Source organism: Mobilicoccus caccae (assembly GCF_030161635.1).
Taxonomy (GTDB): Bacteria; Actinomycetota; Actinomycetes; order Actinomycetales; family Dermatophilaceae; genus Mobilicoccus; species Mobilicoccus caccae.
On sequence record NZ_BSUO01000001.1, the window covers coordinates 3,596,398 to 3,710,197 of the forward strand.

General features: G+C 70.9%; 103 protein-coding genes, 7 pseudogenes, 1 riboswitch and 1 other annotated feature (2 of these 112 running past the window's edge). Of the genes and pseudogenes, 44 read left to right on the plus strand and 66 right to left on the minus strand.

The genetic code is table 11. From position 1 onward, the window contains the following. Positions 1–598 carry the 5' end (the start) of a thiolase C-terminal domain-containing protein gene (locus QQK49_RS17605; RefSeq protein ID WP_284305099.1) on the minus strand. The gene continues 986 nt to the left of window position 1, outside the view, so only the first 598 of its 1,584 coding nucleotides appear in the window; it begins with the start codon at positions 596–598; the stop codon falls past the left edge of the window. Between the two features lie 121 nt (positions 599–719). Between QQK49_RS17605 and idi the strand changes: the two genes are divergently transcribed. The 4 genes from idi (at position 720) to QQK49_RS17625 (ending at position 2,870) form a co-directional block, all read left to right on the plus strand. Continuing rightward, the gene (gene idi, locus QQK49_RS17610; RefSeq protein WP_284305100.1) at positions 720–1,253 is read left to right on the plus strand and encodes an isopentenyl-diphosphate Delta-isomerase; all 534 of its coding nucleotides are present in this window, start codon (positions 720–722) and stop codon (positions 1,251–1,253) included. A 104-nt stretch (positions 1,254–1,357) separates the two neighbouring features. Continuing rightward, positions 1,358–1,555, plus strand: a complete 198-nt coding sequence (locus tag QQK49_RS17615; RefSeq protein ID WP_284305101.1) for a hypothetical protein — start codon at positions 1,358–1,360, stop codon at positions 1,553–1,555. Continuing rightward, positions 1,552–2,139: a hypothetical protein gene (locus tag QQK49_RS17620; RefSeq protein WP_284305102.1), complete on the plus strand. Its 588-nt coding sequence runs from the start codon at positions 1,552–1,554 to the stop codon at positions 2,137–2,139. The genes QQK49_RS17615 and QQK49_RS17620 overlap by 4 nt, the downstream gene beginning before the upstream one ends. Next, positions 2,136–2,870, plus strand: coding sequence for a hypothetical protein (locus tag QQK49_RS17625; RefSeq protein ID WP_284305103.1), 735 nt, complete (start codon positions 2,136–2,138; stop codon positions 2,868–2,870). Before QQK49_RS17620 ends, QQK49_RS17625 begins: the two co-directional genes overlap by 4 nt. 9 nt (positions 2,871–2,879) lie before the next feature. On the opposite strand, the gene QQK49_RS17630 is transcribed toward QQK49_RS17625, so the two are convergent. From QQK49_RS17630 to QQK49_RS17645, 4 genes are all read right to left on the minus strand, one after another. Beyond that, entirely contained in the window at positions 2,880–4,211 is a 1,332-nt protein-coding gene (locus QQK49_RS17630) for an LssY C-terminal domain-containing protein (protein WP_284305104.1), read from the minus strand. Between the two features lie 70 nt (positions 4,212–4,281). After that, positions 4,282–5,931 carry a methyl-accepting chemotaxis protein gene (locus QQK49_RS17635; protein WP_284305105.1) on the minus strand — a complete coding sequence of 550 codons (1,650 nt, stop codon included), beginning with the start codon at positions 5,929–5,931 and terminating at the stop codon, positions 4,282–4,284. A gap of 187 nt (positions 5,932–6,118) precedes the next feature. Beyond that, positions 6,119–6,493 (minus strand): fluoride efflux transporter FluC, encoded by a 375-nt coding sequence (locus QQK49_RS17640; protein WP_284305106.1) that lies wholly within the window; start codon positions 6,491–6,493, stop codon positions 6,119–6,121. Continuing rightward, positions 6,490–6,882, minus strand: a complete 393-nt coding sequence (locus tag QQK49_RS17645) for a fluoride efflux transporter FluC (protein WP_284305107.1) — start codon at positions 6,880–6,882, stop codon at positions 6,490–6,492. The genes QQK49_RS17640 and QQK49_RS17645 overlap by 4 nt, the downstream gene beginning before the upstream one ends. Positions 6,883–7,147: 265 nt before the next feature. On the opposite strand from QQK49_RS17645, the gene QQK49_RS17650 reads away from it, so the two are divergent. After that, positions 7,148–7,867: an arsenate-mycothiol transferase ArsC gene (locus tag QQK49_RS17650; RefSeq protein ID WP_284305108.1), complete on the plus strand. Its 720-nt coding sequence runs from the start codon at positions 7,148–7,150 to the stop codon at positions 7,865–7,867. Positions 7,868–7,938: 71 nt separating this feature from the next. Then, the gene (locus QQK49_RS17655) at positions 7,939–8,781 is read left to right on the plus strand and encodes a TspO/MBR family protein (protein WP_284305109.1); all 843 of its coding nucleotides are present in this window, start codon (positions 7,939–7,941) and stop codon (positions 8,779–8,781) included. Positions 8,782–8,863: 82 nt separating this feature from the next. Here the strand turns inward: QQK49_RS17655 and QQK49_RS17660 are convergent, their stop codons facing one another. Continuing rightward, positions 8,864–9,520, minus strand: coding sequence for a GntR family transcriptional regulator (locus tag QQK49_RS17660; protein WP_284305110.1), 657 nt, complete (start codon positions 9,518–9,520; stop codon positions 8,864–8,866). A 128-nt stretch (positions 9,521–9,648) separates the two neighbouring features. Here QQK49_RS17660 and QQK49_RS17665 point away from each other — a divergent pair, with 128 nt between their 5' ends. Both QQK49_RS17665 and QQK49_RS17670 read left to right on the plus strand, forming a co-directional pair. Beyond that, on the plus strand, positions 9,649–10,671 hold the full coding sequence (locus tag QQK49_RS17665; RefSeq protein WP_284305111.1) for a 1-aminocyclopropane-1-carboxylate deaminase: 1,023 nt from the start codon (positions 9,649–9,651) through the stop codon (positions 10,669–10,671). A gap of 139 nt (positions 10,672–10,810) precedes the next feature. Then, positions 10,811–13,124 (plus strand): annotated as a pseudogene (locus QQK49_RS17670) (transketolase-like TK C-terminal-containing protein). 101 nt (positions 13,125–13,225) lie between these two features. Here the strand turns inward: QQK49_RS17670 and QQK49_RS17675 are convergent. After that, complete coding sequence (locus QQK49_RS17675; RefSeq protein ID WP_284305112.1) at positions 13,226–13,810, minus strand: DUF2382 domain-containing protein; 585 nt, start codon at positions 13,808–13,810, stop codon at positions 13,226–13,228. Positions 13,811–13,960: 150 nt separating this feature from the next. Between QQK49_RS17675 and QQK49_RS17680 the strand changes: the two genes are divergently transcribed. After that, positions 13,961–14,458, plus strand: a complete 498-nt coding sequence (locus QQK49_RS17680) for a pyridoxamine 5'-phosphate oxidase family protein (RefSeq protein ID WP_284305113.1) — start codon at positions 13,961–13,963, stop codon at positions 14,456–14,458. A gap of 81 nt (positions 14,459–14,539) precedes the next feature. Here the strand turns inward: QQK49_RS17680 and QQK49_RS17685 are convergent, their stop codons facing one another. The 6 genes from QQK49_RS17685 to QQK49_RS17710 form a co-directional block, all read right to left on the minus strand. After that, the gene (locus QQK49_RS17685) at positions 14,540–15,613 is read right to left on the minus strand and encodes a hypothetical protein (protein ID WP_284305114.1); all 1,074 of its coding nucleotides are present in this window, start codon (positions 15,611–15,613) and stop codon (positions 14,540–14,542) included. A 134-nt stretch (positions 15,614–15,747) separates the two neighbouring features. Next, positions 15,748–16,191, minus strand: coding sequence for a Rossmann-fold NAD(P)-binding domain-containing protein (locus tag QQK49_RS17690; protein ID WP_284305115.1), 444 nt, complete (start codon positions 16,189–16,191; stop codon positions 15,748–15,750). Beyond that, positions 16,158–16,700, minus strand: a complete 543-nt coding sequence (locus QQK49_RS17695; protein WP_284305116.1) for an NAD(P)H-binding protein — start codon at positions 16,698–16,700, stop codon at positions 16,158–16,160. Before QQK49_RS17695 ends, QQK49_RS17690 begins: the two co-directional genes overlap by 34 nt. A gap of 58 nt (positions 16,701–16,758) precedes the next feature. Continuing rightward, entirely contained in the window at positions 16,759–17,481 is a 723-nt protein-coding gene (locus tag QQK49_RS17700; RefSeq protein WP_284305117.1) for a CPBP family intramembrane glutamic endopeptidase, read from the minus strand. Positions 17,482–17,542: 61 nt separating this feature from the next. Next, positions 17,543–18,559: a bile acid:sodium symporter family protein gene (locus tag QQK49_RS17705; protein ID WP_284305118.1), complete on the minus strand. Its 1,017-nt coding sequence runs from the start codon at positions 18,557–18,559 to the stop codon at positions 17,543–17,545. A gap of 217 nt (positions 18,560–18,776) precedes the next feature. Continuing rightward, the gene (locus QQK49_RS17710; RefSeq protein ID WP_284305119.1) at positions 18,777–20,816 is read right to left on the minus strand and encodes a hypothetical protein; all 2,040 of its coding nucleotides are present in this window, start codon (positions 20,814–20,816) and stop codon (positions 18,777–18,779) included. A 448-nt stretch (positions 20,817–21,264) separates the two neighbouring features. On the opposite strand from QQK49_RS17710, the gene ric reads away from it, so the two are divergent. Beyond that, entirely contained in the window at positions 21,265–21,996 is a 732-nt protein-coding gene (ric, locus tag QQK49_RS17715) for an iron-sulfur cluster repair di-iron protein (RefSeq protein ID WP_284305120.1), read from the plus strand. A 21-nt stretch (positions 21,997–22,017) separates the two neighbouring features. Here ric and QQK49_RS17720 read toward each other — a convergent pair whose 3' ends face one another. From QQK49_RS17720 to QQK49_RS17765, 10 genes are all read right to left on the minus strand, one after another. Further along, the gene (locus QQK49_RS17720; RefSeq protein WP_284305121.1) at positions 22,018–22,272 is read right to left on the minus strand and encodes a hypothetical protein; all 255 of its coding nucleotides are present in this window, start codon (positions 22,270–22,272) and stop codon (positions 22,018–22,020) included. Further along, positions 22,269–22,718 carry a MarR family winged helix-turn-helix transcriptional regulator gene (locus QQK49_RS17725; protein ID WP_284305122.1) on the minus strand — a complete coding sequence of 150 codons (450 nt, stop codon included), beginning with the start codon at positions 22,716–22,718 and terminating at the stop codon, positions 22,269–22,271. Before QQK49_RS17725 ends, QQK49_RS17720 begins: the two co-directional genes overlap by 4 nt. 62 nt (positions 22,719–22,780) lie before the next feature. Continuing rightward, positions 22,781–23,593, minus strand: coding sequence for a plasmid pRiA4b ORF-3 family protein (locus QQK49_RS17730; RefSeq protein WP_284305123.1), 813 nt, complete (start codon positions 23,591–23,593; stop codon positions 22,781–22,783). A 90-nt stretch (positions 23,594–23,683) separates the two neighbouring features. Further along, positions 23,684–24,466, minus strand: a complete 783-nt coding sequence (locus QQK49_RS17735) for a putative hydro-lyase (RefSeq protein ID WP_284305124.1) — start codon at positions 24,464–24,466, stop codon at positions 23,684–23,686. Continuing rightward, on the minus strand, positions 24,463–25,281 hold the full coding sequence (locus QQK49_RS17740) for a 5-oxoprolinase subunit C family protein (protein ID WP_284305125.1): 819 nt from the start codon (positions 25,279–25,281) through the stop codon (positions 24,463–24,465). The genes QQK49_RS17735 and QQK49_RS17740 overlap by 4 nt, the downstream gene beginning before the upstream one ends. Next, positions 25,229–25,999, minus strand: a complete 771-nt coding sequence (locus tag QQK49_RS17745) for a 5-oxoprolinase subunit B family protein (RefSeq protein WP_284305126.1) — start codon at positions 25,997–25,999, stop codon at positions 25,229–25,231. Before QQK49_RS17745 ends, QQK49_RS17740 begins: the two co-directional genes overlap by 53 nt. Further along, positions 25,996–26,760, minus strand: coding sequence for a LamB/YcsF family protein (locus tag QQK49_RS17750; RefSeq protein ID WP_284305127.1), 765 nt, complete (start codon positions 26,758–26,760; stop codon positions 25,996–25,998). The genes QQK49_RS17745 and QQK49_RS17750 overlap by 4 nt, the downstream gene beginning before the upstream one ends. Then, a complete protein-coding gene (locus tag QQK49_RS17755) occupies positions 26,757–27,911 on the minus strand; it encodes an NRAMP family divalent metal transporter (RefSeq protein WP_431310548.1) in 1,155 nt (384 codons plus the stop codon). The genes QQK49_RS17750 and QQK49_RS17755 overlap by 4 nt, the downstream gene beginning before the upstream one ends. A 98-nt stretch (positions 27,912–28,009) precedes the next feature. Then, positions 28,010–29,209 (minus strand): pyridoxal phosphate-dependent aminotransferase, encoded by a 1,200-nt coding sequence (locus QQK49_RS17760; protein ID WP_284305128.1) that lies wholly within the window; start codon positions 29,207–29,209, stop codon positions 28,010–28,012. Between the two features lie 39 nt (positions 29,210–29,248). Beyond that, entirely contained in the window at positions 29,249–30,274 is a 1,026-nt protein-coding gene (locus QQK49_RS17765) for a GNAT family N-acetyltransferase (RefSeq protein ID WP_284305129.1), read from the minus strand. 138 nt (positions 30,275–30,412) lie between these two features. Here QQK49_RS17765 and QQK49_RS17770 point away from each other — a divergent pair, with 138 nt between their 5' ends. Further along, on the plus strand, positions 30,413–31,510 hold the full coding sequence (locus tag QQK49_RS17770; RefSeq protein ID WP_284305130.1) for a hypothetical protein: 1,098 nt from the start codon (positions 30,413–30,415) through the stop codon (positions 31,508–31,510). Between the two features lie 224 nt (positions 31,511–31,734). On the opposite strand, the gene QQK49_RS17775 is transcribed toward QQK49_RS17770, so the two are convergent. The 6 genes from QQK49_RS17775 to QQK49_RS17800 form a co-directional block, all read right to left on the minus strand. Next, a complete protein-coding gene (locus QQK49_RS17775; RefSeq protein WP_284305131.1) occupies positions 31,735–32,742 on the minus strand; it encodes a hypothetical protein in 1,008 nt (335 codons plus the stop codon). 225 nt (positions 32,743–32,967) lie between these two features. After that, a complete protein-coding gene (locus QQK49_RS17780; protein ID WP_284305132.1) occupies positions 32,968–33,225 on the minus strand; it encodes a type II toxin-antitoxin system RelE family toxin in 258 nt (85 codons plus the stop codon). Then, complete coding sequence (locus QQK49_RS17785; protein ID WP_284305133.1) at positions 33,225–33,506, minus strand: type II toxin-antitoxin system Phd/YefM family antitoxin; 282 nt, start codon at positions 33,504–33,506, stop codon at positions 33,225–33,227. Before QQK49_RS17785 ends, QQK49_RS17780 begins: the two co-directional genes overlap by 1 nt. 51 nt (positions 33,507–33,557) lie before the next feature. Then, positions 33,558–35,651, minus strand: coding sequence for a hypothetical protein (locus QQK49_RS17790; RefSeq protein ID WP_284305134.1), 2,094 nt, complete (start codon positions 35,649–35,651; stop codon positions 33,558–33,560). Positions 35,652–36,015: 364 nt separating this feature from the next. Further along, the gene (locus tag QQK49_RS17795) at positions 36,016–36,165 is read right to left on the minus strand and encodes a hypothetical protein (RefSeq protein WP_284305135.1); all 150 of its coding nucleotides are present in this window, start codon (positions 36,163–36,165) and stop codon (positions 36,016–36,018) included. After that, positions 36,147–37,955 carry an ABC1 kinase family protein gene (locus QQK49_RS17800; RefSeq protein WP_284305136.1) on the minus strand — a complete coding sequence of 603 codons (1,809 nt, stop codon included), beginning with the start codon at positions 37,953–37,955 and terminating at the stop codon, positions 36,147–36,149. The genes QQK49_RS17795 and QQK49_RS17800 overlap by 19 nt, the downstream gene beginning before the upstream one ends. Positions 37,956–38,348: 393 nt before the next feature. On the opposite strand from QQK49_RS17800, the gene QQK49_RS17805 reads away from it, so the two are divergent. Genes QQK49_RS17805 through QQK49_RS17815 form a run of 3 tightly spaced genes read left to right on the plus strand, consistent with a single transcriptional unit; the run spans position 38,349 to position 40,639 of the window. Further along, positions 38,349–39,035, plus strand: coding sequence for a hypothetical protein (locus QQK49_RS17805; protein WP_284305137.1), 687 nt, complete (start codon positions 38,349–38,351; stop codon positions 39,033–39,035). Between the two features lie 5 nt (positions 39,036–39,040). Continuing rightward, positions 39,041–39,745, plus strand: coding sequence for a DUF8692 domain-containing protein (locus tag QQK49_RS17810; RefSeq protein WP_284305139.1), 705 nt, complete (start codon positions 39,041–39,043; stop codon positions 39,743–39,745). Positions 39,746–39,763: 18 nt separating this feature from the next. Further along, complete coding sequence (locus QQK49_RS17815; RefSeq protein WP_284305140.1) at positions 39,764–40,639, plus strand: serine hydrolase; 876 nt, start codon at positions 39,764–39,766, stop codon at positions 40,637–40,639. Here the strand turns inward: QQK49_RS17815 and QQK49_RS17820 are convergent. From QQK49_RS17820 to xylA, 8 genes are all read right to left on the minus strand, one after another. Continuing rightward, positions 40,557–44,351 carry a carboxyl transferase domain-containing protein gene (locus QQK49_RS17820; protein ID WP_284305141.1) on the minus strand — a complete coding sequence of 1,265 codons (3,795 nt, stop codon included), beginning with the start codon at positions 44,349–44,351 and terminating at the stop codon, positions 40,557–40,559. The genes QQK49_RS17815 and QQK49_RS17820 overlap by 83 nt on opposite strands. Then, entirely contained in the window at positions 44,279–45,286 is a 1,008-nt protein-coding gene (locus tag QQK49_RS17825) for a biotin carboxylase domain-containing protein (protein WP_284305142.1), read from the minus strand. The genes QQK49_RS17820 and QQK49_RS17825 overlap by 73 nt, the downstream gene beginning before the upstream one ends. Next, positions 45,193–45,978: a hypothetical protein gene (locus QQK49_RS17830; RefSeq protein WP_284305143.1), complete on the minus strand. Its 786-nt coding sequence runs from the start codon at positions 45,976–45,978 to the stop codon at positions 45,193–45,195. The genes QQK49_RS17825 and QQK49_RS17830 overlap by 94 nt, the downstream gene beginning before the upstream one ends. A 273-nt stretch (positions 45,979–46,251) precedes the next feature. Then, on the minus strand, positions 46,252–47,400 hold the full coding sequence (gene mmsB / locus QQK49_RS17835) for a multiple monosaccharide ABC transporter permease (RefSeq protein ID WP_284305144.1): 1,149 nt from the start codon (positions 47,398–47,400) through the stop codon (positions 46,252–46,254). A 95-nt stretch (positions 47,401–47,495) separates the two neighbouring features. Beyond that, positions 47,496–49,052: a multiple monosaccharide ABC transporter ATP-binding protein gene (mmsA, locus tag QQK49_RS17840; protein ID WP_284305146.1), complete on the minus strand. Its 1,557-nt coding sequence runs from the start codon at positions 49,050–49,052 to the stop codon at positions 47,496–47,498. A 69-nt stretch (positions 49,053–49,121) separates the two neighbouring features. Then, complete coding sequence (locus QQK49_RS17845; protein WP_284305147.1) at positions 49,122–50,243, minus strand: substrate-binding domain-containing protein; 1,122 nt, start codon at positions 50,241–50,243, stop codon at positions 49,122–49,124. 98 nt (positions 50,244–50,341) lie between these two features. Beyond that, positions 50,342–51,781 carry an FGGY family carbohydrate kinase gene (locus tag QQK49_RS17850; RefSeq protein WP_284305148.1) on the minus strand — a complete coding sequence of 480 codons (1,440 nt, stop codon included), beginning with the start codon at positions 51,779–51,781 and terminating at the stop codon, positions 50,342–50,344. Between the two features lie 6 nt (positions 51,782–51,787). Continuing rightward, positions 51,788–52,966 carry a xylose isomerase gene (xylA, locus tag QQK49_RS17855; protein WP_284305149.1) on the minus strand — a complete coding sequence of 393 codons (1,179 nt, stop codon included), beginning with the start codon at positions 52,964–52,966 and terminating at the stop codon, positions 51,788–51,790. 76 nt (positions 52,967–53,042) lie between these two features. Between xylA and QQK49_RS17860 the strand changes: the two genes are divergently transcribed. From QQK49_RS17860 to QQK49_RS17885, 7 genes and pseudogenes are all read left to right on the plus strand, one after another. Continuing rightward, positions 53,043–54,170: an ROK family protein gene (locus QQK49_RS17860; RefSeq protein WP_284305150.1), complete on the plus strand. Its 1,128-nt coding sequence runs from the start codon at positions 53,043–53,045 to the stop codon at positions 54,168–54,170. A 2-nt stretch (positions 54,171–54,172) separates the two neighbouring features. Further along, a complete protein-coding gene (locus QQK49_RS17865) occupies positions 54,173–54,310 on the plus strand; it encodes a hypothetical protein (RefSeq protein WP_284305151.1) in 138 nt (45 codons plus the stop codon). Further along, positions 54,307–54,837, plus strand: a pseudogene (locus QQK49_RS23390) (aldose epimerase family protein); the annotation flags it as partial. The gene QQK49_RS17865 and the pseudogene QQK49_RS23390, both read left to right, overlap by 4 nt. 19 nt (positions 54,838–54,856) lie before the next feature. Then, on the plus strand, positions 54,857–55,330 hold the full coding sequence (locus QQK49_RS22935; protein ID WP_348536268.1) for an aldose epimerase family protein: 474 nt from the start codon (positions 54,857–54,859) through the stop codon (positions 55,328–55,330). A 210-nt stretch (positions 55,331–55,540) separates the two neighbouring features. Continuing rightward, positions 55,541–59,002: a glycoside hydrolase family 3 N-terminal domain-containing protein gene (locus tag QQK49_RS17875; RefSeq protein ID WP_284305152.1), complete on the plus strand. Its 3,462-nt coding sequence runs from the start codon at positions 55,541–55,543 to the stop codon at positions 59,000–59,002. A gap of 190 nt (positions 59,003–59,192) precedes the next feature. Continuing rightward, positions 59,193–60,998, plus strand: a complete 1,806-nt coding sequence (locus QQK49_RS17880; protein ID WP_284305153.1) for a glycoside hydrolase family 15 protein — start codon at positions 59,193–59,195, stop codon at positions 60,996–60,998. Between the two features lie 149 nt (positions 60,999–61,147). Further along, positions 61,148–61,798: a right-handed parallel beta-helix repeat-containing protein gene (locus QQK49_RS17885; RefSeq protein ID WP_284305154.1), complete on the plus strand. Its 651-nt coding sequence runs from the start codon at positions 61,148–61,150 to the stop codon at positions 61,796–61,798. A 255-nt stretch (positions 61,799–62,053) separates the two neighbouring features. Here QQK49_RS17885 and QQK49_RS17890 read toward each other — a convergent pair whose 3' ends face one another. The 8 genes from QQK49_RS17890 to QQK49_RS17925 form a co-directional block, all read right to left on the minus strand. Continuing rightward, positions 62,054–62,341, minus strand: coding sequence for a GlsB/YeaQ/YmgE family stress response membrane protein (locus QQK49_RS17890; RefSeq protein ID WP_284305155.1), 288 nt, complete (start codon positions 62,339–62,341; stop codon positions 62,054–62,056). Positions 62,342–62,501: 160 nt separating this feature from the next. Next, positions 62,502–62,921, minus strand: a complete 420-nt coding sequence (gene mnhG / locus QQK49_RS17895; protein ID WP_284305156.1) for a monovalent cation/H(+) antiporter subunit G — start codon at positions 62,919–62,921, stop codon at positions 62,502–62,504. Then, positions 62,921–63,178, minus strand: a complete 258-nt coding sequence (locus tag QQK49_RS17900) for a monovalent cation/H+ antiporter complex subunit F (RefSeq protein WP_284305157.1) — start codon at positions 63,176–63,178, stop codon at positions 62,921–62,923. Before QQK49_RS17900 ends, mnhG begins: the two co-directional genes overlap by 1 nt. After that, positions 63,175–63,612 carry a Na+/H+ antiporter subunit E gene (locus tag QQK49_RS17905; protein WP_284305158.1) on the minus strand — a complete coding sequence of 146 codons (438 nt, stop codon included), beginning with the start codon at positions 63,610–63,612 and terminating at the stop codon, positions 63,175–63,177. The genes QQK49_RS17900 and QQK49_RS17905 overlap by 4 nt, the downstream gene beginning before the upstream one ends. Beyond that, on the minus strand, positions 63,609–65,111 hold the full coding sequence (locus QQK49_RS17910; protein WP_284305159.1) for a monovalent cation/H+ antiporter subunit D family protein: 1,503 nt from the start codon (positions 65,109–65,111) through the stop codon (positions 63,609–63,611). Before QQK49_RS17910 ends, QQK49_RS17905 begins: the two co-directional genes overlap by 4 nt. Beyond that, complete coding sequence (locus QQK49_RS17915) at positions 65,108–65,587, minus strand: sodium:proton antiporter (RefSeq protein WP_284305160.1); 480 nt, start codon at positions 65,585–65,587, stop codon at positions 65,108–65,110. Before QQK49_RS17915 ends, QQK49_RS17910 begins: the two co-directional genes overlap by 4 nt. A gap of 1 nt (position 65,588) precedes the next feature. Next, the gene (gene mbhE / locus QQK49_RS17920) at positions 65,589–67,277 is read right to left on the minus strand and encodes a hydrogen gas-evolving membrane-bound hydrogenase subunit E (protein ID WP_284305161.1); all 1,689 of its coding nucleotides are present in this window, start codon (positions 67,275–67,277) and stop codon (positions 65,589–65,591) included. Further along, positions 67,220–68,497, minus strand: a complete 1,278-nt coding sequence (locus QQK49_RS17925) for a proton-conducting transporter transmembrane domain-containing protein (RefSeq protein ID WP_284305162.1) — start codon at positions 68,495–68,497, stop codon at positions 67,220–67,222. The genes mbhE and QQK49_RS17925 overlap by 58 nt, the downstream gene beginning before the upstream one ends. A gap of 321 nt (positions 68,498–68,818) precedes the next feature. Here QQK49_RS17925 and QQK49_RS17930 point away from each other — a divergent pair, with 321 nt between their 5' ends. The 4 genes and pseudogenes from QQK49_RS17930 to QQK49_RS17945 all read left to right on the plus strand — a co-directional run bounded on the left by QQK49_RS17930 (position 68,819) and on the right by QQK49_RS17945 (position 73,105). Then, a complete protein-coding gene (locus QQK49_RS17930; protein WP_284305163.1) occupies positions 68,819–69,115 on the plus strand; it encodes a hypothetical protein in 297 nt (98 codons plus the stop codon). Next, positions 69,088–69,825 (plus strand): hypothetical protein, encoded by a 738-nt coding sequence (locus QQK49_RS17935; protein WP_284305164.1) that lies wholly within the window; start codon positions 69,088–69,090, stop codon positions 69,823–69,825. Before QQK49_RS17930 ends, QQK49_RS17935 begins: the two co-directional genes overlap by 28 nt. Before the next feature lie 145 nt (positions 69,826–69,970). Continuing rightward, positions 69,971–70,608 (plus strand): annotated as a pseudogene (locus QQK49_RS17940) (HAD family hydrolase). After that, a pseudogene (locus QQK49_RS17945) lies at positions 70,605–73,105 on the plus strand (glycoside hydrolase family 65 protein). Before QQK49_RS17940 ends, QQK49_RS17945 begins: the two co-directional pseudogenes overlap by 4 nt. 38 nt (positions 73,106–73,143) lie before the next feature. On the opposite strand, the gene QQK49_RS17950 reads toward QQK49_RS17945, so the two are convergent. From QQK49_RS17950 to QQK49_RS17960, 3 genes are read right to left on the minus strand one after another with little or no spacing between them, the layout of a single operon-like run. Beyond that, on the minus strand, positions 73,144–75,243 hold the full coding sequence (locus tag QQK49_RS17950; RefSeq protein ID WP_348536227.1) for an FAD-dependent oxidoreductase: 2,100 nt from the start codon (positions 75,241–75,243) through the stop codon (positions 73,144–73,146). Between the two features lie 35 nt (positions 75,244–75,278). Continuing rightward, a complete protein-coding gene (zupT, locus tag QQK49_RS17955) occupies positions 75,279–76,070 on the minus strand; it encodes a zinc transporter ZupT (RefSeq protein WP_284305165.1) in 792 nt (263 codons plus the stop codon). Positions 76,071–76,073: 3 nt separating this feature from the next. Continuing rightward, the gene (locus QQK49_RS17960; protein ID WP_284305166.1) at positions 76,074–76,640 is read right to left on the minus strand and encodes an NYN domain-containing protein; all 567 of its coding nucleotides are present in this window, start codon (positions 76,638–76,640) and stop codon (positions 76,074–76,076) included. A 176-nt stretch (positions 76,641–76,816) separates the two neighbouring features. Between QQK49_RS17960 and QQK49_RS17965 the strand changes: the two genes are divergently transcribed. Next, the gene (locus QQK49_RS17965) at positions 76,817–78,013 is read left to right on the plus strand and encodes a UDP-N-acetylglucosamine pyrophosphorylase (RefSeq protein WP_284305167.1); all 1,197 of its coding nucleotides are present in this window, start codon (positions 76,817–76,819) and stop codon (positions 78,011–78,013) included. A gap of 138 nt (positions 78,014–78,151) precedes the next feature. On the opposite strand, the gene moeB is transcribed toward QQK49_RS17965, so the two are convergent. From moeB to thiO, 4 genes are all read right to left on the minus strand, one after another. Further along, entirely contained in the window at positions 78,152–79,336 is a 1,185-nt protein-coding gene (gene moeB, locus QQK49_RS17970; RefSeq protein ID WP_284305168.1) for a molybdopterin-synthase adenylyltransferase MoeB, read from the minus strand. Next, complete coding sequence (locus QQK49_RS17975) at positions 79,333–80,163, minus strand: thiazole synthase (RefSeq protein ID WP_284305169.1); 831 nt, start codon at positions 80,161–80,163, stop codon at positions 79,333–79,335. The genes moeB and QQK49_RS17975 overlap by 4 nt, the downstream gene beginning before the upstream one ends. Beyond that, a complete protein-coding gene (gene thiS / locus QQK49_RS17980) occupies positions 80,160–80,414 on the minus strand; it encodes a sulfur carrier protein ThiS (protein ID WP_284305170.1) in 255 nt (84 codons plus the stop codon). The genes QQK49_RS17975 and thiS overlap by 4 nt, the downstream gene beginning before the upstream one ends. Beyond that, the gene (thiO, locus tag QQK49_RS17985) at positions 80,411–81,628 is read right to left on the minus strand and encodes a glycine oxidase ThiO (RefSeq protein ID WP_284305171.1); all 1,218 of its coding nucleotides are present in this window, start codon (positions 81,626–81,628) and stop codon (positions 80,411–80,413) included. Before thiO ends, thiS begins: the two co-directional genes overlap by 4 nt. Further along, positions 81,597–81,708: riboswitch (TPP riboswitch) on the minus strand. (Overlaps the previous gene by 32 nt.) Positions 81,709–82,084: 376 nt before the next feature. On the opposite strand from thiO, the gene QQK49_RS17990 reads away from it, so the two are divergent. From QQK49_RS17990 to thiE, 3 genes are all read left to right on the plus strand, one after another. Next, complete coding sequence (locus QQK49_RS17990) at positions 82,085–82,921, plus strand: L-lactate permease (protein ID WP_284305172.1); 837 nt, start codon at positions 82,085–82,087, stop codon at positions 82,919–82,921. After that, complete coding sequence (locus QQK49_RS17995; RefSeq protein ID WP_284305173.1) at positions 82,873–83,490, plus strand: L-lactate permease; 618 nt, start codon at positions 82,873–82,875, stop codon at positions 83,488–83,490. The genes QQK49_RS17990 and QQK49_RS17995 overlap by 49 nt, the downstream gene beginning before the upstream one ends. Positions 83,491–83,583: 93 nt before the next feature. Then, complete coding sequence (gene thiE / locus QQK49_RS18000; protein ID WP_284305174.1) at positions 83,584–84,231, plus strand: thiamine phosphate synthase; 648 nt, start codon at positions 83,584–83,586, stop codon at positions 84,229–84,231. Between the two features lie 89 nt (positions 84,232–84,320). Here thiE and QQK49_RS18005 read toward each other — a convergent pair whose 3' ends face one another. Next, positions 84,321–85,151, minus strand: a complete 831-nt coding sequence (locus QQK49_RS18005; protein WP_284305175.1) for a DMT family transporter — start codon at positions 85,149–85,151, stop codon at positions 84,321–84,323. Between the two features lie 167 nt (positions 85,152–85,318). On the opposite strand from QQK49_RS18005, the gene QQK49_RS18010 reads away from it, so the two are divergent. After that, complete coding sequence (locus tag QQK49_RS18010) at positions 85,319–86,206, plus strand: LysR family transcriptional regulator (protein ID WP_284305176.1); 888 nt, start codon at positions 85,319–85,321, stop codon at positions 86,204–86,206. Between the two features lie 64 nt (positions 86,207–86,270). Here the strand turns inward: QQK49_RS18010 and QQK49_RS18015 are convergent, their stop codons facing one another. The 6 genes from QQK49_RS18015 to arfA all read right to left on the minus strand — a co-directional run bounded on the left by QQK49_RS18015 (position 86,271) and on the right by arfA (position 90,896). Continuing rightward, the gene (locus QQK49_RS18015; RefSeq protein WP_284305177.1) at positions 86,271–86,552 is read right to left on the minus strand and encodes a metal-sensitive transcriptional regulator; all 282 of its coding nucleotides are present in this window, start codon (positions 86,550–86,552) and stop codon (positions 86,271–86,273) included. 1 nt (position 86,553) lies between these two features. Further along, positions 86,554–88,998, minus strand: coding sequence for a heavy metal translocating P-type ATPase (locus QQK49_RS18020; protein ID WP_284305178.1), 2,445 nt, complete (start codon positions 88,996–88,998; stop codon positions 86,554–86,556). 62 nt (positions 88,999–89,060) lie between these two features. Next, the gene (locus QQK49_RS18025) at positions 89,061–89,264 is read right to left on the minus strand and encodes a heavy-metal-associated domain-containing protein (protein ID WP_284305179.1); all 204 of its coding nucleotides are present in this window, start codon (positions 89,262–89,264) and stop codon (positions 89,061–89,063) included. 125 nt (positions 89,265–89,389) lie between these two features. After that, complete coding sequence (gene arfC / locus QQK49_RS18030) at positions 89,390–89,653, minus strand: channel accessory protein ArfC (RefSeq protein WP_284305180.1); 264 nt, start codon at positions 89,651–89,653, stop codon at positions 89,390–89,392. After that, complete coding sequence (locus tag QQK49_RS18035; protein WP_284305181.1) at positions 89,650–89,880, minus strand: hypothetical protein; 231 nt, start codon at positions 89,878–89,880, stop codon at positions 89,650–89,652. Before QQK49_RS18035 ends, arfC begins: the two co-directional genes overlap by 4 nt. A gap of 14 nt (positions 89,881–89,894) precedes the next feature. After that, entirely contained in the window at positions 89,895–90,896 is a 1,002-nt protein-coding gene (gene arfA / locus QQK49_RS18040) for a channel-forming protein ArfA/OmpATb (RefSeq protein ID WP_284305182.1), read from the minus strand. Positions 90,897–91,118: 222 nt separating this feature from the next. Between arfA and QQK49_RS18045 the strand changes: the two genes are divergently transcribed. From QQK49_RS18045 to QQK49_RS18055, 3 genes are read left to right on the plus strand one after another with little or no spacing between them, the layout of a single operon-like run. After that, positions 91,119–91,292 (plus strand): hypothetical protein, encoded by a 174-nt coding sequence (locus QQK49_RS18045; protein WP_284305183.1) that lies wholly within the window; start codon positions 91,119–91,121, stop codon positions 91,290–91,292. A 60-nt stretch (positions 91,293–91,352) separates the two neighbouring features. After that, complete coding sequence (locus QQK49_RS18050) at positions 91,353–92,414, plus strand: P-loop NTPase family protein (RefSeq protein ID WP_284305184.1); 1,062 nt, start codon at positions 91,353–91,355, stop codon at positions 92,412–92,414. A 13-nt stretch (positions 92,415–92,427) separates the two neighbouring features. After that, positions 92,428–93,483 (plus strand): hypothetical protein, encoded by a 1,056-nt coding sequence (locus QQK49_RS18055; RefSeq protein ID WP_284305185.1) that lies wholly within the window; start codon positions 92,428–92,430, stop codon positions 93,481–93,483. 12 nt (positions 93,484–93,495) lie between these two features. On the opposite strand, the gene QQK49_RS18060 is transcribed toward QQK49_RS18055, so the two are convergent. Further along, positions 93,496–94,644 (minus strand): PucR family transcriptional regulator, encoded by a 1,149-nt coding sequence (locus QQK49_RS18060; protein ID WP_284305186.1) that lies wholly within the window; start codon positions 94,642–94,644, stop codon positions 93,496–93,498. Positions 94,645–94,738: 94 nt separating this feature from the next. Here QQK49_RS18060 and QQK49_RS18065 point away from each other — a divergent pair, with 94 nt between their 5' ends. The 11 genes and pseudogenes from QQK49_RS18065 to QQK49_RS18110 all read left to right on the plus strand — a co-directional run bounded on the left by QQK49_RS18065 (position 94,739) and on the right by QQK49_RS18110 (position 107,010). Beyond that, the gene (locus tag QQK49_RS18065) at positions 94,739–95,647 is read left to right on the plus strand and encodes a cytosine permease (protein ID WP_284305187.1); all 909 of its coding nucleotides are present in this window, start codon (positions 94,739–94,741) and stop codon (positions 95,645–95,647) included. Further along, positions 95,560–96,063: a cytosine permease gene (locus tag QQK49_RS18070; protein ID WP_284305189.1), complete on the plus strand. Its 504-nt coding sequence runs from the start codon at positions 95,560–95,562 to the stop codon at positions 96,061–96,063. Before QQK49_RS18065 ends, QQK49_RS18070 begins: the two co-directional genes overlap by 88 nt. Before the next feature lie 4 nt (positions 96,064–96,067). Then, positions 96,068–97,081: pseudogene (locus QQK49_RS18075) on the plus strand (transposase); the annotation flags it as partial. Between the two features lie 55 nt (positions 97,082–97,136). After that, positions 97,137–98,433, plus strand: a protein-coding gene (locus QQK49_RS18080; RefSeq protein ID WP_431310540.1) for an IS3 family transposase whose coding sequence is annotated in 2 segments (ribosomal slippage) — positions 97,137–97,427 and positions 97,429–98,433 — 1,296 coding nt in all. Because the reading frame shifts where the segments join, the coding sequence is not laid out codon by codon here. Further along, positions 97,415–97,563: a sequence feature (AL1L pseudoknot), on the plus strand. It overlaps the preceding gene by 149 nt. A 75-nt stretch (positions 98,434–98,508) precedes the next feature. Further along, the gene (locus tag QQK49_RS18085; RefSeq protein WP_348536228.1) at positions 98,509–99,036 is read left to right on the plus strand and encodes a transposase; all 528 of its coding nucleotides are present in this window, start codon (positions 98,509–98,511) and stop codon (positions 99,034–99,036) included. Between the two features lie 253 nt (positions 99,037–99,289). Further along, positions 99,290–99,691: pseudogene (locus tag QQK49_RS23395) on the plus strand (S-methyl thiohydantoin desulfurase domain-containing protein); the annotation flags it as partial. A 92-nt stretch (positions 99,692–99,783) separates the two neighbouring features. Further along, positions 99,784–100,371 (plus strand): DUF917 domain-containing protein, encoded by a 588-nt coding sequence (locus QQK49_RS22945; protein WP_348536269.1) that lies wholly within the window; start codon positions 99,784–99,786, stop codon positions 100,369–100,371. A 237-nt stretch (positions 100,372–100,608) separates the two neighbouring features. Then, entirely contained in the window at positions 100,609–102,126 is a 1,518-nt protein-coding gene (locus QQK49_RS18095; protein ID WP_284305191.1) for a GntP family permease, read from the plus strand. A 236-nt stretch (positions 102,127–102,362) separates the two neighbouring features. Next, positions 102,363–104,714, plus strand: coding sequence for a DEAD/DEAH box helicase (locus QQK49_RS18100; protein ID WP_284305192.1), 2,352 nt, complete (start codon positions 102,363–102,365; stop codon positions 104,712–104,714). Beyond that, complete coding sequence (locus QQK49_RS18105) at positions 104,618–105,673, plus strand: DEAD/DEAH box helicase (RefSeq protein ID WP_284305193.1); 1,056 nt, start codon at positions 104,618–104,620, stop codon at positions 105,671–105,673. The genes QQK49_RS18100 and QQK49_RS18105 overlap by 97 nt, the downstream gene beginning before the upstream one ends. Positions 105,674–105,888: 215 nt before the next feature. After that, positions 105,889–107,010: a baeRF3 domain-containing protein gene (locus QQK49_RS18110; protein ID WP_284305194.1), complete on the plus strand. Its 1,122-nt coding sequence runs from the start codon at positions 105,889–105,891 to the stop codon at positions 107,008–107,010. Positions 107,011–107,077: 67 nt separating this feature from the next. On the opposite strand, the gene QQK49_RS18115 is transcribed toward QQK49_RS18110, so the two are convergent. The 6 genes and pseudogenes from QQK49_RS18115 to QQK49_RS18135 all read right to left on the minus strand — a co-directional run. Beyond that, positions 107,078–108,289, minus strand: a complete 1,212-nt coding sequence (locus QQK49_RS18115; RefSeq protein WP_284305195.1) for an ABC transporter permease — start codon at positions 108,287–108,289, stop codon at positions 107,078–107,080. Further along, positions 108,286–108,633, minus strand: a complete 348-nt coding sequence (locus tag QQK49_RS22950; RefSeq protein ID WP_348536270.1) for an ATP-binding protein DrrA1-3 family domain-containing protein — start codon at positions 108,631–108,633, stop codon at positions 108,286–108,288. The genes QQK49_RS18115 and QQK49_RS22950 overlap by 4 nt, the downstream gene beginning before the upstream one ends. Before the next feature lie 124 nt (positions 108,634–108,757). Beyond that, a pseudogene (locus tag QQK49_RS22955) lies at positions 108,758–109,168 on the minus strand (ABC transporter ATP-binding protein); the annotation flags it as partial. A 122-nt stretch (positions 109,169–109,290) separates the two neighbouring features. Further along, positions 109,291–110,025, minus strand: coding sequence for a sulfite exporter TauE/SafE family protein (locus tag QQK49_RS18125; protein WP_284305196.1), 735 nt, complete (start codon positions 110,023–110,025; stop codon positions 109,291–109,293). A 29-nt stretch (positions 110,026–110,054) separates the two neighbouring features. After that, positions 110,055–110,471, minus strand: a complete 417-nt coding sequence (locus QQK49_RS18130) for a cupin domain-containing protein (RefSeq protein ID WP_284305197.1) — start codon at positions 110,469–110,471, stop codon at positions 110,055–110,057. Between the two features lie 169 nt (positions 110,472–110,640). Beyond that, positions 110,641–113,800 carry the 3' portion of a pyruvate carboxylase gene (locus QQK49_RS18135; RefSeq protein ID WP_284305198.1) on the minus strand. It continues 224 nt past the right edge of the window, so only the last 3,160 of its 3,384 coding nucleotides appear in the window; its start codon lies off the right edge, out of view; its stop codon occupies positions 110,641–110,643.

Below are 113,800 nucleotides of genomic sequence, written 5' to 3' on the forward strand. Positions count from 1 at the left end.
GTGCGTGGTCGAGACCGAGCGCGGCCAGCCGCGGCGAGGTCATGTCGGTCAGGCCGGGGCCGCGGTCCTCGATGTCACCACCGACGGTCTCCGACCAGTTCGGGCGCAGGTCCTCGGGCTGCTCACGCCAGTGCCGCGCCGACGACAGCGCCTCCGCGCCCGCGAGCAGCACGACCTCCGCACGACCGGCGGCGATCTCGGCGCCGAACTCGACGGCCAGACGGTGCGGCGACTGCCCACCCCCGACCTCGAGCACCGCCCGCCGAGGCGTGGCCCCCACCCGACGCGCGACGGCCCGCGGCACGTTGTCGGCGTGGCCCAGCGGGGTCGGCGGTTCGAGCCCCGAGTCCTCGAACTGACGCACCACGGCCACGACGTCGAGACGCTCCCGCAGCCGGGCCGTGCGCGACTGCCGGCCTCCCGCCGCGTCGTCCAGCGCCAAGGCCGCCGCGGCCCCGGCCAGCGCCACCGGCCCGCGCGCGCCGTACCCCGGCCGTCCCAGACGCTCGGAGACCTGACCCGCACCGACCAGCACCGGGGTGCGTGGATCCGGCCCCCGCGGCGGTCGCCGCCGTTCACCCGTGCGTCGTCCCTGCATGAGGGCAGAGTAGAGCTCGAACCGCTTCCGATCGGAGGCGGTTCGAGCTCGATGAGGGCGAATGCGTCCTCGGGACGTCCCGAATATCCTCGCGCGGACCCGACGACTAGGGTCGAGCATCATGAGCATCTCCTCCCCTTCCACCGCCGACGAGGTCGTCCTCCTCGACGACGACGGCGCCGCCATCGGCACCGCGGGCCGCATCGAGGTGCACACCACGAACACGCCGCTGCACCTGGCGTTCTCCTTCCACGCGGTCCACGGCGAGCGCACCCTGATGACCCGCCGCGACGTCGCCAAGAAGACGTGGCCCGGCGTGTGGTCGAACACCGCATGCGGACACCCCCGTCCCGGGGAGTCGATCGAGGACGCCGTGCGGCGCCGCGTCGCCGAGGAACTGGGCGCGCCCGTCGGTGACCTCCGGCTCGCGCTCCCCGACTTCCGCTACCGCGCCGTCGACGCGAGCGGCGTCGTCGAGAACGAGATCTGCCCCGTGTTCGTCGGCACCCTCGAGGGCGACCTCGACCCCGACCGCAGCGAGATCATGGACCACGCCTGGATCGAGCGAGACCTCGTGCACCAGACGGCGCGTCGCGCTCCGTTCCTGCTCAGCCCCTGGTCGGTGATGCAGTTCGCGGCCCTCGAGGACGCCTGAGAGGCCCCTGAGGACACGACTCTCGGGCGTGACCACATCACGCGAGCGCCCTCCTAGGGTCGACGCGTGGATGCGACCCCCTGCCCGATACCGCCTGCATCGCGGTGGCCGACGACCTGGACACCCTCCGCCAGGCCCTCCCCGCCGACGGCGACCTGACGCCACACCTCGCCCGCCTCCTGGCCGCCTGCGGTGGCACCCTGCGCGGGATGGGCACCGCGACTCCTGGCACGCCGGCCACGACCGACGCGGGGCCACGAGGCGCGGGCGCGGGCGACACCACCTCGGGCGTCGCGTCGTGACGCACCAGGATCCGCGGGAGCTGGCGCGGCTGGCCGCTGCCCTGACCGACTGCGCCGCCCGGCTGCAGGATCGCGTCGAGGACAGCCCGGAGGTCGAGCGCGTGCAGCGCCTGCTGCGCCGGACCGCGGCCGACCTCGCGCCGTACGCCGTCACCGCACGCCGCCTCGACGACGAGCTCGAACTCCTCCTGCGTCGCCATGTCCGCTCTCCTCACGAGCTCGAAGAGTTGCGCCGTCGCCGCCGCCGGGCCGACGCCCGCCTCGTCGCCGAGATCGACGGGGCCACCCGCGCCCTCGTCCCCGGCGGCGACCGCCTCGATCCGACGACGATCCTGCGTCGACTCTCCGGCGACCCGGTCGTGCGCCGTTCCTACTTCGGCCGGCCCGCCGTCGACCGCCGCCAACGCGTCCGCCGGCTCACCGCCCTGCTGCTCCGCGGCGCACCCACCGGTCATCCGCGTCGAAACGACACTCACGCCACGACCATCGTGGTCCCCTCCCACGCCACCCGCCTCGCACGCGTCCGGAACCGTCTCCTCAGGTCCGTGCATCCTCACCGCCACACCACCGGAGCGCCGTCATGACCCCGCCCACCTCCACCCCCACCGCTACCGCCCCCACCGAGGCGGCGGAGTCGCGGATGCTCCACGTCGTCGACCTCACCGACGAGGAGCTCCTGGGCATCGACGGCCCCCACTCCGAGCAGGTGGCGCCGCTGCCGTGGCTCGGGGGCCGTTCGGACGAGGACACGGTGCTTGCCGCCGAGGTGGGTCTGCGCAGCCTCGTCACCCACGGCCGCGCCACCACGGGCGAGGAAGGCCTGGACCTGCCCGCCGAGCTGGCGCCGGTCCTCGACCTGCGTCACGACGCCCACTCGATCGTCTACGCCGACCAATCCACGCCCCTCACCCAGGAGACGCGCGTGCTGTACCTCCACCCGGAGGTCGTTCTCGCCGAGCACGTCAACGCGGCGGGCGTGCACCGATTCCTCGTCGGCGATCTCGATGCGGCCCTCACCGACCTGGCCGCCTGGTGCGAACCCCAGTGCCACGAGGGCGATCAGGGCCACCTCGAGGGCGACGATCTGCCCGCCGAGCTCGCGGGTCTGCAGGCCGTGGTGTGCCTCGACGTGGTCACGCTGGTCGGCGAGGACGTGCAGACCCGCACGCTCACGCTGTACCGCCTCGCCGACGGATCCGTGGTCGAGGGCATCGAGACCCCGGGCCGGCTCGAGCTGCTGCCCCGCAACGGCCGCAAGCTGCGCGGTCGCGTGGTGGCGACGGTCACCGGAGCCGGCGCACCCGTTGCGGGCTGAGCCCCGACTTCAGCGCCCCGGGCGTCCGCGGCGCAGGCGTTCGCCCCGGCTGCGCGTCCACTCCCGTGCCGAGCGGCTCGTCAGCGCATAGATGGTGAGCAGATCCACCGACATGTCGGCGAAGCCCGCGAGCGCGGGGCGTTCACCGGCCAGGTGCGTCGTGAAGGCCATGACGAGAGTGACGCTGAGCAACACCATCATCGTCAGCCGCGCCCACCCGACCCCCTGGTAGGTGAGCCACGCGAGGACACCCATCGCGACGCTGATCACGGTGACGGTGGCGATGAGGGACCACCGGATGACGGTCGCCTCGTCGGGCGCGACCTCGCCGGAGTCGACGCCGAACAGTTCGACGATCGATCGGGTGACCCCCATGAGGATCGAGGCCGCCGTGAGCACGCCCGCGGCCACCACGGAGAACGGGCGGCGTCCGACGTCGTGCAGCAGGTCGTCCTTGTCGCCGGACTGCGCGCCTTCGTCGTGTCCGGGACCGTCGACGACGACGGGCCGCACGTCGACCACGGGTAGACCTCCGTCGGTGGCGATGGCGTCGCCGCCGCCGTTGCGGTGGTGGTAGCCGGTGGAGAAGTCCGCGAGGACCTCCACCTCGACCTCGGGGTTCGTGTAGCGGAGGGTGTCGACGATGTAGTCACGCTCGACGTCGATGTCGCGGTCGATGCGGTGCGTCACCTGAAAGGTGAACCAGGACAGGCCGACCGCGCGGTCGTACGTGCCGGAGGCGAGCCACTCCACCCGATGCCCACCCGGCAGGAGCCACCCGGGCGGGCAGCGCCAGAACCGGACGTGGTGGCGTTGGGCCGGGTTGCCGTCGACCTCCTGCTGGTAGGCGAAGTTCTGGATGTTGCCGAAGAGCATGAGGGGGCTGACCGGCGCCTGCGCGTAGCTGCGACGCCGCAGCGAACTCTCGACGATGCGCCAGCTCGTGGTGAGGTTGACCGGGTCGGCCTCCACCCACCCCGCGCGGCGCATGCTCTCGTGGATCTGCTGTTCGTCGCCGAGGAAGGCGAGGTTGACCGGATCCCCGAGCAGCCCCTCGGTGGTGCGCGCCCGGCCGATGAAGTAGTCGGGCACGTACAGCCCGGTGAGGACACGGTGCACGCGGGGCAGGGTCAGGTACGCCATGACCGCCCAGAACACGAGGAGGTAGAACAGGGCCCGCCACTGCCCGATCCCGTCGCGGAAGAGGACGGCCGCGAAGAGGATGGTGAAGACCGTCACGACCCCGAAGAACAGGTTCTCCACGAGGTCGAAGGTGAACAGGTGACGCAGTCGCCAGTCCTGCACCTTCTCGGGCGTGTGGTCATATGTGGGCGCCGCCATCGCGACCTCCGGATGTCGTGACCGCCGTGGACGTCACGGCGTCCGGGGACGAGCCCCGATTCGTCGATGCTCAGACACGATAGGTGAATCGACTGATGAGTCCTTCGAGGTCGGAGGCCCGTTGGGCGAGTTCGGTGGCCGCACGCTCGGTCTCCTGCGCGCTCTCGTGACTGTGCCTGGCGGCGCTCACCCGCTGCGTGATGCCGTCGGAGATGCTGCGCGCACCGGCGGCCGCGTCGCTGACGTTGCGGCCCATCTCGTTCGTCGTCGCCGTCTGCTCCTCGACCGCGGAGGCGATGGCCTGCTGCGTGTCGCTGATCTGGGAGATGATCGAGGAGATCTCCGAGATGGCGGCGACGGCGGCTTGGGTGTCGCCCTGGATGGCCTCGACGCGGGTGCCGATGTCCTCGGTCGCGCGGGCGGTCTCCTGGGCCAGATCCTTGACCTCGTTGGCGACGACGGCGAAGCCCTTGCCGGCCTCGCCGGCGCGAGCGGCCTCGATCGTGGCGTTGAGCGCCAGCAGGTTGGTCTGCTCGGCGATGCCGGTGATCGTCTTGATGACGTTGCCGATCTCGACGCTGGACTGCCCGAGCTGGGAGACGGTCGCGTTGGTGCGGTCGGCCACCATCACGGCGGAGGAGGCCACGTGCGCGGCGTCGGAGGCGCTCTTGGCGATCTCGCGGATGGAGGCGGTCATCTCCTCCGTCCCGGCGGCGACGGTCTGGATGTTGTCGCTGGTCCCGGTGGCCGCCGACGACATCTGCCCGAGTCGCTCGGCGGTGGTCCCGGCGTCGCGTCCCATCTCCTTGGAGGCCGACGAGAACTGCTCCGAGGCCGCGGCCACACCGCCGGCGGTGGTCGCCACGCCCTCGACGAGTTCGCGCAGCCGGGCCTGGGCGACCCGCAACGCGGCCGCCATCGAGCCGAGTTCGTCACGCGTGAACACCTGCGGATCGCGCGTCAGATCGCCCTGGGCCAGGGCGCGCATCGAGGTGTCGAGTTCGGAGGTGGCGCGGCGGATCGCGCGAATCGTCAACCAGGCGAGAAGAGCCAGCGTCACCAGGCCGACGACGAGCAGGACGACCTGGAACATGCGGGCCGCGTCGTCGGCCGCCCGTGAGTCGTTGTTGATGGCCGAGACCCGGCCGTTGATCGAGCCGTTGAGCTTGGGCGTGAGCTCGCTGATCGTGGCGAACTCGGCCCGTCCCTTGTCGATGATGAGGGCGTCGGCCTGGGCGAGGGCCTCCGGCGTGCCCTGCCGGTAGAGCGCGACGGCCTGGTCGTCGATGGCGAAGAAGTCGGTCCAGGACTGCTTGATCTCGTCGAACTGCGCCTTCTCGGGCCCGGTCAGCAGGGCGACCGGCATCGCGTCGAGCAGCGCCCGGAGTTCACCGGCCGACTTCAGGTAGCCCGCCCGGTTGGGGTTGTCGTCGGCCACGGCCTTGTCCGGGTCGATACGGCGGGTGTCCCAGGCGTACCCCCGCTGCCAGCCGATGACGTCGCTGTTGAACGTCCCGAGGCGGGAGGTCGTGATCGCGGCCTGCCGGATCGTGTTGATGTCGTCGAGCGACCCACGAAAACTCGAGGAGGACAGCAGCGCGGTCGTGCCGAGCAGCAGCAGACCCAGGCCGCCCACGAGGGCGATGAGCATGATGCGACGTGCGAGTGTGAGGCCACGACCGGCGGTGGTGCCCTCCGTGGCGATGGGACTGCTTGACATGACGATCCTCCTGCTCGGGTCACCTTCATCAGGTCCCCGGTCTGGAACCTCGACGACTGGAGGCGAGCCCCTCCGGGAGACTTATCGGCAGGGGTGGGTGTTTCGTGAGAACGGCCTGGACCCACCGCGACTGCCGCCCCGGCTCACCACGGGCGGGAGACCGGACGAACCGGACGCGGTGGTCGCGTCAGAGCATCGCCGTGGCGAGTGCCGCACCCGTCACGGCCGCGATCGGCGCAGCGAGGACCGTCACCCCGAGGACGACCACGGCCCGGCCCATCCGCCTCTGTTCGAGGAAGCCCCAGACGTCGGCCGCGACGGTGGAATACGTGGTCAGCGCGCCGCAGAACCCGACGCCGAGCACCAGCAGCAGGGCCGGCGGGGACAGCGGCACGAGCACGCCGAGCAGGAACGACCCGGCGATGTTGACGACGAGGATCCCCCACGGGTAGTCCCCGGGTACCCGGCTCGAGACGGCCCGGTCGACGAGGAAGCGGATCGCGGCCCCGGCAGCGCCGCCGACGGCGACCAGGGCGAGAGCAAGAGCCGGCGAGATGGTCACGAGGTCCGCCACCGGCGCGTCAGGAGGACTCCCGAGGCCACCGCCACCACCGCGAGGGCGGGGGTGGCCAGCAGGTAGAGGACGCCCAGGAGGACGTCACCCGTGAGGAGTCCGTGGGTGGTGACGGCGTAGGCCGAGACGGTGGTGAACCCGCCCAGGACCCCGGTGCCGAGGAACCCTCGCCTCAGGCGCGCGGAGCCGGGAGGCGTGCAGGCCACGAGCACACCCATGAGGAAGCAGCCCAGGACGTTGACGGCGAGGGTGGTCGCCGGCCCCGACTCCGGCCGGGCGAGCATCACCAGGTACCGGCACGTCGCGCCGATCGCGCCGCCGCTCGCGACCGCCAGCACCATCGGGACGTCCGCCGGCGTGGGTGCGGCTCGAGTCACCGGGTCATCGTGCCAGAGCGACCGTGCCGTCGCGGGTCGACGCCCGGCGGGAACGGCCGACAGCCCACGATGACCCCGCTGACCGGCGATGCGCGTCCGCGGTGGTCAGAGGGCTGGTGAGGGTGCCGGATCGGACGGTCGTCCAGCACGACTTGACCCTTTCCGTCAAGTGCCATGACCAAACTGTGACCCAAGAGGAGTTGGCGACGGGGACGTCGGCGCGTAACGTTATGTTCACCTTACGTTCACTTTCAAGGAGCTTCTCATGACCATCACGTCCGACCTGACGTTCGCCCGTATGGCCGACGAGCTCGCCTACCGCTTCGAGGCCACCTTCTCCCGCGACGAGGTCGTCGCGATCATCGAGCGCGTGCGCGCCGACCTCGAGCCCACCTCGCGCCACCCCGAGTTCCTGCCGGTCCTCGTCGAACGGGCCGCCCGTGACCTCCTGACGTCACAGGCCCGGATGCGGGGTGCGCCCGCCGGGGCGATGCCCGAGATCCTCTTCGTGTGTGAGCACAACGAGGGTCGCTCGCAGATGGCGGCTGCCCTCGCCGAGCACCTGAGCGAGGGGCAGGTGCACGTCCGATCGGCCGGCGCCACCCCGACCGGGCTGCTCAACCCCGCGGTCGTCGCGGTGCTCGCCGAGCGCGGCATCGAGTTGACGCACGTCTACCCGGCGCCCATCCGCGAGGACACCCTGCGCGCCGCCGACGTCGTCGTCACGATGGGCCCGGACCTGCCGCTCATCCCCGGCCGCCGCCAGGTGAGCTGGGACATCGAGGACCCGCATCACCGCAGCGTGGACGACGTGCGCGCCATCCGCGAGGACATCGAGCAGCGGGTCATCGAGCTGCTGTCCGAGCTCGGCGTGAGCGTCAGCCCCGACGCCGTGCGCGCCTCACACACCCAGGCGCCTCGCCCGGCTCAGCACCACGGACTCCTTGAGCGGCTGCACCTCCCGCGCCGGGTCAGCCACGCCTGATCGACCCCCGCCGAGTCGCAGGATCCTTCAGCGACTGAGACACTGGTGACTCCCGACCCAGGAGTTCACCCGTGAGCACCAGCCCACACACCCCTCGCCCCTCCGACCGCGCCCGGCAGGTGAGTGTCACCGTCGCCGAGGTGTTGTGCATCGTCGGCACGCTCGTCGGCACCGGCGTCATCGGCACGCGCGTCGCCGAGTCCTCCGGCGGCGCCCTCTCGGCCGACGCCACCCATCTCGCCCCGGCGGGACCCGCGTTCTCGATCTGGTCGGTGGTCTACGCGGGACTGCTGGCCTACACGATCTGGCAGTGGCTGCCCGCGCAGACCACCGCGCCCCGGCACCGCGCCATCGGGTGGCTGGTCGTGCCCGCGATGCTGCTCAACGCCCTGTGGCTGCTCGTCACGCAGGTCAGCCTGCTGTGGCTGAGCGTGGCCGTCATCGTGGCGCTGCTCGCGACGCTGGTGGCGATCATCGCCCGGCTCCAGAGCCACCGCGCCTCCGGCCTGCCCGAACGCGTGATCACCGACGGCACCTTCGGCCTCTACCTCGGGTGGGTCGGCGTCGCGGTCTGCGCGAACATCGCCGCCACTCTCGCCGCGTCCGGATTCCGGCCGCAGGGAGTGCTCGCCGACGGCCTCGCGGTCGCGGTGCTCGCCGTCGTCGCCCTCGTCGGCATCGGCCTGGCCTTCCGTTTCGGAGCCCGCTGGGCCGTCACCGCCGCGATGTGCTGGGGCTTGGGCTGGCTCGCCTACGGCCGCCTCGCCGACGCCCCACTCTCACTCGTGGTCGCCATCGCTGCGATCGTCGCCGCGATCGCCATCGCCGTCGGCACCCTCGTGGCGAGGCGCCGCAACACGTCGCCCACGACACACGTCGGCGAGCACACCCGCGCAGAACCCGCCCACCCGTGATCGCTCACCCGCGATCACCCACGTGATGGCGCGTCTGTGAGCACCTGAAACCGGAGCCATGGCCTCCGGTTTCGGCGTCGTGTCAGGTGGCCTGGGCTTCTGGCCTGAGGGAGAGCCAGTTCTCTCGGGAGGCGAGGGCGGCGCCCTCTGCGTCGCCGGCGGCGACGCGCTCGACGATCCGCTCGTGCTGGGCCACGGACTCCCGCCCGGAGAGGGAGTCGAAGCGTCGGCGGGCGACCCGGCGCAGCACCGGAGTCCACTGTTCGAGGACCGCGGCGAGCGCCTCGTTGCCCGACGCGGCGACGAGCACGTCGTGGAACTCGTCGTCGGCGGCCAGCGCCTCACCCGCGTCGCCGCGCTCCATGGCGGCGGCGAACCGGGCGTTGGCCGCCGTCATCGCCGCGATCCCGTCGGCGTCCAGCACCGGGGTCGCGAGGCGCGCCGCGAGTTCGTGCATCGCGGCGACGATCTGCTGGGCGTCGAGCGTGGCCTCGGCGTCGACCGGGGAGACCAGCGTCGCCCGGCCCGGCGTCGCGACGACCATGCCGGCACGCTCGAGCCGGAGTAGCGCCTCGCGGATGGGGGTGCGGCTCACGCCGAGCCACTCCTGGAGTTCGACGTCGCGCAGGCGCTCACCGGGCACGAGGGTGCCGTCGACGATGGCGTCGCGGATCGACTCGTAGACGTGATCGCGAAGCAGGGCGCGGCGATGGACGCCGTGCTTCGAGGGGATGGGCATGCCCCGAATGATAGGCCGCTGCCACCGATCCGACCCTTGACCTCTCCGGTGGCGACGTTGCAATATATTGCATACCGCAGTGCCGAGGCGCGACAGCTCGGTCCCCGCTCAGTTCTCGAAGGAGAGACATGGCCATCACCGACTTCGAACGCCACCCGCTCACGTTCGGCCCCAGTCCGATCCAGCACCTACCCCGCCTGACCCGGCACCTCGGCGGCGCGCAGATCTGGGCCAAGCGCGAGGACGTCAACAGTGGACTCGCCTTCGGCGGCAACAAGACCCGCAAGCTCGAGTACTTCGTGCCCGCCATCCGCGCCGCAGGCGCCGACACGCTCGTGTCGATCGGCGGGTACCAGTCCAACCACACCCGCCAGGTGGCCGCGCTCGCCGCCCACCTGGGCCTCAAGGCCGTTCTCATCCAAGAGAACTGGGTCGACTGGCCCGACCCCAACTCCGACCGGGTCGGCAACATCCAGCTCTCGCGCCTCATGGGCGCCGACGTGCGGCTCGACTCCGCCGGGTTCGACATCGGGTTCCGCGACTCGTGGAAGAACGCCATCGCCGAGGTCACCGGGCGCGGCGGTACCCCGTACGCGATCCCCGCCGGCGGCTCCGACCACGAGCTCGGCGGTCTCGGCTTCGCCAACTGGGCGTATGAGGTGGCCGAGCAGGAGCGCGAGCTCGACGTCTTCTTCGACACGATCGTCGTCTGCACCGTGACCGGCTCGACCCACGCCGGGATGATCGCCGGGTTCGCCGCGCTCGAGGACGTCGGTGGCCGCCCGCGCCGCGTCATCGGGATCGACGCCTCCGCCACGCTCGAGAAGACCCGCGACCAGGTGGGACGCATCGCCCGCAACACCGCGCGGCTCATCGGCCTCGAGCGCGACCTGCGGGACGACGAGATCACCGTGCTCGAGGGCTGGGCCGGCGACTACTACGGCATCCCCGTCGAGTCGACGATGGACGCGATCCGGCTCGGCGCCTCGACGGAGGCGATGATCACCGACACCGTCTACGAGGGGAAGTCGCTCGCCGGGCTCATCGACCTCGTGACAGCCAAGGAGATCCCGGCCGAGAGCAACGTGCTCTTCGCCCACCTCGGCGGCCAGCTCGCACTCAACGCCTACAGCGGCCTGACCCGCGGCTGACCCGGCGTTCCCCTCAACACCGCCGACCGACGACCACCGCCGACATCCCCAGGAGCCCTGAGTGAGTGAGCTGCGCGAGACGACCCAGATCGACGAGAACGCCGAGAATGCCGCCGATGCCACCGTCGACGGGCGGCCGCTGTCGGCCGCCGCCTCGCTCGGGGACGACGCCCTCGACGCGATCGCCCAGCGGGTGCTCTGGCTCTCGACGGCGATGATCGACGCGGCCAACCGAGGACGCCCGAACACCTCGGGGGTCAAGGTCGGCGGGCACCAGGCCTCGAGCGCGTCGATGGTCGGCATCATGACGTCGCTGTGGTTCGCGGAGCTGACGAGCGCCGACCGGGTGTCGGTCAAGCCGCACGCCGCGCCGGTGCTGCACGCGATCAACTACCTACTCGGCGACCTCGACGAGTCCTACCTCACCCGGCTGCGCGAGAAGGGCGGGCTGCAGAGCTACCCGAGCCGGACGAAGGATCCCGACACGGTCGACTTCTCGACCGGGAGCGTGGGCATCGGTGCCACGGCACCGATCTGGGCGGCGATGTCGCACCGGTACCTGCGCGACCAGTTTCCCCAGACGCCGCGCTCGGGGCGGTTCATCAGCCTCCTCGGCGACGCCGAGCTCGACGAGGGCGCCGTGTGGGAGGCCGTCACCGACCCCGGTGTGCGGCAGCTCGGCGAGCTGCTGTGGATCGTCGACCTCAACCGGCAGTCGCTCGACCGGATCATCCCCGACGTGCAGGTAGCGCGTCTGCAGGGCATGTTCGCGGCCGCCGACTGGCAGGTGCTCACGTGCAAGTGGGGGCGGCGCATCGAGGCGGTCTTCGCCGGGCCGGGCGGCGGGGAGCTGCGGGCGCGGCTCGACGACATGCCCAACGAGGAGTACCAGCGCATGCTGCGCAGCCGCCCCGAGGACCTGCGGGCCCGGCTGCTCGGTGAGGCTCCCTCGGCCGGTCTGGCGGAGGTCGTCTCGCGCCTCGACGACGTCGAACTCGCCTCTCTCGTGCGCGATCTCGGCGGTCACGACATCGGGTTACTGCTCGACACGTACGCCCAGGTCGACGCCTCGCGCCCGACGGTGATCTTCGCGTACACGGTCAAGGGGCGTGGCCTCGCGACCGAGGGCCACCCCGGCAACCACGCGGCCCAGCTCAGCGCGGCGCAGATGGCCGAGCTCGCGCAGTTGTCGGGCGCCGACCTCGACGACCCGTGGCGACGATTCGCACCCGGCAGCGACGAGGCCCGCCTGTGCGCTCAGGCCGCCGATCGGCTCGAGCGGCCCGTCGTCGACCCCGCCGACCGGGCGAGCGTCCCGGCCGAACTGCCCTGGGGCCACAAGGCGGTCGGCTCCACGCAGGCCGCCCTCGGGCGCGTGTTGTCCGACCTGCTGCGCGGAGCCCCGGAGGTCGCGGCCCGCGTCGTCACCCTCAGCCCCGACGTCGCCTCCTCGACCAACCTCGGCGGGTGGATCAACAAGACCGGCGTCTGGTCGCCGGGCGAACGCCGCGACTGGTTCGCCGACGACGCCGAACGCCTGCTCAAGTGGACCGAGGGCGCGCAGGGCCGGCACATCGAACTCGGCATCGCCGAGGTCAACCTCGTCGGGCTCGCCGCCGAGCTCGGCGCGACGTGGAGCCGGTGGGGGCAGCCGCTCATCCCCATCGCGACGCTCTACGACCCGTTCGTCTCGCGGGCCCTCGAGCCGTGGTCGTACGGCATCTACGCCGGCGGCCAGTCGATCCTCGTCGACACCCCCTCGGGCGTCACCCTCGCCCCCGAAGGCGGTGCGCACCAGTCGATCACGACCCCTCGATCGGCCTCGAACAGCCGGGCTGCATCGCCTGGGAGCCGGCGTTCGCGCAGGATCTCGAGTGGTGCCTGCTCGCGGCGATGGACCGCATCGGCCGGCCCGACGGCACGTCGGCCTACCTGCGCCTGTCGACCCGCCCGGTCGAGCAGTCCCTCGCACGACTCCCCGAGGACCCCGTGCTGCGGGAGCGGCGCCGAGCCCAGGTCGTCGCGGGCGGCTACCCACCCGGCACGCGCCGGGCACCGAGCAGGTGACGCTCGTCGGCGTCGGCGCGATCATGCCGGAGGTGCTCGCCGCCGCCGACCGCCTGGTCGACCTCGGCGTGCGGGCCGGAGTCGTGTGCCTGACCAGCCCCGATCTCGTGTTCCGCTCACTGCAGGCGCGGCACCGCCGCGACAGCACGAGCCGCAGCGCGATCGTCGACGAGCTGTTCCCCGAGGAGACCAGGGCACCGCTGGTGACCGTGCTCGACGGGCACCCGCACACCCTGGCGTTCCTCGCCGGGGCGCGCGGCGACCGCATCCGCAACCTCGGCGTCACCGAGTTCGGACAGTCCTCCAGCGTCGAGGACGCCCACGCCATCCACGGCATCGACACCGACTCGATCGTCGCGGCGGCGGCCGATCTGGCCGGGCTGTGAGATCCCGGACACACGGCAGTCACCGACACCCGCGCCGGCGGCGCTGACACGCCCCGCCACCGGCTCCCGACCTGCGGATCACGCCGGTGGCGTGGGCGTTCTCAGCGTTCGCGCCGGTGGTCGCGATCGGGGGCCGACTCGTGGTCGAGGTAGGCCTCCTCGCGGTCGACGTCGACGCGCAGCGACCTCCGCTCGGTCACGACACCGCGCCGCACCCGGATGCGCTCGACGGGAACGACCTCGACGCTGACCACCGGGCGCTCGGCGTAGAGGGTGATCTCGAGGTCTCCGTCGTCGAGGGTCCGCAGATCGGTGCGGGGGCCGTCGTGCAGTTCGTCGTCACGCAGTGCGTCGTCGCGGACCTCGCCGCGCAGCTCGGCGTCGGCAGGCCCGTCCACCGCGCCGTCACGACCGGTGGGGGCGGCGTCGCGGGTGTAGGCGTCCCCGCCGGTGACCGCCTGCGGCTCGTCGAACGTCTCCTCGATGACCTCGAGACGCTCGTGCCGCAGCGTGACGGGAACGGACCTCTCCTCGGTGACGACCTGCTTGCGCAGGGTGACGCGTCCGGTCAGGACCCGCTCCGTGCGGACCTCGACCTGCTCGCCGTGCAGGACCAGATGATCCGCGCCGAGGGCGTCGTCGCGGTGCCGGTCGTCGCGGTGGGGCTGCTCGCGGTGGGAATCCATTCCTGCTCCTTGATCGGGGATCTCAGACTCACACGGGAGGGCCCGCTCGGCACCCGGAGAACGGACGCATGCGCTCCCCGGGGTGCGGGGTAAGGGAGGAGAGAACGAGCAGGACCCGCCCGCTGAACACCCCGACGAAACGGAGCGACCATGAACGACAACGCGATCACCGACGACGAGGGCATGGAGAAGGTCGTCTCGACCATCAAGAGCACCCGCATCGCGATGCTCACGCACACCGACCGGCAGGGTCGCCTCATCTCCCACCCGATGGCCACCCAGGACGTCGAGTTCGACGGGACCGTGCGGTTCATCACCGAGCGGAACTCCGAGAAGGTCGCCGACCTGACCGCCAACCCTCAGGTCAACATCGCCTACAGCGGCAGCGGATCGTGGGTCTCATTGTCGGGCACGGCGCGCATCGAGAACGACGTCGAGAAGATCAAGGAGCTGTGGTCCACCTTCACCGACGCGTGGATGGAGGGTGGTCCCGAGAACCCGAACAACGTGCTCATCGTCGTCGACGGCGACACCGCGGAGTACTGGGACGCCCCCGGTGGCAGCAAGGTCACGCAGGTCGCGGCGCTGGTCAAGGCGCTCGCCGGGCGCAAGCGTCCGGAAGGCGACCAGGGCACCGTCTCGCTCTGATCGACGGCATGACGACGGCAGCGGCCGCGGCTCCCACCAGGGAACCGTGGCCGCTGCCCGTATCCGGTCAGACGTGCGCGATCAGCGTCGCTTGGCGGTGAGCCGCATGGCGACGGTCTCGTGGCCGCCGGCCTTCGTCGCGGTCACCGCGAGCTGACCCCGCCTGTTGATCCCGGAGACATCGCTCAGCACCCAGCCGCGCGGCAGCCGCGACACGCTGGTGAGGTCGGACTTGCGCCCGTTCTCCCAGGTGACGACGCGGTCGTTCTCCACGCCGACGACGACTCCCCGGTCGGTCACGAGCTTGGGCGTCATCGCGCCCGCGCCCCGCAGGGCCACCGGGTTGCGGCGGTGCGACAGCCACGCCACGGTCGACGCGCCGTCCTTGGTGACCCGCCCGACGATGTACTTGCCGTTCGGAGAGATGCCGTCGGCGGAACTGGCGAACCCCTTACGGGTCTTGAGGTACGTGACCCCGCTCGTGGTCATCGTCGCGGCCCGAGGGTAGATCTCCTCGGTGCGGAAGTTCGGCGCCTCCTGGTTGACCGCCGCGACGCCGCGATCGGAGATGCCGGTCACCGAGCAGTTACCGGAGTCCTTCGGCCAGGTGAGCGTCTTGACCGTCCCCATGGCGAAGGAACCGACGAACGGCTCCGCGACACGATAGTTGTGCGCGCACCCGGCGACATCGCCCCGCACGTTGGCCGCTCGCAGACCGTACCCCTGGAACGTCGTCCGGTCGGGGTCCTGCACCACCGACAAGGCCGCCTTCGATCCGGCCCAACGGAACACGCCGTCGTGACCGCCGCCGTAGACGTGACCCGATCGGGCCATCGCGGTGGCATTGGACGAGTTCTCGGCGATCCCCTCGGTCGAGGCCAGCTCCCGGACGCCTCGCCTGGTGACGACGAACGTCGGGCGTGACGACGAGGTGACGAGGACGTCTCCGGCGTCGGAGATGCCCTGGGCGCGGGTACCGAAGGGGTACTCCTGCGACTCGGCGCGAGGGCCGATGATCTCCCCGGTGTAGCGGATGCCGGTCGGACCCGGCTTGGTCGGTGCTGCGGTGGCTGCGGTCGCCGCGGGTGCGACGAGAGCTGTCGAGACGAGACCCACCGTGATGAGGACACGCGTGGTCGTGGGCGTGATGGACATGGTTCTCCCCTGAATCCCTGTACTTCCCCCAAGGCCGGACGACTGTCCGGCAGCGCCGATCCTAGTCCGGCTCGTGGGCGGGCAACAGCGTTCCGTGGGAACGAGATCCCTGAAGTTTCGGGCGGGTGGAGGCGTCAGTCCTCGAGCTCGGCGAGCGCCTCCGCGGCCGCGTCGTCGAAGGACACCAGGCCGTCGGGCGGGTCGGGGATGTACTCGGCGATGTCGTGTTCGCCGCACACCACCTCGTGGACGAGGCTGCCGACCAGGGGACGGGCCAGGCCGGCGTCGATGGGGGTGACGAGCCCGACCCAGTAGCTCGCCAGCGTCGGCGTGAACACGGGCACCGGCACGATGACGCGCGGGCGCATCCGCGCGATGCGGGTGTAGCGCTGGATCATCTGGCTGTAGGTGAGGACGTCGGGCCCGCCGATGTCGAAGGCCCGGTCGACCTCGGGCGGCAGTGACGCGCTGCGCACCAGGTAGTAGACGACGTCGTCGATCCCGATCGGCTGGATCCGGTTGCGCAGCCACTTCGGCGCGATCATCAGCGGCAACCGGTGGCTGAGGTGGTGCAGCATCTGGAAACTCGCCGACCGCGACCCCAGCACGATCGCCGCCTGCAGACACACCGCGGGCACGGAGGAGTCGAGGAAGACCTGCCCGACCTCGACCCGCGACCGCAGGTGAGGGAGAGCTCGACGCCCTCGGGGTGCAGTCCGCCGAGGTAGACGATCCGCGAGATCCCCGCCCGTTCGGCGGCGGCGGCGAACGTCTGCGCCAGGTCGAGGTCGCGGCGTTCGAAGTCGCCGTCGGAGTCCATCGAGTGCAGCAGGTAGTAGGCGACGTCGATCCCGCGCAGGGCGTCGTCGAGGTCGGCCGCGTTCGTCGCGTCGCCTTCGACGACGTCGATCTCGTCGCGCCACGGGGCGTCCACGAGCTTGCTCGCCGAGCGCGTCAGCGCCCGCACCCGCCATCCCGCGTCCAGCAGCGGGCGGACCAGCTCTCCCCCGACGTAGCCGGTGACGCCGGTGACCAGGGCGATCGGCAGCTGCTCGGCGGCACTGCGCGACGTGGGCGAATCGGTCATGGTCGACCTCTTTCTTCGGGTGGCCGGGAGCGGCGGGTGGGGGTGGTGCTGCGGGGGCTCAGCCGAACACGTCCAGCATGATCGGGAGCAGGAACAGCATGGAGCTCGACCAGAGGCAGTGCACGATGATCGGGCCCAGTACGCCGCCGGTGACGCGGCGTTGCAGGGCGCAGAGGAACCCCAGCATCGCGGCAGCCAGCACCAGCAACGGGATTCCGGTACCGACGGTCGTCAGGGTGTAGACGAGTGTCGAGATCGCCACGGCGTGCCTGCGGCCGATCGCGGCGAACAACGCGCCGCGGAAGTACAGCTCTTCACCGACGCCGTTGATCATCGTGATGGCCCACACCAGCGGCAGCGAACCGTACCGCGCGTGGTCGAGAAGCTCGTCCACCGGCCCGCGCAGGGCGGGGATCTGGGCGACGACGACGGCTCCGGCGAGGAAGATCCCGGTGATGAGCACGGCGAGCGCGAGGGACTGCACGAGCGGTTGCCCCACCCCGCCGTCCCTCGTCCACGCGCGTCCGAGATGCAGGGGGCCGGAGGCGAACGCGCCGACGGTCCAGACCAGCGCCAGCGCGATGGTCCACCAGTAGAAGCTCGGGTCGCCCGCCGGAATCCGCAGGCTGTAGGCGAGCATCACCGCACCCATGACGAGCGTCACGCCGGCGACGATCCGTCGGCGGCGGAACGCGGCGTCGGACTGGGCGTGGTCGCGGGGGACGGGGCGCAGGAGGGCGGCCTGCCCGAAGTCCCGGAGTTCGGTGAACGGGTTGATCATGGCCTCTCCCACGGGGTTCCCACGCGTCACAGCCTGACACGGAGCGCTGCGCCTCACATCCTCATGCGGTGCCGGCGTCGGCGTGCCCTTCCTGTCCGGCCGGGCCCGCGGCCTCCGCCCGGCGGCGGAACCAAGCGGCGAGCAGGCCACCGGAGATGTTGTGCCACAGCGAGAACACGGCGGCCGGCAGCGCGGCTCCGGGCTCCATGTACGTGGTCGCCAGGCTGGCGGCGAGTCCGGAGTTCTGCATGCCGACCTCGATCGCGGTCGTGCGCGCCGTGCGCTGGTCGCGACGGACCAGGCGGGCGAGCCCGTAGCCCAGCAGGTACCCGAGGCCGTTGTGCAGGACGACGGCGACGAAGACGATGAGGCCCGCCGAGATGACCCGGTCGGCCGAGCCGCCCACGACCGCGGCGACGATGAGCGAGATCGCGGCGACCGACACCCACGGCAACGCGGGCAGGACGCGCTCGACCACTCGCGGCAGGAGGAGGCGGACGAGCAGTCCGGCGATGACCGGCACGAGCACGACCTGCAGGATCGAGAACGCCATCGACATGCCGTCGACCTCGAGGTAGGTGCCCGCGAGCCACAACACGAGCAGCGGGGTCAGCAGGGGTGCGAGCAGCGTCGACACCGTCGTCATGGCCACCGAGAGGGCCGTGTCCGCCTTCGACAGGTACGCGATGACGTTCGACGAAGTGCCGCCGGGCGCGCAGCCGACGAGGATCAGGCCGGCCGCGAGCGCCGGCTCGAGGTTCAGCATCATGGCGATGCCCAACCCGAGCAGCGGCATCACGCCGAACTGCGCGACCACGCCGATGAGCACGGGCAGCGGCCGGGAGGCGACGAGCCGGAAGTCGGTGGGGGTGAGGGTGAGGCCCATCCCGAACATGACGATGCCGAGCAGCGGGGTCACCGCCGGTCCCAGGCCCGCGGCCACGGGCGCGAAGACGTACCCGAGCACACCGGCGGTGAGGATGAGCAGCGGGAACACCGTCACCGCGAGACGTGCGCTGCGGTCCTCGGTGGTGCGGACGCCCCGTGCGGCGGGGATGGGAGGAGTCGTGCGAGCCATGCGGGGATCATCTCGCACGGTCTCGATGGGCGATACGCACGTCTCTGTCTCCGGACTCCGCCTCAGGACTCCGCGGCGCCGGTACCGAGAGCGGGGCCATCAAGGTGAACACGTAGCCCTCCCACCTGAAACAGTAAGCGAGGGCGAAACCGTAGAGCCTGCGCGACTGTTTCAGACATTCCCTGCTGTCCGAGGTGGGTGGGTGGGCGCGGGCGAGTCAGCGCCGGTGCGCGATGTACCTGCGGACCCGTCTTCCTGGTGGAGTGTCGCGGATCGTCGTCCACATCGGGCTCCGCGCGATCCGCTTGACCGCCTGGGTCTGCAGGAGGACCGCTGTGAGCGTGGGGGTCGCGGGAGTCTCGGGGCGGGTGGCCGGTGAGGCCGCTGGCTCCGACGTCGCGGGAGCGTCCGGGACGCTGACCTCGACCTGCGGTTCCGGCAGTCTCCCCGACCGTTCGCGCCTCGGGCGTCCGTCGACGTCGGCGGTGACGTCCTCGAACGCCGCACGCCACACCGCGCTGCGCAGGATCCGCTCCTGCGCCGCCGTGGACTCCCCGCGCCCGGACGCATGCCAGTACTCCGCGATCACGTCGGGGTCGAAGGGGTAGCCCCGGTCATCGGGAGAGGCGAGCACCGCCTCGACCTCGGCGGCGTCGGTGCAGTCCGCGAGGCGGATCACCCGTGGCGCCGCAGGGCGTGGGGCCGCCGCCTCCTTCGGCATCTCGCCGGGGAAGTAGGGCACGCCGCTCCACTGCGGCACCAGACGTTCGGTGAGCAGGCGGTGCAACGTGTTCGCCCGCCGCTGGTGTGGGCGTAGGGCGAGGGCCGCCCGCTGGAAGCTCGGGGTGAGCAGCGGTGAGCACACGCCGAGCCGCTCGCCGGTGGACCCCCAGCGCCGCATCCGCTCCGAGACGTAGAAGTGATCGAGCAGGGTCAGCCCGGGCACACCCGCCTCACGGATAGCCCGCATCCTGCCGGCGAGGTCGGCCTCTAGCGCCTCCCGCGCCTCCTCCGCGACGCCCGGCACCGGGCAGTGCCGCCGCACCACCCGTCGCGCGAGATCGTGCGTGAACCGGTGCGCCCGTAGAGGATCGGACATCGCCTCCCGCCATTCGCGCTCGAACGACGTCGGCGCCAGGTCGTCGGAGGCGGCGTAGTAGAACCCGTGCGCCACTTCACCACCCACACCACCGACGACCACCGGGTCGGTGCGATCCAGACTCGTCGGAGCCGTGTAGTGCAGGTAGCTACAGGGCCGCTGCCCCTCGGCGTACCGGTGCCATGCCCGCGCCGAGTCCAGCGCGGCGAACGGCGGCCGCGGAGCCGACGTGCCGGTGGGCATGTGCGTGATCCGGTGCGACACCTCCCGCCCCAGCCGAGCGATGAGGTCCTGGGCCACCGACAAGTCTCCCGGAACACCGTCGTGGGAGTGCAACTGCACCGGCGTGTCGCCGGCGAGGAATGCCGCCGCGACCAGGCGCGAGTCCCGCCCGCCGCTGAGATCGACGACGGGAGTCCCCGGATGCCAGCGCGCGATGGACGCCGTGCGGGCCGTGAGGTCGGCCGCCGCCTCCTCGATGAGGCTGTCGAGAGCGTGATCAGGGTCGGGCACGAGCAGGCTGGTCATGAGGTCGATCGAGCTCACCGTGAGCCGGCCTCGCCGGCCCTCCCAGCGCACCCGCGTCCCGGCGCCGACGACCCGCACCCCCTGCAGCGGCGTCGTGTCGCCCCAGAACTCGTCGGCGACTGCCGACTGGGCCCACCCGGTCGGGTCGGGCACCACCGGCGCCCCCGCGAACAGCAGCGCCGCGATCGGGCGGTTGCTCCACACCCATCCCCACGGCGTGCGTACCTCGAACAGCCGGCCGACCCCGAGGGCGTCGGTGAACAGGTCGAGGGAGTCCGCGTCGACGTCGCCGGCGGCGCAGACGAACGGCGGGGTGATCTCGAGGATGCGCTCGGGGGAGGCGGCGAGGGCGTCCACGAGGGCGAATGGCGCGTCGTCGGGGCCGGCCGTCGTCACCGCCTCGACACCGATCGGCGTGTATCCGGACGCCACGCACCGGGGTGGGCGCTGCGCCCACGTCGGCCAGAGCGTGTCGGGGGTCGCCGACTCCCAGAGCAGGACTCCGCACGAGGCGGCGGTCAGTTCGCGCCTTGCGGGCGGGGTCTCGTGGAGGTCGCGATAGTGCGTCTCGACGCGAGTGGCACCGGTGGCCACGGGCGCGGCGCCGGCATAGGCGATGAAGGTCTGCACGGTGCCACCCCTCACGTCATCGCCGTACCTCGCCACGCTAGTCGCGTCGAACGACGCAACCCAGGGCCTCGATGCATCCTTGACCTTCTGCAGACCGACTCCTGACCCTTCCGCAACGCCCCCGCCCGATGTCCGATGTCCGATGTCCGACAATGGGGGTGCAGATGCATGCTCAAGGCGCATGCGCTCCCCGGCCCCGCCGAAACCGCCGACTATAGGCGGCGGTTTCGGCGTGACGGGCGTCGTGTCACGAGCGGCCGAGCGCTCAGGAGCCCAGCGCACCGTCAGGGCAGGAACGCCCGTGGTGTGGTGCGCCACAAGCGATTTCCGCCACGCATCGCAGAGTGATGTGCATCACAATCCATCAGCGTCTCATCCTCGTCCGAGGCGAGGGTTTATTTACACGGCATCCTCCGGTATATTTTACCCCAGCGAGAGGAGCCCTCCCATGACCACGACCGCCGGAACCACCACCATCACTCCCGAGACCCTCGTCGGTGATCTCGTCACCGACGACCCCCGCCGCACGCGCGTGCTCGACCGGTTCGGCGTCGACTACTGCTGCGGCGGGCGTCGCACGCTGGGCGAGGTCGCGAGCGCGGGTGACCTCGACCTCGACGCCCTGATCTCCGAACTCGACGTCGCCGGCGAGTCCGAGACCCCCGACTGGGCCGCCATGGCCCCCGCCGACCTGGCCCGGCACATCGTCGAGTCCCACCACGCCTACCTGTGGGAGGAGATGCCGCGGGTCCTGGCCCTGGCCGAGAAGGTCGCGCGCGTCCACGGCGGTCGTCACCCCGAACTCGCCGACGTCGAGCAGCTCACGACGTCGCTCGTCGCCGAGCTCGAGCCGCACCTGACCAAGGAGGAGCGCATCCTCTTTCCGGCGATCGAGACCTTCTACGCCACCGAAGGGCCGGTCGACTTCCCCTTCGGGCGCCTGGCCAACCCCATCCGGATGATGCTCGCCGAGCACGACGAGGCCGGTGAGATCCTCGCCAAGCTGCGCCAGGTGTCGGCCGGGTTCGTCACGCCCGAGGACGGGTGCGGCTCCTACACGGCGCTGTACTCCGGCCTGGAGGAGATGGAGAAGGACCTCCACCTGCACATCCACAAGGAGAACAACGTGCTGTTCCCCCGAGTGATGCAGGACGAGGAGGACCGCCTCAGCTCACGCTGAGGCCGAGCCGTCCCGGCTGCGTCAGTGCGCCGCGTGGTTCGCCCCATCGCTCCGCAGGCGCCGCCACAGAATCGCCGCACCGAATGCCCCTGCCGCAAGGGTGAGGGCACCGACCGCCGTCCACGTCGTGCTCGGACCCTGCAGGGGTGCGCATTCGCCGACGCAGGCGATGGGCTCGATCACGATCAGCCCGAGTCCTTGGGCGCTCCAGAGTCCCCCCAGGAGGATGAGGCAGAAGCTCAGCATGATCCCCGCAATGAGGACGGCCTTCTTCATGCCGGCAGCCCTCCTCGCGCGACCAGATCCATCGTGGTGATGGCCCCTTCGACGGCAGACTCGCCGGCGGCGGCTCGCCACGCGCGTTCGCATTCACCGAACCACTGCTCGACGTCCCTCGCGACGACCTCCCCCTTGGCTGACCAGCGCACGATCTGGGCACGCCGGTCGATGGGGTCGGGAGTCCGCTCGAGGTATCCCCGTTCGACCAGGTCTGCTATCAGGAGGCTGATGCCCTGTTGGGAGATGCCCGCCTGCTCGGCGATGCGCGCCGGTCGGACTCCCTCGCGGGAGACGAATCGCAGCACGTTGAGGAAGTGGCTCAGGGTGATGTCACCGTGGCCGGACTCGTGCACGTGGCGCAGGAGCGCGCCGACGAGTTGGTCGAAGGCCAAAGCGATGAGGGCGGGCAGTGTGGGCTGCGGCGGGTCAGATACACAAGTCACATGAACAAGTATATTTGTCTAACGCTGCGGTAGGGCTACCCCTCTCCCCTCCGCGCAGCCGCTCAGGACTCCGCCGCCGCCCGCACGCGCGCGTCGAGCAGGGCGAGGTCGATCGCCTCGGGGTCGTAGTCCTCCGGCAGGGAGGAGATGTGGAGGAGGTCGGCCAACGACGCCGGGAATCGTCCCTGCGTCGCCATGTCGTACATGGCCGCGCTCGCGAAGTCCTGCGGCGGACCTGCTCGGCGGCCCGTCAGCAGACGCGCCGCCGGGACCTCACCGACCTCCGCGGGAGGTGCGGGCATGACGTCCTCGGCGACCACCGTGACGCCGAAGCCGGGTCGCCCGTAGGTGTAGCGCAGGCGGGAGCGGGGGCCGCTCAGGACCTGGTCGAGGCGCACCGTCCACTCCTGCGGACCGAGATGCCCCCGTCCACGGGTCCACTCGTTGACGAACAGGCACCCGAGGCGCGTGGCCCCGTCGACGCGGACCACGTCGCAGAAGCGGTACTCCGCCTCGGGCGCCCACCCGAACGCGGCGGCGAACACCGGGTGCACCTTGTCCAGGGTCAGGCTGCCCCGCAGCTCCAGACGTCGCCACAGCGGCGGTTTGATCCCGAGGATGTCGGCCCGCACCCGGATGACCGACTCGCCCCGGGTCGAGGCCCCTTCGTGCCAGACCGGCCGGTCCAGACCGTCGACGTCGTCGCGGCGCGGCACGGGTCGCCAGGCCGCGGGCCAGTCCTCGACGCCCGGCGCCGCGGAGTGCTCGGTGACGCGACCACGCCCGTACTCCGACGCCCCGTCGCCCCCTCGTCGGCGTCGCCGTCCGTGCCCGACGGCTCCACGCCCGGGGCGCCTCCGGCCTGCCGACGCCACGTGGGAAAGGCGATCACCTTGGCGTCCCGGTCGGTCATGATCTCTGCCTATGCCACGGGGACAGGCCGCAGCACGTCGCGTCGCCCCTCATCACGGCACCTGGAACTCGGAGTCGGGCGCGTCGGTGATGAGCATGTGGCCCGGCGCGTGGGTGATGGCGAACGGCGGCCGGCTCTGCAGGAGCATCGCCTGGGGAGTGACGCCGCACGCCCAGAACACCGGCAGCTCACCTGCGCGGATCTCCACGGGGTCGCCGTAGTCGGGACGGGACAGGTCCTCGATCCCCAGGGCGGCCGGGTCGCCGATGTGCACCGGCGCGCCGTGCACGCCGGGGTACCGCGACGTGATCCGCACCGCGTCGGCGACCCGGTCGGCGGCGATGGGGCGCATCGACACCACGAGCGGGCCGGACAGCGCGCCGGCCGGGCGGCAGTCACGCGCGGTGCGGAACATCGGCACATTGCCGCCGGCGGTGATGTGCCGCACCTCGATCCCCGCGGCGAGCAGCGGGTGTTCGAACGTGAACGAGCAGCCGATGAGGAACGACACGAGGTCCTCGCGCCAGTACGGCGTGACGTCGGGGACCTCTGCGGTGAGCTCGCCGTGCTCGTAGACGCGGTACAGCGGCACGTCGGTGCGCACGTCGCCGTCGAGGATCGGGCCTCGGGTCTCCCCCGCGTCGAGGACGTCGAGCAGCGGGCACGGCTTGGGGTTGCGCTGCGCGAACAGCAGGAAGTCGAACGCCTGCTCGCGCGGGAGACAGATGAGGTTGGCCTGGGCGAACCCGGCCGACCAGCCCGAGGTCGGCGTCACCAACCCCTCGCGGAACCTCTGCCGGGCCTGCGCCGGTCGCAGCATGCTCACGTCGTTCATCGCGCCTCCACCCACACCAATCGGACCGCGTCCCCAGGCCGCACCTGCGCGGCCCGGTCGACGTCGGCATCGAGCACCACCGCCGCGACCGGATATCCGCCGGTCACGGGGTGGTCCGCGAGGAACAGCACCGGCTCCCCACCGGCCGGGACCTGGATCGACCCGCGCACGACTCCCTCGGACTGCAGCTCGCGCGACCGCATGTCGGGGTGCCGCGAGACGGCCTCACCCTCCAGGCGCACGCCGATCCGGTCACTGCGGGAGGACACCTGCCACGTCTGGCCGGACAACGCCGCCCGGCTCTCGATCCAGTCGAGGCGGGGCCCCGGGGCGATGCGCAGCTCCACCGGGCTCGCCGGAAGCGCGGGCAACGACACGGCGTCGAGCGCCGGGAGCGCCTGCGTCATCTCCCCGACGGGCAGGACGTCGCCGGCCGCCAGGGGCGTCGGACCCAGCCCGGAGAGGGTGTCGGTGGAGCGCGAGCCGAGCTCGGGCGAGACGTCGATCCCGCCCCGCACGGCGAGGTAGGCCCGCAGGCCCGATCCGCACATGCCGAGCGCGAGTTCGTCGCCGTCGCGCAGGTGGACGAGTTCGCCCGTCGAATGCTGTCGGCCGGCGACGGTCATCGGCACCGGCGCACCCGTGACGGCGATGAGCATCGGACCGTTCGCCCGGAGCTTCAACCCGCCGAGGGTCACCTCGATCCCGGCCGCCTCCTCGGTGTTGCCGACGATGCGCTGGGCGAGGGCGTGCGAGGCGCGATCAGCGGCACCCGAGCGTCCGACGCCCAGGCGCGCCAGACCCGGACGCCCCATGTCCTGCACCAGGGCCCGCGGTCCGGTGGCGACGACCTCGAGCGAACTCACGACGCACCCCCGCGTCGACGAAGCGCACCAGGACTCCCGGAGACAGCAGCGCGGGATCGGTGCGGTCGCTGTCCCACATCGCCTCCTCCGTGTGCCCGATGAGCTGCCATCCGCCCGGTGACGTGCGCGGATACACGGCGCTGAACGTGCCCGCGAGCGCCACCGCACCGTCGGGGACGGCGGTGCGGGGCTCGCTGCGACGCGGCACCTCCAGGCGCGGGTCGCCCTCGACGAGGTAGAAGAACCCCGGCGCGAATCCCCCGAACGCCGACCGCCACGGGGTCTGGGTGTGCGCCTCGACGACCTCTGCGGCACTCAGCCCCGTGAGGGAGGCGACCTCCTCCAGATCGGGGCCGTCGTAGATCACGGGGATCTCGACCACCCGGTCGTCGGCCTCGTCGTCGTCGTCGACCAGGGCGTCGACGTCGAGCGAGGTCAGGGCGTGCTCGAGACGACCGAGGTCGCTCCCGGCCGGCACGGTGAGCATGAGGGTCCTCGCGGCGGGCAGTACGTCGATGACCTCTGAGAAGGCGGCGAACTCGGCGGACTCCGGGAATCCGCCCCGCCCCTCGTCCTGGGCGGCGCGGACCGCGGCGTCCAGGCGGAGCACGGCCGCCAGGTCGTCGAGTTCGACGAGCAGGCCCGTGTCGGCGAGTCGGTGGATCACGATCCCGCGAAGGCGGCGACCTCGACCTCGGCGGCCGTCAGCGCCTCCTTGACCGCGCCGGCCATCGCGACGGCGCCGGGACTGTCGCCGTGGGTGCAGATGGAGTCGGCCTCGATGGAAAGGGTGGAGCCGTCGACGGCCTCGAGGGTTCCCGTCGTCACGAGTTGCACCATCCGCGCGGCCACCTGCCACGGGTCGTGGAGCACCGAGCCCTCCTGGCTGCGGGGCGCGAGCGTGCCGTCGGGCATGTACCCGCGGTCGGCGAAAGCCTCACGCGCCGTGCGGAGTCCGGCCTCCTCGGCCAGGTCGAGGACGACCGCGCCCGGCAGGCCGAGCAGCACCAGGTCGGGGTCGAACGCGACGATCGCCTCGACGACGGCCGCCGCCTGCTTCTCGTGGTGGACGATCGTGTTGTACAGCGCCCCATGGGGTTTGACGTACGTGAGCTCGGTGCCGGCGACCTTGGCCATGGCCTGCAACGCACCCAACTGGTAGAGCACGTCGGCGGTGAGTTCGGCCGGAGAGACGTCCATGAACCGGCGTCCGAAACCGGCGAGGTCGCGGTAGGCGACGTGCGCGCCGATGCTCACCCCGCGCGCGGCCGCGTTCGCGCAGGTGCGCCGGGCCACGCTCGGGTCGCCGGCGTGGAACCCGCAGGCGACGTTCGCGCTCGTGACGATGTCGAGCATCGCCTCGTCGTCGCCCATCTGCCAGCTGCCGAAGGCCTCACCGAGGTCGGAGTTCAGATCGATGCGCATCATGCCCACAGCTTCGCAAGTCCGCCGAGCGACTGGTAGCCCAGGTAGATCGTCAGGAGCCAGGCGGCGATGCCCGCCGCGGTCAACCACGCCGGGTGACGGTACTGCCCACCGAAGAGGTCCTTGCGCACGAAGATCGCGGCGAGGATGACCGTGAAGCCCAGGGGGAGGATGAGGCCGTTGAACGCACCGGCGAAGACGAGGAGCTGGACCGGCGCCTGACGCAGTGTCAGGTAGAGCACGGTGCACAGGACGATGAACCCGACCGTGAGCAGGTTGCGGGTGCGCGGGGTCGTCTTGCTGGTCGTGAGGAACGACACCGACGTGTACGACGCACCGATGACCGAGGTGATCGCCGCGGCCCACAGGATGACGCCGAACACGCGCAGACCGACCTCGCCCGCCGCGTACTCGAAGGCGCTGGCCGCCGGGTTCGCGGTCGCGAGCTGGTAGCCGCCGGCGGTCACGCCGAGGATGGCGAAGAACAGCACGAACCGCATGACGCCGGTGATGATGATGCCGATCACCGAGCTGCGGGCGATGGTGCCGGCGTTCTCCGGTCCGGTGGTCCCGGAGTCGATCAGACGGTGGGCGCCTGCGTAGGTGATGTAGCCGCCGACGGTGCCACCGATGAGGGTGGTGATCGCCAGCCAGTTGATCTGCTCCGGGAGGACGACGTTGCGCATCGCCTCACCCACCGGCGGATTCGTGGTGAAGGCGACGAAGGTGGTCAGCGTGATCATCAGCAGGCCGAGCACGACGACGATGCGGTCGAGAGCCGCGCCCGCCGCCTTCGACAGGAAGATCGCGATGGCGATACCGGCCGAGATGACGCCACCCCACAGCGGGTCCAGGCCGAACATCGCGTCGGTGCCGAGGCCCGTGCCCGCGATGTTGCCGATGTTGAACACCAGCCCACCGATGAGGATGAGGACGGTCAACAGCCAGCCCAGCCCGGGGAGCACGGTGTTGGCCAGTTCGTGCGCCCGCAGGCCGGAGACGCCGACGACGCGCCACACGTTCATCTGCACGGCGATGTCCACGAGGATCGAGACGACGATCGCGAACGCGAACGCGGCGCCCAGTTGGGCCGTGAACGTCGTGGTCTGGGTGATGAACCCGGGGCCGATGGCGCCGGTGGCCATGAGGAACATGGCGCCGAGCAGGGCGCTCCGTCGGGCGCGGAGGCGCCCTTCTCGTCGAGGCCGTCGGCCTCGGGCTGAGCTGCTGCTGACGACATGGGGCTCCTCGGTCAGGGCTGCGCGATGTGACGCGTCAGACGGGTGAACGCCTCGTCGATGTCGGCGGTGTCTCCGGCGAAGCTGAGGCGGACGTAACGGGTGCCGTCCGTGGACGACGGTCGGTCGGGTCGGGCCGGGGCGAAGTCGATGCCCGGCGTGATGGCGACGCCCGTCGCGGCGAGCACCTCATCGCACCAGGCGGGTGAGTCCGTGGTCAGGTGGGCGATGTCCGCGTAAGCGTAGAAGGCTCCGTCGACGGGCGCCACGGTGTGGACACCCAGCTCGGGCAGCCGGGAGAGCACCAGATCGCGGTTGCGCGCGTATCGCGCGACGTGCGAGTCGAGTTCGGCGGTCGCCTCGGCCGAGAACGCCGCGATCGCCGCCGCCTGGGAGATGACCGGTGCACAGATCGCGAGATTGCCGAGCAGTAGTTCCACCGGCCGCACGTACGCCGTCGGGAGCACGGCCCAGCCGACCCGCCAGCCCGTCATCGAGTGGTACTTGCTGAACGAGCCGATGACCGCCGCCTGCGTCGAGAACTGCGCTGCGCTCGCGGCCGTCTCCCCGAAGGTGATGCCGTGGTAGATCTCGTCGCTGATCAGCAGGGTGCCGTTGTCCTCGCACCAGCGGGCGATGGCCGCGAGTTCGGCTGCGGGGACGAGGCTCCCCGTCGGGTTGGCCGGGGAGGCGAGAATGAGCCCGGCGGGTGCTCCGTCGCGGCGCGCGAGCTCCTCCAGCATCGCCAGGCTGGGCTGGAACCGCGTCTCCGGGCCGCAGTCCAGTTCGACCACCCGGCATCCGAGCGCCGACAGGGTGTTTCGGTAGGCCGGGTACCCGGGCCGGGCCATCGCGACGACGTCACCGGCCTCGAACGCCGCGAGGAACACGGCGGTGAACGCTCCGGAGGACCCGGTCGTCACCGCCACCTGGTCGGGCGTGATCGCCACCCCGTAGGCGAGGCGGTAGTGCGCCGCGATCGCCTCGCGCAGGGCCGGGAGTCCGAGCGCGTCGCTGTACCCGAGCACGCCCGACTCCATGGCCCGCGCCGCCGCCTCGCGCACCGCAGCGGGCGCGGGCGTCGAGGGTTGTCCGACGCACAGCGGGATGACGTCGCCGTGCGTGGCCGCCCGCCGACCTGCGGCTTTGAGCAACTCCATCACATGGAACGGCTCGACGCGGCCACGAGTGGACAGGCGGGGTTCGGGAGACATGCCCACATCCTCGCCGCGAAACGGCGGTGAGTCGAGCCTTCAGAAGGTCACGTCGCGGTGCCAGGACTCGGTGACGTAGGACGTCTCCCAGCCCAGCGCGCGGTAGAGCCCGTCGGCACCCGTCGGGGAGGAGTCGTCGACCTCGAGACCCACCCGGTTGCGGCCCCGGCTCGCCGCGTCCGCGATGACGGTGTTGAGCAGTCCCTTGGCGATGCCACGGCCCCGCGCGTCACGGTGCACGCCGATGTAGTCGACGTAGCTGCCGTAGGCGTCGGAGTCGTCGGGTCGGGTCATCGTCGCGACGATGGCGCCACCGGGGATCTCGGTGCCGTCCTCGTGGTGCACGATCGCGAGCCACCAGTGATCCCAGGTGTGTCCGGGGTCCTCCTGCAACCGGAGGATGAACTCGGGAAAGCTCTCGCGGTAGGCGTTGAAGTGGTCCTCGAAGGACTCCTCCAGCACCCAGTGCACGGCCTGGACGTCGACGGCGACGGGGTTGCCGTTCGGCCGGCGTCGCACCCGGCGGATGTCGACGTTCGGCAGTTCGGGGAAGGTGTCGTCGTCGGCGGAGGTCACCGGCCGGGACATCTGCAGCCAGCGGCGGGTGCGCTCGAATCCCGCGGCCTGCAGCCAGCGACGCTGGCGGGCGTCGCCCTCGTAGGAGCCGGTGTCGAGCTGGGTGCCGTCCCGGCCGCGCAGCGAGGCGAACCGGCCGCTGGCCTTCTCACACCACGAGAACAGGGAGGCGGCGAGCGGGTCGGCGATGTCGACCTCCAGCGCGGGGTCGATGGTGACGTGGGTGAGGGTGCGACCGGCGGCGCGATCGTGCACCGCGGCCCAGGCCCGGGCGGCACCGGACCGGTCGAAGACGGCGACCTGGCGCCGAGTCCACGACCCCACGTCGGTGATCTCCGACATGACCGTCGACACGTCGGGGGTGCCCGATCCGGTCGCGGCCCGGGTGACGGCCGCACGCAGCCAGGCGAGCGGGGCGATGTCGCGCTCGTCGGGGTCACGGGCCGTCCAACCGGGCGGCAGCCCTGGGGTCTGGAACTGGAGATTCATGGGGATGACGATACGAGTGAGGTGGCCCTTCCCCCAACTCGCTCACCGCGTGAGCAGGCGCGGGGGCGCTCGCCAGGCCGTCCGAGGCCGTCTCGGAGCATGATGGAGGGAGCAGTCCGGACGGAGGGAGGAGCCTCGATGGGCGAGCGGCGGATCGACGTGGGCGCGGTGATGATGCACCTCGCGCTGGCGATCGCGGTCGTCGGAGGGGCGTTGCTGATGGTGCGCCAGACCGTTCCGTCGCTGACCGCCTTCGCCGTGGCCGCGGGGCTCTTCACACTGGGGCGGCGCACCCCACCTCCCGTCGCGCCCCGCCGTGAACCGTCGCCGGGGGTGCAGGACCTGCCGCTGATCACCCGTTCGTCGGCCGCCGTCGTGGACGTGCCAGAGCCGCACGGGAGGTCGGACTCGGGCGGGTCGACCGAGTCCCCGCAGCGGGCAGGAGATCTCATCCCGCGACTGCCGCCACCTCCGGCGGGGAGACCGGTCGCGCCGTGGGCGCCGCCGAGCCGGCGGATCACCGTCTCCGACGAGCCGCGCCACGCCGCCGCGATGGCGCGCGTTCGGCGACGGGGTCCGCATCTGCGCGCGGTTCTCGTCTCCGACCTCAGCAGCCCGCATCATCCGTTCGCGGTGGCGGTCCACGTGGACGAGGAGTACGTCGGCGACCTCACCGGAGACGCTCTGCTCGACTACGGCGAGCGGCTCGCGGCCCTGGCCGTGCGCGGCATCGACATCAGCCCGCAGGCCGTCTGCCTCCCGCACGGCCTGGACATCGACCTCCCCGAGCCCGAGGGCCTGGTGCCCGAGAACGACGTGCCTGCCGGGGTGGTCCTGCCACACGGCTCGCCGTCGGCCGTCGAGGCCGTGACGCCCGACGCCCCCGCGGCGTCCGATGCGGTGGAGGCGTCCGAGGCGGCGGGGCGGGTTCTCGCGCGCTACGTCCGGCCCGGTCGGGACGTGTGGCTAGCGGTGACCCTGGCCGCCGTCCGTCCACCCCGACGTCGCGACCCGGTCCGCGAGATCGACGTCCTCCTCGACGGTGTGGTCGTCGGCCGGGTCCGCCACGACGAGGTCGAGGACTTCGCGCCCCTGCTCGCGTTCTGCAAGGACCGCGACCTCGTGCCGGTCGTCGCCGCCGTCCTGCGCGGCTCCTCCCTGCACTCCCGACTCACCCTGTCCTGCATCCGCGCCCACGACGCCGACGAGGACTGGCTCCGCTCACTGGGACGCTGACTCACTCGAACCCCCTCCGATCGGAGACGGCTCGAGCACGTCGGAACATCACTGTTGTGCGAGGGGTGAACGCTCACGCCTCGAAGTCCTGCCCTCGCCGGCGTCCGGCCAACTTCTTCGAGTCGTCCTGAACATGCAGGAACCGACTCACCGGAGAGTTCTCACCCACCGCCACCATCAGGAAGAACGCGATCGCGGCGGCCGCGACCGTGCGCGTCCCCGCGTCAGACGTGGGCAGCGACGACCTTGCCGCTACCGCGGTAGGGGAACTTCTTGGCCGAGACGAACAGCGGTGTGGCTCCGTACTTCTTGACGAGGGCGTCGGCGGCCGTCTCCGTGGTCACGTTCTCGCCCTCGAGGCGCTGCACGACCACGCCCCGGGGACGCTCGGCCGACAGCCAGGCGACCTCGACCCCGGCGCGACGGAACGGGGTGACGCGGCCGTCGCCGGTCATCCACGGCCTCGCGACCAGCACCGACGTGCCCTTGGCGCCCAGTGCCATGGCGTCTTCCTCGCCGTCGAACGTCGGCCAGGTGCGTGGTGAGCGGGGGACGTCGGCGCGCACGAGGTGCACGTTCGAGTCGGAGCAGCAGCCGGTGCGGACGACGAGGGTGCCGGCGTTCATCCAGCCCTGCACGCGCAGCCCGCCGGTCTCGTACTGCGGGTTGCCCCGGCGGTCGACGGGGAACGCGGTGGAGGTGAGAGTGCGCACGACCTTGCCTGCCGGCGACACGATGCGTAGCGCCTCCAGGCCCTTGCCGTCACGGTTGCCGTCGGGTGAGACGACGGTGACCGCGAGCTGCCGCCCGTTCGGCGAGGCCTCGACGCTGGTGACGTACGGAAGGATCGTCGTGGAACGTCCGGCGGAGTACCGCACCAGCTGCCACCCGTACTGTCCGCCGCTGCGGGTGCGGACGACCGCGTACACGCTGCCGTCGGCGGCCAGGTCGGCGTCGGCGAACGCCTCGCCGTTGCCGTCGACCCGCGCGCTCGCGAGGGTGCGCACGACCTTGCCGCTGACGCGGTCGACGAGGTGGAGACGTTGGGTGGAACCGCTCCTGGCCACCGCCACGTACTGCCGCGACGCGGAGGTCGTCTGGGGCACGAGGGCCGGTGACGCCGATGGAGCGGCGGCGGCGGGAACGGTGATCATGCCTGCGGAAGACGTCGCGGCGACGATGAACATCGCGGCGGCGACCCGTCGGGAATTCCCCCGAATCTGACGAGTCATGCGGCCCATACTCGTCCTGCCGAGAGGGCCTGTCGAGAGGATGGAGCCACGGATCGGCCACGGATCGGCCACCGTTCGCTCGCAGTGCCGTCCGGGCCGAGTTCGAGGTCCGCGTCGGGCGGAGACGAGGCAGGAGCGACCAGCCAGTGGGCTCCGGTGATACGCGGCGGATGGTGTGTGACGCGCAGGCATCCCGCTGGTTCGCGACCTTGCGAGAGGCGCGCGTCAGCGGTAGACGTCGGCGCGGTGTTCGATCGCCACGATGGTGACGTGCTCGTCGATCCGATACATGATCCGGTAGTCACCGCGGCGCGCGCTGTGGAGACCCTCCAGTTCGAAGCGCAGCGCCTTACCCACGCGCTGCGGATTGTCGGCCAGTGGGCCATAGATGAACTCCACAGCGGCCGCCGCGACCTTCTCGGGAAGTCGCTGCAGAGCACGCCTCGCCGTCGGCGTCCATGCGATCGCGTACGGCTCCGCCATCAGGTACGCAGGCCCGCGAGAATCTCGTCCTTGCCGAGAATCTCCGCTTCGCCCGCCATGAGCTCGGCGAGGCTGTCCCGGACCTGAGCGACGAGCGGGGGCCGACTCACGACCTCGAGCGTCTCCTCCAGCGAGGCGAGGTCGTCGGTACTGATGACGACCGCCGCCGGCTTGCCGTGACGGGTGATGACGACACGATCATGCTCGCGCTCGACCTGGTCGACGACCTCGGACAGACGGTTCTTCACATCCCGCAGCGCCATCACGGCATCGATGCTCATAGCCACAAGTGTAGCCAAACCTACTCTCTGTCGACATCGGGCGAGAGGATCTCAGCCCGCGGTGTCACGCAGGGCCTGGGACAGGACGTCGACACCGGCCTTGAGCCGCTCGGTGTACGTCGCGTCCTGCCATCCCTCCCAACGGATCGGGGCGGTCACGGGGTCGTGGCCCGGCACGAAGACCGCCATGTCGATGCCCTCGACGACGACTCCCACCGGGGTGTCCTGCAGCTTGGCGTCGCCCGTCGGGGCGGCGCCGGCCGGAGTCGGGACGACGACGGTCCGCGACGACGGGTCCGCGAAGCCGAGCATCGACCACGGCAGCCGTAGGCGGAACACGGCGTTCCCCGCATCGCCGGCGACGAGTTGCCACGTGGCGAGGGTGTTGCCCGGGTCGCTCCAGTCACCCTCGATGAGGCGGCCCACCTCGAGGAACTCGGCCGGGCGGTCCTGCCCTGTCCCGGGAACGGTGTACGGACGGTTCAACGTCAGCCGCTGGAGCACCCACCCGTTCGCGTCGGGCCGGGGCACGGCCGAGGCCGGCAACCCGTCGAGCCGCACCGGGTCGAGCGCGCCCCGGATGAGGCACGCGGCCTGCCGCGCCCCCGGGTCGAGGGTCACCGCCACGTCGTATCGGGCCTGGCCCCCGCCGTCCGGCATCCGGATCCCGCCCTCGGGCAGGATCGAGAACCCCACGGACACCGGTGAACTCGGGGTGGCGGCGAGATCGATGTCCAGGTGGAGCCACGAGGCGTCGTGATCCACCGCGATCGACCGCACGGCACCATCGCCCTCGTACGGAACCCGCCGGCCGACGGGCTTCGGGTCGTGCGCCACCAGCCCGAAGAACTGCTCGTTGGTGAACGGGTCGTGCCACAGCGCGCGACGCTCGCCGTCCACGGGCGCGTGCCGCGGGACGGTGTTCCACGTGAACTTGAACCACTCGTCGAGCCACTCGAACACCAGGCCCCCCGCCAGGCCGGCGTCGGCGAACATCCGCAGCATCTCGGCGTTCATGCGCATGGCGTCCTGCTCGGAGTGATGCCCCTGGTCGCGCTCCAGACTCCCCCGGTGCGCCGAGCCGAGCGAGGACGGCACCCCGAACTCGCTCACCATCAACGGCATCGAGCCGTGATGCCGCGCCAGGTCGAGCAGGTAGGCGCGGTAGGGGTCCTCGGCCTCGACGTACGAGGGCTGCAGCATCTGGAAATCGGGGTAGTATGGGTAGGCGTGGTAGGACGCGAACGTGCCGCCGGGCCACCGATCCGAGGGCACGACGTGGTTGGCGTCGACACCCAACATGTCCTCGTTCGCGAGCGGCTCCTGAGGGTGCTTCAGCGGGTCCGCGGTCGGCCAGTTGGCATGCGCGATCGGCACGCTCAGCCCCGCAGCGGCCTCGAGAGCGGCCAGTTCGTCCATCCGCGCGGCGATCCACCGCTCGGTCGGCGTCGCCTCCGGATGCGAGGAGAAGTAGGTCCCCGCATGGGCGGGAGCGTCCGCGTTCTTCGCGTCCGAGGCCGACCCCGCCTCCGGGTCCCACTCCACCCCGACGATCCACGCCGCGGTCCACGGCGACACGTCGGCGGTCCAGGTGCCCGAGGCGCGGCCACGCATCTCCGAGCGACGCAGGGTGCCGTGCACGGCCGCACTCGCATCCCGGACCTCCGCGACCATCGCCTCGGTCGAGGCGCGCGAGAACAGGTCGTGACTCTCGATGTACGACTCGTCGGGCAGGTAGATGCCGTGCACCAGGTAGAGCGGCGCGCTTCGATGCGCCTCGTTGTACGCCTTCAACTCCTCGTACATGTGCGGCGGGTGGATGGTGTAGATCCGCAGGACCTGCACTCCGAGCTGTCCCATCATCGAGAACCACCGCCGGTAGTCCTCGCGGGTCACGGCGAGCTCCCCGGGACTGTGTCCCGGTGTCGTGCTGCCGAGATTGACCCCGGCCCAGAACGTCACGTCACCGGCAGTCGTGTGCAGGCGCAGGGTCGTGGAGTCCTGGCGGGCCAGGCACCGCAACCCGCCGTGCTCCTGCGGGCTCGGCGACCGATCCACCGGTGCACCCTTCTCCCCGCCCTGCCCGCCGGACCCCCCGGGCGACGAACACGCCGCGAGGACGCCGCCGAGGCTCCCGAACAACACCGCCCGCCTCGTCACGTCGAAGCCCGTCCCCACCTGTTCGCCTCCGGATCGCCTCGCCGCCGACGCCTCGCCACCTCGCGGCGGACCTCTTCTCCCATCGGCGCGGGCCGGTGGCTTCGTAGGCGAAGACGTTGCCGACGAGCAGGACTCGCGATCGCGACCACTTCACGGCCGTCGACGAGACCGGGGCAGTGGGGGCGGGTCCGGCGGCGTCGGCCATGCCCCCGAATGTCACTCCGTGCTCCTCAGTTCGTGCGCTCGCCGCACGAACCTGCGGCCGTGCTCCCCTAGTGCAGGAGCACAGCCGGAGTCTGGTGCCGGCGAGGTTCAGGCCGGGGCGTGCTCTCGAGTCGAGGCGTGACCGTCAGCGGCGAGATCGTGGACGTCGGCCGGCGGGGCGGTGGACGACCCGGTCGTGACCGATGGCCCCACCGAAGGCGAGCGCGAGAACACGCGCGGCCAGCACGAACGCGAAGAGCAGGAACGTCGACCCGATCAGCGGATAGAGCGGCATTCCCGGCGCCGCGTGGGGCCCACCCCGGAGACGAGCAGCACGGCCGCGATGACCGCGCAGGCCGCGGCGATGATGGACATGGTGATCTCGCGGACGAGCCCGGTCACGAACGCCCGGTCCTCGGCGTCGTCGAGCAGACGCACCCGCACGCTCAGCTCGCCGTCCTCCAACTGGCGTCCGACGGCATCCAGGCGGCGGGGCAGACGCTCGACGAGCGGCAGGGCCTGGAGCAGGCGCGACTCCAGCGTGCGCCGGACCTCCTCCGGCCGGAAGCGCTCGGTGAAGAGCCCCGCGCCCGCGACACGGGAAGACTCGACGAAGTCGATGCGCGGATCGATCGCGGCCAGGGTCCCCTCGAGCGCCCCGACGGCGCGGAACACGGCCGCGACCTGCCCCGGCACGGTGAATCCGTGGCGCACCCCGAGACCGAACAGGTCGCCGAACAGCCCCGACGTCGCGCCGCCGCCCCGGACGCGCACCAGCAGTGAGCCGATCTCGCGTTCCAGGCGGCGGTCGTCGAGACCCTCGGGCCGGTCCAGGAGCAGAAGTACGGCGTCGGTGGCGGCGACGGCGTCGTCATGATCGACGGCGAGCATGAGTCGCGCCACGGCGTCGCGGGAGGACCGGTCGAGCCGGCCGACCGAGCCGAAGTCGAGCAGGGCCAGACGGCCGTCGTCCTGCAGCAGGACGTTGCCGCCGTGCAGGTCCGCGTGGAAGACCCCGGTGCCGACGATCTGCCGCAGCACCAGACGCAGCAGTGACGCCGCGAGATCGGCACGCTGCCCGTCCGAGAGCCGGCGCAGCTCGGCATCGGCCCGCGAGATCGGCACACCCCGCACCCGTTCCATGACGAGAACCGCACGCCCCGAGTACCGCTCGTGGACGAACGGCACGTGCACGAGCGTCTCGGCGTCCTCGCCGGGGTCGGGGGCGATCGCCCGCACGTTGGCGGCCTCGACGCGGTAGTCGAGTTCTTCGTCGAGGCTGACGGCGAACCCTTCCACGAGGGAGCTGACGCCGAGGTCGCGGCCCCAGTCCGTGCGGGTCTCGACGCGGCGGGCCAGGCGCCGGAGGATGTCGAGATCTGCCGCCACCTGCACGTTCGCCCCCGGACGCTGGATCTTGACGACGACGTCGCTGTCGTCGTGCAACCGGCCGGCGTGGACCTGACCCACGGAGGCGGCCGCGAGCGGCACGGGATCGAGGTCGGCGAACACCTCCTCCAGCGGCGCACCGATGTGGCCCTCGAGCGCGGTGCGCATCGCCTCCCACGGCACCGGCTCGACCTCGCTGGTGAGCAACGACAGTTCGGCGGCCAGGTCCTCACCGACGAGATCGGCTCGGGTGGAGAGCATCTGGCCGAACTTCACGAACGTCACGCCGCCGTCGGTGAGCGCAAGCCGCAGCCCGCGGGCCAGCCGGCGCGAATCCTGCACGTCGCGGTGCGCCCCCAAGCCGAGCCGGCTCGACAGGCCGTGCCGCGTGGCGATCCCGACGATCTGCACGTAGCGGCGTTGCCGGCGCAGGCGGGAGGGGAGCCCGCGGACGAACAGGAGGGGGTTGGGCAGGCTGCCGGTCGGCGCGATGACCTCGAGCACCACGAGGGTCGCCACACCGAACGCCACGCTCCATGCCACCAGCAGCACGAGGACGGCGACGGCGAGCTCCGCCGGGACGCCCGAGACCGGAGAACCGTCGGCGCCGACGACTCCGAGGCGCCCCCGATGACACCGAGCACCGAGTTGCCCACCAGGGCGTACGAACCCGAGACGAGGAACGTGCGTGGCCACCCGACGGGCACACCGACCATCCGGCGGGTGACGAGAGCGAGGAGCGCGGTGTTGAAGACGAACGCCAGGATGACGAAGAGCACACGTGCCTCCGGTCGTCGGACGGGATGACGAGTGCATCGTGTCACGGTGCCGACCTCAGCCGAGGTCACGACCCGACGCTCGGACCGAGGATCATCGCTGGTCGGGGGCCTGACGGCCGGGAACACCGGCGCCCACCCCTCATCCCCACCCGGCCTGTGCGCAAATCCGACATGCGCCCGATGCCACCAGTTGAACGTTCGTCCATATTCTTGGCTTATGGCGGCCATCTCTCATTCACGCGGCGTTCACTCGGGGCCGGAGGCCCGGCATCGATATCGGACCAAGCGCGCAGGTCTGCTCCTTGCGCTCGTGCCCCTGGTGGCCACCGTCGCGTTCGGAGTCCTGTTCCTCGCCGACCGGCCCACCTACCTCGCGGTGGTGGTGGAGGACGGGCCCGTCGAGTTCGCCACCATGGCCGTGTACGTCGTCGCGGTGGTCCTCGCCCTCGTCGTGGCCCGCCGTCGGGCCGCTCTCGGGGACCGACTCGGCACCATCGCCTACGTCCTCCTGGCCGCCGGGTTCTTCTTCATCGCCGGTGAGGAGGTCACGTGGTTCCAGCGGCAGCTCGGCTTCGCCGGCCCCGAGGCCCTCGTCGAACGCAACATCCAGGGCGAGGCCAACCTGCACAACCTGCTCGGCCGGTACGCGCTGCACGGCGCCTACATCGTGGTCGGCCTCTGGGGCCTGGGACTCGGCCGCGTCGTCGCGCGATTCCTCCCGTTCGCCCGGCCCGTCTGGCTCTACGCCCCGTTCGCGCACCGGTGGACCTGGTTCTTCCCCGTCACCGGGTACTACGTGTTCATCGACTACGTCGGCCCCGTGCTCGTCGGCGCCCTCGGTCCGGCGCTGCAGGACATCGCCGACGGACCGGCCCGTTTCCAGGAGCCGATGGAGTTGCTGCTGGCCTTCGGGTTCGCCCTCTTCGTCCTCGACGCGCTGCGCATGACAGGACGCCCCGTCCGATCGGGCGGAGGACGGCCTCCGTCGCGACGGTGACCCCCGTGGGACCGCACCGGATGGAGATCCCCGGAGCGGCGGCTCGCCGATTCCTGTGGACGAGCGTGGCGATCACGGGTGTCCTCGGGGTCCTCTCCGCGCTCGCCTACCTCGTACTCGACCGTGACACGCACGGCGGCCTGTTCGACTACTTCTACGTCGGCACGGAGATGAATCTGCCCACCTGGTGGAACGTCATGCTCCTCGCCGCGATCGCCGTCACGGCCACCCTCGCCGCCGCCGTGTTCGCCGCCGAGCGCCTCGGCTGGGCGGCCATCGCGGCCACCGCCTGCTTTCTCAGCCTCGACGAGGGCTCCCGACTGCACGAGAACGCCGGCCTCGCCCCGGCCTACCTGGGCCTGAGCGTGCCCACGTTCGCGTGGGTGGCGGTCGGCGCGGTGGTGGCGCCGGTGGGAGTTCTGGTGCTGGCGTTCGCCACTCGCCGTCTCCCTCGTCGCACGCGACGGGCCCTCGCCGCCTGCGTCACGGTCTACATCGCCGCCGCCCTCGGGCTCGAGGCCGTGAGCGGCTACGTCATCGAGCAGGGCGGGTGGGGCACCTACCTCGCGCTCACCCACATCGAGGAGATGCTCGAGATGACGGCCTGCGCGTTCGCCGTCCACGCGATCCTGGCGCGGCTGCTCCCGCTCCGGGTCGAGGCCCCGGGGCGCGGCGGGCCGGCGTCGCGGTCTGCGCGCGAGGTCGGCTGAATCTCCTAGCCTGGCCCGATGAACGACTCCCTGGCATGGACGCCTGCGGCCGATGACGTGCAGTGGTCGGTGAAGGTCGTCGACCCGGATTCAGGCGCCGTGCTCGTGGAGAGGGACGCGTCGCGGCTGCTGAGATCGGCGAGCCTGGGCAAGATCTTCGCCCTGCGCGGGGCGGCCGACGAGCTGACCAGGAATCCCGACACCGCGAGACTCCGCCTGCCGAAGCCCGTCGACCACGCGGTGGCGGATTCGGGCCTGTGGCAGCACCTGGCCCAAGCCGACCTCGGCGTCGAGGACGTCGCCACGCTCGTCGCCTCCTGCAGTGACAATCTCGCGGCCAATGCCCTGATCTCGTGGCTCGGGCTGGACTCTGTGCGCTCCCTCGCCGCCGCCTGGGCGCCGGGAGGCTCCACGCTGTACGACTACTTCCGGGACGAGCGCGACGAGCGGGACGAGAGCCTTCCCGAGACGGTCAGCCGCGGGTGCGCCGACGACTACGCGGCGATCATGACCGATCTGTCGCTCTCGTCGGTGCCCTCACTGCGAGTGATGCGGACGTGGCTGCGGCGGAGCGTCGACTTCTCCATGGTGGGCGCCGCCACCTACCTGGACCCGCTCTCGAACACCGGCGCCTCGGACGTGCGGTTCATGAACAAGACCGGCTGCGACGACGGAGTGCGCGCCGACGTCGGCGTGGTCGGCCTCGGCGAGCACCGCATCGCCTACGCCGCGATCGCGAACTGGGGCCCGGGAGCCGAGCCCGGTCGGACCGAGACGGTCGTCGAGGACCTGCGCCGGCTGGGGTCGCGGATCAGGGAGCGTCTCGGCCGAACCGCGCCATCCCCCGCTCCAGCGCCGCGACGATCCACGGACGCAGGTCGGCCGGGGCGATGATCTCGTCGACCGACCCCACGCGCAGGGCTCGCTCGACGGAGTGGATGCCGTCGAACTCCTCGGCCATCTCGCCCAACTTCTCCGACCGCACGCGCGCCGTGACGTCGGCCAGCTCGGCCCGGGCCCGGCCACCGGCGGGCCCCGCGGCCGACGCCGCCTCGCTCGCCGCGACCACCCGCGGGTCGGCCGCCGTGCGCTTCTTGACCTCGCGGGCGAACACGGTCGCCGCCGCCGGCGCACCGCCGATGACCGAGGCGTAGGAGCCTTCGACCGCGGCGATCTGCATGCCCTCGTTGAGCTGCTTGGAGAACACGACGAACGCGCCACCGTGGTAGCGGGACACGACGACGAACACGATCGGACCGTCGAAATTGGTCACCGCGCGGCCGATCTCGGCGCCGTACTCCAACTGCCAGTTGCGCATCGACTCCGGTGATCCGTCGAAGCCCGACAGGTTGGCCAGCACGACGAGCGGCCGGTTGCCGCTGGTGGCGTTGATGGCCCGCGCCGTCTTGCGGGAGGCCTGCGGGAACAGGGTTCCGGAGGTCCACGCCGGCGGACCGTCGCTGGGCACGAACCCGGTCCGCGGCACGGCGTGCGACTCGAGTCCCAACAGGCACACGGGGATTCCGCCGATCGTCGCGTCCCACACGATCGAGGTGTCCGAGTCGCGCCAGTGCCGCCAACGCTCGAGTGGGGTGTCGTCGACGTCGGCGACGGCGCGCATCACCGAGCGCATGTCGAAGGGCTGCTTGCGCTCGGGGTTCTTGTCGAACACGTCGCCCACCGTCGTGAACGGCGAGGCCGGCAGCTCCCGGTGCGGGGAGGTGCGGACGTCGCGCCCCACCTCGTCCGTGGTCGGGCGGCGCCGCGGGAACCGCTCACCGGGCACGACGTAGGTGTAGTCGTAGTGGTGCAGCAGCACCCGGCAGGCGTCCTCGAAACTCGGTGCCCAGTACTGCGCCTGGCCGTTGGGCCCCATGATCCGGTCGTAGCCGCCGATGCCCGTGTTGTCCTCGGCCGCGACCGCGCCGGAGAACTCCAATGCCTGCTTGCCGGTGAGCACCATCTGACTCGCCGGGGTCATCACGAGGATGCCCTTGGTGTGCATGAGCATCGTCGCCTCGGCGTTCCAGTACGGCTGCCCGCCGACGTTGATGCCGGTGACGATGATGTTGATCTCCCCGCCGCCCTGGGTGAACTCGATGATCCGGCGCAGGGTGTTGCTGATCCAGTCCATGTTCTCGGTGCCCGAGTCCAGCGCGATGAGGGCGCCGGAGGACACCGCGTACCACTCCACGGGCAGTCGTTGCTGCTCGGCGTGGTCGAGGGCGGCGTTGATGCGGACGCACTCCGGCTCGGACAGGTTGCCCAGGCCCTGGGTCGGGTCGGACAGGATCGCCACCCGCCGCATGCCCTCGGGCACGACGTCGGTGTAGGTCGTGATCTCACCGACGACGAGGTGCGCCGTGTTCTGCGCCGGCTCACGATCGACCGGGACGAGCCGCGGTGTCCGGCAGTCCTCGTCGAGGTCGAACTCGGTGAACGACCCGTGCGGGAAGGAGCTCGTCTCCTCCGGCCCGGGCGTGAGCATGCGGATGATCTCGTAGGGGTAGGGCACCCCGAACCGCTCCGCGGTGAGGACCTTCTGGGCGTACCGGGTCAGCGGACGCACGGGTTCCGGACGCGGGTCCCCCATGCGCGCGGACAGTCCGCGACCGCCCAGGCCGTCGACGATGATGACCTTCTCGACCGGCCCGTCCTCACCGGGGACGTGCACGTGGACGGCCAGCTTCTCGAGTCCGACTCCGCGGGCCATCGGTTCGTAGGTGCGGGCGATGTCGGCCCACTCCTCCGGCGGCACGGTCCACTCGGGGCGGACGACCATGATGAGTCGGTTGGCCGCGGGGCGTTGCCGGGGCGGGAATCCCGCACGGGCGGTGCGCATCGCGGCGAGCGCCTCGAGCCCGAGACGTTCGAGCCGGGGGTAGGAGCCGCGTCCGCCGTCCTCGCCGACGCGGGTCAGGTCACGGGCCTCGACGAGTGCGAACAGCCTGCGGTCAGAAGGGTTCTCCTTGGCGACGCCGAGGAAGAGGTAGACGTCCTCCGGGGAGGGCAGGCGCTCGAGGGTGAAGTTGGAGAGCCGCCAGATGTCCAGCCGCTCGGCCATCACGGGGTGCAGGTTGCGGTAGACCGGCTCCTCGACCCACGCCCCCGAGGGGTCCTGCGTGAAGCTGACGTGCTGGGTGCGGGTGTGCTCCTTGCCGACCCCGGCGCGGCTGGTGACCGTGAGGTCGACGCGGGCCAGGCGGCGACCGACGTCCATCGGTTCCAGGCCGGCGCGCGTCGCCTCGACGAGTTCCTCGAGCCGGGGGATCGGACTGCGCCGCCAGGACAGGACGCCGACGACGACGTCGGTGTCCCGCGCCTCGTCCGTCAGCAGACCGGCGCGTTCGAGGTGAGCGCGCACCGAGGGGCCGAGGTCGTAGGTGTCGAGCAGCGCCGAGTACGTGGTGATCACGTGGACGCGGCGGCCCTGGTGTTCGTAGTCCGCGGAGGCCAGCGGCACGCCCTCGTAGGTGTCGATGACGAGGTCGGTCAACTCGTGCTGCCGGTAGTAGCGGCGCAGCGACACCTCGAGCAGGACTCCGCGGAGGTCGACGTCGTCGGGGTCGCTGTCGATCCACGACTGGAGCAGTTGGGCGCGGAGCGGATGCGGGTAGTCGAGCAGGGTCCGCACCGCGTCGGCGCGGGCCTCCGGCGTGCTGATACCCCCGGCCTTGAGGTCGGCCAGGAGGTCGAGCAACGGCCGACGGGCGCGCTCGACGAGCTCCTCCAGCGCGGGCTCCTCGAACAGGGTGTAGGCGAGGTCTCGGGCCAGTGCGGCCACGGCCGGGGCGCGTCCTTCGGCGGCCCGGGCCAGGCGGTCCAGACGCTCCCGCGCGCCGGTACCCAGCACAGCGCGGACCTCCGCGGCGTGGGTCATCCGGCGTTCGAGCACCGCGGTGATCGCGCCCGAGAGCGTCGGGACCCGCGAGAAGGAGCGGAACATCCACAGCGTCGCCGCGTCGAGTTCCCTTCCGGGAGCGAGGCCCTCCACGCCGTACCGGCCCAGGGCTCGGGCGAGACGCTGCCGGTAGCGCTCGGGCAGACCGGCGCGGTCGGCGTCGAGCCACTGCAGGAACGCGAGGAAGTACTCCTGGGTGTCGGCCGACTCCACCTCGGCATCGAGCAGGTGGGAGATGTCGCCCTCGACCCGCGGACGGTAGAGGGAGGCGAGGTCGGCGTACACCTCCAGCAGGGCGTCCTCCGCGGCGGCGAGGCGTTCGTCGCCCACCGGGACCTGCTCGGTGCACGCCTTCTGCTCGGCCAGGAGCGCCTTGAGGGCGGGGGCCGCGAGGTCGTATCCGAGCAGGTAGTCACGCAGGCGGCGGTACACGTCGACCGGATCCGTCGACGCGGCCGGCGTGGCGCCGGCCAACGGCGAGAGGTCCACCGACGGGGCGCCCACGGCGAGGGCCGGCGCCACCTCGCTGCGCACCCGCAGCAACGTCGCTCCGCGCTCGACCTGCGTGTTGGGCAGGACGGCGATCGAGGTGACGACCCCGTCGTAGGGCGAGACGACGCTCGACAGCATCTTCATGGACTCGAGCGTCGCGAGCAGATCACCGGCGTGTACCTCGTCGCCGACCTCGACGTGCAGGTCGGCCACCAGGGCCGGGCGGGGGTGCGCACGGCCATGCCGTCCTCGCGGACCACGGTGTGGGCGAGGCCGTCGATCTCGAGGCGGATCGCCGCGCCGGGTTCGGAGGCGATGACCCGGTACTTGCGTCCGGCACAGGTGAGTCGGCGTTCGAAGCGGCCGAGGACGTCGACGCGGGCGTCGACCTCGACCGACTCGCCTCCCGGTTGCGTCAGCGCCACGCGGTAGGTGGAGGGGTTGCGGCGTTCGACGACGACCTCGACGTCGGCGCCGCGGTAGTCGAGGGTGAGGCGGGCGCCGACGTCCTCCGGGCGGGAGGGGCGGCCCCGCGAGGCGCTGGCGAGGAACTCGGCGCGCACCGAGGCGAGGTCGGCCTCGTAGGCCTCGACCGCTGCGGCGACCAGGGCGATCGGGTCGGCCGGCGGCACGAGATCGGCCTGGCGGCGGCCGTACCACCCGTCGTCGACGGCACCGGTCTGCAGGTCGGGGTGTCCGAGCAGCAGCAGGAGGGCGGAGCGGTTGGTCACGGCCCCGTCGAGGACGACCGCGGTCCGCTCGACGGCGCGACGCAGCCGCTCCAGGGCCTGTCGCCGGTCACGGCCCCAGGCCCCGAGCGTCGTGACGACCCCGCGCACCTCGTCGTCGACGCGCGGGCTCACCTCGCCCCGCACGCCGACGCCGGTGGGCAGGTCCAGGAGCCGCACGCGGTGGGGTGCGGTGCTGATGCCGCCGCGGTCGGGGTCGCGGGCGAGCAGGGTGACGCCGAAGGCGTGGCCGTCCACGGGTGGGAGCGACTCGGGCAGCGGGCGGCCCAGCAGCAGGCCGACGCGGAGCTGGATGAGGAGCGTGGTCATCCCTTCGTCCAGTAGTGCCTGGTCGGGCCGCCCCTGGGCGTCCACGCCGACCACGGCGACCTCACCGGTGTCGTCGACGCGCAGGCGCACCGTGCATCCGCCCGTGAGCCCCGCCTCACGCACGACGCGCGTAGCCGTGTCCTCGAGCGCAGCCGTGACCTGCGACGACAGCCCAGAGGCGGGGAACTCCGCGAGCACGGTGTGGCCGTCGTCGAGTGCCACGACGTCACGCGGGGGAGGGTGAGGACCCGGTCGGCCGAGGCGAGGACGTCGACGTCCACCAGACGCGCGCGGCGTCCGGTGTCGGTGTCGGTGCGTTCAGCCGTGGTGTCGGAGGCCTGTGGCGCCGGCTCGGCCAGGCGGCGCAGCGCCTCCGAGGAGGGTCCCGCGACCGCCATTCCGGCCTGTTCGCACGCCTGCGTCAGGGCGAGGACTCCGGCGCTGGTGGGGACGCGGCCGAGCCAGACGCCGTCGATCCCCGCACCGGCCAGCGCGGTGACGATCGCGTCGACGGAGAGCTCCGCCTCGTCCCCGTCGGTGCTGCGCGGGGCGTCGCCCAGACCGGTGTCGGCGTCCAGCGCCAACGTCTCGGCGGCGTCGCGCCCGAACCACGGCACCGCGCCGGTGTGCGCCACGACGGTGGTGACGGCGGCGGCCGTCCCGTCGGCCCGCACGAGGTCGTCGACAGCCGACACCACCCTCGCCACCGATTCCCCGTCATCGAGGATCGCGAGCCTGAAGGATCGCGGGGTGGCGGGGGATTCAGCACGGTCCGAAATCATGCGCCGACCCTAGAGTGGGTCGGTCGTACGGAGAAGTAACCCCCTGCCAGGCACGCGGTGGGCCAGCGCGCCGGCCCACCGAAGGGGAAAGACGTCGCGGAAGGTTGAGCCGCACGCCCTCGCGACCTCACGCGGCTCTGCAGGCCTCTTCCCCTCCTGTCCCAGAGGCGGCTATCCACCGCCCCGAGCACGAGGTCGGGTGACCACAGCAACGGTTCACGCGCTCCAGGGTCCCCCCGCGGCACCGCGAGGGGACCCTTGGCCATCACGTCCTCAGGCGCCGGCCGTCCTCCGCTTGTTGAGGAGGTCGAAGGCGACCGCCGCGAGGAGCACCAACCCCTTGATGGCCTGCTGCCACGCGGGGTTGACCGCCATGATCGACAGCCCCATGTTCAACACGCCCATGATGAGCGCGCCCACGATCGCCCCCGAGACACGGCCGATGCCGCCCGTGACGGCGGTGCCACCGATGAAGCAGGCCGCGATCGCGTCCAGCTCGTAGTTCTGACCCGCCGCCGCCACCGCCGCGCCGGCTCGGGACGTCGTCACCACGGCGGCCACCGCGGCCAGGACTCCCATGTTCACGAAGATCCAGAAGTTGACGTTCTTCACCTTCAGGCCCGACAGGGCGGCCGAGTGGACGTTGCCGCCGATGGCGTAGACGTGACGACCGAACACGGTCTGACCCATGAGGAATGCGTAGAAGAGGATGAGCAGCGCCACGAGCACCAGGACGTACGGCAGGCCGATGGCGCTCCCCGCCAGCACCCAGGCACCGAACGCGATGAGCCCGGAGATGACCACGAGTTTGACGAGGAAGACCGGCGTGGACTCCATCACCAGCCCGTGCTTGCGCAGCGTGCGGCGGCTCCTGATCTGACTGAACACGAGTCCGGCGATGGCCAGGACCCCGACGAGGAGGGTGAAGGCGTCGGCGTTGCCCATGAACCCCAACGTGCCGAGCAGGCCACCGTTCGAGATGGACACGAACCCGGGCGGCAGACCCGCCACCGTCTCGCCGACGATGATGATCGCCAGGCCACGGAAGATGAGCATGCCGGCCAACGTGACGATGAACGCCGGAATGCCGATCACGGCGATCCAGAATCCCTGCCACGCACCGATGAGTGCGCCCAGACCGAGCCCCACCAGCACCGCGACTCCCCACGGCAGGTCCCAACTCATCATCGCGACCGCCACGACGCCACCGACGAAGGCGACGATCGATCCGACCGACAGGTCGATGTGACCGGCCACGATCACCATGACCATGCCGACCGCGAGGATCATCACGTAGGCGTTCTGCTGCACCAGGCTCGCGACGTTGTCGGGCATGAGGAGGGTCCCACCGGTGAGGACCTGGAACAGGGCCACGATGAGGATGAGCGCGCCGACGATTCCGTACTCACGCAGATTGACCATGCCTGCACGGCCCCTGTCGGGCGACGCCGAGGTCGCTCGCTCCGTTGCCGATCCCTCCGGCGCGACGGTCGCGCCGCTCTCGGGTACGGGAGTACTCATCGCCCCGCCACCTGCCTTTCCATCGTCATGTAGGTCATCAGTCGTTCCTGAGTCGCCTCCGTGCGACTCACTTCACCGGTGATGCGCCCCTGGGAGAGCGCATAGATGCGGTCACAGAGACCGAGGAGTTCCGGGAGTTCCGACGAAATGACCAGAACGGCCTTGCCTGCGTCGGCCAAGCGGTTGATGTGGGTGTAGATCTCGTACTTCGCACCGACGTCGATCCCACGCGTGGGCTCGTCGAGGATGAGGACCTCGGGCTCGGTGAACATCCACTTGCTGAGGACGACCTTCTGCTGGTTTCCGCCGGACAGTTGGCCGACGGAGACGTCCACCGTGGGCGCCTTGGTGTTCATGAGCTTTCGGTAGCTCTCGGCGACCCCGTACTCCCTGCCGGCGTCGACGACGCCGAACCTGCTCACCTTGCTCAGGGCTGCCGACGTGGTGTTGCGCCGAACCGTGTCGATCAGGTTGAGCCCGAAGCGCTTTCGGTCCTCGGAGGCGTAGGCCAGACCGGCCTCGATCGCGCGACTGACCGTGTCCACCTTCACCTCGCGGCCGTCGACGTGGACGCGGCCGGTGATCCGCGTCCCCCAGCTCCGGCCGAACACACTCATCGCCAGTTCGGTGCGACCCGCGCCCATCAGACCTGCGATACCGACGATCTCTCCGCGCCGGACCGTCAGATTCACGTCCTGGACGACGACCCGGGACGGATCTTGCGGATGATGCACCGTCCAGTCCTCGATGCGGAAGACCTCTTCGCCGATCGTCGGGTGGTGCTCCGGAAAGCGGTTGTCGAGGCTGCGACCGACCATGCCGCGGATGATCCGCTCCTCGGTGACGTGCTCCGGACCGTTCATGTCCAGGGTCTCGATGGTCCGGCCATCACGGATGATCGTCACCGCGTCGGCGATCTCGGCGATCTCGTTCAGCTTGTGACTGATGATGATGCACGTGATCCCGGTGTTCCTCAGTTCACGGATCAAGCCGAGGAGATGGGCGCTGTCTTCGTCGTTGAGGGCTGCCGTCGGCTCGTCGAGGATGAGCAGGCGCACCTCCTTGGACAGCGCCTTGGCGATCTCGACCAGTTGCTGCTTGCCGACACCGATGTCGACGACCTTGGTGTCGGGAGCCTCACGCAGCCCCACCCGTGCCAGGAGCTTGGCCGCCGCCGAGTTCGTCTCGATCCAGTTCATGACGGGACCGCGGCGGCGCTCGTTACCCAGGAAGATGTTCTCGGCGATCGACAGGTAGGGCGACAGCGCAAGTTCCTGGTGGATGATGACGATGCCGTCGGCCTCGCTGTCGCGCACGCTGCGGTAGGCGCACGCTTCACCGTCGAGCACGATCTCCCCGTCGTAGCTGCCATGGGGATAAATGCCCGACAGGACCTTCATCAGCGTCGACTTGCCTGCGCCGTTCTCCCCACAGATCGCGTGAACCGTGCCGCGCTCCACGGTGAAGGTCACGCCCGACAGCGCTTTCACGCCGGGGAACGTCTTGGTGATCTCGCGCATCTCGAGGATCACTTCTCGCTCTGTCTCGGACATCGTCGTCCTCGTCCTTTCACCGGTGTGGCGGTGCGTGTGCGCACCGCCACACGTCAGTGCGTCAAGGGCTCAGAGGCCCAGGTCCGCGGGGCTGTAGAAACCGGAGTCGACGAGCTGGGGCCGAACCGTCTCCTTGGTGACCACCACCGGGTCGAGCAGGTAGGTGGGAACGACCTTGACCCCGTTGTCGTAGGTCTGGGAGTCGTTCGTCTCGACCGTCTGGGCCTTCGCGACCTGATCGACCATCTTGGCCACCTGGTCGCCGAGCTTGCGGGTGTCCTTCCAGACGGTCATCGCCTGCTTGTCCGCCAGCATGTTGATGACGTTCGCCTTGTCCGCGTCCTGCCCGGTGACGATGGGGTACTCCGCGCCGGGCTTGTAGCCCGCACCCTCGAGTGCCTGCGTGATCCCGAGCGCCAGGGAGTCGTTGGGCGAGAGGACCACGTCCACCTTCTTGCCGCCCGTGTAGAACGAGTTGAGGCGGTTCTGCATCTCGGACTGGGCGGTGTCGGAGGACCAGTTCAGGACACCGATGCTCGTCCAGGCGTCGTTGGTCTTGGGAGCCTTGCCCGAGGGGACGGTGATCTGGCCCGACTGCACCATCGGCGACAGCACGTCCCAGGCGCCGGAGAAGAAGAACTTGGCGTTGTTGTCGTCCGGGGAGCCGGCGAAGGGTTCGAGGTTCACCTTCTCCGAGCCGACCTTGTCCTTGATGAACTGGCCCTGGAGCTGGCCCACCTTGTAATTGTCGAACGTCGCGTAGTAGTCGACATCGCCCGATCCGTTGATCAGCCGGTCGTAGGCGATCACCGTCGCTCCCTTGGCCTTGGCCGCAGCGAGCGCCGGGGTGAGGACCTTGCCGTCGATGGCGGCGACGACGAGGATCTTCGCGCCCTGGTTCGTCATGTTCTGGATCTGGGTGATCTGCTGGTCGGGCTTGTTGTCGGCGTACTGGAGCGTCGTCTTGTAGCCGTTCTGCTTGAGCAGCCCCTCCAGGTGGGCGCCGTCCTTGTTCCAGCGTTCGAGGGACTTGGTGGGCATCGCGATGCCCACCAAGGTGTCGGCCGGCTGGGCGGCCGAGCCGGTGGCGGCGGGCTGATCCCCGCCGCGGGTCGAGCTGCAGGCCGCCGTCGGCAGCGTGAGCAGGGCTGTGATCGTGGCGATGGTGCAGGCCTTGCGTGTGAGGCTCATCTTCGAGCTCCTCCGGGGTGTTTGTTTTGTGGATGAACGTACAACGGGAGACACCGAGAGAGAGGTGTCGGGTATGCGCAAGATGTGGCAATCCGAGATCAGCGGTCGGACAGATGTCGGCGACGCTCCTGATCCGCGTGACGGTCATAGGCGGAGAGCGCCTCGGTGGCCGTGGACCCCTCGGACCTGACCTCGACGGTCGGCGGCCAGACGACCGGCCGATCGGCACCCTGGAGCACCGTGGCAGCCTGGACCGCGGCACCGTTCGCGACGTACTCACCCGGTGAGGGGATCGTCACCGGCATGCCGAGGTAGGAGCCGGCCAGCGCCGCGACGGCGGTGGATCGCGCACCACCGCCGACGAGAAAGGCCTCCTCCACCGGGATGCCCAGGGACCGCACGGCCGAGACGCACCCGGCCATGTGACACAGCAGGCCCTCGACGGCGGCCCGGGCGAGGTTCTCACGCGTCATCGACGCCAGGGTCATGCCGAAGAGGGAGCCCGTCGCCGCAGGGAGGTCGGGCGTGCGCTCACCCTCCAGATACGGGATGTGCACCAGTCCTCCGGCCCCCGCGTCGGCGGCGAGCGCCAGCCGAGAGAGTTCCTGGTGATCCACGCCCAACACGGCCCGCATGGCGTCGAGGATTCGGCTCGCGTTCAACGTGCACGCGAGCGGGAGGAAACGGCCTGTCGCGTCCGCGAATCCGGCGACGATCCCGGTGGGGTCCGCGACCGGGGCATCGGCCACGGCCGCCACGACTCCGGACGTGCCGAGGGAGACCATGGCCTGCCCTGGGCCGAGACCGAGACCGAGTGCCGCACCGGCGTTGTCACCGCACCCGGGAGCCACAACGGCACCCGAGGGGGTGCGTCCGGCCGAGGCGAACGGAGACAACACCGTCGGCAGGACGAAGCGGTCGGGCGATACCTCGCGCCACAGAGCCAACGACAGCAGATCCCAACGGTATTCACCCGATGAGGGGTCCCAGTAGCCCGTACCCGAGGCGTCGCTGCGATCCGTGGTGAGCTCGCGGATGTCCGAGGAGCCGCGAAGCTTCCAGGTCAGCCAGTCGTGCGGGAGCGCCACCGCCGCCACGCGGGCCGCAGCCTCCGGCTCGTTGTCCGCGAGCCACCGCAACTTGGTGATCGTGAACGAGGCGACGAGGCCGCTTCCGGTCGCGTCGACCCAGGCGGCCCGCCCCGCCTCGTCCGTGTCACCCAACTCCCGCGTCAGATCGGACGCGGCACCTGCGGACCGGACGTCGTTCCACAGCAGGGCCGGGCGAATCACGTCACCGCGCTCGTCGAGGCACACCATCCCGTGCTGCTGCCCGGCCACGGCGATCGCCTCGACATCGTCGAGACCGCCGACGCCCTCGATCGAGGTCAGCAGGGCCTGCCACCACGCATCGGGGTGCACCTCGGTACCCGCGGGATGCGGCGCCGAGGCCTGCCGGACCAGGGCGCCGGTCTCGGCGTCCCGGACGACGACCTTGCAGGATTGGGTGGAGCTGTCCACGCCTGCCACGAGCGCCACGGCGACTCAACCGATCAGGTGCTCGAGGGCGAGCTGGTGCAGCCGGACGAAGCCGTAGTCCCGCTTGGCGACCTCATCGGCATCGAAATCGGCGGTCGCCGCGACGAGGTCGGCGACCGTTTCGCCCTCGGCCAGGGTGGGGGTGGCGAGGTCGTAGACGCCGGAGTACTCCATCGCCTCCTTGACCTGCGGATCGGCCCGGAACGCCTTGGCCTTCTCCGCAAGCATCAGATACGTCGACATGTTGGCCTTCGCCGACTCCCAGACACCCTCGGTGTACTCGGTCCGCGACGGCTTGTAGTCGAAGTGCTTCGGGCCCTCGTACCGCGGCGCGTCGGGCGAGGCGGGGAAGCCGTTCTCCACCAGGTCGACGGTGAAGAACGCCGAGAGCAGGTTGCCGTGCCCGAACACCAGGTCCTGGTCGTACTTCAGACCACTCTGGCCGTTCAGGTCGATGTGGAACAATTTGCCGCTGAACAGCGCCTGGGCGAGACCGTGCGTGTAGTTGAGGTTCGCCATCTGCTCGTGCCCCACCTCGGGGTTGAGGCCGACGATGTCGCCGTGCTCGAGATCGGCGATGAGCGCCAGAGCGTGACCGAGGGTGGGGAGGAAGATGTCGCCCCGCGGCTCGTTGGGCTTCGGCTCCAGACCGATGCGCAGACCGTACCCCTGGCTCTTGATGTAGCCGGCGACGGTGTCCAGCCCCTCCTTGTATCGAGCCAAGGCGGCGTGCAGGTCCTTGGAGGAGTCGTACTCCGCACCCTCACGACCGCCCCACATGACGAAGGTCGAGGCGCCCATCTCGGCCGCCAGATCGACGGCCTGGATGATCTTGGCCAGGCCGAACCTGCGCACGCTGCGGTCGTTCGACGTGAGGCCGCCGTCCTTGAAGACGGGGTGGGTGAAGGTGTTCGTGGTCACCATCTCGATGACGAGGCCGGCCTGGTCGGTCGCATCCTTGAGCCGGCCGGTGATGCGCTTGCGCTCCTCCGCGCTCGCGTCGAAGGGGAACACGTCATTGTCGTGGAACGTGATTCCCCAAGCGCCCAGCTCGGCCAGCTTGTCGGAGTACTCCCAGGGGTCCAGCACGGTGCGGGTGGGGGTGCCGAACGGGTCGCCACCGGGCCAGCCGACCGTCCAGAGTCCGAAGGAGAACCTGTCGTCCTTGGTGGGTTGTCTCGTCATCTCGCCACTCCGTTCTCGTTCGTTCCATATTTGTTTCGTGGTGAAACTTAACCCTGGTTTCGACTAGAGTCAACGGGTGTCGACGATTCCTTCCCGCCCGCGGTCGCAGCACGTCTCCTCGGTGCGCCCCAACGCGAGCCAAGAGACGCTGCGCGAGTCCAACCTGGCTCTCGTGGCGGCCACCGTCCTCGCCGCGACCGACGGGATGTCGCGTGCCCAGGCGGCTGCGGCGACCTCACTCACGCGGGCGACCGTCTCGCGGCTCGTCGACGACCTGATCGGGGGAGGCATCCTCCGGGAGAACGGGAAGGTGGCCGGCGCGCCGGGGCGACCGGCCACGATGCTCGGCCCCTCCGACCGCCTGTGCGCCCTCGGCCTGCAGGTCAACGCCACCTTCCACCTGGCTCGGCTGGTGACCCTCGACGGCTCGACGGTCGACGAGATCTACACGCCCGCCGACCTCATGGCCAGCGACCCGACCGAGGTCCTGCCCAGGTTGGGACGTGATGCCCGGACCCTGTTGGCGAGGCAGGTCGGCAGCGACCGACGGATCGTCGGCGCGGGCCTCGCGCTCCCGGGAATCGTCGAGCCCGCCTCCCGCACCCTGAGACGGGCACCGAACCTCGGGTGGACCGATGTCGAGGTCGCCCCCCTGCTCGGGTTGGCGGACGTCGGCCTGTCTCTCCTCGGCAACGAGGCCGATCTGGCGGCGTTCAGCCTGGCCCGGCCCGCGCCGGGACGGCTCGGACCGGTCACCGACTTCGTCTACGTCTCAGGGGAGATCGGGGTCGGCGGGTCGGCGGTCGTCGCGGGCGAGGTCATGCCCGGCCGCCATGGGTGGGCCGGGGAGATCGGCCACATGTGCGTCGACCCCTCCGGCCCGCCGTGCCCGTGCGGCTCCTACGGATGCCTCGAGCGGATCGCGGGGTGGCGGGCGTTCGAGGACGGTGCGGGACTGCCCCACGGGTCGAGCGTGTCGGAGTTCCTCGCCTGCTACGACTCCGGTCACGAAGGCGCGGCGCGGGCGGTCCGGCGTGCCGCCGACGCTCTGGAGACCGCGCTGGTCAGCGTCGTCAACCTGCTCGACATCCAGACGATCGTCGTGGGGGCCACCTCGCGGCCCTGGAGGGTCTCGTCCTGCCGCAGGTGGAGGCGCGGGTGGGCGCGCGGGTCCTGGCGGGCACCTTCGACGGGACGCACGTGACCGTGACGCCTCACGCCACCGGCGAGGACCGCGCCCCCGCCGCGACGGGCGCCGCGGTCGCCGTCCTCGACGACGTCATCCGGCACCCCGCTGCGTGGATCGACGCGGGTTTCGCAGAACGCAAGGCAGGACAGCGATGAGCGAACCCGTCCCCTTCGGGCAGACACCCGACGGCCGTCAGGTGCACCTGTGCCGGCTGGAGAGCGGTGGCCTGACCGCCGAGGTCCTCACCTTCGGCGCGACCCTGAACCGGTTGGTGTGGCACACCGGGAGAAGGCCCCTCGACACCGTGCTCGGCTTTCCGTCGCTCGAGGCCCGCCTGCGGCACCCGAACATCTTCCTCGGTGGCGTCGTCGGCCCCTTCGCCAACCGGATCGGGGGTTCACGGATGACGATCGACGGCGTGGAGCACACCCTCACGGCCAACGACGGTCCGAACTGTCTGCACGGTGGGGACGCGGGGATCGACAGGCGCATTTGGGACGTCGTGGCACTTCGCGGCGACTCGGTGACGCTGCGTCACGTGTCCCCCGACGGCGACGGTGGCTTTCCCGGCCCGATCACCGCCACCGCGACCTACACCGTGACGCGGAACCGTCTCGATCTCGAACTCACCGCCGTCTCCGAGCGGCCGACGGTGGTGAGCCTCGCGAGTCACGCCTATCTCAACCTCGCCGGAGGGGTCGATCGACGGGCACACCCTCCGCGTCCCCGCCGAAGAGCTGGTGGCGGTCGACGCCGCAGGCATACCCGAGGCCCGATCATCCGTCGTCGACGCCGGATTGCACCTGCGGCGCCCGACAGACCTGGCCGACGTCCGCCGTCGGGACGTGCCCCTCGTGCGGCTCCTGGGCGGCGTGGACCTACCGTTCCTTCCCGACGGGTCGGGTCGCCGAGTGGTGGCCGAACTGTCGCTCCCCTCCACGGGGCGGTCCCTGGAGCTGTGGTCCGACCAGCCCTGCCTGCAGGTGTACACCGGCAATGCCCTGACCTCGACCGCGCCCGGCCACGACGGCCGGTTGTATCGCCCCGGAGACGGCATCGCCCTGGAACCGCAGTGGGTGCCCGACGCGCCGAACCAGTCGTGGACGCCCACGCCGATCCTGCGCCCGGGCAGTCGGTACCACTCCCACACGTCGTGGAGCTTCACCCAGGCCTGATCCCGGCCGACCGCCATCATCGGGCCGACTGCCCACCACCCGAAGCGAATTCGCCTGACGAAACCCCTTGAACAACCCGCGCCGACGCTTTAGTTTTCTCATACAACAAATCGCCGAGGGCGGGATGTGCCGGCGTGGTCGACGCCTGTCGGATCACCTGATCCGGCCCCGACCGGCCCCCCACCCCGCCCGAGGCCCTCATCGATGGAGATGACACCGGCAATGACGTCAAGGACCAACCGCCGTCGACCACGCGTCGACACGCTCGCCTGGGCCGTCGTGGCGACAGCCTTCGCCCTCCCCGCCTCCGTCGCGACCACCGCGACCGCGGCCCCGCAGGCGCCGACCGCCTTCGGCAACGCGACCACCTCACCCCAGGACCGGCCCGACTACCTGAACACCGACCTCTCGTTCCAGGCGCGGGCCGCCGACCTCGTCTCACGCATGACCCGGGCGGAGAAGATCCAACAGTTCCGCGCCGAGCGGCAGCACAACGCCGGTGTCGCACCCGCGATCCCTCGCCTCGGCGTCGCCGCGTACAACTACTGGAACGAGGCCCTGCACGGCGTGGCGCGTGCGGCCGAGGACTCCGAGCACAAGCTGAATCAGGGTGGGGAGGCCACCGAGTTCCCGACCGGTCTCGGCATCGCGGCGACGTGGAACCCCGACCTCGTCCGTCGCATGGCCTCGGCCACCTCGGACGAAGCCCGGGCGATGAACAACTTCGCCTCCTCCGGTGTCGCGGCCTCCCACAAGGGGCTGACGTACTGGTCCCCGACGATCAACATGCACCGTGACCCGCGATGGGGTCGCGCGGAGGAGACCTACGGAGAGGACCCCCACCTCACCACCCAGATCGGTGGGCAGTTCGTTCGCGGCATGCAGGGCGATGACGACACCTACCTCAAGACCGTGGCCACTCCCAAGCACTTCTTGGCCAACAACTCCGAGAACAACCGCCACACAGGCGATTCGGTGATCACCGAGAAGGAACTGCGCGAGTACTACACCCCGGCGTTCGCCGCGCTGGTCGGCCGGTTCGGCGCCGCGTCCCTCATGACGTCCTACAACCGCGTCAACGGGACCCCGGTGTCGGCGAGCAAGGAGTACGTCGAGAAGCTGGCGAGACGGACGTGGGGGTTCGACGGAGCGGTCACCTCCGACTGCGACGCCGTTCGTGACGTCTGGCAGTCCTCCAACCACCACTGGGGACCCGACGGCGGAACACCGCTGACCGCACCGCAGGCGGTCGCCTGGACGTTGAAGACGGGTGTCGACCTCGACTGCATGGATCAGGACTACCCGACCTACCTTGAGCGGACCTACCAAGCAGGGGATGTCACCGAGGCCGACATGGACGTCTCCCTGGTCAGGACGTTCACGTTGCGCATGCGCACCGGCGAGTTCGACCCCGCCGAGAAGGTGCCGTGGCGGAGTGCGGAGTACTCGATCGACAAGGAGGTCTCGAGCCCGGACCACCTCGCCCTGTCGCAGCGGATGAGCGACGAGGCCGCGGTCCTGCTCAAGAACGACCGCCCCGGCGGTGCCAGCACCGGCCCTCGCGCACTGCCGCTGGCCGAGAAGGACACCCGACAGGTCGTGGTGGTCGGCCCACTGGCGACGACCGAGGTCCACGGTGACTACTCGCCGACCCGGTTGGCGACGAGTTCGAACGCCCTGGAGGGGATCCGCAAGGCGGTGGCCAAGGTGGCCCCGGAGGCCGAGGTCACCCACATTCCCGGGATGTCGAAGTCCGGCCTGGAGAACAAGCGCAAGCCCGTCATCGGCGCGCGCATCGCGGCGACGGCCGGCGCTCAGGCGACCCCTGCCGCCGTCCGGTTCCTCGACGCATCGGGTCGCGAGCTCGGCCGGGTCAGCCCGGAGGCCATCCTGCGCAGCGAGCGATTCTCCGGCTGGCGTGGTGTCCAACCCTGGAGCAACCCGGCCACGGCCTACGACACGATGCAGACCCTCGGTGCCTGGGGCGGCTGGTTCGACACGACCGTGGCCGTCCCCGCCGGGACCGCCAGGGTGGAGGTGGCCCAGGGCAACCCCGACGGCACCCTGACCGGCGGCCGCTTCGACGTCCGCCTGGGTGGCGAGCGCGGTCGAGTGGTGGCGACGGTGCCGGCTACCGGCAAGACGGCGGCCGCCGACTACGACGGTCCCACCGGATCGCAGACCCTGCACTTCGGCTACGTCAACGAGTCCTTCGTGCCGCAGTTCACGGACGAGGAGAAGCGGACCATCGGTGATGCGGACGCGGTGATCTCCTACGTCGGCACGATCGCCGGCAACGACTCGACCAACCCGCGCATCCCCGGGAACCCCTCCGACTCCTCCGAGGACGAGGACCGACCGAACATCGACCTGCCGCGTGGGCAGGCCGAGCTCGTGCGCGCCGTCGCGAAGATGAACCCCCGCACGATCGCCTGGATCCAGGCCATCAGCACGGTCGACATCGAACCCTTCAAGGACGAGGCCGCCGCCATCGTGTGGTCGACCTACAACGGGATGTACCAGGGCGAGACCGTGGGACGCGTCCTCACCGGTGAGGCCAACCCCAGCGGCCGCCTCCCCTTCACCCAGTACGCGGACATCCGGCAGCTGGCGGATGCGCGCGACTACGTGATGACCCCCACCGGGGGCCGCAAGGGGCGGACGTACCAGTACTTCACCGGGGACGTGAGCTATCCGTTCGGCCACGGACTCGGCTACTCGACCTTCGAGTACTCGAACCTGGCCGTCGACCGCACCCGCGTCGACGTCGACGGGCGGGTCACGGTGAGCGTGGACGTCCGCAACACCTCGTCGCGTTCCGGCGCCGAGGTGGTGCAGGCCTACGTGTCCTCGCCCAAGGCGGGTGACGCCCTGCGCCCGAACGAGCAGCTCAAGGGGTTCACCAAGGTGACGATCCCGGCCGGGGCCACCACGCGCGTGAAGCTGGTGATCGACGCGAAGGACCTCTGGTTCTGGGACGCCGAGGCCGACCGCAAGGCCTACGAGCTCGGCCGGTGGGGCCTTCGGGTCGGGTCGTCGGCCGACCCCAGGAAGGGGCTGAAGGACTCCTTCGTCCTGGGCGGCCGGCTCGACCCGCGCATCGGCACCGTCGCCGCCGTCCCGGACGGTGTCGTCCTCGACACGCGGGCGCCTGCCGGCGTGATCCACGCCAACCTGTCGGCGACCCGCAACGACGACTCCTTCTACGACCTGCGCCGCGTCTCGGTGACGTACCGCAGTTCGGATCCGTCGGTGGCGAAGGTCGACGACACAGGCGCCGTCAGCCCGGTCTCGGCGGGCGTCGCGGAGATCACCGCGACGGTGCGTGCCGACGGTGGCAGCAAGTCGACGAGCTTCCCCGTGGTGGTGCGTGACGGGGCGTCGACGACGGGGGACGTGACCCTCCACGAGCGCGTCGTGTCGTTCCCTGACCAGACCTTCGCCCGCCGGCAGACCACCCAGGGCGTCTCCCTGAAGGCGGCCGTGGTTCCGGCCGACGCCTCGGCGAAGTACACCTACCGGGTCGCGCTGAACGAGGACAACACCGCTGCGGCCACGGTCTCCCCGGAAGGGGTCCTGCGGGCCTCGTCGCGAGGCATCGTGCGCGTGACGGTGGTCGCAGAGGTCGCCGGCCGGACGTACTCACGCACCTCGACGATCACCATCCGGTGATCCGACCCGTCGGACCTGCGGGTTCGACGACGTGAAGGCAGGGCGGTCCACCACCGCCCTGCCTTCGGCGTGGTGCGGCGTCCTCGACATGCGTTCGAGACTCCGGGCATGAAGGATGGCCGGGAGTCCCGGGTGCCCGAGCCACGAGTCCTGGGTACGCAGTCCCGAGCCACGAGGAGTGAATTCGTCGTTGAACGACAACCCGACCCCCATCGAGGGATACGCCTACATCGGAGATCAGCGGACGGGCGCCATGGTGAGTCCCGGCGGGTCGATCGACTGGTTGTGTCTGCCCACCTTCGACGCCTCGGCGGTGTTCGCGGCGATGATCGGCACCCCTGAACACGGTCGCTGGCTGCTCGGTCCGGCGGGTGAGGCGACGACGACGCGTCGCTACCTGCCCGGCACCCTCGTGTTGGAGACGCTGCACGAGACCTTATCGGGAACGGTGCGGGTCACCGACTTCATGCCCGCCGCGCGTGACCGCGCCGACGTGATCCGCCGCGTGGAGGGCGTGAGCGGTGAGGTCGAGATGCGGCACGAGTGGACCGTGCGCCCCTGGTACGGCAAGCGGCAGCCGTGGATGAACCTCCTCGACGACGAGCACGGTCGGCGGTTGACGGCCACCGCCGGACCCTCCCGGTACGAACTGCGCGCGCCGCACCTGCCGGGCGTGGGCGGCGACACGTTCACGGTGACCGCCGGCGAGGTGCTCGACTTCGACTTCACCTGGCAGGAATCCCACCTGCCCCCGTGCCGCCACGTCGACGTCGACGAGGCGCTCAAGACGACGATGCGCGAGTCGCAGGAGTGGCTGGCCCTGAGCGACTACGACGGCGATTACCGCGAGGCGTTCGACACCTCGCTGATGGTCCTGCGCCACCTCACCGACGCCGACACCGGCGGCATCGTCGCCGCACCGACGGCGTCCCTGCCGGAGGAGATCGGCGGCGGACGCAACTGGGACTATCGCTACTGCTGGCTGCGGGACGCCTCCCTGACGATCGAGGCCCTGCTGAGCGCCGGCTACCAGAACGCCGCACGCCTGTGGCGGGACTGGCTCGTGCGGGCCGTGGCGGGCGACCCCACGCGCATGCAGATCATGTACCGCGTCGACGGCGGTCACGACCTGCCCGAACGGGAGCTCGACCACCTGCCCGGCTACCGCGGCTCGACGCCGGTGCACATCGGCAACGGCGCCGTCGGCCAGCGGCAGACCGATGTCCTCGGCGAGGTGATGGTCGCCCTCGAGATGGCACGCGACATGGGCCTGGCCGAGGACGAACACACGTGGGCGCTTCAGGTCGCCCTGGTCGACCACCTCGCGGACAACTGGGAGGCCGAGGACAACGGCATCTGGGAGATCCGTGGCCCCCTGCACAAGTTCACCCACTCCCGGGTCATGGTGTGGGCGGCGATGGACCGGGCGATCCGCGCCGCGCAGAAGCACGACCTGCCCGGAGACACCGCCCGGTGGCGCGCGGTGGCGGACACGGTGCGCGCGGAGGTCCTGGAGCGCGGCTGGAACGCCGAGCGGGGCAGTTTCCGGCAGCACTACGACACCGACGAGGTCGACGCCTCACTGCTGCTGATCGCCGCCGTCGGATTTCTCGAACCCGACGACGAGCGGTTCGTCGGCACGGTCAGAGCCGTCGAGGAGGACCTCCTGCGCGACGGGCTGGTGCTGCGCTACCGCACCGGATCGGGCATCGACGGCCTGGCCGGGGACGAGCATCCCTTCGTCATCTGCTGCTTCTGGCTCGCCAGCGCCTACGCACGGGTGGGCCGGCACGACGACGCGAGGGCGCTGATGGACCGCCTCGTCGGGATGCGCAACGAGGTCGGGTTGTACTCGGAGGAGGTCGACGGCCAGGGCCGCTTCTACGGCAACATGCCCCAGGCCTTCAGCCACCTGGGTCTCATCACGGCGGCGCTGGATCTTCAGCAGTACGCAGGCGGCCCGGGTCGGGCAGCGGACTCCGGGGATCGTTCATGAACGAAGTCTCATGACGCTCGTTTCTCGCTGCTGAAACTTCTTATGGACGTACGCGTGTATGGGTTTCGGGTCGGCGACGGACGGCGCCTGCCGCCCCGGCTGACTAGGGTCGGAGGCACCGACCTGCCGAACCTGACGAAGGGTGTTCCATGACGTTCCGTCCGACCCTGGCCACCGCCGCCTCCCTGCTCCTCGTGGGCACCCTGAGTGCCTGTGGTGGCAGCACCGACGAGCCGCCCGCCTCGGCGCCGCAGCCGGCGACCGTGACGCAGACGGTGACCGCATCACCCACCGCCATCCCCACCGAGACCGGGGCGCCGACGACGTCCGGCACGGCGACGGGCACGGGCACGGGCACGGGTGCGGCGAACCTCGCCTCGGGTCGATGCACCGGTGAGGTGGGCGGAGAGCGGACCGACCGCGACGTCACGGTCCCGAACGGGGCGACGTGCACCCTGGAGGGCACGAGGATCGACGGGAACGTCGTCGTGCAGCAGGGCGCGACGCTGATCTCGACGAACGCCACGATCGACGGCGACGTCAAGGGTCAGGGGCACGCCGACGTGAAGGTGACCGGAGGCCGCATCGACGGCAACATCCAGCTCGACGACGGCGGCTCGGCCACCATCCGCGACACGATCCTCGACGGCGACATCCAGGCGATGGGCAACTCCGGCGCGCAGACCTTCACGGGCAACACGGTCGACGGCAACATCCAGTGCAAGGACAACGACCCCGCCCCCACCGGCAGCGGCAACCGCGTGTCCGGCAACAAGGAAGACCAGTGCGCGCGCCTGTGAGGCACTGATCGAGGCGAGCCGGCGGGCCGAAAGCGAAGGGGGCCTCGCGGGACCAGAGCCCGCCCCCGGCCCGGTCCGCGCTCGTCGACCACCCGACGACAGTGATACTTGTGGACGAATCACACGGACGAGAGTTTCCACACGTGCCCATAGTGTGCCCCTCCTCGTTCTCCTCGCCCTGTGTCATCGACCGTGAACACGACGACGCCCCGAACACGTGAAGTGAACGGGGCGTCGCGGTGAAGCCGGTGAGCGTCAGACGCGCGTGCCGCGGCCGCGGCCCATGACCAGCTTGAGGATGAACAGCAGCAGGCAGGCGCCGAGCACCGCCGTGACGAGGCTGAAGAAGAAGCCGCCACCGGCAGCGTCGAAACCGGCGAGGGTCATGAGGTAGCCACCGAGGAGACCACCGATGACGCCGACGACGACGTTGGCCAGGCAGCCCATCTGGGCGTCGGTGTTCATGAACTTGCTGGCGATCCAGCCGGCCAGACCACCGATGATGATCCAGGCGATGAAACCCAGCGAGAGTGTTTCAGGCATGTGTTCTCCTTACGTGCGTGGTGTGTGCAGGGCCGTCGGGCGAACGCGGCGTCGCCCTCGACGCCACGCAGGGGTGCCTCCGCAGTCAGACGTCCCATACCCAGAGACACCGGAGCTCATGCACAGCCCCCGTGCGGTGTCGAAGGCCGGACTTTTCGTCTCACGTCCTCGAGTGGCCGGCCTCGTCCTCGTCGCCGGCTCCATCGCCGCTGTCGCTGTCGGCCAGTTCGTCGTTGTGCTTCGGGGAGTACACCGCGGAGCCCGTGAGGTAGGCCGACCGCGCGATCGTCATCGACCCCACCGCGGAGGCGACGAGTTGCAGGATCACCGCGACGACCAGCTTGACGGCGTTGTCGAGACCGGGCACGAAGAAGAACGTGCCGGTGACGATCATGGCGAGTCCCGACCCGGCGGCCGTGGAGATCGCCGAGGCACGCGTGTAGATGTCGGGCAGCCGGATGACGCCGATGGCCGCCGTCGAGAACAGCAGCGCCCCGATCACGATGAGCACCTGGCCCACGACCGCGGCCCAGAGCGGCGTCTGCGCGACGAGGTCGCCCGACAGGTCGATGGGGAACATCAGCGCCGTCCTCTCGTGAGCGCGCGGGCGAGGGAGACTGTCGCGAGCAGCCCGAGGATGGTCGCCACGAGCACCAGGTCGAGCACCTGAGGAGTCCCGAAGACCAACCCCATCAGCGACATGAGGCCGATGACGCTGAAGAACAGCAGGTCGGAGGCGAGGGCCCGATTGCCGTCACCCGGACCGGCGAACATGCGCCAGCTCGCCACCACGGCCGAGAAGGTCAGCAGGGCGATGCCGATCATGATGCCGATCACTCGGACCCCTCCTGCGCCGGCGCTCCATCGACGGGTCGTGCCGCCGCGAGGACGCGCCGCTCCATCTCCCGCGTTCCCGCGCGCACGTCCGCAGGATCGTCGTCGAACATCGAGTGCACGTAGATGCGGAAGGAGCGGGGCGCCTGCGGGTCGCGCCCCGGACCGCCGCCCGCGACCGTCGACCCCGAGGCGGCGCGCGGTGTCGTCTCCTGCGTGGCCAGCACCATGGTGCCGGGGGTCAGGGTGATGAGCATGGAGAGCAGCGAGACCTCCCACTCGGTGCGGCACCGGGTGTCGTACCGCACGATCTGTGGGTGGGACAGGTGCGTCGGGGTGACGATGTCCCAGATCACCGCGAGGTTCGAGACCACGAACTCCTTGGTGTACCAGGCGAGGGAGGAGAGGACCCGTAGGGGCCAGGTCGCACGACTCATGGTCCGAGCACCGCCTGCACGTAGGTGGACGTGTCGAGAAGTCCGGCCGCGGCGGTGTTCGCGAGGGGGAGCAACAGCTGCGCGCCGAGCCCGAGGACGAGCGTGGTGACCGCGAGGACGCCCGCGGGGGCGATGAGACCGACCCGGATGCGGCTCCCCTCGGTCCCCACCTGCTCGATCACGTCGTCGTCGTTGTCCTTGGGATCGCCGAGGAAGGTCTTGCCCCAGATCTTCATCATCGACTGCACGGTGAAGAGGCTGACCAGGATCGCAATGGCGACGGCCGCGACCTGCCCCGCCTCCCACGCGGCCACGACGAGCGTCAGCTTGGCGACGAAGCCCGACAGTGGCGGGATTCCGGCCAGGGAGAGCGCCGCGAGCAGGAAGACGATCGCCGTCAGCGGCTCCCGCGAGAGCAGACCGGTGATCGTGCCGAGGGGGTAGCGCCCGTACGAACGCTCCACCGCGCCGATGGAGAGGAACAGCGAGGCCTTGACGATCATGTGATGCAGCAGGTAGAAGATGCCCGCGGCGAGGCCGAACTGCGTGAACAGGGCGACGCCGAGCAGGATGTACCCGAGCTGGCTGACCATGTGGAAGGCGAGGATCGAGCGGGCGTCGTGTTCGCCGACGGCCCCGAGCACCCCGATGAGCATCGTCAGGCTGAACAGCAGCACACCGATCCACAGGTAGCGCGCGTCGCCGTCGAACAGCACCGCGTAGATGCGGTAGATGCCATAGGCCGCGACCTTGGTGTGCAGGCCGGAGAACATCGCCGTCATCGCCGGGGGCATGTACGGGTAGGTGCGGGACAGCCATCCGTGCACCGGCACCACGGATGCCTTGACCGCGAGCGCCAGCAGGACGACGCCCGCCGCGACCGCCACGGCCGGGTCCTGCGCGGCGCGGCCGGCCAGCTGTGCACTGTTGACGGTGCCCGTGATGCCGTAGATCAGACCGACACCCGCCACGAGGATCGTGCTGGTCAGCAGATTGAGGGTGACGTAGATGCGGGCGGCGCTGACCTGCCCGACCGACGCCCGACCGGGCCGCGCGAGCATGATCAGCGCGTAGGACGGCAGGAGCATGACCTCGACGAAGACGAAGAGGTTGAACAGGTCGGCCGTGAGCAGGGCGCCGCACACCCCACTGGTGATGACGAGGACGAGCGGGCCGAAGAACGTCAGCTTGTCCTCCCCCGACGCGGCGGCAAACCACGCCGAGACGAGCGTCAGGAAACCGGTGACCAGCAGCATCAGCGCGCTGAACGTGTCGGCGGCGAAGACGATCCCGACTCCCGGGATCCACCCGGAGATGGTGTGGCCGAGCGCCGACCCGTCCGAGACCTCCGCCAGCAGGACCCCCGCGAAGGCGACGAGCCCGGCCAGCGTGAGCAGCGTGATCGTGCGCTGCAGCACGACGTTCGAGGGCAGCACGAGCAGCACCCCGGCCACGAGCAGGGGCGCCCCCACGAAGAGGGGAAGGAGGGCGGCGCTCACCAGTCCTCCTCCGACCAGCCGTACGACTTCTCCAGGTGGCCCTTGCCGGCGCGCAGGCGACGCCGGTATCCGGCCTGGTCGGCGCGGTCCAGGTAGCGCAACTCCACCTCGTCGATCTGGGGGTCGTCGGCGTCGAGGAGGTCGGGCGTCTCCGCCTCGCGCCCCTCGACGGGCATGTCGGTGTCGTCGTCCTCGTCGCCCACGACCGACAACACGAGCATGTAGACGGTGATGGCGAACGCGATGACGATCGCGGTGAGCACGAACGCCTGCGGCAACGGATCCGCCGTGGTCGCCGGGTCCGGTGCGGCGGACAGCGCGGCGTTGCGCCGGGAGGCGCCGCCGGCGGTGACGAGCAGCAGGTTGGCCCCGTTGCCGATGAGGATGAACCCGACGACGACACGAAGCATGCCGCGCCGCAGGATGAGCAGGACTCCGCCTCCGACGAGGACGGCGACCGCGAGTGCGAGTGCCATGTCAGCGCTCCTTCTCGGTCGGCGGGTCGAGGGACGGTTCGAGCCACGGTGCGCGGGTGCGGTCGCGCTCCCCGGTGGTGGCGAGACGCGGCGCGGTGTCGGGGTGGTGGGGTTCGTCGACGGTGCCGCCCCGCCCGACCATCGCCTCCTCCTGCGTGCCGACCTTGCGCAGGGGCGGCCGGCCCGCGGTCGTCCCCAGGCGGCTGATCGCCGCGAGGATGATGCCGGCGACCGCGAGGTACACGGCGAGGTCGAAAACAAGTGCGCTGGTCAGCTTGATGCCGCCGAGAGAGGCGTGCAGCGGGCGCAGGAACGAGCCGTCGGCGTACCCGGCCAGGCCGGTGACGACTCCGATGATCGCGCCCCACCCGATGAGAGTGACGTACGCCCGCGAGAGTCGGCTGACGCGGTCGTCGGGGGCGGCGAGGTAGATCAGCGAGATCCCCGCCCCGAGCACGAGCGCCGAGACGAAGCCGCCGCCGGGGGCGTTGTGGCCGCGCAGGAAGAGGTAGGCGGACAGGACCAGCAGCAGCGGCCCGAGGAACCGGTCGGTCACGCGCAGGATGATCGTGTTGGACACCGGATCCTCCACGGCCTCCGCCACGCGGGCCCTCCTGGGTGAGGGTCGGTAGGGCAGCAGACCGCGGCCCTCGAGCGCGACGATCACGGCCAGGGCCGCGACGCCGAGGACGACGAACTCCCCGAGGGTGTCCAGCGCGCGGAAGTCGACGAGGATCGTGTTGACGACGTTGGTCCCGCCGGTGAGCTCCTCGCCCTCGGTGAGGAAGGTGCGGCCGACCTCCGACAGGTCGCGCCGGCCGGTGAACGCCCAGGTCCCGAGCCCGGCGGCCGCTCCGGTGAGCACCGCCAGGACGCCTGCCATCGCGAGCCGGGCGCGGCCGGTGCGGTGGAACGTGTCGGGCAGGCGGGCCAGCACGAGCACGATGACGACGAGGGTGAGCGTCTCGATCATGAGCTGGGTCAGGGCGACGTCGACCGCGCCGAGGGTGAAGAAGAACAGCGACATCGCGAAGCCGGCGACCCCGACGACGACGACGATCGTCATGCGGGTGTGGGCCACGTTGGCCAGCACGACGCCGACGGTCACGAGGAAGAGCAGGATCCAGTCGGTCGGGCGGGTGATCGGCGCGTGGACCGGATCGACACGGGCGATCGCGAGGCCGCCCCCGGCGAGGACGACGAGCATCACCAGGGGCCAGGCCAGGTGCCCGAAGGGCGCGTCCGAGCGGGTGACGTCGCCGACCCGCCGGCCCAGGGCGATGCTGCCGTCGCGCAAGGACTCGGTGATGCCGATCGCGGTGAAGGGCAGCAGCTTTCGATCCCCGAGCAGCCGCTCGAGGGGGTGCCGGAAGGCGACGAGCACCGACCCCAGGGCGATCACCGCGAGCGACATGAGCAGCGCGGGGTTGACGCCGTGCCACAGCGCCAGATCGGTCTCGGCCTTCTCACCGAGGACGGCCTGGGCCGCGGGCGTGAGCAGCGGCTCGGCGATCGGCCCGGCGAGTCCGAGGACGACGCCCGCGAGCGAGACGACCGCCACCGGCAGCAGGAAGCCGACCGACCCCTCGCGCGGCGGCTCCTCCATCGGCGGACCGGGGAAGACCGGCAGGATCATGCGCGCCGAGTAGGCGAAGGTGAAGGACGCGGCGACGACCATGACCAGGCCCACGAGCACCACCACGGCGCCCGGCAGGTGCGCCTCGGAGACCCCTTGAACATCGCCTCCTTGGAGACGAAGCCGAACAACGGCGGCAGTCCCGCCATCGAAGCGGCGGCCAGCGTCATCACCACGGCGGTGACGGGCATCGTCCTGGCCAACCCGGTGAGGTCGCGCATGTCGCGGGTGCCGGCCTGGTGGTCGATGACGCCGACCGACATGAACAGGGCCGCCTTGAACAGGGCGTGGCCGGCGGTGTGCACCACCGCGGCGGCGATCGCATACGTCGTGCCGATGCCGATGGTGGCGACGATGAACCCGAGCTGGCTCACCGTCGAGTACGCGAGCAGACCCTTGAGGTCGTGGCGCTGCAGGGCGAACACCGCCCCCATCAGCGCCGTCGTCAGGCCCACGGAGATCAGCAGCGCGTTCCACACGCTCACGTCGTGGAACAGCGTGGAGAAGCGCAGCAGCAGGTAGATGCCCGCCTTGACCATCGCGGCGGCGTGCAGATAGGCGCTGACCGGCGTGATCGCCACCATCGCGTCGGGCAGCCAGCCGTGGAAGGGGAACTGCGCCGACTTGGTGAACGCCGCGATCGCCACGAGGACCGCCACGGCCGCCGTGAGGTCGGGCCGCTGCGTCCACACCGGGTCGACGAGCACCGCGGACAGCGACGTCGTACCCGTCGTCACCCACGCGACGGCGACGGCCACGAGCAGGCACAGGCCACCGGCGACGGTGAGCAGGAAGGTGCGGATGGCGGGCTCGGTGCCCGCCGGACCCGAGCGGGCGATGAGCAGGAAGGAGCACAGCGTCGTGAACTCCCACATGACGAAGAGCACGACGAGGTCGTCGGCGAGGACGAGCCCCACCATGGCCGCGCCGAAGAACGTCATGAGCGCGTAGAAGATGCCATGGCCGCCGCCGTGCAGGTAGCGCGCGCAGTAAGAGAGGACGACGGCGCCGATGACCAGGACGAGCAGCCCGAAGAAGAAGGACAACCCGTCGAGACGGAGCGCGAGGGAGACACCGATCGCGGGGATCCAGGGGACGCTCTCGGTGACCGCGGACGTCTCGCCCCGGCCGAGCCACACGCTGGTCAACCCGCCGGCCACCGCGAGCATGCCGGCCGCCACGATCCACCCCGCGGCGCGACCCATCACCTCACCGAGCAGCCAGGCCAGCGGCACGAGGGCCGCAGCGGCCAGCAGGAGGTACGGGAGGGTCATCGGGGATTCTCCGGGGGCAGGGGCGGAAGGCGTACAGGCAGGGCAGGGCCTGTGCCGACCAGACTTCCCGGCTCACCGGCCGCCGAGTCTACCGGAGGCTGTCCCTGGCAGGTCGAGCACGAGGCCGGGCACGAGGCCGAACACGAGGCCGAGGACGGCGGTCGGACGACGAACGGCGGAGGGCCGACGACCTCCACCCTCTCATCGTGACCGGCGCCCGTCGCCCCAGCCGCCTTGGGTGGTGCGGTGATTCGCATACCGAGTCCCGTTCGTGACCGTGTCGTCACGTCCGCGTGGCATTAATGGTGAAGGATCACCTTTGTGTACGACTCGTCCCACCGCGCCACGTTGATCGCCCTCCTCGTCCTCACTCTCGGAGTCCTCTTCGCCGCCGCTGCGACCACCGGCGGGCTCCTCGCCTCCACCCCGTGGTGGGCGTTGGTGTTCGTGCTCGCCACGACCGTCCCGCGAGGCTCGTGGTCGGCCCGCAGCGCCCGGAGCCGGCTGGTGGCCGCCGCGGCCCTGCTGGCCTCGGCCCTGCTTCTCGTGGGGGCCGCGCCGCCGGCGACTCCTTCGCTCTGGTCGCGCTCGTGGCGGTCCCGCTGTGGATCGCGCTGACGATGCTGCTCGTCCCGCGGCTGCACGGGCGTCGCGCCGTCGGTGTCGTGCTCTTCGTGCTGCCCCTCGTCCTCACCGCGGCCGCCCTGCCCGCGGCCCTCGGCACCCAACTCGGCCTCGGTGCCACCGACCCGGCGGCCGGTGTCGCGGCGCTCGCCGCCGGTGCCGGCCCCACGCTCCTGCTCGGTGGCGCGGCCATGCTCGCGGGCACCGTGCTCGACCTGGCGTCGCGCCTGCGCACGGTCGTCTCGGCCGAGGCGGTCCGTTCGATCGCGTTCGTCGTCGGGGGTCTCACCCTGGTTCTCGTGGCCGCGGCCGGTGCGGTCGCCGCCGGCACCCTCTCGGGTACCGCCTCGCGGATCGGCGCGCTCGGCGTGGTGCTCGCCATCGGCGCCGCGGTCGCGTTGCGGCGCGGGCTCACGGGTCTGGCCCGCACGGGTGAGGTCTCCCGCGTCGGCGGCGCGATGGCGGTGATCTCGGTGGCCTCGGTGCTGGCGGGCACGATGCTCACCCCGCCGTCGACGGTCGCGACGATCGTCGGCCTGTCGGTGCTGCTGGTGCTCGCCGCCGTCCTCGGCAGCGTCACCGGCCTGTGCGGCGCCGCCGCCCTCGTGCGCACCCGCCGCGAACTCGCCACGCTGCGGAGTGCCCCGGCGCGCGTCGCCGGTGTCGTGCGGACGGGGCTGCGCGCCAAGCACGCTCACTCCTGAGAAGCCGACAACCGGGACAGTCTCCTCGTTCGCCCGGCGGGAGAAGACCCCCTCACGCCTTAGCATCGATGACGTGGACTGGAACGACTTCGACGCAGCCCTGTTCGACCTCGACGGTGTTCTCACCCCGACGGCCGTGGTGCACATGGCCGCCTGGGACGAGATGTTCAACGCCTTCCTCACCGCGCGGGGGAGGCTCCCTACACAGAGCAGGACTACTTCGACCACGTCGACGGCAAGCCCCGCTACGACGGGGTCCGCGACATGCTCGCCTCCCGCGACATCGTCCTGCCCGAGGGCGACCCGTCCGATCCGGGCGAGGCCGAGACGGTCTGCGGCCTCGGCAACCGCAAGAACGACGTCGTCAACGCCGTCCTGAAGCGTGACGGGGTCACCCCCTACCCGGGCTCGGTCGCCCTGGTCGAGGCGCTCGATCGGCGCGGGGTCAAGATGGCCGTGGTGTCCTCCTCCAAAAACGCGCCGGCCGTGCTCGCCGCCGCCGGCATCGCCGACCACTTCCCGGTCGTCGTCGACGGTGCGGTCGCGGCCGCCGACGGACTCCCGGGCAAGCCGGCCCCCGACACCTTCGTCGCCGCCGCCGAGCGGGTCGGGGTCGAGATCGGTCGCGCCGTCGTGCTCGAGGACGCCGTCTCCGGCGTGGCCGCCGGTCGCGCCGGCGGGTTCGGCCTGGTCGTGGGTGTCGACCGGGGCGCGGGGGCCGAGGCCCTCCGTGCCGCCGGCGCCGACCTCGTCGTCTCCGACCTGGACGAGATCCTCCCGTGAAGGCCACCTTCACCGGCACCGATCCCCTCGACCGGAGCCGGTTCCCCGCCGATCCGTGGCGCCTGGTCGAACGCTTCCAGGGCAGCAAGGACCTCGGCACCACCGAGACCCTCTTCGCCGTCGGCAACGGCTACCTCGGCATGCGCGCCAACCCCCGGAGGGCCGCGAGGCGCACACGCACGGCACCTTCATCAACGGGTTCCACGAGACGTGGCCGATCCACCACGCCGAGCAGGCCTACGGCTTCGCCACCACCGGGCAGACCATGGTCAACGCGCCCGACAGCAAGGTGATGAAGCTGTACGTGGACGACGAGCCGCTGCTGCTCGCCGTCGACGACCTCGAGGAGTACGAACGCAGCATCGACTTCCGCGAGGGCGTGCTGCGCCGCGACATCGTGTGGCGCACCCCGGCCGGCAAACGGGTCCGGGTGCAGACCAGCCGGATGGTCTCCTTCACCCAGCGCCACCTGGCGCTGTTCACCATCAACGTCACGCTGCTCGACGGCGACGCGCCGGTCATCATCTCCAGCCAGATCCTCAACCGTCAGGACGGCTTCGACGAGTACCACGTGCGCGCCGACGCGATGGGCGCCGGATTCGATCCGCGCCGGAGCACGACGTTCCAGGAGCGCGTGCTCGAACCCCAGGGACACTGGCACTCCCAGCGCCGCATGATCCTCGGGTACCGGTGCGCCTCCTCGCGGATGACCCTCGCCGTCGGCGCCGACCACGAGATCCTCACCGAGAACGACTACGAGACCCTCATCGACACCCAGCCCGACCTGGGCAAGAAGGTGTTCCGCGTCGACGCCAAGCAGGGCCGGCCGATCTTCGTCACCAAGGCCGTGGCCTACCACACCTCCCGCGGGGTGCCGGTGCGTGAGCTGTTCGACCGGTGCCGCCGCACGCTCGACCGGGTCCGCTCCGACGGGGTGCAGTGGTACCACGAGGAGCAGGCCCGCTGGCTCGACCGGTACTGGCGGCAGTGCGACGTCGAGATCACGGGTCAGCCGGAGGTCCAGCAGGCCGTCCGGTGGAACCTGTTCCAGCTCGCGCAGGCCACGGCCCGCACCGACCAACAAGGCGTCCCGGCCAAGGGCGTCACGGGCTCGGGGTACGAGGGCCACTACTTCTGGGACTCCGAGATCTACGTCGTCCCGTTCCTCGCCTACACCTCATCGACGACGGCGCGCAACGTGCTGCGGTTCCGGGTCAACCTGCTGGAGGCCGCCCGACAACGTGCCCGCGTGCTGGCGCAGAAGGGCGCGCTCTTCCCGTGGCGCACGATCAACGGTGAGGAGGCCTCCGCCTACTACGCCGCGGGCACCGCGCAGTACCACATCGACGCCGACATCGCGTTCGCCGTGAGCAAGTACGTCGACGCCTCGGGCGACGAGGCCTTCCTCGGGCGGGACGGCGCGGAGATCCTCGTGGAGACCGCGCGCCTGTGGGCCGACCTCGGGTTCTGGCACGACAACAGCCGCGAGGTGTTCAACATCCACGGCGTCACCGGGCCCGACGAGTACACCACCGTCGTCAACAACAACCTCTTCACCAACGTCATGGCCCGTTTCAACCTCGAACGGGCCGCGATCACGATGCGGCACTTCGCCGAGCACGACGCGGCGACGTACGACCGGATCTGCGCCCGACTCCGGCTCGACCCGGCCGAGATCGACGAGTGGGAGCGGTGCGCCCAGGCCATGGCCATCCCGTTCGACATCGAGCTCGGCATCCACCCTCAGGACGAGCACTTCTTCGAACGCGAGCTGTGGGACCTGCCCAACACCCCGGCCAGCCACTTCCCCCTGCTGCTGCACTACCACCCGCTGGCCATCTACCGGTTCCAGGTGCTCAAGCAGGCCGACGTCGTGCTCGCGCTCTTCCTCCAGGGCGACCGGTTCACCGCCGAGGAGAAGCTGGCCGACTTCGAGTACTACGACCCCATCACCACGGGCGACTCCTCGCTGTCGGCCGTCGTGCAGTCGATCATCGCCGCCGAGGTCGGACACCACGCGGTGGCGCTGCAGTACTTCCGCGAGGGGCTGTACGTCGACCTCGCCGACCTGCACGGCAACACCACCGACGGGATCCACATCGCGTCGGCCGGCGGGGTGTGGAACTCCCTGGTGTACGGGTTCGGGGGGATGCGCGACCACCACGGCGAGTTGTCGTTCGACCCGCGCCTGCCCGAGTCCTGGCCCGGCCTGCGGTTCCGGCTGACCGTCCGCGGTTCGCACCTGGTCGTCGAGGTCCAGCAGGAGTCGATCACCTTCACGGTCGAGACGGGCCCGCCGAGGACGCTCAGTGTCCGCGGCGTGGAGTACACCGTCACCGAGGACGAACCCGTGACGGTGCCCCTCGACGGTCAGGGACCCCGCCTCACCTACTCCCTCGCGGCCCGCCCGTCGAGGTTCAGATCGGCCGAGGCCACCATCCCGACGCCGTCGGACCCCGACCTCCTGGACGAGCACCGCAAACTGCACCACAAGTAGCCCGCGCCTCGTCGCGTGCCACCCCCGCGCGGGGCGGCTCAGAGGCGGGCGGCGAGGCGGGTGGCCTGGTCGATGGCGCGCTTGGCGTCGAGTTCGGCGGCGACGTCCGCGCCGCCGACGACGTGCGTGGTGATGCCTCGGGTGGCGAGCTCCTCGACGAGTTCGCGCTGGGACTCCTGGCCGGTGCACAGCACGACCGTGTCGACCGACAGGGTGCGGGGCACGCGGGCGCCGTCCTCACCCGGCACGGTGATGTGCACGCCGTCCTCGTCGATGCGTTCGTAGGTGACGCCGGCGATCTTGTCGACACCCTTGGCGGACAACGACGCCCGGTGCACCCACCCGGTGGTCTTGGCCAGTCCCCGACCGACGGCGGTGGGCTTGCGCTGCAGCAGGTGCACCGTGCGCGGGCTGGGTTCGGGGTCAGGTCGGCCGAGACCACCGGGCGCCTCCCGTGGGTCCGTCACGCCCCACTCCTTCATCCAGTGCGCGAGGTCGACCTCCTCCGGACGCCGGCCGAGGCGGGTGTGGGTGAGGTACTCCGACACGTCCACACCGATCCCTCCGGCCCCGAGCACGGCGACGCGCTCGCCGGCGCGCTTCTCCCCACTCAGCAGTTGCGCATACGTGATGACCTGCACGGAGTCACCGACGTGGTCGACTCCCGGGATCTGCGGCACACGCGGCGAGACACCCGTGGCGAGGACGACCTCGTCGAATCCGGAGAGACGGTCCGCGTCGACGCGCGTCGAGGTGTGCAGGCGGACACCGGTCTCCTCGATCCGGCGGGTGAAGTAGCGGATCGTCTCGGCGAACTCCTCCTTGCCGGGGATCTCCTTGGCCAGCGCGAACTGCCCACCGATGTGCGGATTCGCCTCGAAGAGGTCGACCTCGTGGCCGCGTTCGGCCAGCGTGGTGGCCGTGGCCAGACCCGCGGGCCCGGCCCCGACGACCACGATCCGCCTGACCCGCACCGCCGGGGCGACGACGAGGTCCCGCTCGTGACCGGCGCGGGGGTTGACCAGGCACGTCACCCGCTGGCGCGAGAACGTGTTGTCCAGGCACGCCTGGTTGCAGGCGATGCACGTGTTGATGTCGTCCGCGCGCCCCCGCGCAGCCTTGTCGACCCACGCCGGGTCGGCGAGCAACGGACGCGCCATCGAGACGAGGTCGGCCTTGCCCTCGGCGACGATCTCCTCGGCGAGCGCGGGCATGTTGATGCGGTTGCTGGCCGCGACCGGGATCTCGACGTGCTCCTTGAGCGCGGCCGTCACGTCGACGAACGCCCCGCGAGGCACGGAGGTGACGATGGTCGGCACGCGCGCCTCGTGCCACCCGATGCCGGTGTTGATGATCGTGGCGCCCGCGTCCTGCACGGCGGTGGCGAGATCGAGCACCTCCGACCACTCCTGCCCGTCCGGCACGAGGTCGAGCAGCGACATGCGGTACTGGATGATGAAGTCGTCACCGACGACCTCCCGTGTGCGGCGGACGATCTCGACCGCGAGCCGACGTCGGCCCGCCGCCGAGCCGCCCCAGGAGTCGGTGCGGCGGTTGGTGCGACGGGCGAGGAACTGGTTGATGAAGTACCCCTCCGAGCCCATGATCTCGACGCCGTCGTACCCGGCCTCGGCGGCGAATCCGGCCGAGCGCGCGAACGCGTCGATCGTGTGGCGGATCGACCGGTCCGGCAGCGACCAGGGTTTGAAGGGGTTGATCGGCGCCTTGACCCGCGACGCCGACACCTGCAGCGGGTGGTAGGCGTACCGCCCGGCATGCAGCAACTGCAACAGGATCGCGGCGCCGTCGCGGTGCACGGCCTCGGTGATCCCGCGGTGCCTGCGGGTCTGCCACCGCGTGGCGACGACACCGGCGCCCGGGTACAGCGACCCGGCCCACGTCGGGGAGAACCCGCCGGTGACGATGAGGCCCACCCCGCCCCGCGCGCGTTCGGCGTAGAACTCCGCGAGGTCCTCGAACTCCTTGGTGGAGTCCTCCATCCCGGTGTGCATCGACCCCATGACGACGCGGTTGCGCAGCGTCGTGTGCCCGAGGTCGAGGGGGACAACAGGTGGGGGTACCCGGCGCTCACGGGCGCTCCTCTCGTCGCGGTCACTCCTGTTCGGCGACCGTAACATCGGTTACCGCCCGGTAACCAGTCCCGGATGCATGCTCACAGCGCGGCGAGGCCGGCCGCCATGATCCCCATGCCGGCGACCAGGCCGTAGATCGTCGCGTGGTGGTGGCCGAATCCGCGGGCCGCCGGCAGCAACTCGTCCAGCGAGACGAAGACCATGATGCCCGCCACCACGGCGAACGCGATCGCCATGGCGACGGGCCCGACGAACGCCTGCAGCACGACGAACCCGACGAGCGCGCCGACCGGCTCGGCCAGCCCGGCGAGCAGGGAGTAGAAGAAGCCCGTGAGCCGGGAGCCCGTCGCGTAGGCCACCGGCACGGCGACCGCGATGCCCTCGGGGATGTTGTGGATGGCGATGGCCACCACCACGGGAACGGCGATCGTCGGGTCCTGCAGGGCGGCGAGGAACACCGCGAACCCCTCGGGGAAGTTGTGCAGGGCCAGGGCTCCCGCCGTGAACACCCCCGTGCGCATCAACTGCCCGCGGCGCACGTCGGACGCCTCGTCGGCACCGCTCATCTCGTGCGGGTTGATGACGGCCGGCACGAGCCGGTCGATGACGCCGATGAGGACGATCCCGCCGAAGAACCCGGCCATCGTCCACCAGGGGCCGCTGGATCCGAACGCCTCGGTGAGGGTGTTCTCGGCCTCACCCAGCAGCTCGACGAACGAGACGTAGAGCATGACGCCGGCCGACAGCCCCAGCGACGTCGAGAGGAACACCGGCGAGATCGTCGCTCGCGACACCGCGATCGCACCACCGACGGCGGTGGCCAGTCCCGCGAGGAGTACCAGCGTGAAGGCGATGACGATCTCGGACCCCATGGCTCAGATGAACTCCAGCGGGTCGAACTCCTCGATGGGGATGATGCGGACGCGTGGCAGGCGGGTGTCGAACGCCTGCACGTCGTATTCGAGGTCGAAGAACTCCAGACCCCGCTCGACGAGCTCGCGGTAGCCCTGGCTGCGGAACTCCTGGAAGGCGATGACCCCGGTGCGACGTCCGTCGGTGACGGAGGCGAGGTCCTCGAGGAAGTCGCCGTCGTGGCTGGCCAGCATGATGTCGGCCGGCCGGTCGGCGAGCGCCCGCAGCGTGCGGGAGATCGCGATGTCGACGACCTTCTCGTCGGGGCGGCCGGTCAGCGGGATCGGCCGGAACCCGATGCTGATGAGGGCCTGCACGAACGCCATCGGCAGCTCGTGACGGGCGGCGAGGAAGAACAGGCCCTGCACGGGTTGGTCCCACTGCGCGCGGGCGAACTGCAGCACGCGCTCCCAGCGCGGACGTTCCTCCGGGCGTGGGCGGCGTTCGAGGATGCCCACCCCGAGCGTGGCGTCGAGGTTCTCCCCGTCGATGAGCAGGTACGTGCGGCGTTCCTCGGCCTGTTCGGTCACGTGTCGACCCCTCTCTCACGCCGTGAGCGCCCACGGATGCACAGCAGACTAGGCGAGCGCGCCACCGATCCCCAGCGGGGGTCGCGCACAGGGCACCGCCGGGGTGGCGTCCTCGGTTCCCGTCTCCGAGCCTCGGGCCGGTAAGGCAGCATGGCAGGAGTGACGGAAGGGACGACATGACTCTGACACCTCGCGGGCTCGACAAGGTCGAGGCGCTCGTCGACAAGGGGGTCCACATCCCCAACCCCTGGACCATCGACATCGACGACGACGTGGACGTCGACCGCATCAGCGGCGACGGCGTGACCATCCACCCGGGAACGCGCATCCGCGGCGGACAGACGGTCATCTCCGCGGGGGTCGAGCTGGGGCGTGAGGGGCCGGTGACGATCGAGGACTGCCGGCTGGGCCCGAAGGTGCAGCTCAAGGGCGGGTTCGCGAGTCGCGCCGTGTTCCTCGAGGGCGCCAACCTCGGGCTGGGGCACCACGTGCGTGAGGGGTGCCTGCTCGAGGAGCAGTCCGGCGGCGCACACACGGTGGGGCTCAAGCAGACGATCCTCTTCCCCTACGTGACCCTCGGCAGCCTCATCAACTTCTGCGACGCGTTCATGGCGGGGGGCACGAGCCGCGCCGACCACAGCGAGGTGGGCTCGTCCTACATCCACTTCAACTTCACGCCCACCGGCGACAAGACTACCCCGTCGCTCTTCGGCGACGTGCCGCGCGGAGTGACGTTGCGGGAGAAGCCGATCTTCCTCGGCGGCCAGGGCGGTGCCGTCGGGCCGGTGCAGACCAACTTCGGCGCGGTCGTCGGTGCGGGGTCGGTGCTACGGGGCGACGTCCTCGAGGAGAGCCACCTCGTCATCGAGGGCTCGAGCCGGGCCATCCGCCGCCCCTACCGGCCGACCTACCGCTCGCTGGTGCCGATGGTCCGCAAGAACGTCACCTACCTGGCCCAACTCGACGCGCTGGAGGCCTGGTACGTCCACGCCCGCGCGCCCTTCTTCGCAGGTCAGGAGTTCGGGCCGCTGGTCGCCGAGGGCGCTCGGGCCATGCTCGCCTCCGCGCGCAAGGAACGCTGCTCACGCCTGGCCAAGCTCGCGGCCAAGCTTCCCGGGGGCGACGAGAGCCAGACGCGGGTCAGCGCCGCGATGGGTGAGCTGATCGAGGTCTTCGGTCAACAGGCCGGGCAGCCGCCGGCCGAGGTCCTCGGACCTCTCACGTCGGCGGCGTCGGCGGGCAGCTCCTACCTGGAGGCCGTGCACGCGCTGGAGGACGACGCGGCCCTCGGTCTGCAGGCGTGGTTGTCCGGAGTCGTGGCGGAGACCACGTCCCGCGCCCACACCCTCCTGCCCGACCTGGCACGCGCCTGAGCCGAGCGGGGGCGGGGCCGATGTGCGCACGACAGCCGCCGACCCGCCCGCGCACGGCGGCCTGAATCACGCAGATGCGCGATGCCGCCGGTGGCGGTGGGCGTGTCGTCGGCTCCAACGTGCACGAGCCCCGCGCCGTCAGTACGTCGGCGCCTGCGGGTCGACGTCGCGCACCCACGCCATGATGCCTCCGGGCACGTGGGAGACCCGCTCGTAGCCGGCGTCCAGCAGGGCGTGGGCGGCCTGCTCGGAACGGACGCCGCCCTTGCAGAACAGCACGATGTCCTTCTCGCGGGGCAGGTGGGTGACCCCACCGAGGAGGTCGCCCAGCGGCACGAGCTCGGCGCCGTCGATCGCGACGATGTCGTGCTCGGCCTTCTCGCGCACGTCGACGACGAGCAGGTCCGGCTCGCCGCCGGACTCGCGGGCGGAGAGGCGGTCGGCGAGCTCGCGCGGGGGAACCTCGGTGATCGGGGGCATGGCGTTCTCCTTCGTGTCGGGCAGTCCGCACAGGGCGCTGTAGTCGCGGGCGCGGGCGTGCAGGTCGGTGACCCTCGTGCGTGAGGGGTCGGGGCGGATGGCGATCTCGCGCCAGGTGGCCGCGAGGGAGTCGTGGATGAGGAGCCGTCCCACGAGGGTTCGTCCGCGGCCGGTGATGAGCTTGATCGCCTCGGCACCCATCGCCGCGCCGATCGAGGCGCAGAGCACGCCCATGACGCCGGCCTCGGCACACGACGGCACGAGACGGGGGTCGGGCGGCTCGGGAAAGATGTCGCGGTAGACCGGCCCGCGGCCCGTCCAGAACACCGACACCTGCCCGTCGAAGCGCAGGATCGAGCCCCACACGCACGGCGTGCCGGCGATCTCGCAGGCGTCGCCCACGAGGTAGCGGGTGGCGAAGTTGTCGGCGCCGTCGAGGACGAGGTCGTACTGCCCGACGAGCTCGAGTGCGTTCTCCGGGGAGATCCGCGTGCGGTGCGCGACCACCGTGACCAGGGGGTTGACGCGCGTGACGGCGTCGGCGGCGGACTCGACCTTGAAGCGCCCGAGGTCCTCGGTGCCGTGGATGACCTGACGCTGAAGGTTGGACTCGTCGACGACGTCGTCGTCGACGACACCGATCGTGCCCACCCCGGCCGCGGCGAGGTAGAGCAGCGTCGGTGACCCCAGCCCGCCGGCACCGATGACGAGCACCCGGGCGTTCTTGAGCCGGCGTTGTCCTTCGTCGCCGATGTCGGCGAGCAGCAGATGCCGGGCGTAGCGGCGCCTCTCGGCGAGGGTGAGTTCGGGCGCCGGGTCGACCAGGGGCGGGAGGGCGCTCACAGGTCGGCCCGATCGGTCATCGGGGAGGAGGCGAGCGCGTGTTCGCGGCGCGGGATGCGGCCGGCCCGCCGCGCGAGGTAGCCCGACTCGACCGCGCGGGCGAAGGCGGCCGCCATCATCACGGGGTCGTGCGCACGGGTGACCGCCGAGGCGAGCAGCACCGCATCGCAACCGAGTTCCATCGCCAGGGCCGCCTCCGAGGCGGTGCCGATGCCGGCGTCGAGCACGACCGGGACGCCCGCCCGCGACACGATGAGCTCGATGTTGTGCGGGTTGAGGATGCCGAGGCCCGTGCCGATCGGCGCGCCCAGCGGCATGACGGCGGTGGCACCGAGCTCCTCCAGCTTCAAGGCCAGCACGGGGTCGTCGTTGGTGTAGGCGAAGACCGTGAACCCCGTGGCCACCAGTTGCTCGGTGGCCTCCACGAGTTCGATCGGGTCGGGCAGCAGGGTGCGGTCGTCGGCGATGACCTCGAGCTTGACCCAGTTCGTCTCCAGGGCCTCACGGCCGAGTTCGGCGGTGAGCACGGCCTCCCGGGCGGTGTAGCAGCCCGCGGTGTTGGGCAGGACCGCGATGTCGAGGCGCCGCAGCAGCTCGAAGAGGGACCCGACCGTCGAGGGGTTGTAGCGGCGCAACGCCACGGTCGTCAGCGCGGTCCCGGACGCCACGAGCGCCTCACCGAGCCGATCGAGGCTGCTGAGTCCGCCGGTGCCCATGATGAGCCGGGAGGTCAGCTCGACGTCGTCGATGACGAGCGGGTCGATCCGCGGACCGAGCTGCGCCTCGGTGCCCGGCGCGGCGTGGGACAGGGTCGGGGAGTCGCTCATCCGCCCTGCACCGCCGTCACCAGCTCGAAGCGGTCGCCGTCGGCGATCTCGCTGTAGGCCCAGGCGCCGCGGGGCACGACCTCGCCGTTGCGGGCGAGCGCGACGCCCAGACCCTCGCCGGTCTCGAGGCGCCCGTCGTTGCCGATGACGCGGCCGGTCTCCATCGACACCAGGTCACGGCAGGTGGCCCCCACGGGGAGGGTGCGCGGGACGTCGTTGACGACGACCTCGACGTCGGAGGGTTCGATCATGGCGTGTCCTTCCACAGGGTGCGGGCGAGCGGGCCAGCGGCGAACCGGTCCGGATCCGCACATCGGGCGAGGGTGAGAAGTGGGTCGTCGGGGCTGTGCGCCTCGGGGCCCAGGTCGCCCGTGCCGCGGCGCAGCAGGGCCGCGACGATGTCGGCCGTCACCGGCGCCAGCAGGATGCCGTGGCGGAAGAGGCCGGTGGCCAGGACGATTCCGGGTGCGGTCCGGCCGATGAGCGGTGCGTTGTCAGGGGTGCCCGGGCGTGCCCGAGAGAGGACCTCGTCGATGCCGAACTCCTGCACGGCGGGCATGAGCCGGATGGCGTCGGTGAGCAGATCGTGGACGCCACCGGCGCTGACGTGCTCGGCGCCGTCCTCCCGGCTGGAGGCGCCGAGCAGGACCCGGCCGTCGCCGCGCGGGATGAGGTAGACCGGGCGACCCTCGACGAGTCCACGGACGGTGTGCGTGAACAGAGGGGCGAGATGCGGCGGCGCGGTCATGCGCACGACCTCGCCGTGCACCGGCCGAAGGACCGCGGAGAGGTCGACACCGACGTCGCCCCCGAGGTGCGCGGCTCCGAGGCCGTTGGCGACGACGACGGCGTCCGCCTCGAGCCGGTCACCCGAGGCGAGGTCGACGGAGGGCCGCTCACCGGGATGCACCGCGGTGGCGACCTCCGACGGGATCTGGACCCCGCGGGCCTCGAGCGCGGTCATCAGCGCGGCGGCGAGGAGGCGGGGATCGACCTGATGGTCGTCGGGGGCGTGGAACGCGCAGGTCAACCGTGGTCCGAGCAGGGGTTCGAGAGCGCGCGCCTGCCGCGTGGTGAGCTGGTCGCTCCTCAGCCCGAGCCGCTCCCACAGGGCGTGCAGATCGCTCAGGTGCCCGCGGTCGGCGGCATCGACACCGCAGATGATCGTGCCGGAGGTGACGAAACCGGTGGGCGTCCCCGCGGGGAGGTCGGCGGCGAGGTCGTCGATGAACGCCGGGTAGCGCTGCGCGGAGGCCAGGAGCAGCGCGGTGAGGTCGTTCTCCCCGTGGTAGGCCTCTCCGACGGGCGTGAGCATCCCGCCCGCGGCGTGGGTGGCGCCGGAGGCCGGCGCGGGGTCGAGGATCGTCACGGCGTGGCCCTCGCGCAGGAGTCTGCGGCCGACGGCCAGGCCGATGATCCCCGCGCCGATGACGATGACGTGCACGCGTCCTCCCTTCGTCGGCATCACCCGCATCAGGTTCGAGCGGTCGGCGTCGGAGATGTCCCCTCGCCCTCTCAGCCCTTCGGGCTCCCGCGGAGACACCAGCGTATCGAGCGCCACCGACATTCCGCTCACCGCTCCACCTCGGACGCCCACCGGCGCCGGCCGGCCCGGGAGGGTGTCCGAGTCGCGCTCGAGGGTGTGCGTCAGGGCGAGGGGGCGGCGATGAGCATCAGCAGCACCGCCGGATCGGCACCGCGGTCGACGATGCGATGAGAGGACGTCACCGGGAGCAATGACCCCGTCGCCGTCGAGGTCGAGGTCGACGGTTCCCTCGTCGGTGACGACGGTGACGACGGTGACCTCGCCCGACATCACGGAGAAGGCCTCTCGCGTGCCCGCGCACGCGACGGCGGAGGTGGGCGTCTCGAGCAGCTCGGCGAGGGGATCTGCGACTCTGATGCACATGCGGGAGGAACGATGGCCGCGTTGATCGCGACACTGCCACTCGCGGCGTCCTGCGTCGCGCTGGCACTGCGGGTCACCGCATGGAGGTCGGCCGCGCTCGGCCTCGTCGTGTGCCTCGCCCTGATCCCCCTGGCCTTTCCCACGCCGGTCCCCGCGCTCGGCCACTCGCTGCTCGGCTGGATGCCGACGCTGCTCGCCGTAGTCCTCATCCTTGGTGGTGGCGTCCTGCTCTCCCGCCTCCTCGACGGCTCTGGTGCACAGCAGCGACTCGCGTCGGCGCTCAGTTCGATGGTGGCGTCGCCGACCGCAGCGCTGCTGCTCGTCGTCCACGGCGCCGTGCCGTTCGCCGAGTCGGTGACGGGATTCGGCATCGGCGTCATGGTTGGAGTCCCCCTCCTCCTGCACCTGGGGCGGACACCGATGCGTGCCGCAGTGCTCTCGATGCTCGGGCTCGTCACCGTGCCCTGGGGTTCACTCGGCCCCGGCACGCTCATCGCCGCCCGCATGAACGGCCTCGACCTCACGGAGTTCGGCATCGTCTGTGCCGTCGTCAACGGAGTCGTCTTCCTCGTCTCGGGCGTCGCGGTGGTCATCGTCGACGGCGGCGCCACCCTCGCCGGCTCGCTGCCGGGCTCGCCTCGGGAGCGGCGCTCTGGGCTGCGGTGTGGGCCGCCAACGTGCTCGTGGGCACACCCCTGGCCGGGGTCCTCGGATCACTCACGATCATCGGCGCCCATCTCCTGGCAGGACGGCTGCGCGGACGCCGGGTCGTCGAGCCGGCGGGGCTCGTCCGGGCCCTGGTGCCGTACACCGTGCTCGTCACCGGGCTCCTCCTGGCGACCGGACTGACCCGGCTGCACCCGTTCGCCGGCCTCTCCGGACTGCTCGATTCTCCGGCCCTGTGGCTGCCGATCACCTGCGTCGTGGCGGCAGTCGTTCTCCGGTTCGACGCCGGCCGACGCGAAGCGACGATCCGTGACGCGCTCGGCACCTGGCCGGTGGTCGCCGTACCGACCGCAGGGTTCCTCCTCCTCGGCGTCCTCATGGCGGCGACCGGCATGAGCACCGCTCTCGCGCAGGCCGCGAGCGCCCTCGGGCACGGCTACGTCGCGCTCTCACCCTGGATCGGTGGGCTCGGCGGGTTCGTCACCGGCTCCAACACAGGCGCGAACTCGATGTTCGCCACCGCGCAAGGCGAGACGGCCCGGGCACTGGGCGTCTCCGTGCTGCACCTGGTCGCCATGCAGAACACCGCCGCGGCCGCGCTCACGATGGCGGCACCCTCCCGGGTGCTGATGGCCCTCGCCCTGTGCCCGGCCGATGCGCGCCCCGACCGGCGTCAGGTGATGCTCGTCGTCCTCACCGCCAACGCCGTCATGCTCGCCTCGTTCTCGGTGCTGGCACTCGTGACGTTGTGACACCCGGGTGCACGCCGGTCACGGCGACGGCGGCGACGCCGACCTGTCGGTGCGTTCCCGGCTGCGACAGGCCGGCTGCGATAGGAAGGACACATGTCGACCATTCCACAGGCCGTCCGCGACCGCCTGACCGACGCACGCCTCTACCTGTGCACCGACACACGCGCCGAGCGTGGGGACCTGCGTGAGTTCGTCCGCGCCGCGTTCGCCGGTGGGGTCGACATCATCCAGATCCGCGAGAAGGGCATCGAGGCGGCCCAGGAACTCGCGGCGCTCGCCGTCGTGACCGAGGAGGCCGAACGGGCGGGGGCGCTGGTCTCGGCGAACGACCGCGCCGACGTCGCGACGCTGGCCGGAGTCGACGTCCTGCACGTCGGCCAGGACGATCTACGCCCCGAGCAGGTGCGCCGCCTCGCCCCCAAGGTCGCCGTCGGGCTCTCCACCCACGACCCCGACCAGCTCGACCGGGCGATCCTCCACCCCGAGGTCGACTACTTCTGCGTCGGGCCGGTGTGGCCGACGCCGACCAAACCCGGTCGCCCCGGCGTCGGGCTCGAACTCATCGAGACCGCCGCGCAGGCCGGGACCGACAAGCCCTGGTTCGCCATCGGCGGCATCGACCACACGACGATCGAGGAGGTCGTCGCCGCCGGCGCCACCCGCGTGGTCGTCGTCCGCGACATCACCGAGTCCGACGACCCGCAGGCCGCCGCCCGCCGCCTCCGGGCCGTCCTCCCCTGAGGCCGCACCACCACGAGCGGACAACCAGAAGGACAGCGGCGGTGTCGTCATGACGACACCGCCGCTGTCCGGTTGGCTGTCCGCCCGCTTCAGGCGCGAGTGCGGTCGGGGAGGCGGGTGACGAACACGCCCAGGAGGCAGAGCGCGCCGCCGAGCAGCATCACCGCGGTCGGGGCCTCGCCCAGGAACATCCACGACAGCACGATGGCGATGGCCGGGACGAGGTAGCTCGTCGCGGCGGTGCGCCCGGCGGTACTGCGACTCAGCACATACGCCCAGGTGGTGAAGGCGATGGCCGTCGGAAAGACGCCGAGGTAGACCACGGCCAGGGTCGCGGGCAGCGGCGCAGTGGCCAGGTCGCCCATCAACCGCGGCGCCCAGGGCAGCAGCGCGACCGTGCCGGAGGTGGCGCCCAGCCATGTCAGGGTGACCGGATCCACGACCTTGAGCAGGTGCTTCTGCAGCAGGGCCGACCCGCCGTAGAGGAACGCCGCGACGATGGCGAGGACGACACCCCCGGCGGCGGCGCGACCCGTCGAGGACGCGGCGCCGATGAGCACCACCCCGACGAACGCGAGCGGCGCACCCACGACGAGGCGCCGCGGGAATCCCTCACCGAGCAGCAGACCCCCGAGGATGACGACGATGAGCGGCGCGAGGTTGACGAGCATCGCCGTGGTGCCGGCGTCGATCTGGGTCTCCGCGGTGTTCAACGCCAGGTTGTAGAGCGCGAACCACGCCACGCCCCAGGCTACGACGAGCGGAACGGATCGTCGCGACGGCCACCGCACGCCGCGCACGGCGGCGATCACCCCGAGCGCGACGCTGCCGACGAGCATGCGCAGCAGCGCTAGCGAGCCGGGGTCGTAGTGCGGCCCGACGCCGCGGATCACGACGAAGGCCGAGGCCCACAACAGCATGGTGATCGCGGCGGCACCCAGGACCAGCGGCGCGTTCGCCTGGTCGAGGGGGCGGCGGTGTCGGTGCGCAGGCTCATGGAACCATCCTCACCACCTGGACACTCCAGCACAAGCACACGATCGTTCATCTCTGTTCAGCTCCGGTGAACAGCGGCTAGCATCGCCCCATGGACATCCAACACCTGCGGGCGTTCCGGTCGGTCGTGGCCACGGGCTCGGTGCGCGGCGCGGCCGACGTGCTCGGGTACTCGCCCTCGGCCATCAGTCAGCAGGTCACGGCCCTGCAGAGGCAATCCGGGGTGCCGCTGCTCGGCCGGGTCGGGCGCGGGGTCGAACCCACCGCCGCGGGCCGTGCCATGGCCGCCCGGATCGACGCGGTGCTGGGCGAACTCGGCGACCTCGACGACTTCGTCCGCGCGCTGCGTGACGGCAGGGCCACGACGTTCACGCTGGCCTACTTCTCCTCGCTCGGGGCCACCTGGTTGCCGGGGATCGTCGGGCCGCTGGTCGAGGAGTTCGGCGACACGCGCATCGAACTCCACATGACCGACGTCCACGACCCCGGGCGGCGCCCCCGGCCCGACCTCCAGCTCGTCGTCCTTCCCGACGACGCCCCGATCCCCGGCGGGTACGAGCGGCATCTCGTCGCGAGGGACACCTACGTCGTGGCGCTGCCGCAGACCCATCCGTTCGCCGGGCACGACGAGGTCTCCCTCCCCGAGCTGGCCGGGCAGACGTGGATCGACAACGACTTCGCCCAGGGCGCGTGCCGGCAGGTGACCCTGGAGGCCTGCGCCGCGGCCGGATTCCAACCACGCTTCCGCGTGCAGACCCACGACTACCCGAGCGCTCTGGGCCTCGTGGCCACGGGCCTGGGGATCTCGGTCATGCCCGCCCTCGGCGCTCGACACCTGCCCGAGGGCGTCGTGACCAGGCCTGTCGTCGACCCGACGCCGGTGCGCTCGATCCACGCACTCGTCCTGCGGGACTCCACCGACCTCCCGATCCTGCGGCGAGCCCTGGAGCTGGTGCACGCCGTGGCGGGCGCCACCTGACACCGCCTCCGCGTCCTCACCGCCTCCGACCGGAGACGGTTCGAGCCGGTGTCGAGAGGTGCCGTCAGGAACGGACCAGGCGGGCGACGGCGTCGGAGACCTCCTGCAACTTGATCTCCTGCTCCTGACCACCCTCGCGGGCAGCCTCGACGACGCAGTGCGCCATGTGCTCGTCCAGGAGTCCCAGGGCCACGGATTGCAGCGCGCTGGTGGCCGCCGAGACCTGCGTGAGGACGTCGATGCAGTAGCGGTCGTCCTCGACCATCTTGGCGATACCGCGCACCTGCCCCTCGATGCGCTTGAGGCGGGCGAGGTGGGCGGTCTTGTAATCGCTGTATCCGGGCATGTCAGGCACCTTCCTTGGTGAGTGTGGCGTCTTCCCTGGTGGGTGTGGCGGCGGGCCGCCCGGGGTGGTGACCGGAGTGGTGGGAGTGGTCGGTGTGCTCGGTCGAGCCACCGGCCGGAGCCGAGGGCGTGATCGGCGCGAACCGCCGCAGGCGCAGGCTGTTGGCGACGACGAACACCGAGGAGAACGCCATCGCACCGCCGGCGATCATGGGGTTGAGCAGGCCCATCGCCGCGAGCGGCAGCGCGGCCACGTTGTAGGCGAAGGCCCAGAACAGGTTGGTCTTGATGGTGCCCAGCGTGCGGCGCGAGAGCCGGATGGCGTCGGCGGTCACCCGCAGGTCACCGCGCACGAGGGTGAGGTCGGCGGCCTCGATGGCGGCGTCGGTGCCCGTGCCCATCGCCAGCCCGAGGTCGGCCTGCGCGAGCGCGGCGGCGTCGTTGACACCGTCGCCGACCATCGCGACGACGCGGCCCTCGTCCTGCAGCCGGCGCACGACGTCGACCTTGTCCTCGGGCAGCACTCCGGCGATGACCTCGTCGATACCGACCTGGTCGGCGACCGTGCGGGCGACGACCTCGTGGTCGCCGGTGAGCAGCACCGGGCGGAGTCCGAGATCCCGCAGGTGCCGGATCGCCTCGGCGCTCGTCGGCTTGACGGCGTCGGCGACGACGAGCACACCGCGTGCCGCGCCGTCCCAGCCGACGACGATCGCCGTGGCACCGCGCTCCTGCGCCCGCGTCATCACGGCCATGACGTCGTCACCCACGCGCAGACCGTTCTCGGTGAGCAGGCTCGCGCGGCCCGCGAAGACCTCGCCCCCGATGTCGGCGTCGCGCACGACACCCCGGACTCCCCGACCGGGGACGTTCTCGAAGTCGGTGACCTCGGCGAGCGGTCCCTGCTCGGCGGCGGCGGAGGTGATGGCGCGGGCGATGGGGTGCTCGGAGGCGTCCTCCACCGACCCGGCCAGGCGCAGGACGCGCCCGGCGTCCTCACCGTCTGCGGGCACGACGTCCTCGAGCGTCATCGTGCCGGTGGTGACGGTGCCGGTCTTGTCGAGCACGACGGTGTCGACGCGGCGGGTGGACTCGAGCACCTCGGGCCCCTTGATGAGGATGCCGAGCTGCGCGCCGCGGCCGGTGCCGACGAGCAGCGCCATCGGGGTCGCGAGACCGAGGGCGCAGGGGCAGGCGATGATGAGCACGGCCACGGCCGCGGTGAACGCGCCGTTGACACCGCCGCCGAGCACGAGCCAGGCGATGAGCGTGAGCAGGGCGATGACCAGCACGATCGGCACGAAGATGCCCGAGATGCGGTCGGCCAGCCGGGCGATCTCGGCCTTGCCGGACTGCGCGTCCTCGACGAGCTTGGCCATGCGCGCGAGTTGGGTGTCGGAGCCGACGCGGGTGGCGCGTACGACGAGGCGACCACCGACGTTGACGGTCGCGCCGGTGACCCCGTCGCCCTCGGCGACATCGATCGGCACCGACTCACCGGTGAGCATCGAGGCGTCCACGGCCGAACGTCCGGATTCCACGACGCCGTCGGTGGCGATCGTCTCGCCGGGGCGGACGACGAATCGGTCGTCGACCGCGAGTGAGCCGACGGGAATGCGCTCCTCACGCCCGTCGCGCAGGACCGCGACGTCCTTCGCCCCCATCTCGAACAGCGCGCGCAGGGCGGCGCCGGCGGTGCGGCGGGACTTGGCCTCGAAGTAGCGGCCGGCGAGCAGGAAGGTGGTGATGGCGACGGCGGCCTCGAAGTAGATGTTCGCCTCGCCGCCGTGGCCGGGTCGTGCCGTGAACTCGAACTCGTGGGTCATCCCGGGCATCCCGGCGGTGCCGAAGAAGAGGGCGTAGAGCGACCACCCGAACGCGGCGATCGTGCCCAGGGAGATGAGGGTGTCCATCGTGGTGGCGCCGTGCTTGAGGTTGGTCCATGCGGCGCGGTGGAACGGCCAACCGCCCCAGACGATCACGGGCGCGGCCAGGGTGAGCGACAACCACTGCCAGTACGTGAACTGCAGCGGCGGGACCATGGCCAGCACGATGACCGGAACCGACAGCACGGTGGAGATGATGAGGCGCTGCCGCATCGCCGCCAGGTGGGCGTCCTCGGGGGACCCGGTGTCGGTGTCGGAGTCGCCGTGCCCGGGGTGGCCCGGCCCGTCGGTGGTCGCCGTCTCGGCCGGCGGCGTCGGCAGTGTGGCGCCGTATCCGGCCTGTTCGACGGTCTCGACCAGCAGGTGCGGGGTGATGTCACCGCCGACGGGATAGCTGACCTTGGCCTTCTCGGTGGCGTAGTTGACGCTCGCCGACACCCCGTCGAGCTTGTTCAGCTTGCGCTGGATGCGATTGGCGCAGGACGCACAGGTCATGCCGGTGACGGCGAGCTCGATGTCCTGCTGCTGCGGCTCGACGGCGCTGCTGGTGTCGGTGGTCATGCGGGTCCTCCACGGCTGTGGTGCGGGTCGGCCGGCGCCCGCGGGCGCCGGCCGGGGGGTGATCAGACGAGCTGGTAGCCGGCCTCGGTGACGGCGGCCTCGACGGCGGAGCGATCCACGTCGCCCTCGCTGGTGACGTCGACGCGGCCGGACTCCAGGTCGACCTCGACACCGGTGACGCCGGCGATCTCGCCGACCTCCTCCTTGACGGAGGCGACGCAGTGGCCGCAGGTCATGCCGGAGACGGTGTAGCTGGCGGTGCTCATGAGGGCTCCTCGGGTGTCGGGTGCGGATCGGGCGGGCCTCACGCCCACCTCTCACAACACCGTACCCCCTAGGGTATTCCTCTCGCAGGAGGGGTCCGCCTTGTCCGGCCCGCGCCGGGGGCGCCTCAGCGCCCGAAGGAGTCTGTCTCGTCCTCGAACTCGACGACGCGGCGCGACGGGACGCGCGTGGGGCCATCACCACGGGGCTGCTCGACCCGCTGCGTCTCGGAGGGCGCGTCGGTCTCGTAGGGCTCGCCGACGTCCTCCGCCGGGTAGCGGCGGCTGCGCACCGACACCGGCTCGACCGTGCGGCTGATGGTGCGCACCATGTAGAGCCAGGTGAGCGCGAAGCCCAGGAGGAAGGACAGGACGAGCAGCCAGCCGATCATCGCCGCACCTCCGCTGCCGTCGACCCGGGACCTGCGGGATCCTGCGTGACGTCCTCGTCGTCGCGCTCGGCGTGCCGGCGCCGCAGGTCGGCCACGGCGAGATCGATGGCCTCGCGCGGATGCTGCGCGGGCACGAACTGCCGGGCGAGCAGCCAGGCGACGAGCATCCCGGCGGCGAAGGCCATGACGTACCAGAACCAGGTCGTCGCGAGCGCGATGAAGTCCATGTCGGTCCTTGTCCTCAGGAGGCGTTGATCTCGACGCGCCTGTTGGCGGCCTGGCCCTGCGGGGTGGAGTCGTCGGCGACGGGGCGGCTCGAGCCGTACCCCTCGGCGGTGAGGAGGCGATCGGGGACGCCGGCCTCGAGAAGGACGTCGCGGACGGCGTGGGCCCGGCGGGTGGACAGCTCGGTGTTGGCCGCGGCCGCTCCGGTGCCGTCGGTGTGACCGGCCACCTCGATCTTCGTGAACGGGCATCCGGCCAGCTTGGCGCCGATGCCGAGCAGGACCTGGCGCGAGGCATCGCTGACCGTGGATCCGCCGACGTCGAACTGGACCGGCCGCGACGAGAGTTCGGTGGCCACGTCGGTGCGCACCTTCTCGCACTCCGGGCTCAGCGGTCCGGCCTGGGCGGCAGCGGCTCCGGGCAACCGGAGCTGATCGATCAGGCGCATCCCCGGATAGGACTGACCGGCGGCGAACACCGTGCTCGTGCCGGCGGCCTGGTCGGAGGCCTGACCGCTGAGGCGCACGGTGGCGCGGTCGACCACGACGCCGAGGTCGGTGATGCCGCGACCCGCCGCGAGGATCGTGCCGATGCCGGTGACCGGCGGGGCGTCGGCGCTCGAGACCACCTCGACCTCGTCGACCACCCGGAGCTCACCGGAGGCGGCGCGCACACCGTCGAGCAACGCCTTCTTGCCGGCCTCGTCGGGCACCCGCGCGGTGACGGTGCGGCGCTGCTCGGCCGTGACGACCTGGATGGGATCTCCCACCACGGCCTGCGGGGAGGGCGAGGCGGCCTGACCTGCGACGGCCTCGTCCGCGCGGTCGCGCGTGGGGGTGCCGCCGCCCCAGTAGAGCCCGGCGAGCGCGAGCACCAGCGGGATGAACAGCGCGGCGAGGACGAGCCACCCACCCGGACGACGCCGGTAGCGCCCGGTCACGGTGACCGGACCGTCGGGGTTCGCACGCTCGGAGACCGGGCGCTGCGAGCGGGGCAGGCGTGGGACGAACCGCTTCACCTCGGGCGCTCCTCTCAGTGGCCTCTCGTGTGAAATCACCCTATGCGCTCGCACCGACAGTCCTCGGATGGCGAGGCCGCACGTCCGTCACGGTCTCGTCACGTGACCGGATCGGGGAGCCGGAGTCCGCGTCTTCGCAGGTCAGCACACGAGTGACCGGGAAGCGAAGACTACCGCCAGGTAAGGGTTCCCTCCGGACGTGACCTGGATCACGATGGAAAGATGTTCACGCTCGAAGACATCGACATGGCCGAAGACCTGGAGTTCATCCGCCAGAACGGCGCGAGGTTCCTCCCGGACGACATCCAGCCCGACGGCGACGTACCCGGCGACGGCGAGACCGACCCCGCCGCCGACGCGATCGCGCACCCGTACGACTACCTCATCGTCCGCTGAGGCGGAGAGGCCGATCCCGACCCATTGCTTACGAAACTTTTCAAAAGTATCGTAAGCACCATGTCCCGGCCTCTGCTCTCGGCCCGCCCCCTCCTCGACACCGACGCCGACGCCGCACTGTTCGTGCCGCTCGGCTCCTCCCTCGTCGACCTCGTCGCCGCCTGCGACCGGGGCTATTCCACGCTCATCCACGGCCCTCGCGGATCCGGCCGCACCACCCTCCTGCGCGCGCTGCAGCGGCACCGGCGTCAGAACGCGAGCGGCGTCACCGCCTACGTCCAGGCGTCCGCGGTCACCGGCCCCCTCGACGCGCTGCACGCCTGCCGGGCCGCGCTCCTCGACGCACTCGACACACAGGACGCACTCGACGAGCCCACCGAGACCCAGCCCTCCACCGCACGGGGGGTCGCCGACGAACTCGCGCTCCTCGCCGGCCTGCTCGCCTCCGGCCGCACGACCTTCCTGGTGGACAACCTCGACCCCCACATCGCGCATCGCCTGTTCGGCACCGGGCGCGACGACCTCTGGGAGCTCGACGCCTCGTTCGTCGTCACCGTGGCCGACGACGACCTGCCCATCGTGCTCGCGCCCCCGCCGACGCCTTCTTCGAGGTGCGCATCGGCCTGCCGCGCCCGACCCGCACCGAGTCCGAGGAGATCCTCCGGCGCCGCCTCGGCCGCGACGTGGATCTCGAGGGAGTCGAGGCCACACCTCGCGCCCTGGTGGAAGCGGCCCGCACCGACCCCGACGACCCGGCGTCGGCCGCCTCCGCCCGCCGCCGGCGCCTCGACGCCGCAGCCCGTCTGGGCACCCCCGCCCTCGGGGTCGCGCAAGCCCTGGAGGAGTTCGGCACGGTCAGCCCGTCGGATGCCAAGGTCCGAGATCGACTGGGACTCACCGCCGCCCGTGTATCGCAAATACTCGTACAGATGTACGATGATGGCCTGGTCACCTACGACGACGTCCGAGACGGGGGCCGGGACGACCCAAGCGCCGATATCGATGGGTTGTCGGTGGTCTCGACGACACTCGGATCGCAGGCAGCTCGCAGGGACCCGCCGAGGGGGATCTCGGGGATCCCACGGGGAGTCGAGAAGCGCCGTGAGGCATCGGACATCGTGAGGAGGGGGACGACATGAGCTTTTCGCAGTTGCGCAGACTCGACCAGGGGCGCGCCTTCAATCCGGCGCCGCATCTGCACGAGCTCGCGTCCGTCTTCGTGCCCTTCGACAGCCTCACCGGTGAGCGCACGGTCGAGCACGCCGCCCGCACGGCGCTGGTCCACCGACGCCGGGTCGCGCTCATGGGGGCGACGGGGTCGGGCAAGTCCTCGGTCATCGGGCACGTCTTGGCCGAAGCGGGCGAGGCCCTGCTCGGGCTGCGGGTGCCGGTGTCCATCGAGGAGCCCGAGGTGGCCGTCGAGCCCGAGGCCTTCCTCGCCCACCTGCTGCGCCACCTGCGCGAAGAGGTGGTCAAGTCCCGGCCCGAGAGCAAGCGGGCGATCAACCGGTCGGTGCCGCGCGGGCAGCGCGAGACGACGCGTACCTACTCGGCCGAGGCGGGGCTGGCGGGCATCAAGGCCGGCCTGTCGTACGCGGTCAAGCAGGCCCTGGAGGAGCAGAGCGCCACCAACACGCGCGCGGTCGAGGCCGTGGGCGAGCTGCTGGCCATCATCGACGACCACGGCGTCGTGCCCGTCATCGTGCTCGACGACACCGACAAGTGGGTACCCAGCGCTCTGGCCCCGCAGAACGCCCGGCTGCGGGGGCAGTTCTTCACGCGCATCCTGCGGGTCCTCGCCGAGGAGATCGACGCGACGGTGCTGCTCGCCGTGCACCCGGCGTACGTCGATGACGAGGCGTTCCAGGCCTCCCGAGGCTTCATCGAACGCGTCATCGAGCTGCCGACGCTGCCCGACGTCGCCGCCGCCCGCCGCCTGGTCGCCCGCCGCGTGGCCACGGGGTTGGAGGTGCCGGAGCAGGGCCTGGAGCTCGGCGCCGTCCTCGCCCCCGACGCCCTCGAGCTGCTGTTCGAGTACTACGCGCCCTCGACGAACATCCGGCAGGGGTTGCTCGTGCCGCTCAACGGGGCCCTCACCCAGGCACTCGACGCCGACGCCGAGGTCATCGACGTCGCCCACGTGCGTGCCGAACTCGCCGACCTCGACGGAGCCGCCTGGCTGCGCACCTGATCGGGCGGAGGGTCAGCGGGCCTGGGCGAGGACGGCGTCGGCGAGCAGGGCCACGGCGACGTCGTCGAGCGGATCGGGGCTCGCCGTGTGCTCCCGCAGCAGGTCGCGGGCCAGTCCGAGGCGGTAGCGCACGGTGTTGTCGTGGACGAAGCACGCCCGGGCCGTCGCCGGGATGCTCCGGCCGCTCGCCAGATACGCACGGACGGTGGCCGACAACGCCCCTGACCGGCGCGCGTCGTCCCGCTCGCGCAGCGGGCCGAGCACCGAGTTCGCCATCGCCGCCAGCTCGGGGTCGTCCCGCATCGCCAGGACGACGCGGAGCATGCCGAGCTCGGGGAAGCGCGCCACGGCCCGGCCCAGGACGTGGGCACCGGTCGCGGCCGACCACGCCTCGTCGATCGCCCGCCCGGCGAGAGCGAGCGGCAGCGCCGGCGTACTCACCCCGACCCGCGCCGAGGGCACGGCGGCGCGCACCGCGTCGACCACGTGCTGCACCTCGGGATGCCCGTCGGCCCCCTCGGCCCCCTCCCCCGCGTCGACGAGGATGAGCACCCCGTCCGGCATCCCGATGTACGTGGCGTGACGCCGTTCCCGCCGGCCGCTCGGATGCCCGGCCAGGGCGCGCGCCTCGCGTCCGGACACGTAGACGGCGCTGACGGCGGCGCGGAGTCCCGGGGCCAACTCGCGCAGCGCCTGCATCCGCACCGCGGCGGGCTGTCCGGGATCGCGCACCACGGCCACGCGCTGGGTGTCGAGGGCCGACTGGCGGTCGAGCAGCACGAGCTCCATGACCTCGGCGATCACGGCGGCGTAGGGCACGTGACGGTCGAGCATGAGCACCGGCAACCCCGCCGCCTCGCACAGACGCACCGCAGCGACCGGCAGCCTCGGGACGAACTCGTCGATGACGACGACGGCCGCCGCCTCCGTGCGGACGAAGTCCTCCATGTACGCCGCGATGTCCTCCGGCTGCGAGCGCACCGCGTACAGGCTCGTGAGGTAGAGGTCGCCCGCGGCGGACAGCACGTCGTCCTCCGGGGAGGTGGAGGCGTCCACGGCCGAGACGCGACGGACCTCCCGCCCGAGACCGCTTCGCCCGCAGAGGAGTTCGGCCCCCGCCAGGGACGGCACCTCGAGGACGTCGCGGACGTGCACCGGCATGAACGACCGCCTCCTTGTGAGATCGACAAATCCGTGGCTTCGGTGTTGGGAGTATGACACTGACCGGTGGAGTGTGAGCTGGTTCACTTTCGGCATGACCGAGAAACGGCGCTCGTTCGTCGAGCAGCGGGCCCTCACCGCCGTCCCCGCAGGTGAACGGCAGCACTGGCTCGCCGTGGCGGCGATCCAGGCGGGCTACATGGTGTCGGTAACGAGCCTGTGGACGGGTGCGCTCATCGTCACCTCGATGACCCTCACCGACACGATCGTCGCCGGCACCATCGGCTACCTCATCGTCGTGGGGTTGTCCGTCCTCATGGGGATGCAGGGCAGCGACCTGGGCGTCCCCACCATCGAGGCGTCGACCTCCGCCTTCGGCGAGAAGGGCGCGCAGTGGCTGATCTCCGCCCTGCTCATCGCCTCGCTCATCGGGTGGTTCGCCATCAACGCGGGCCTCGTGGGCGCGGCGTTCTCGGGGCTGCTCTCCGAATCGTTCGGGGTCGACGTGCCCGTCATCGTCTCGACCATCGGCTGGGGCCTGATCATGCTGGCCACAGCGGTCGTCGGCTTCGGCGGACTCAAGATCCTCAACGCGATCGGCGTGCCGATCATGATCGTCGTCTGCGCGATCGGCGTCTGGGTCGGCATCCGCGACCAGGGCCTGGCCGCCCTGCAGGAGGTGCAGCCCGACGGCAAGATGACGATGGTCGCCGCGATCGGTGTCGTCGTCGGCGGGTACGCCGTGGGTGCGCTCACGGCCGCCGACGTGACCCGCTATCAGCGCACGCGCGTCGACGTCGCCAAGGCGGTGACGCTGGGGATCCGCCCGCCGGGGTCGCCCTGCTGTGGGCCGGAGCCGTGCTGTCTGTCGTCGCCGGCAGTGAGGATCTCGCAGCGATCTTCGTCGGCGCGGGGATGCCGCTGCTGGGCATCGTCGGCGTCATCCTGTCGACCTGGGCGGCCAACGCCGGCAACGCGTACTCCGCGGGCATCGACGTCGTGAAGCTCGGCGGTCTGCGCGACGAGCGGCGGGCCGTCGCGACCGCCGTGTGCGGCGGCGTCGGCATCGTGCTCGCCTGCCTCGGCATCGTCTCGCACTTCGAGAGCGTCATGGTCTACCTCGGTATCGCGATCACGCCCCTGTGCGGCGTGTTGATCGCGGACTACTGGTGGGTGCGCCGGGCTCGCCCGGAGCAGTGGCGTCCGGTGCCGGGCTGGAGCGTTCCGGGCCTGGTCGCAGCGGGTGTCGGCGCCGCGGTGGCGCTCCTCGTCGAGCGGGTCAGCGCGACCGGGCTCGCGCCGTGGGCGGCGGCGTGGCTCATCCCGAGCGTCGTCGGCGTCGTCGTCGCCGCCGTGCTCTATGAGACTGCTGAACAATGGCGCGCCTCCCGAGGTCCTCGGGCTGACCTGAAATTCTGAGGTCATGCAGGGTGAGGCCGATCGGCAGCGTGAGCTGCTGGATGTTGAGTCAGTGGCTGGTCATCTGCTCGAGCCGGGCAGCGTGTTCGCGTTGTTGGCCGAGCATCGGGACCGGTTGTTCCCGAGCGAGTTGTTCGCCGACCTGTTCCCGACCGGCCGCGGTCGGCCCTCGATCCCGGGCGAGGTGATTGCCTCGGTCATCGTGCTCCAAGCGCTCTACGGCCATTCGGACCGCGAAGCCGTCGACGCCTTGACCTTCGACCTGCGGTGGAAGGCCGCGTGCGGGTACGCGATCGACAAGCCGGGTTTCGACCCGTCGACGCTGACCTACTGGCGTCGCCGGCTGGCCGCGAGCAACCGGCCGCAGCGGATCTTCGAGGTGGTCCGCGAGGTGATCACCGAAACCGGGGCGGTGGCAGGGAAGCAGCGTCGGGCGCTGGATTCCACGATCCTCGACGACGCGGTCGCCCGGCAGGACACCGTGACGCAGCTGATCGCGCAGATCCGCCGCGTGGGTCGTGAGGTTCCTGGCGCCAAGGGCCTGATCACCGAGCACTGCACCCGCCTGGTTGTGTTGACCGGACAGGACTACCACTTGACCGGGAAGCCGCCGATCGCGTGGGACGACCCGGCTGCTCGTGAAGGGCTGGTGTCCGCGCTGGTCGGCGACGCACTCGCCCTGCTCGCTGTGCTGGATGTCGAGGCCATCACCAAGACGGGCGGGAAGCCGGCTGATGCGGTCGCGCTGCTGGCGCTGGTCGCGGGCCAGGACGTGGAGCCGACCGAGGACTCCGATGGCACCGACGGCCGGTGGCGCATCGCCCGGAAGACGGCGCCGGATCGGGTGATCTCGACCGTCGACCCCGACACCCGACACGCCCACAAGACCCGGAAACGACGCCAGGACGGGTTCAAGGCCCACGTCGTGGTGGAGCCCGATACCGGGTTGACCACCGTGTGTGCGTTGACCAAGACCAACGGCCCGGCCAACTCCGATGCCACCGTTGGTGCCGAACTGTGAATCGCCCCGGGTCTGATGGAGGCTCTCAATCCTGGGAAGGATGATGAGAGTCATGGCAGCACCGAGGAAGTACAGCGTCGAGCTCCAGCAGCGAGCCACGCGGATGGCGATGGACGCAAGGAAGGACCCGGAGTCGGCGCGTGGGGCGATCAAGCGGGTCGCTGACCAGCTCGGGGTTCACCCCGAAGCGCTGAGAAACTGGGTACGTCAGGCCGAGATCGACGGCGGTGTGCGGCCCGGCACGACCACCGACGATGCGACCAGGCTGGCCGAGCTTGAGCGCGAGGTCCGCGAGCTGCGCCGGGCGAACGAGATCCTGAAGACGAGCGCAGCTTTTTCGCAGCTGCGGAGCTCGACCGCAAGATCAAGTAGAGGTGCCCACCGCGGTGCTGGTCGACTACATCGACCAGCACCGCGACCGGTTCGGGGTCGAGCCGATCTGCGCCGTCCTGAAGGACGCCGGCGTCCAGATCGCCCCGAGCACCTACTACGCCGCCAAGACCAGGCCACCGTCCGCACGCGCGGTCCGCGATGCCGAGTTGGTCGTCGACATCAAGACCGCTCACAAGGCGAACCTGGGTGTCTACGGCGTTCGGAAGATCCACGCCGAGCTCAACCGCGAGGGCGTCAAGGTCGCCCGCTGCACCGTGGAGCGGTTGATGCGAGCCGAGGGCCTGCGCGGGATCCCGCGCGAGAAGACCCGCAAAACCACCATCGGCGACGGCGCTGAGACCGAGCGTCCCGAGGACAAGGTCAACCGGAAGTTCGTGGCCACGGCGCCAAACCAACTGTGGGTGGCCGATCTGACCTACGTCCGCACGAACGCGGGCTGGACCTACGTCGCGTTCGTCCTTGACGTCTTCAGCAGGATGATCGTGGGTTGGCAGGTGTCGACCAGTCTGCGGACCGACCTGGCGTTGGATGCTCTCGACATGGGCCTGTGGGCCCGGCAGCGAGCCGGCCAGGACGTCACCGGCCTGATCCACCACAGCGACCGCGGAGTCCAGTATCGAGCGATTCGCTACACCGAGCGACTGGCTGAGGCCGAGGCTGTCGCATCCGTCGGATCCAAGGGGGACAGCTACGACAACGCCATGGCCGAGGCGCTGAACTCGTTGTTCAAGGCCGAATGCATCCGCAACCCGGTGATGCGGCCCAAGGGCGGCTGGAAGTCGGTCGTCGACGTGGAGATCGCCGTCGCCGAGTACGTCGACTGGTTCAACCACCGGCGCCTTCACGGCGAGATCGGGCTCGTCCCGCCCGCCGAGTGTGAGGCCGACCACTGGGCATCACAACCCGCGAAGCATTACCATCAGAACCCGGTCCTCACCGAGGTCGGATCCAACTAACCGAGCCTCCACGAAACCCGGGGCGATTCACTGGTCACTGCCGACTCGACCCTGGCAACCGACCAGCAGGTCGAGGTGCTCGGGGACTCGGCCTACGCCACCGGCGACATGCTCCACACCCTGGACGGCAAGAAGTGGCTACCGCTGCTCAAACCGTGGCCGCTGCGCCCCACGGTCGAAGGCGGATTCACCCTCGATGACTTCCGCTACGACGCGGACGCCCTGACCTGCCCGGCGGGCATCACCAGGAAGCGGTCCGCGAAGGGTACCGTCACCTTCGGTGCCGCCTGTCGCGGCTGCCCGCTACGACAGCGATGCACCACTTCGGCAAGCGGGCGCACGGTGTTGATCGGCGAACACCACCAACTGCAACGCGAACACCGCAAACGAGCCGCCGATGACGGCTTCCAGGCCCACTATCGGCAGCACCGACCGATGGTCGAACGCTCGATCGCCTGGCTCACCCGCGGCGCCCGACGCGTCCCATACCGAGGCGTCGAGAAGAACAACAACTGGCTCCACCACCGCGTCGCCGCCCTCAACCTGCGTCGACTCCTCGCCATGGGTCTCACGATGATCGACGGAGCCTGGGCCCTGGCCTGACGGGGCCCTCGCGGGCTCAATCCGCCCCTTGCACGCGGCTGCAGAGCCGCGCAGGATGGCCCACGGCGGGCGGAACGACCCCGTTGTCGCACCCAGAGTGCTGACTCAAACTCTCCGCTCGACGGCCTTGGCGGCGATCCGCCCGCCACCCACGCCGCCAGATGACCGGTTGTTCAGCAGTCTCCTATCCGCCGCTGAACGCGGCCGTGGGCCGGCGCGAGGCCGACGAGCACGTCGGGGTGTCCGCCGGATGATGCGCACGCTGACGCCGGTGGAGATCGACGACATCCTCGTCGGGTGCGCGATCCGGGGTACCGGGGGTGGTGGGTCGTTGGCCGGTGCTCGGGAGACGATGCGGCGCGACCTCGCGGCGGGCCGGGTCATGCGGCTCGTGGACCTCGAGGACCTCGACGACGACGTCTGGACCGCCAGCCCGTACGTCGCCGGCGCGTTGCCTCCCGACGGCGACCTCCTGCCTCTGGCGCCCGGCGTCGCCCCCGAGGCGCTCGGCGCCCTGCGCGCGCTCGAGGATCACCTCGGCGAACCGATCGGTGCGGTCGTCGCCACCGAACTCGGCGCCGAGAACACCGCCGACGCGATGTCCGCCGCGGCTGCGTTGGGTGTTCCGCTGCTCGACGCCGATCCGGCCGGTCGCGCGGTGCCCGAGTTGTCGCACAGCACGTTCAACCTGGCCGGCGTACCCATCACCCCCTGGCGCTGTCGACGCGCCACGGCGACACGGCGATCATCACGCACGTCGCCTCCGAGCAGCGGGCCGAACTCATGGTGCGCGCGCTCGCCGCCGCCAGCGGCCACTCGGTCGGGGTCGCCGACCACCCTGTGCGCGCCGGCACCCTGGACGGCGTGCTCATCCCCGGCACGATCAGTGCCGCCGGGCGACTCGGCCGGATCCGCCGGGAGGCCCACGAGACCGGAGCTACGGGCGTCGAGATCGCCGAGGCGATCGCAGCGGCGGACGGAGGACGCGTCGCCTTCCGCGGCGTCGTCACCTCCTACTCCTGCGGCGTCGTCGACGGCTTCACCCGCGGCGGCCTGGAGCTGCGGGACGCCTCGGGCGCCCGGTACGCGATCGACATCCAGAACGAGTTCATCCTCGCCCGCCTCGACGGCGAGGTCGAGGCCTGCGTCCCCGACCTCATCACCGTGATCGACGAGGCCGGCGACCCCGTGCTCAACCCCGACATCCGCATCGGCAGCACCCTCACCGTCCTGGTGCTGCCCGCCCCCGAACCCTGGCGCTCCGAGGCGGGCCTGGCGGTCTTCGGCCCCCGCGCCTTCGGCTACGACGTCGACTGGACCGACACGCAGACCTGAGCCGCCTACAGCGCCAGGGAACAGCAGTCCGCGTCGCCGGCCGGGGCGCCGACGTGGCCGTACTCCGGGTTGGGTTCGCCGAGCTGTACGCGCCCGTCCTCGAAGCCCAGTTCTGCGTGCACGACCGTTCGATCGGATTCTTGACCGCTCACCGATCCGTGCGTGGCGAGTGCCCCGGGTCGGGTCGGGCTGTGTGACGATTCCGCAGCCCTTCCCCTTCGTCCGGAGGTCCCCTGAATGGATGTCCTCGGCCTGTTCGGCATCGTCGCCTCGTTGGCGCTGCTGATCTTCTTCGCCTACCGCGGCATCAACGTGATGCTCCTCGCCCCGATCTGCGCGCTGTTCGCGACCGTGCTCGCCGGCGCCCCGATCCTCGCGACGTACACGCAGGTGTTCATGCCGGCCCTCGGCAAGTTCGCCATCACCTATTTCCCGCTGTTCATGTTGGGTGCCATCTTCGGCAAGCTCATGGACGACTCGGGTGCCGCCCGCCGGATCGCCGAGTCGATCGTCGACAAGGTCGGTGCACACCGCGCGATCCTCGCGATCGTCCTGTCGTGCGCGATCCTCACCTACGGCGGCGTCTCGCTGTTCGTCGTGGCGTTCGCGGTGTTCCCCATCGCCGCAGCGATGTTCCGCGAGGCCGGGGTGCCCAAGCGCCTCATCCCCGCCGCGATCGCGCTCGGGTCGTTCACGTTCACGATGACGGCGCTGCCCGGCACCCCCGCCATCCAGAACGCCATTCCCTCGCCTTACTTCGGCACCGACGCGTTCGCCGCCCCCGGTCTCGGCACGATCGCCGGCGTCATCATGTTCGGCGGCGGCCTCGCCTGGCTGATGTACCGCTCCAAGAGCGCCGGCAAGGCCGGCGAGGGGTATGAGGACGGCCCGCTGATGAACCCGGTGCCCAAGTCCGGGCGCAAGGTGCGCGACACCCTCGCCGCCGGTGAGGCCCACCCGCCCTCGGAGACCCACCACGGCCTCGAGCCCGGCCCCGACCGCGAGCCTGCGCGCGGAGCCACCGCCGTCGTCACCGAGGAGACGAAGAACCCGACGATGCCGACCTGGCTCGCCTACGTGCCCGTCTTCATCGTCATCGTCATCAACTGGGTCATGGTCAACATGGTCTTCCCGGCCATGGACACCAGCTACCTCGCCGACAAGAAGTACGGTGCGGTCGCGCTCGCCGACGTCCGCGGCATCTGGGGGATCATCGTGGCGCTGGTCGTGGCCATCGTCTTCATGCTCGCCGCTCACCTCAAGCGGTACGGCGACACCAAGAAGACCCTCAACGAGGGCACGATGGGCTCGCTCCTGCCGATCTTCAACACCGCCTCCGAGGTGGGGTACGGAGCCGTCATCGCCGCTCTCCCGGCGTTCATGATCGTGCGGGACGGGGTTCTGGGCATCAGCGACAACCCGCTGATCTCCACGTCGGTCGCGGTCAACGTGCTCGCCGGTATCACCGGCTCGGCCTCCGGCGGCATGAGCATCGCGCTGCAGGCCCTCGGCAACGACCTGGCCGCCCAGGCGCAGGCGATGGGCATCGACATGGACCTCATGCACCGCATCACGGCCCTGTCCTCCGGCGGTATGGACGCCCTGCCCCACAACGGCGCGGTCATCACACTGCTGGCCATCACCGGCCTGACCCACCGCCAGTCCTACAAGGACATCGGCATGGTCGCCGTGATCATCCCTGTCCTCTCGATCGTCGCGGTCATCATCCTCGGCACGATGTTCGGGAGCTTCTGAGCCTCACCTCGCAGCGCCCGGGACTCCTGGAGTCCCGGGCGCTGTCGCATGTCAGGGGTCACGCCTCGGGGCGTGGTGGGGTGCTCCAATCCGCCTCGCGAGGTCTTCCTAGCACACTATTGCGCATAGCTGATACTAACGAATACACCGGGATCGAGGGTCATCCCCTGCCTCTCCCCAGGTGCCGAGATCCGTGCGATCAGGGAGTTGTCGGCGCGGCGGCTTACGATGGTCGGATGGGTAGGCCGAGCACGTCGCACTGGGTGAGTCGCCTCCCCGACGAACAACTCGTGCGTGTGGCCGGGGGTCCGACGTTCACCAGAGGCATGGCCCACCACAAGCGTGGGCACGTCGATCGACTCGACTGGCTCGACGACGACGGGCTGCGCGGGCATCTGCGCATCGTCGACCACACCAGCTCCGACATCCGTGAGTTCGAGACGACGGTGCATCCGGACAGCGCCCGCTCGGGCACCCCGACGTGGTCCTCGGCCTGCACCTGCCGTGTCGGAACCAACTGCTCCCACGCGGTCGGCGTGCTGCTCGGCGCGCGAGCCCTGCTGCGCGAGCTTCCCGTCGACCAGAGTCCCGCCCGTGGCGGGACGGGCGACGACGACACCCCCGACTGGGAGCGGCGCCTGGCGGTGTTCACCGTCGACGAACCAGCCACCGTCGACCTCGTCGAGACCGGGGGGAGCAAGGACGTTCTGGCGCTGGAGTTCTCCGCGCGCCCGGGCGCCGCCATCACCATGCGTCCCCGTCGCCGCACCCCGGGCGGCACGTGGAGCGGTCAGGGCGCGCAATGGACCGACCTGCGCGAACCGCACCGACGCATCTCCGAGGCCCAACGGCTTGCCTTCGTCGCCATCGAGCGGGCCAACCCGGCGCGGTTGTCGAAGTTCGACGGCCCGCACGCCACCCTGTCCCTGGAGACGATGGGCCTGGAGGTGTGGTCGCTCCTGCGCCGCCTCGTGGCCACCGGTGTGCCGCTGCTCATGGCCGACGGCCGTGAGGTCCGGCTGTCCGACTCCGAGATCACCGTCTCCATGCATCTCGACACGAGCGAGGACGGCGGCCTCGTCCTGCGGCCCGCGGCGTTCCGCCCCGACGACGAGGGCGAGCAACGCCTCGACGGCATGATCCGTCCGGTGGGCGACCCCGCGCACGGAGTGTCGGTCGCCGGCAGCCACCTGGTCACCCTCGGCCCTCTCACCGGCGAACTCCCGCCCGGCGCAGGGCATCTGCTGCGCGACCCGCGTCCCGTGCGGATCCCCGAGGCCGACACCCTCCGCTTCTTCACCGGACACCTGCCGGCCCTGCGCCGCAGCATGCCGGTGCGCACGTCGGAGTCCGTCAAGATCCCCACCGTCCAACCCCCGCGCCTGCGTCTGACGGCGACCTACAAGGAGGCGCACCACACCTGGCTCGACTGGGCGTGGCTCTACCCCGTGGGCGAGGAGACGAAGGTCGTGCGGCTCGCCGACCACAGCATGCCCGGCTTCCGTCAGCTCGAGTCCGAGCAGGCGGTGATCGACGTCCTCGCCGGCGGACCGCTCGGGGAGCGCCCCGGACTCCTGCCGACGATCGCCGGCCGATCACGGCTGTCCTCGCCGGTCTCCCTGGTGGGGATGGGTGCGGCCACGTTCACCGAGAACTGTCTGCCCTGGTTGGAGGACTGCGACGAGGTCGACGTCGTCATCGTCGGTGAGGTGCCGGAGTACGGTCCGGCGCTCTCGGACCCCGTCATCCACGTCACCCTCGACGAGCGCTCCGAGGAGCGCGACTGGTTCGACCTGGACGTCACCATCACCGTCGACGGCGAGAACGTGCCGGTCTCGGAGGTCATCCGAGGGCTGGTCCGCGGTGACAGCCGGTTGCTGCTCGCCTCCGGCACGCACTTCTCGCTCGACACCCCGGCACTGGATCAACTGCGCGAACTCATCGAGGAGTCACGCAGCCTCGTCGACCGCGAGCGCGGCACACTGCGGGTGTCGCTCTACCACGTGGGCCTGTTCGACCAGCTCGCCGCGCTCGGCGTCGTCGACCGTCAGGCACGCCGGTTCGCCGAGCGTGTCGACGCGCTGCGGGCCGCCCTCACCCCGGACGCGCAGGCCTCGGCCGCCGAGGTCCCGGCGGGACTCGACGCCGAACTGCGGCCCTACCAGGCCGAGGGACTGCGCTGGGCGGCGACGCTGTGGGACGCGAAACTCGGCGGGATCCTCGCCGACGACATGGGTCTGGGCAAGACCGTGCAGGTCATCGCCCTGCTCGAACGCGCCCGTGAACGCGGAGACCTCGACGGTCCGGTGCTGGTCGTCGCCCCCACGAGCGTCGTCGGGGCGTGGGCCGAGCAGCTCGAGCGGTTCGCGCCCGGGTTGCGCGCGGTGATGTTGAGCGAGACCGAGGCCAAGCGCCGTCGCGCCGGCGGCACCCCCTGGACGACGTTGTGCGCGACGCGGACGTCGTCCTCACCTCCTACACCCTCGTGCGGTTGGGTGAGGACACCTACACCGACATCCGGTGGCGGGCGCTCATCCTCGACGAGGCGCAGTTCGTCAAGAACCACCGCGCGAAGACCTACCAGGTGATCCGGCGGATGGAGCGCGACTTCACCCTGGCCATGACGGGAACTCCCCTGGAGAACTCGCTCATGGACCTGTGGTCGCTGCTGTCGCTGACCGCCCCGATGCTCTACCCGACGCCGCAGGACTTCGCCGTCGACTACCGCACTCCCATCGAGATGGACGGCGACCGCGTGCGCCTCGCGGGCCTGCGGCGGTCCATCGCCCCGTTCGTCCTGCGCCGCACCAAGGAGGCCGTGGCCTCCGACCTGCCGCCCAAGCAGGAGCAGACCCTCGTGGTGCCCATGAACCCCGCCCACCGCAGGGTGTACGACCGGCATCTGCAGCGAGAGCGCCAACGGGTCATGGGGTTGCTCGACGATCTCGCCGGCAACCGGGTGGCCGTGTTGTCGGCGTTGACGACGCTGCGGCAGATGGCGCTGTCGCCGGCGTTGCTCGACCCCGCCTACGCGCCGATCGAGCCGAGCAAGGTCGAGGTCCTCGTGGAGCATCTGACGGAGCTCGCCGCCGAGGGTCACCGCGCGTTGGTGTTCAGCCAGTTCACGCGGTACCTGCGTCAGGTGCGTGAGGCGTTGGAGCAGGCCGGGGTCTCGACCGAGTACCTCGACGGGCGCACCCGCGACCGGCAGGAGCGACTCACCCGGTTCCGCGAGGGTGACGCGACGGCGTTCTGCATCTCGCTCAAGGCGGGCGGCTTCGGCATCACCCTCACCGAGGCCGACTACGTGTACGTCCTCGACCCGTGGTGGAACCCCGCCGCGGAGGCCCAGGCCGTCGACCGCACCCACCGCATCGGGCAGGACAAACCCGTCATGGTCTACCGGCTGGTGGCGGCGGACTCCATCGAGGAGAAGGTCCGCGACCTGCAACAGCGCAAGCGCGACCTCTTCGCGAGGGTCGTCGACGAGGGTGAGATGTTCGGCTCGGCCCTCAGCGTCGACGACCTCCGGGCCCTGCTCGCCTGAGCCGCTCGCCGGACCGAAGGCCTTGTCCTGGACGGCCGTTCACCTGCGGCGATACCCCCGCGAACGGAACTTCTCGGGTCCGGCGCGCGTTGGAACCGGTGAGCGTCGGCACGCGCCGGCGCCCGGCCAGGGACTGAGAGTCCGCGGCCGTCCACACCATGAGGACGACCGCGGCGGCACCGTCGCCGTGGTCGTCCGTCGAAGGAGGACGACTGATGACCGTGACCGAGTACACCGACCAGGTGGACGCCCCCACACCGGAGACCCTCAAGGAGTTGTGCGGCCGATCCGCCCCCTGGGTGTCGATCTACCTGCCGACCCGCCGCGACAACAGCGACCCACACGCCGACGCGCTCCGACTGCGGGGGCTGATCGACGAGGCCGCCGCAAAGCTGTCGGAGCTCGACACCATCGCCCCCTCCGACGAGGAGAGGCTCCTGGCGCCCCTGCGCGCCCTCGTCGACGACCGGCTGTTCTGGGGTGAGCAGGCCGACGGTCTCGCGCTCCTCGCCGGGCTCGACGGACACCACGTCTTCCGCGTCCCGCTCTCCCCGCAGGCGCAGGTGCACGTCGGCGCCCTGCCGCATCTCGCGCCGCTGGTGCCGGTCGCGTTCGGCGACGAGGAGTTCGTGCTGCTCGCGATGAGCCAGAAGGCGGTGCGCCTGTTCTCCGGGCGACGCGACTCGATCCACGAGCTGGAGCTGGGGCCGGTGCCCGACTCCCTCGAGGGGATGGAGCGGCAGCACGCCCGGGAGCAGGAGCTGCAGCATCAGCACGAGCCGCGGCCCGGTGCCGGTGGTGGCGTGGCCGCGTTCCACGGGCACGGAGGCAGCGAGGTGTCCGAGGTGATGGTCGACAAGTTCGTCCACGAGGTCGCCACCACGCTGCGCAGCCGGATCGGGGCGTCGACGAGAACGCCGGTGGTCCTCGCGGCCGTCTCGGAGTACCTGCCCAAACTGCAGGCGACCAACGCGCTCCCGACGCTCGTCGACGACGTCGTGGCAGGCAACCCCGACGCCGCCTCCGCCGCTGACCTGCTCGAACGCGCCTGGCCGGTGGTCGCGGATGCCGTCGCCGCACCCGCCGCCCGCTACACCGAGGAGGTCGCCGAGCGCCGGGGTGCCGGGACGGCCGTCACCGACCCCGCGGAGATCGCCCGCATGGGCGCAGAGGGCCGCATCGCGACCCTGCTGCTGCGTGAGGGTGCCCAGCTCGACGACCACGAGATCGCCCGACTCGACGAGGCCGTGTGCGCGGCGCTTGCGACCTCGGCCGAGCTGCACACCGTCCACGAGCTGCCCGAGGACGCCCCCTACGCGGCACTGCTGCGCTGGTGACACGTGCGGTGGGGACGATCATCGCCGGTCGTCCCCACCGGCAGCGTCGCGCCTGCGCAGTGACGACTCAGCCCTTGAGGGACGCGGCCTTGCGCCAGCTCAACGAACCGGACGTGTGGAGCACCGCGCGGGAGTACAGGCGCGCGCCGAGCCAGATCGTCAGGGCGCAGAAGGCGAGGACGAGCAGCAGCGCGACGATCGGCTCCCACACCTCGTAGTCGCCGGCGACGATGCGCATCGGCATGACGATCGTCGAGGCCACGGGCACGAACGACATGACCTGCTGCACCGTGCCCGAGGAGTTGATGCCGACGATGAAGATCGCGACGAGGGCCATGGTGAGGGGCATCGTCGTCGACTGCAGGTCCTCGTTGCGCGAGGCCAGCGCCCCCGCCGCTGCCCAGATGCACGCCAGTGCGAGGAACCCGAGCACGAAGAACGGGATGTACCAGAGGATCGCCTCGGTGAGCCCCGACAGGTCGAGCGGGACCTCGGTGAAACTCAACCCGAACAGGGCCACCGCGGCGATGAGCACGATCTGCCCGAACGCCATCACGGTGTTGCCGAGCACCTTGCCGAGCAGCAACGCCCGGGTGGGGATCATCGCGGCGAGGATCTCCACGATGCGCGACTGCTTCTCCTCCACGACGCTCTGGGCGATCTGCATCCCGAACATGATCGCGGCCATGTAGAACAGCGCCCCGAAGGCGATCCCGACGAAGAGGTCCATGAGCCCGCCGAGCACCGGGTCGGCCGCGGAGTCGCCGGCCAGGTCCACCTGCGTGAGCGTGGCTCCGGCCGTGAGCTTCTCGACGGTCGTGCCCGCCTCCGCGGCGTTGCGTTCCAACGTCGCCGCTTCCACGGAGCGGCCGATCGACGTGGACAGCTGCAGGGGCGGCGACCCGTCGGCGAGCAACTCCCACCGACCACCGGAGTCCACCAGCGCAGCGGTCGCCCCGCCCTGACGCACCGCGTCCTCGGCGGCGGCCCGGTCGCCCACGGCCACCGCCTGGATGCCGGAGTCGGCGTCCTCCCCGCCGAACGGATCACCCGTCTGCTCGAGAAGCGCGTCCGACCGTTCGACGAGGCCGCGTGCCTCGTCGTCGACCACGGCGACGGTGCACGTCGTGCCCGAAGGGCCCATGCCGCCGAACGCCATCGGCAGGAAGATCACGGCGAGCAGCAGCACGAGGGTCAGCGCCGTGCCGATGAGGAAGTTGCGATCCCGCAGCTTGACGAGGATCTCGCGCTGCGCGACCAGGGTCCACGTGGATCTCATGACTCCGTCACCTCCCGGTAGATCTCCGACAGCGAGGGGCGCAGGCGGGCGAACTCCTTGACGCCGCCACGCTCGGCGGCCTCCACGAGGAGGCGTTCGGCCGCGTGTTCGTCGACGGGCGCGAGGATCATCCCCTCGCCGTCGCGCCCGAGGACTTCGATCCCCGGCCGCTGCGCCACCCAGGCCGTCTCGCCGGACGTGACGAGCCGATAGCGCAACGGCGTGTTCGCCCGCAGGTCCTCCGACGTGCCCTGCGCGACGACCCGCCCCCGGTGCAGGACGACGATCGAGTCGCACAGCCGGTCGACGAGATCGAGCTGGTGAGAACTGAACAGGACCGGCACCCCGGCGTGTGTGCTCGCGCAGCAGCTCGCTCATCTGGTCGGTCGCCGCCGGGTCGAGCCCGCTGAACGGCTCGTCGAGCACGAGCATCATGGGGTCGCCGAGCACGGACGCGATGATCTGCCCGCGCTGCTGGTTACCCAGCGAGAGGGTCTCGACCTTGTCCTTCGTGCGTTCCCCGAGCCCGAAGCGGCGCAGGAGCTCGGTCGCGCGATGCTCGGCGTCGGCCTTCGTCAGCCCGCGCAGCCGCCCGAGGTACACGAGCTGGCCGAGGATCGGCTGCTTGGGGTAGAGGCCGCGCTCCTCGGGCATGTAGCCGAACCGGGCGCGTTCGGCGTGGGTCACCGGCCGCCCCTGCCAGCGCACCTCACCGGCCGTGGGCGCGAGGACGCCCATGATCATCTGCATCGTCGTCGTCTTGCCCGCACCGTTGCCGCCGACGAAGCCCACCATCCGGCCGTCCTGCACGGTGAAACTCACGTCGTCGACGGCCAGGTACTCACCGAACCTGCGTGTCAGGCCCCTGAGCTCGAGCATCGCATCCCCCGATCGTCGTCCATCCGTTCACTGTCGCAGAAGACGCCGAGACCGCCGGCTATAGCCGGCGGTCTCGGCGCGCTTCGGCGTGGGGTTCGAGTTCGGGAGTCGGGGGTGCGCGCTCACAGGGCGGTGAGTCCGCGCACGAGAGTCACCGCGCCCCCGGTGCCGGCGAGGACGAGCGCGAGGGTGCGGGCGTGGTCGGTCGAGACACGCGTGACGAGCAGGCCACCGAGGCGTGCCCCCGCGAGGACCGTGAGGACGACGACGATCGGGAACCACCACGGCGGGGTCGTCGGTGCCGCGCCCAGCGCGGTCTTGGTGACGACGGACAGCGCGCCCATCGTCATGAAGATCGGTTGCAACGTCGCCGCGAACGAGCGGTGCTCCCACCGGGAGAGCCGGGAGTAGATCACCATCGCCGGTGCGGCGACCCCGGCCGTCGTGTTGAACAGGCCGCCGATCACGCCGGCCAGTGCCATGGGTCCCCGACCGCGCACCTCGGGCAACCGCGGGAGCGTCACCGTCACCAGCACGCCGGTGAGGACGACCGCGCCGAGGACGACCTGCAGCCAGGAGGGCGACAACTCACGCACGACGAAGGCTCCGAGGATGGCTCCCGGAACCGCCGCCAGGCAGATCGCCCCCGCCCGACGCCAGTCGATGTCGCGACGGACGGCGAGCATGATGAGGAACCCGGAGACCGTCGTCGTGGCGTTGGTGACGAGCACGCCCTGCGCGGAGCCCAGCAGGAGGGCGAGGATCGGTGCGCACACCAACCCCACCCCCGTGCCGGACACCCGCTGCAGGACGGTCCCGACGAGGATGGCGACCGCAGCCAACCCCCAGATCGCCATGTGGCCGCCGCCGATCGAGTCGGGTCAGGTCAGTGGTCGTGGCCGTGGTCGTCGGCCTTGGTCGGGTGCACGGTGCCGTGCTCGTGCTCCGGCGGCGCGTAGAGCGAGTAGACCTTGAGCGGCTCGTCGCCGATGTTCGTGATGTTGTGCCACGAGCCGGCGGGCACGAGCACGACGAAGTCGTCCTCGACCTCGCGCTCGAAGGACAGGTCGTCCTCCGCGGGTCCCATCTGCACCTTGCCGCGGCCGGCCTCGATGCGCAGGAACTGGTCGTGGTCGTCGTGCACCTCGAGGCCGATGTCGTCACCGGGAGCGATGGCCATGACCGTGAGCTGCATGTTGGGCCCGGTCCAGAGCGTGGTGCGGTAGTTGGTGTTGGCGAGGGTGGCCTCCTCGATGTCGATGACGAACGGGTGGGGGCCGTGGTCGGTCAGCTCGACGGACATGCGCTCTCCTTCAGCTCGGACGGGGTGCGATCGACGATCGCCTCGGTTCCACGCTACGAGGCGCAGCGGCCCACCGGGTGCACCGGGGGTGAGACGGCCTCGATCACGCCGATCGACAGCGTCGAACACAGACTGGAGTCTTGATACGTGGGATCGATCGTCCCGGACGTCAGGACAGGACGACGAGAAGGTCTCCTCCTTCCACCTGACCCTGCGCGCCGATGGCGAGCCGCTCGACGGTGCCCGAGGTCGGCGCGCTGATCGTGGCCTCCATCTTCATGGCCTCGATGGTGGCCACGGGGTCGCCCTGGTTCAGGGTGTCGCCGACCTCGACCTTGAGGGTGACGACCCCGCCGAAGGGAGCAGCCACATGACCGGCGACGCTCGGGTCGGCCTTCTCGGCGGCCTTGACCGTCGACTGCACCGACTCGTCGCGCACCTCGACCTGGCGTGTCTGCCCGTTGAGCGTGCACATGACGGTGCGCATGCCGTGCTGGTCGGGCTCACCGATGGACAGCACCCCGAGCAGCAGGACCTTGCCGGGCTCGATCTCGACCCGGTGCTCGACGCCGACCTGCAGACCGTGGAGGAACTCCACCGTGCCGAGCACGGAGAGGTCGGAGTACTTCTCGAACGCCTCCTCGAACTCCTTGGTCGGGCCGGGGAACAGCAACCGGTTGAGGGTGTCGGTCGGCCGCTCCGCCAGCGCCTGCTCGTCCTCGGCCGACAGCTCCTCCTCCCGCGGCGGCGGCAACGCCCGACCCTGAAGGGCCTTGGTGCGGAACGGCTCCGGCCATCCACCGGGCGGGTCGCCGAGGTCGCCGTTGAGAAACCCGATGACCGAGTCCGGGATGTCGTAGTTCTGCGGGTCGGCCTCGAACTTGGCCGGATCGACGTCGGCGCCCACGAGGGCGAGCGCGAGGTCGCCGACGACCTTGGAGCTCGGGGTCACCTTGACGATGTTGCCGAGCATGTCGTTGGCGGCGGCGTACATGTCCTCGATGCGCTCGAAGCGGTCCCCCAGGCCGAGTGAGATGGCCTGCTGGCGCAGGTTGGACAACTGCCCGCCCGGAATCTCGTGTCGGTAGACGCGTCCCGTCGGCCCGGGCAGTCCCGATTCGAACGGCTGGTACATCTGCCGGGTCGTCTCCCAGAACGGCTCGAGTCCGGCAACGGCCTCGAACGACAACCCGGGGTCGCGTTCGGTGCCCGCCAGGGCCGCCACCAGCGCCGACATCGACGGCTGGCTTGTCGTGCCCGCCATCGTGGCCGTGGCGGCGTCGACGGCGTCCACTCCCGCGTCGATCGCGGCGAGCAGCGTGCCGATCTGCCCGCCGGCGGTGTCGTGGGTGTGCAGGTGCACCGGCTGGTCGAACCGCTCACGCAGCGCGGTCACCAGTTTCGCCGCGGCGGCCGGCCGCAGCAGACCGGCCATGTCCTTGATGCCGATGACGTGGGCGCCGGCCTCGACGATCTCCTCCGCCAGGTGCAGGTAGTAGTCGAGGGTGTAGAGCTTCTCGCCGGGGCTGAGCATGTTGCCCGTGTAGCAGAGCGCGCCCTCGGCGATCGCCGTCCCGGTGGCCCGCACGGCGTCGATGGCCGGCCGCATCTGCTCGACGGAGTTCAGCGCGTCGAAGATGCGGAACACGTCGACGCCGGTCTTGGCGGCCTGCTCGACGAACACGTCGGTGACCTTGGTGGGGTAGGGCGTGTATCCGACGGTGTTGCGACCGCGCAGCAGCATCTGGATGGGCAGGTTGGGCATCGCCTCGTGCAACTGGGCCAGGCGGTCCCACGGGTCCTCCCACAGGAACCGGAGCGCCACGTCGTATGTCGCACCGCCCCAGGCCTCCACCGAGAGCAGTTCGGGGGTGAGTCGCGCGACGTGGGGTGCGGCCCAGAGCAGGTCGCGGGTGCGGACGCGGGTGGCGAGCAGGCTCTGGTGCGCGTCGCGGAACGTGGTGTCGGTGACGCCGACCGCCGTGCGCGCGCGCAGGTCGGCCGCGAATCCCTCGGGGCCCAGGTCGCGCAGACACTGCAGCGCGCCGTCCGGGGGTGGCGACTGCAGATCCACCGCGGGGAGCTTGTGCCGGGGGTGCACGCTCACGCGGTGCTCGCCGTAGGGCTTGTTGACGGTGACGTGCGCGACGTAGGACAGGATCTTCGAGCCGCGGTCGGCCGACGGTCGCGGGTGGAGCAGGTGCGGGCGGTCGTCGATGAACGAGGTCGTGACGTTGCCGGCTACGAAGTCGGGGTCGCTCAGCACACCCTGCAGGAATCCGATGTTCGTGTTGACGCCACGGATGCGGTACTCCGCGAGCGCCCGTCGCGCCCGCGTGACCGCCATCGACAGGTCGCGGCCGCGGCAGGTGAGCTTGACGAGCATCGAGTCGAAGTGCGCGCCGATGACCGCTCCGTCGAACACGGTGCCGCCGTCGAGCCGGATGCCGGCGCCGCCCGGCGCGCGGTAGACCGTGATCTTGCCGGTGTCGGGACGGAACTCGTTGGTGGGGTCCTCGGTGGTGATGCGGCACTGCAGCGCCACCCCGCGGATACGGATGTCCTCCTGCGCCAACCCCAGGTCGGCGAGGGATTCACCTGCGGCGATGCGCAGTTGGGAGGAGACGAGGTCGACGTCGGTGACCTCCTCGGTGACCGTGTGCTCCACCTGGATGCGCGGGTTCATCTCGATGAAGACGTAGCGGCCGGTGGTGGGGTCGAGCAGAAACTCGACGGTGCCCGCGTTGACGTAGCCGATCTCGCGCGCGAACGCGACGGCGTCGGCGCAGATGCGCTCCCGCAGTTCGGGATCGAGGTTGGGCGCGGGGGCGAGCTCGACGACCTTCTGGTGACGCCGTTGCACCGAGCAGTCACGCTCGAACAGGTGGATGACCTGGCCGTGGGCGTCGGCGAGGATCTGCACCTCGATGTGCCGGGGTGAAACGACCGCCTCCTCCAGGTACATGCGGGCGTCGCCGAACGCCGACTCCGCCTCGCGCATCGCGGCCTCGAGGGCCTCGCGCAGACCGGCCTCGTCGTCGACGCGCCGCATGCCACGACCGCCGCCGCCGCTGACGGCCTTGACGAACAGCGGGAAGCCCACCTGTTCGGCCTGGCCCAGCAGCGTCTCCACGTCGTCGCTCGCCTCGGTGGAGTTCAGCGTCGGCAACCCCGCGGACTTGGCGGCCTCGATCGCCCGCGCCTTGTTGCCCGTCAGGTGCAGCACCTCCGCCGGTGGGCCGACGAACGTCAGCCCGGCCTCGGCGCACAAGGTGGCGAGTTCGGGGTTCTCCGAGAGGAATCCGTACCCGGGGTAGACGGCGTCGACC

Excerpts from the sequence above, each read along its gene's own strand:
- idi (WP_284305100.1), top strand. The coding sequence starts at position 720 with ATGAGCATCTCCTCCCCTTCCACCGCCGACGAGGTCGTCCTCCTCGAC.
- QQK49_RS17625 (WP_284305103.1), top strand. The coding sequence starts at position 2,136 with ATGACCCCGCCCACCTCCACCCCCACCGCTACCGCCCCCACCGAGGCG.
- QQK49_RS17630 (WP_284305104.1), bottom strand. The coding sequence starts at position 4,211 with ATGGCGGCGCCCACATATGACCACACGCCCGAGAAGGTGCAGGACTGG.
- QQK49_RS17635 (WP_284305105.1), bottom strand. The coding sequence starts at position 5,931 with ATGTCAAGCAGTCCCATCGCCACGGAGGGCACCACCGCCGGTCGTGGC.
- QQK49_RS17650 (WP_284305108.1), top strand. The coding sequence starts at position 7,148 with ATGACCATCACGTCCGACCTGACGTTCGCCCGTATGGCCGACGAGCTC.
- QQK49_RS17660 (WP_284305110.1), bottom strand. The coding sequence starts at position 9,520 with ATGCCCATCCCCTCGAAGCACGGCGTCCATCGCCGCGCCCTGCTTCGC.
- QQK49_RS17665 (WP_284305111.1), top strand. The coding sequence starts at position 9,649 with ATGGCCATCACCGACTTCGAACGCCACCCGCTCACGTTCGGCCCCAGT.
- QQK49_RS17675 (WP_284305112.1), bottom strand. The coding sequence starts at position 13,810 with ATGGATTCCCACCGCGAGCAGCCCCACCGCGACGACCGGCACCGCGAC.
- QQK49_RS17680 (WP_284305113.1), top strand. The coding sequence starts at position 13,961 with ATGAACGACAACGCGATCACCGACGACGAGGGCATGGAGAAGGTCGTC.
- QQK49_RS17685 (WP_284305114.1), bottom strand. The coding sequence starts at position 15,613 with ATGTCCATCACGCCCACGACCACGCGTGTCCTCATCACGGTGGGTCTC.
- QQK49_RS17690 (WP_284305115.1), bottom strand. The coding sequence starts at position 16,191 with ATGCTGCACCACCTCAGCCACCGGTTGCCGCTGATGATCGCGCCGAAG.
- QQK49_RS17695 (WP_284305116.1), bottom strand. The coding sequence starts at position 16,700 with ATGACCGATTCGCCCACGTCGCGCAGTGCCGCCGAGCAGCTGCCGATC.
- QQK49_RS17700 (WP_284305117.1), bottom strand. The coding sequence starts at position 17,481 with ATGATCAACCCGTTCACCGAACTCCGGGACTTCGGGCAGGCCGCCCTC.
- QQK49_RS17705 (WP_284305118.1), bottom strand. The coding sequence starts at position 18,559 with ATGGCTCGCACGACTCCTCCCATCCCCGCCGCACGGGGCGTCCGCACC.
- ric (WP_284305120.1), top strand. The coding sequence starts at position 21,265 with ATGACCACGACCGCCGGAACCACCACCATCACTCCCGAGACCCTCGTC.
- QQK49_RS17720 (WP_284305121.1), bottom strand. The coding sequence starts at position 22,272 with ATGAAGAAGGCCGTCCTCATTGCGGGGATCATGCTGAGCTTCTGCCTC.
- QQK49_RS17735 (WP_284305124.1), bottom strand. The coding sequence starts at position 24,466 with ATGAACGACGTGAGCATGCTGCGACCGGCGCAGGCCCGGCAGAGGTTC.
- QQK49_RS17740 (WP_284305125.1), bottom strand. The coding sequence starts at position 25,281 with ATGGGGCGTCCGGGTCTGGCGCGCCTGGGCGTCGGACGCTCGGGTGCC.
- QQK49_RS17750 (WP_284305127.1), bottom strand. The coding sequence starts at position 26,760 with ATGATGCGCATCGATCTGAACTCCGACCTCGGTGAGGCCTTCGGCAGC.
- QQK49_RS17755 (WP_431310548.1), bottom strand. The coding sequence starts at position 27,911 with ATGTTCCTCATGGCCACCGGCGCCATCGGCCCCGGGTTCATCACCCAG.
- QQK49_RS17760 (WP_284305128.1), bottom strand. The coding sequence starts at position 29,209 with ATGTCTCCCGAACCCCGCCTGTCCACTCGTGGCCGCGTCGAGCCGTTC.
- QQK49_RS17765 (WP_284305129.1), bottom strand. The coding sequence starts at position 30,274 with ATGAATCTCCAGTTCCAGACCCCAGGGCTGCCGCCCGGTTGGACGGCC.
- QQK49_RS17770 (WP_284305130.1), top strand. The coding sequence starts at position 30,413 with ATGGGCGAGCGGCGGATCGACGTGGGCGCGGTGATGATGCACCTCGCG.
- QQK49_RS17775 (WP_284305131.1), bottom strand. The coding sequence starts at position 32,742 with ATGACTCGTCAGATTCGGGGGAATTCCCGACGGGTCGCCGCCGCGATG.
- QQK49_RS17780 (WP_284305132.1), bottom strand. The coding sequence starts at position 33,225 with ATGGCGGAGCCGTACGCGATCGCATGGACGCCGACGGCGAGGCGTGCT.
- QQK49_RS17785 (WP_284305133.1), bottom strand. The coding sequence starts at position 33,506 with ATGAGCATCGATGCCGTGATGGCGCTGCGGGATGTGAAGAACCGTCTG.
- QQK49_RS17795 (WP_284305135.1), bottom strand. The coding sequence starts at position 36,165 with ATGCCGCTCTATCCGCTGATCGGGTCGACGTTCCTGCTCTTCGCGTTC.
- QQK49_RS17815 (WP_284305140.1), top strand. The coding sequence starts at position 39,764 with ATGAACGACTCCCTGGCATGGACGCCTGCGGCCGATGACGTGCAGTGG.
- QQK49_RS17830 (WP_284305143.1), bottom strand. The coding sequence starts at position 45,978 with ATGATTTCGGACCGTGCTGAATCCCCCGCCACCCCGCGATCCTTCAGG.
- mmsB (WP_284305144.1), bottom strand. The coding sequence starts at position 47,400 with ATGGTCAATCTGCGTGAGTACGGAATCGTCGGCGCGCTCATCCTCATC.
- mmsA (WP_284305146.1), bottom strand. The coding sequence starts at position 49,052 with ATGTCCGAGACAGAGCGAGAAGTGATCCTCGAGATGCGCGAGATCACC.
- QQK49_RS17845 (WP_284305147.1), bottom strand. The coding sequence starts at position 50,243 with ATGAGCCTCACACGCAAGGCCTGCACCATCGCCACGATCACAGCCCTG.
- xylA (WP_284305149.1), bottom strand. The coding sequence starts at position 52,966 with ATGACGAGACAACCCACCAAGGACGACAGGTTCTCCTTCGGACTCTGG.
- QQK49_RS17875 (WP_284305152.1), top strand. The coding sequence starts at position 55,541 with ATGACACCGGCAATGACGTCAAGGACCAACCGCCGTCGACCACGCGTC.
- QQK49_RS17885 (WP_284305154.1), top strand. The coding sequence starts at position 61,148 with ATGACGTTCCGTCCGACCCTGGCCACCGCCGCCTCCCTGCTCCTCGTG.
- QQK49_RS17890 (WP_284305155.1), bottom strand. The coding sequence starts at position 62,341 with ATGCCTGAAACACTCTCGCTGGGTTTCATCGCCTGGATCATCATCGGT.
- mnhG (WP_284305156.1), bottom strand. The coding sequence starts at position 62,921 with ATGTTCCCCATCGACCTGTCGGGCGACCTCGTCGCGCAGACGCCGCTC.
- QQK49_RS17905 (WP_284305158.1), bottom strand. The coding sequence starts at position 63,612 with ATGAGTCGTGCGACCTGGCCCCTACGGGTCCTCTCCTCCCTCGCCTGG.
- QQK49_RS17915 (WP_284305160.1), bottom strand. The coding sequence starts at position 65,587 with ATGGCACTCGCACTCGCGGTCGCCGTCCTCGTCGGAGGCGGAGTCCTG.
- QQK49_RS17925 (WP_284305162.1), bottom strand. The coding sequence starts at position 68,497 with ATGACCCTCCCGTACCTCCTGCTGGCCGCTGCGGCCCTCGTGCCGCTG.
- QQK49_RS17950 (WP_348536227.1), bottom strand. The coding sequence starts at position 75,243 with ATGTTACGGTCGCCGAACAGGAGTGACCGCGACGAGAGGAGCGCCCGT.
- zupT (WP_284305165.1), bottom strand. The coding sequence starts at position 76,070 with ATGGGGTCCGAGATCGTCATCGCCTTCACGCTGGTACTCCTCGCGGGA.
- QQK49_RS17965 (WP_284305167.1), top strand. The coding sequence starts at position 76,817 with ATGACTCTGACACCTCGCGGGCTCGACAAGGTCGAGGCGCTCGTCGAC.
- QQK49_RS17975 (WP_284305169.1), bottom strand. The coding sequence starts at position 80,163 with ATGAGCGACTCCCCGACCCTGTCCCACGCCGCGCCGGGCACCGAGGCG.
- thiS (WP_284305170.1), bottom strand. The coding sequence starts at position 80,414 with ATGATCGAACCCTCCGACGTCGAGGTCGTCGTCAACGACGTCCCGCGC.
- thiO (WP_284305171.1), bottom strand. The coding sequence starts at position 81,628 with ATGCCGACGAAGGGAGGACGCGTGCACGTCATCGTCATCGGCGCGGGG.
- QQK49_RS17990 (WP_284305172.1), top strand. The coding sequence starts at position 82,085 with ATGGCCGCGTTGATCGCGACACTGCCACTCGCGGCGTCCTGCGTCGCG.
- thiE (WP_284305174.1), top strand. The coding sequence starts at position 83,584 with ATGTCGACCATTCCACAGGCCGTCCGCGACCGCCTGACCGACGCACGC.
- QQK49_RS18005 (WP_284305175.1), bottom strand. The coding sequence starts at position 85,151 with ATGCTGTTGTGGGCCTCGGCCTTCGTCGTGATCCGCGGCGTCGGGCCG.
- QQK49_RS18010 (WP_284305176.1), top strand. The coding sequence starts at position 85,319 with ATGGACATCCAACACCTGCGGGCGTTCCGGTCGGTCGTGGCCACGGGC.
- QQK49_RS18015 (WP_284305177.1), bottom strand. The coding sequence starts at position 86,552 with ATGCCCGGATACAGCGATTACAAGACCGCCCACCTCGCCCGCCTCAAG.
- QQK49_RS18020 (WP_284305178.1), bottom strand. The coding sequence starts at position 88,998 with ATGACCACCGACACCAGCAGCGCCGTCGAGCCGCAGCAGCAGGACATC.
- QQK49_RS18025 (WP_284305179.1), bottom strand. The coding sequence starts at position 89,264 with ATGAGCACCGCCAGCTACACCGTCTCCGGCATGACCTGCGGCCACTGC.
- arfC (WP_284305180.1), bottom strand. The coding sequence starts at position 89,653 with ATGATCGGCTGGCTGCTCGTCCTGTCCTTCCTCCTGGGCTTCGCGCTC.
- QQK49_RS18035 (WP_284305181.1), bottom strand. The coding sequence starts at position 89,880 with ATGGACTTCATCGCGCTCGCGACGACCTGGTTCTGGTACGTCATGGCC.
- QQK49_RS18045 (WP_284305183.1), top strand. The coding sequence starts at position 91,119 with ATGTTCACGCTCGAAGACATCGACATGGCCGAAGACCTGGAGTTCATC.
- QQK49_RS18050 (WP_284305184.1), top strand. The coding sequence starts at position 91,353 with ATGTCCCGGCCTCTGCTCTCGGCCCGCCCCCTCCTCGACACCGACGCC.
- QQK49_RS18055 (WP_284305185.1), top strand. The coding sequence starts at position 92,428 with ATGAGCTTTTCGCAGTTGCGCAGACTCGACCAGGGGCGCGCCTTCAAT.
- QQK49_RS18060 (WP_284305186.1), bottom strand. The coding sequence starts at position 94,644 with ATGCCGGTGCACGTCCGCGACGTCCTCGAGGTGCCGTCCCTGGCGGGG.
- QQK49_RS18065 (WP_284305187.1), top strand. The coding sequence starts at position 94,739 with ATGACCGAGAAACGGCGCTCGTTCGTCGAGCAGCGGGCCCTCACCGCC.
- QQK49_RS18070 (WP_284305189.1), top strand. The coding sequence starts at position 95,560 with ATGCCGCTGCTGGGCATCGTCGGCGTCATCCTGTCGACCTGGGCGGCC.
- QQK49_RS18095 (WP_284305191.1), top strand. The coding sequence starts at position 100,609 with ATGGATGTCCTCGGCCTGTTCGGCATCGTCGCCTCGTTGGCGCTGCTG.
- QQK49_RS18100 (WP_284305192.1), top strand. The coding sequence starts at position 102,363 with ATGGGTAGGCCGAGCACGTCGCACTGGGTGAGTCGCCTCCCCGACGAA.
- QQK49_RS18110 (WP_284305194.1), top strand. The coding sequence starts at position 105,889 with ATGACCGTGACCGAGTACACCGACCAGGTGGACGCCCCCACACCGGAG.
- QQK49_RS18115 (WP_284305195.1), bottom strand. The coding sequence starts at position 108,289 with ATGAGATCCACGTGGACCCTGGTCGCGCAGCGCGAGATCCTCGTCAAG.
- QQK49_RS18125 (WP_284305196.1), bottom strand. The coding sequence starts at position 110,025 with ATGGCGATCTGGGGGTTGGCTGCGGTCGCCATCCTCGTCGGGACCGTC.
- QQK49_RS18130 (WP_284305197.1), bottom strand. The coding sequence starts at position 110,471 with ATGTCCGTCGAGCTGACCGACCACGGCCCCCACCCGTTCGTCATCGAC.